The organism is Castellaniella sp., from assembly GCF_004321985.1.
Classification (GTDB): domain Bacteria; phylum Pseudomonadota; class Gammaproteobacteria; order Burkholderiales; family Burkholderiaceae_B; genus Castellaniella.
The window spans coordinates 1-83,326 of sequence record NZ_SCQN01000035.1; the positions used below are offsets into that span (position 1 = coordinate 1).

Sequence of the window (83,326 nt, forward strand, 5' to 3'; positions counted from 1 at the left end):
GGCTATTTGCTTATGAAGTCTGTGCCGGCGCCTCAGCCAACGGCTGGAAGATCTCCGGCTCGAAGGTCAGCGTCGCGAAATAATCCGCCAGCGTCTCTTCTCGCCGAATCAGCGCCACCACGCCGTTCTGCTTGAGCAACAGCTCTTTCGGCCGCAGCCTGCCGTTATAGTTGAAGCCCATGGCGTGGCCGTGCGCCCCTGAATCATGAATGATCAGCAGATCGCCGTCGGCAACCTTAGGGAGCTTTCGCTGAACCGCGAATTTGTCGTTGTTCTCGCACAGCGAACCGACCACATCGACCACGGGGTCCTGCGGACCTGGCGTCTTGCCTAGCACCTCGACATGGTGATAGGCGCCGTACATGCCTGGCCGCATCAGCGCCGACATGCTGGCATCGACCCCCACATAGGTTCGATAGATGTCCTTGTGATTGATGGCCGTGGTCACCAACACCCCGTGAGGACCCGTCATGTAACGCCCGCTCTCCATGTAGATCCTGGGCTGCCAGGCATTGCGCTGCGCAAACTCGTGCAACAGGATCGAAGCCTCTTTGCCCAGTTTCTCCACATCGAAAACCGGCTGCTCGGGACGATAAGGAATGCCCAGTCCACCGCCGATATTGATGAACTCAAAGCGTGCCGACAGCTCACGACCGACCTGTTCGATGACTTCCAGCAACATCGCGACGGTCTTGATCATGTAGTCGGCGTTGAGCTCGTTGGACGCCAGCATGGTATGCAGGCCGAACCGCGTCGCCCCACGTTCGCGGGCCTTTTGAAAGGCCGGCAGGAGCTGGGCCGGTGTCACGCCGTACTTGGCTTCCTCCGGGGCGCCGATGATGCTGTTGCCCGAACGCACCGACCCGGGGTTGTAGCGGAAGCACACGAGATCGGGCAGCCGTGGAGCCTTCTCGACCAGGCTGATGTCGTCCAGATTGAGAATGCAGCCGCCATCGCTGAGCGCGGCCGCGAACTCTTCCTGAGACGTGTTGTTCGAGGTGAACATGATGTCGTCACCCCGCGCCCCAAGCTGGCGGGCCAGGACCAACTCCGCCACCGAACTGCAATCGAAACCAAAGCCCAGCTCCTGCATGATTCGCAGGATCTCGGGATTGGGCAGCGCCTTGACGGCGTAGTATTCGCGAAATCCGGGGACACCGGCAAACGCCTGTTTCAGCGCTTCACCGGTACGGCGAATCCCCATCTCGTCGTAAACATGGAACGGCGTACCAAAATGGGCGGCGATACCAGGGAGCAGCGGCAGCAGCCGCTCACGAAAGCCGGAAGGCATGGGCATGACGTAATCCTCAACGAGACAGGCTGGAGGGCGATTGCGCCTGCAGGACACCCGCGATGCGCTGCATGGCCTGCTGGATATTCTCGTAGCTGTTGAAAGCGCTGATGCGGATGTGACGTTCGCCGCAGCGCCCGAACCCGGCACCCGGCGTGCAGACCACGCCCGCCTTGTCCAGCAGAAAGTCGAAGAACTCCCAGGAATCACGGTCGGTCCGCACCCAGATGTAAGGCGAATTGTCGCCCCCGACGCAGGCGACACCCATCCGCTGGAAGGACTCCCGCACATAGGCCGCATTGGTCAGGTAATAATCGATCAGCTTGCGGACCTCCTGCTGACCCTCAGGGCTGTAGACCGCCTCTGCAGCCCGCTGCACCGGATAAGACACGCCATTGAACTTGGTGGTGTGGCGACGAAGCCAGAGATCGCGGACCGAAACCGGCTTGCCCGCAGCCGTATAGGCGGTGCAACGCTTGGGCACGACGGCGTAGGCACAGCGCACCCCGGTAAACCCTGCCGTTTTCGAGAAACTGCGAAACTCGACGGCAACGTCCTGCGCACCCGGAATTTCGTAGATGGAATGCACGAGCTGGTCATCGCGGATGAAGGCTTCATAAGCCGCGTCAAAGAGGATCAACGACCGGTTCTCGCGGGCATAATCAACCCAGGCCTGAAGCTGCTCCCGAGTCATGGTGGCACCCGTCGGATTGTTGGGAGAACACAGGTAGATCAGGTCCGCCGGCTCACGCGGCAGTTGCGGCGAATAACCGTTCTCGGGTGTGCAGTCCAGATAGACCAGGCCAGGATAGCGGCCGTCCTGGAATGCCTCTGTTCGGCCGGCCATCACATTGGTATCGACGTAGACGGGGTAGACGGGATCCGTAATCGCGACCCGGATGTCGGTGGCGAAGAGTTCCTGGAAATTCCCGACATCGCACTTGGCGCCATCGCTGACGAAGATTTCATCCGCCTGGATATCGGCACCACGGAGCTGGAAATCGTGGCTGGCGATCGTCTCGCGCAGAAAATCGTAGCCTTGTTCGGGCCCATAGCCACGGAACGTACGGGCGGACGCGAGTTCATCGACCGCTTTGTGAAAAGCGGAGATGCACGCAGCGGGCAGAGGCTGCGTGACATCGCCAATGCCAAGCCAGATCAGGTCGCGTTCCGGGTGCTTTTGCTGGAACTCGCGCACGCGCTTGTTGATGTTGGCAAACAGATAGCTGGCCTGCAGCTTTTGATGGTGCTCATTGATCTTGATCATGGGGGTACCGAATCGTCGAACGTGATCGTGGACGAGCAACCATTCTGCGCTGCTGCGTCGGAACTGCGAAACGATACCGCTTTTTTGCGCGTCGCGTTCGGACCCGGCGCACTACCAGCCGCGGTGATGCCAGCCGCGATGATAGCCGCCGTCACCCCAGAAACCGAAGTTCAGGAAGACGGGCGGGCCGACATAGGCGGGGGCCGGCGCAACATACACCGGACCATCGTCGCCGCCATAGTAGGCGGGTGCTGGGGTGGAATAGACGGCACAACCGCTCAGGGCGGAAACAGCGGCCAACGCCACCACAAGCTGGCCTGTGCGACGGGGAAGATGTGCTTTCATGATAAGGATTAGAACCCGAATTTCGCCCGCGGTTCGCGCATTTTTCGGGTGGTTACCTTGATTTCGGAGTTCTCCATTTTTGGGATCGGACTTGCGACGAATTGTTGCTGCAGACGGTCAGCCGGATGATGGTTTCATGCAAGACGGTGTGACACCCATGTGTCGACGGTGAACTTATTGAAATGACACTTTACCGCAGCCATTCCCCGCAACTACCACATGCTATGGTGAATTGTCAGCCACCCCAGCAGGAATTGCCATGTCACAAGTCAAACCCCAGGCCTCACCCAGAACCGGACGCTATCTGGTTCTCTTGGGCCAGGACGACCTCAAGGCAAGCATCCGGCACCTGAGCAGCCTCGCTCAGATCACAATCCGCCAACGTTCGAGCACATCGGCGGACGCCCTGGATGACGCCTGCGCCCTGGTATTCGACCAAATCGGCGTGGCATTCATCCGCTGCACGGACCAGGAACGATCACGCATCGCAGCGGCAGCGGGCGGCAACACCATCCTCGCCGTTGAACCGGAGCGGACGGTGTATGCCATCGCACACGCGAGCCATCAAAAGCGGGTGGTCAAACCCTTGAAGCGGGCGGCGCCGGACAGTCCGACCGACACGGCCACGTGGGGCATACGCGCTGTTGGTGCCGAAGCGTCCAAACAGACTGGGAAAGGCATCCGCATTGCCATCCTGGACACCGGACTCGATCTGACACATCCCGACTTTGCCGGCCGAGCCATTGAAAGCCGCTCCTTCGTGTCAGGCCAGCCCGTGCAGGACGGCAATGGTCATGGAACCCATTGTGCCGGCATTGCCGCGGGTCCCGCCAAGCCCAAGGGGCAGCCCCGCTACGGGGTGGCGGGAGAGGCCGAGCTGTATATCGGCAAGGTCCTGGGAAATGAAGGCAGCGGAGGCGATGGCAGCATCCTGGAGGGGATCGACTGGGCCATTTCGCAAGGCTGTGCCGTGGTGTCTATGTCGCTCGGAAGTCCGGTCCAGCCAGGGGAAGGATACTCGGCTGTCTACGAAGGCGTTGCCCGTCGCGCCTTGGCCGCCGGTACGCTCATTGTCGCTGCCGCTGGCAACGAGAGCCAACGCCCCGAATTCATTGCACCGGTCGGCCATCCGGCCAACTGCCCTTCCATCGCGGCGATCGGCGCCCTTGCGGAAGATCTGTCGGTAGCGCCATTCTCGGACGGCGGTCTGGAGGGCAACGGCGGCGAGATCGACCTGGCCGCTCCAGGGGTCGACGTCCTGTCCTCTTGGCCAGCGCCGGAGCTTCACCACACGCTGAGCGGCACCAGCATGGCGACACCCTTCGTGGCGGGCGTCGCGGCGCTGTACGCTCAGGCCGATTCCAACGCCCGTGCCGAACGGCTCCTGAAACGCCTGGAGGACGGGGCCCAAAAGCTTCAGGCGCCCGCGCGCGACGTGGGAGCCGGACTGGTCAGGGCACCCGGCGCTGCATAGCGAAAGGCCACACCATGTCCAGGATCCGCCTGACCGTCCTGCTTCGCGAAGACTGGCGCGACCGCTACCCGCTCGTCCTCGAAGCCTGTCGACAGGCGGGCCTCGAGGTGGAACGGGAACTCGGGGCGATCGGGGCCATCGCCGGCAGCATCGAGGAAGACCGGCTGGCAGCACTGTCGGCGGTGGAGGGAGTCTCCGCGGTGGAACGGGAGCGCATGAACTTTACGCAGCCGGAGTCTCCGTGCGGACCGGGCGATGGAAAGCAGGATGACGACAAGAGTACGCGTTGATAGCTTCACCATCTCGCTCGACGGGTACGGAGCAGGTCCGAATCAGGACATCGACAACCCTCTCGGTACCGGCGGGACGGAGCTGCACCAATGGTTGCTTCCGACACGCACGTTCCAGCGGGCCCTGTTCGGCAAGGACGGCGGCACAACGGGGATTGACGATGATTTTGCCGCCCATGGTTTTCAGAACGTCGGGGCCTGGATTCTTGGAAGGAACATGTTCGGCCCCATTCGCGGGGACTGGCCGGACACCCACTGGAAAGGCTGGTGGGGTGACAACCCACCGTATCACGTTCCAGTCTTCGTCCTGACCCATCATGCCCGTCCCCCCATCGAGATGGAAGGCGGCACCACGTTCCACTTCATCACAGGCGGCATTCACGAGGCACTGGACCGCGCACGCGAGGCCGCTGCCGGCATGGATGTGCGGATCGGAGGCGGGCCAGACACGATACGCCAATATCTTCGCGAGGGCCTCATCGATAAACTGCACATTGCCATCTCGCCGGTGCTGCTCGGCCGGGGAGAACCACTGTTCGAGGGAATCGACCTGCGGGCGCTGCGATACGAATGCGTCGAATTCGTGGCGTCGGAGAAGGCCACGCACGTCGTCCTGCGGCGCCAGGGACATACGGCCGCCTGACTGGTCGGCCTTGTCAGTGAAGCAACAGGGCTCCGGCACAGTCGGGTTGCAGCCTAGCACCGAGAAGCCGAATGAGCGAGGATCCAGCGCCTTGGCTTCCAGCTTCCTGCCCGTCGGCCTAGGTCGCGCCATAGGAAAAGATGTTGACGGCCCAGTGCCATGCCTGTTTTTCAGGCGGCACCCCCGGCGGATTGAATCGTCCCATGGCCCCCAGCACTTCAGAACGGTTGTGCACTCATGTAGTCGGCCAGAGCCTTCATGTCGGCATCGCTGAGGCCCGCCACGATGGCGGGCCATCATCGGGTGCTTGCGCGCCACGATTTGAAATCCTCGAGCTGTTTCAGCAAATAAGCCTGATTCTGACCAGCAAGGCTGGGCCAGTCGTCATACAGCGCTGCCCATTGGGGATCGGACATGCCCCCCTTGACTTGCCTCAAGAGGCGCCTGAGAAAATCGTAGCACGAGCCTTCGCCCGCAACCGCCGGGCGCGACGAGCGAATCGGGTCGGGATCAGCGGCTGTTGACCCACCCCTGTATATCCCGGATGAACCAGGGAAGATTCAGCCTTTCCCCCTCGCCTGATCGTATGGTCAAACGACGCCCCGAGGAACCGGAGGCGTCGTTTGCGCGCTGTGCAGTGGGAGATGGCTGGCTACGATGATTCAGACTGGTTTGCTCTGGCAAACTATCCGCATAGGCGGTAACTGACGCGCACGCGACGGCGACGAGGGCCAGCCGCAGTGCCAAGCATGGGTTCTTCATCCGAGTCTTCCGAATTCTGGAGTGGGCGATGGGAACAAGATCCAACACCCAGCCCTTTGATTAATAAAGAAACATTCCTGTCCAGAGAGCAGAAACAGACCACATTTTGTACCAGTTTCGCACTCGCCGGCAAATTCTATCCAAATTCATTAAATTCCGTTATTATGGACAGATGTATGACTTTTTGACCCTAATAGCGAACATGCCTCGTAAACCACCCGTTGTCTTTCCACAAGAGCAGCGCCTGCTCTCCGAGCTAGGTGAACGGCTGCGCCTCGCTCGCAAGAGACGCAAGCTGAGCAATGCAGTGGTGGCGCAACGTGCAGGGGTGTCCAGAACCACCGTGTACAAAGTCGAGGCCGGTGACCCTGGCGCCACACTAGGGGCCTATGTTCGGGTGCTGGCCGTGCTGGGCCTTGAAGGCGATCTCAACCTGCTGGCCGCCGATGACCGGATCGGGCGCAAGCTGCAGGATTTGGCGCTGGAGCCGTCACCAGATACCAGGCACCGAAAGGTCCCTTCCCTGCCTCATCGCAATCACGAGGAGCCTGCATGAGCAAGCAGAACAACGCCTTGGAAGTCTGGCTGGACGATGACCTCGGCCCTGCACGCCAAGTCGGCACGCTTGCCCACGACCGTGGCCAGGTCCGTTTTCACTACGAGCGGGACTGGCTGAGGGAACCTCGCGCTTTCGCACTGGATCCCGATCTCTCCCTGGACGAGCATCCTTTCTTCCCGAAACCGGAGCTGGGCAACTTCGGCATTTTTCTGGACTCATCGCCTGACCGCTGGGGCCAAACGCTCATGAAGCGCCGTGAAGCCTTGCAGGCCAAGGATGAAAAGCGATCTCCGCGCACGCTTTATGCCTGGGATTTCCTCATCGGAGTGCAAGACCAGACCCGTCAAGGCGCATTGCGCTTCCGCCCGCCGGGCACGGAGATGTTTCTCGGTCACGAGAAGATGGCGGCACCGCCGGTGACAAACTTGCGCGAACTGGAAGCGGTGGCCTATCAGCTCAGCAACCGGCGCATTGACGACCTCGACGCGTTACGCAAATGGCTGACTGTGCTTGTCGCACCGGGTGCTTCGTTGGGCGGGGCAAGACCAAAGGCCAACTTCACTGAATCTGACGGCTCGCTTTGGATCGCCAAGTTTCCCGCACGCGACGATGATCGGGACGTCGGAGCCTGGGAGTATGTCGTTCACCAGCTCGCCCAAAAAGCGGGGATAGACGTACCACCTGCAAAGCTCATCAAGCTCAACAACGAATTCCACACCTTCTGCGTCCAAAGGTTCGATCGCACTCACGGTGCACGGCGCTTCTACGCCTCGGCAATGACGCTACTGCGCAAAACCCAGAGCGAGGGCACGAGCTATCTGGAATTGGCGCAGTTCATTCGGGCTCAGGGCGATGCCGAACACGCGAATGCGGACTTGACACAGCTATTCCGCCGCGTGGCCTTCAACGTCTCCGTTGGCAACCGGGACGATCATCTGCGGAATCACGGCTTCGTGCTTGGCAAGAAGGGGTGGTGCCTCGCGCCGGCGTTTGACGTCAATCCAAACATCGATAAGGCAGAGCATGTCTTGAACATTGACGACGTCGACAACCGGCCGAGCCTGGAGACAGTTCTCAGCACAGCGGCGTTCTACGGGCTAGCTGCCGATCATGCTCGGCAGGTGGTGGAAGAAGTCGCGGTAGCGGTCGACGGGTGGCAGGACGCGGCGCGCAGGGCCGGCATCGCAGGTGCCGACATTGACCTGACAGCGGGTGCCTTCTCGGCTCATGTGGAGTTTCGTGCATCCGCAGGCAGACCCTGAGGTCTTTCTATATCAGAACGCAACGTCGCGGCCCCCCAGAATTCTGGAGCGGGCGATGGGAATCGAACCCACGACGTAAGCTTGGGAAGCTCAAGTTTTACCATTAAACTACGCCCGCGTTCGTAAGCCTTTGACCTACGAGGCCTGGAGATCGGCCTCTGCCGCTCGGGTGCCGCGCATTGCGGCGTTTGAGTAAAATCAAGGTCTACCCAACCCTGCTGCAGCCCGACAGTTTACCTCATTTTGAATTCCTCCAATCCTCCCTTTTCCCCTACCACGGCCCAGGATCCGTCGGGCAGCACCCACATCCGTAGCTTCGTCCACCGCCGTGCCCACATCACCCCCGGCCAGGAGCAGGCCATCGCGCAATGGCTGCCGCAGTGGTCCATCCCCTACCGGAACGAACTCCTGGATCCGGCACAGGCGTTCGGCCGCATGGCTTCCACCATTCTGGAGATCGGCTTCGGGATGGGCGAAACCACCCAGCAGATCGCGCAGGCGCGCCCCAGCGACAACTTCTTGGGCGTGGAGGTCTTCAATGCAGGTGTCGGAGCGCTGCTCAAGCGCATTCACGAACACGATCTGCACAACGTCCGCATCATCCAGCACGACGCCGTCGAAGTCCTGCGCGACATGATCGCACCGGGGACGCTCGCGGGTGTGCACATCTACTTTCCCGACCCCTGGCCGAAGAAGCGACACCACAAGCGCCGGCTCATCCAGCCGGCATTCATCGCCCTGCTGGCGAGCCGCATGGCTGAGGGCGCGTACCTGCACTGTGCCACCGACTGGGAGCACTACGCACTGCAGATGCTGGACGTGCTCTCCGGCGCGTCGGAACTGCAGAATACCTGTGATGGCTTTGCGCCCCGCCCCGACTACCGGCCGCTCACCAAGTTCGAGAACCGGGGTCTGCGCCTGGGGCACGGAGTCTGGGATCTGATTTTCACGCGACGCGCCTCGGCGCACGCCGCTCCACCCCTGGAGATTGCATGATGTACCCGGAGATCGAACCCTACGCACACGGCTTTCTGGACGTCGGACACGGGCACCGTGTGTATTGGGAATTGTGCGGCAACCCGAAAGGACGCCCGGCAGTATTCCTGCACGGCGGGCCGGGAGCGGGGTGCTCACCCACGCACCGGCGGGTCTTCGACCCCAGCCGCTACAAGATCCTGCTGTTTGATCAGCGCGGCTGCGGACGCTCCACACCGTCAGCATGCATCGAACACAACACCACCTGGGATCTGGTGGCCGACATCGAGCGACTGCGTACCGAGGTACTGGACGCCGAACGGATGCTGGTGTTCGGCGGTTCCTGGGGCTCCACGCTGGCGCTGGCCTATTCCGAAGCCCACCCCGAGCGGGTCCGGGCCCTGGTCGTGCGCGGAATCTTCCTGCTGCGCCCGGCGGAACTGCGCTGGTTCTACCAGGAGGGTGCCTCGTGGCTATTCCCGGACTACTGGGAAGACTACCTGGCCCCTATTCCTGAAGCCGAGCATGGCGATCTGATCTGGGCGTATCGCCGCCGGCTGACCGGAGACGATCCGGCACAACGGCTGCAGGCTGCACACGCCTGGACGCAATGGGAAAGCCGCACCATCAGCCTGAGGCTGAATCGGGAGCACATGCAGGCCCATGCCGCGGACGAGGCGGCGCTGGCGTTTGCACGTATCGAGAATCACTACTTCATCAATCACGGCTTCATGGATGACGGCCAGCTCCTGCGCGATGCGGGCCGGCTGGCCGACATTCCCGGGGTGATCGTCCAGGGGCGCTACGACTGCTGCACACCGGCGCGTTCAGCATGGGATCTGCATCGCGCCTGGCCCAAGGCCGACTTTCACATGATCGCAGACGCCGGCCATGCCTTCGACGAACCCGGGAATCTGAAGCAGCTCCTGGCTGCGACGGATCACTACGCGCAGGACTAGGGATCCTGTCCCGCCCGGCGGCTCCTGATATTTTCAGTGGAAGCCGCCGCGCCCAAAGCCGCCCATATTCTTCAGCCCACCCATGGCGCGCATCATCTTCGCCATGCCGCCCTTCTTCATCTGCTTCATCATGCCCTGCATCTGCTCGAACTGCTTGAGCAAGCGGTTGACTTCCTGGACCGGCACGCCGGCACCGGTGGCAATGCGCCGCTTGCGGGAAGCCTTGATGAGATCGGGCTTGGCACGCTCGCGCGCGGTCATGGAATTCAGGATGCCTTCCGTGCGGGCGAGCTGCTTTTCAGCCTGTCCACCCTGGACTTGCGCGGCCGCCTGGGCAAACTGAGCCGGCAGCTTTTCCAGCAGCGACCCCATGTCACCAAGCTTCTTGACCTGCTGCAGCTGCTCGCGGAAGTCGTTCAGATCAAACCGCTTGTCGGATTTCAGCCGCGCTGCGAGCTTCTGCGCCTCGGCGACATCGATGTTCTTCTGGGCCTGCTCGACCAGCGAGAGGATGTCGCCCATGCCCAGGATACGCTGCGCCATGCGTTCCGGATGGAAGGGCTCCAGCCCGTCGAGCTTTTCGGAAACACCGACGAACTTCAGCGGCTTGCCCGTGATCTGGCGCACCGACAGCGCCGCGCCGCCGCGCGCATCGCCATCGAGCTTGGTCATCACTACGCCCGTGAGCGGCAACGCGTCCGAAAACGCCCGGGCGACATTGACCGCGTCCTGGCCCTGCATGGCATCCACCACGAACAGCGTCTCGATCGGCGAGAGCAGTCCGTGCAGGGCCCGGATCTCATCCATCATGGCCTGGTCGATCCCCAGGCGGCCTGCGGTATCGACGATCAGCACGTCGTAATGGTGGCGGCGCGCGTGGTCCAACGCCAGGCGCGCAATGTCCTGCGGCTTCTGCGATGGATCAGTCGGCAGAAAATCCACGCCTACCTGCTCGGACACCGTGCGCAACTGGTCGATGGCGGCCGGGCGGTAGACGTCGACACTGACCGTCAGGACCTTCTTGCGGCCCGTCTTGCGGCCGTGCTGCACATGCCCGCCTTCGGACAGCCACTTCGCCAGCTTCCCGGTAGTGGTGGTCTTGCCCGCGCCCTGCAGGCCAGCCATCAGGATGACGGCGGGCGGTTGTGTGGCCAGCGACAGCTCAGCCGCCTCGCTGCCCAGATCCCCACCCATGATCTCGGTCAGCTCGCGGTGCACCACCCCGACCAGCGCCTGCCCGGGATTCAGACTGCCGATCACGTCCTGACCCATCGCTGCCTGTTTGACGCGAGCCACGAATTCCCGCACGACCGGCAGCGCAACGTCGGCCTCCAGCAGCGCCAGACGGACCTCGCGCAGCATTTCCTGAGTATTGGCTTCCGTCAGGCGGGCTTCGCCGCGCATGGTCTTGACGATGCGTGAAAGTCGGGAAGTCAGGTTATCGAGCATGATGCAGTATCCACGAAACTGGTTGATCCACCGATCCGCGCATAAAATGGAAACTTTTGTAGCGCCCCGGCGCGTCGGACACCGATAGGACTTATGGCTGTCAGCATTGTATTTCACTTGCTCGCCGCATTGGCCTACGCAACGCTGGGCGTTGCGGCCTGGCGGCCGATCACGCGCGCCAGCCAGGTTCCAGTGGCCAGCGCCATCGGCCGCAGCTGCCTGCTGGGCGCCATCGCGCTGCACGGCATCGGGCTGGCGGCAGCCGTGATCGTCCCGGCCGGCCTGCATCTGGGCTGGGCGCTGGCGCTGTCCACGGCCATGTGGCTGGGCATGATCGTCTTCTGGATCGAGAACTTTCTGTTGCGGCTGGATAGCCTTCTGATCCTGCTGCTGCCGGCCGGCGCGGTCATCAGCCTGCTGGCCGCAATCTTTCCACAGGGCTATCTGGTGCCGCATGCCAACAGCGACTGGCTGCGGGTGCACCTGCTGATCGCCATGGTGGCCTACGGTCTCATCACCGTAGCGGCCTTGCACGCCATGCTGATGACTGTGCTGGACCGGCACCTGCACCGCCCGGTCACGCCGGATGGCCAACAGGCGCTGATGGCACGCGCCATGGGCGCCATGCCGCCCCTGCTCACGCTGGAACAGCTGCTCTTTCGTCTGATCTGGATCGGCTTTGGCGTGCTGACGCTCACCATCATCACCGGTATCGTGGTCTCCATGCGCCTGAGCGGGTACCCACTGCCCTTCGACCACAAGACCGTGTTCACCCTGCTGTCCTGGATCACTTTCGGGGTGTTGTTGGCCGGACGCCACATCCAGGGCTGGCGCGGCCGGATCGCCCTGCGCTGGACGCTCGTCGGTTTCGCATTTCTGCTGCTGTCCTATACCGGGAGTCGTTTCGTCCTGGAAGTCATCCTGCAACGAGGCACCGTTGGCTAAGTTACTCATTTGGGCCGTCATCATCGTGGCCGTCCTGCTGGTTTCCCGCATCCTGAACACCCAGAAGAACCAGGCGCGACAGGCGGCCGCACGGCGGCAGTCCGCCGACTCCCAGGCCGCCGCCGACACCATGGTGCGCTGTGCGCATTGCCAGATCTACTTGCCACGCGCCGAGGCCTACATGAGCCACGGCCAGACCTTCTGCTGCGCCGAACATGCCAGGTTGGGTCTGAAACAGTGAGCTCCCGCAAGGCAGCCGGAGATTCCCCCAACACGGGAACGGGGCGGCCAAGGGTGCCACCCGATCGGCAACCCCACATCGGTCCAAACGGCTGGCTGACGCCAACCCCCAGCGTCGTGCACCGCCCTTCCCCAAACCACGATCAGCGGCCGGACGGCGAAGATCCAAGCTTGCTGGTGATCCATAACATCAGCCTGCCGCCCGGCGTGTTCACGGGCAACGCCATCATCGAGTTCTTCCAGAACCAGCTCGACATGTCATCGGACCCCTGGTTCGAAAACATTCGCAACCTGCATGTTTCGTCGCACTTCCTGATCCGACGCGATGGCCGCATCGTACAGTTCGTTCCCACCACGCTGCGCGCGTGGCACGCCGGCGCCTCCTGCTTCCAGGGACGCGAGCGCTGCAACGACTTCTCCATCGGGATCGAGCTGGAGGGTACCGACGTGCTGCCCTACACAGACGAGCAATACGCCAAGCTCACCATCCTGACGGCGGCCGTCCGTGCACGGCATGCCATCCGGTGGGTGCAAGGCCATGAGCACATTGCCCCGGGCCGCAAGACGGACCCGGGGCCCGCATTCGACTGGCCGCGATTCGTGCAGGCAACCGGGCTCGCCAACCCGTCGCTCTGAACAAAGTCCCGTCGCGACGCCGTGTGCCCCGCGGGTATGCAAGGCACACCGGCCCGCCGACCGGAACGACTGAGACTTCTATGCGCTCAGCAACAGCGCGTTCATGCGCTTGACAAAGGCGGCAGGATCCTTCAGCGACGCACCCTCGGCCAGCATCGCCTGGTCCAGCAGCAGTTCGGCCCAATCACCAAAATGCGGATCAGCCTGTGCCTCCAGCCGTTTGACCAAGGCGTGCTGCGGATTGACCTCCAGGATGGGCTTCACGTCCGGGGCCTCTTGTCCGGCTGCCTTCAGCATGCGCAACAGGTGCGGGCTAAGCTCGTTTTCATCCACCACCACGCAGGCCGGCGAATCGACCAGGCGCGCCGTCACCCGAACGTCTTTCACCCGCTCGCCCAGCGCTTTCTTCAAACGCTCGATGGTGGGCTTGAACGCTTCGGCCGCCTCGGCCTGCTGCTTCTTTTCCGCTTCGTCCTCGAGCTTGTCCAGATCCAGTCCGCCCTTGGCGACAGACGCGAGCGACCTGCCCTCGAACTCGCGCAGGTAGGACAGCATCCATTCGTCCACGCGGTCGGTGAGCAGCAGAACCTCCAGCCCCTTGCGGCGGAACACCTCCAGATGCGGGCTATGCGCAGCCGCCGCATACGAATCGGCACTCAGGTAGTAGATCTTGTCCTGACCTTCTTTCATGCGTGCCACATAGTCTGCCAGCGAAACGGTCTGTGCCGGACTGTCGGCCTGCGTGGAGGCGAAGCGCAGCAGCTTGGCAATCTTGTCCTTGTTGGCCGGGTCCTCGCCAGTGCCTTCTTTCAGCACCTGGCCGAACTGCTCCCAGAAAATCTTGTAATCGTCGGGTTTGCTTTCGGCCATTTCTTCGAGCAGACCGAGGATGCGCTTGGCGCAGCCATCGCGGATGGTGCGCACGTCGCGGCTTTCCTGCAGGATCTCGCGCGAAACGTTCAGCGGCAGGTCGGACGAGTCCACCACCCCGCGCACGAACCGCAGGTAGGTGGGCAGCAACTGCTCGGCATCGTCCATGATGAAGACGCGCCGTACGTACAGCTTTACCCCCCGGCGCGCATCGCGATCCCACAGGTCGAACGGTGCGTGCTTCGGAAGGTACAGCAACTGCGTGTACTCGCTGCGGCCCTCAACCCGATTGTGCGTCCAGGCGAGCGGATCTTCGTAGTCATGGGAAACGTGCTTGTAGAACTCCCGGTACTGTTCGTCCGTGATGTCGGCTTTGGCGCGGGCCCAGAGCGCATTGGCCTGGTTGACGGTCTCCCACTCGTCCGTCGTGATCTGCTCGGACTTCTTCTCGTCCCACTCTTCCTTGAGCATCTGGATGGGCAGCGAGATGTGATCCGAATAGCGGCGCAGGACTTCGCGCAGCTTCCAGCCTGACAAGAATTCGTCCTCGTCGGCCCGCAGCGTCAACGTGACCGAGGTGCCGCGATCGGCCTTGTCCAGTGCGGAGACGGAAAACTCGCCCTGCCCGTCGGATTCCCACAGCACCCCCTGATCAGCCGGGAGGCCGGCCCGCCGGCTGTGCACGGAAACCTTCTCGGCCACGATGAAGGAGGAATAGAAACCCACGCCAAACTGGCCGATAAGCTGGGCGTCCTTCTGTTTGTCGCCCGTCAGTTGCGAGAAAAATTCGCGCGTGCCGGAGCGCGCGATCGTGCCCAGGTTGGCGACGGCCTCGTCGCGCGACAAGCCCACGCCGTTGTCCGCGATCGTAAGCGTACGCGCAGCCTTGTCGAACGTGACGCGAATCCGCAGCTCGGTGTCCCCTTCCATCAGATCCGGGTGGTCGATGGCCTCGAAACGCAGCTTGTCGCAGGCATCCGATGCGTTGGAGACCAGTTCACGCAGAAAGATTTCCTTGTTGCTGTATAGCGAATGAATCATCAACTGCAGCAACTGTTTGACTTCGGCCTGAAATCCCAGGGTTTCGGGCGTCTTGGTTTCGGTTTGGCTCATGGCATTGGCAAGGGTAATGTTCTGGATTCAGGCAACGCGCCACCCTGGCCGCATCGCCCACTGCTCGTACAGTTGGGGGCTGATAGCCGGAATTCAAGACGAATTTCGGAGCGCCACCATTCCGCACCCATTCCACAGGTAGCGGAACGCGTCCCAGATCATGACACCGATGGCGGTACAGGAGGCGGCAGCGGCTGGCCCTGGTCAGGCCCACCCACCCCGGAAAGCCCGGTTTTCGGCGCCTGAAGCTGAGGCATCTCCACCGCGGACACAGGCCCTGTGAGCTGCGCCCCATGACTGCGGATGATGTCCGCGATCTTCAGCAGCACATCCTGCTGAACCTCCAGATAGTCGTTGTAGTCCGTACTGACCGTGAAGGCATACAGGAAGAGCTTGAGCGAGTAGGAGCCGCAACTGCTGAAGTTGAACGCGAAGAAGTCGTGCTTGATCCCCGGATGAGCCCGTAGCATGGCCTGTCCTTCCGCCACGATGGCAGGCACCGCATCGATGTCGGCGTAACGGATATGGATATCTTCCATGATGCGGCGACTGGTCATGCGGGTATGGTTGATGACCGGCTGGGTATTGAACATGGCGTTGGGCACATAGAACGGCTTGCAATCGAAGCCGATGAGCCGCGTCGCTCGCCAGCCGATGTGCTCCACCCCGCCCATCAATTCCGTCCCGGGAATGATGATGTATTCCCCCACTTTGAAGGGCCGGCTGGCAAAGATCGTCAGCCCGCCGAGCAGATTGGCGACCAGGCTCTGCGCAGCGAAGCCGACGGCAATTCCGCCCATCCCGCCGAATGCGAGCAACCCCGCGATCGAAAACCCCAGGGCCTGCATCATCATCAAAATGGCAGTGACGACCACCGACGCCTTGACCAGCTTGCCGATGGCATCGGCCGCCGTGATGTCCAGATCCCGCCCGTGATCATGAGCGCGGGCCAGCAGGTTGTCCTGGATCTGGCCCACCGCCCGCAGCAGGAACCACATGACCACCAGAATCACGCCCACGTCGCGAATGGGCCCAATCCCATGCGCGAGCAAGGAGTCCCCCGAGACATCGCCGGCCTTGTGCTGCAACAGAAGCTGCCCGGCCAGCGTCACCCCCAGCACCCAGACCAGGGCCTGGGCCGGATTCGACGAGCCCGCCACCAGGCCGTGAAGCCACGAATGCCGGACCGGATGCAGGCGTCGACTCACCCGGACAAGCATGGCGCGCACCACGATGCCGATGAACAAGGCCCCCAGAACGGTCAGAAACACCAGGATGACAGTCTGCCACTCAAGATAAAAACCCAGAACCTGCGAAAAAAAGGAATGCATGACTGATTCAGTGCGCTGTGCGCAAACCCAACAAACTCCCAGTGTAAAAGCGGCGGCCCTGGGCGTTCAAATCAGGAAATTGCAAAGATAACAATTCTTATGCCGGGACGCAGGTCAGCCACAGGCGAATGCGGCGGGCAACGACCAGCGACAGAATCAGCAAGCCGCTTCCCGCCCACGCAAAAATCAGCGCGTCCGTGAGATGATCAGCCACCCAGGCGGCCGCCATGATGCCCACGGACTGCCCCAGGAACAGGACGCAGGCGAAAAGGGACATGGCCGACCCACGCGCCGACGGCGCCATCTGTGTGGCATTGGTCTGCAGCGTATTGTGCAGGCTGTAGAACCCGAAGCCCGCCATCGCGCACGCCACCGGCGTCCACAGCAGCCACGGTACATAGGCGAAGGACAGATACCCGGCGCACGACAGAACCCCGCCCAGGCCCGCCAGGCCCGGTTCACCGATGCGGCGCAGGAGCCTCGCCGCCAGACGGCTGTAGATGAACCCACCAACGGCATAAAACGCGGCGATCCCCCCCGCTGTGGAGAGCGACACCTGATGATGGCGCTGCAACAGGCTGGGAATGAACGCCAGCGCACCATAGGCAAAGGCGCCTTCGATCGTAGTCACGACCAGGATCCAGCGTGCCCTGGGCACCATCAGCACCCCGCGCAGCGCCTTCATCCCCCGGACCGCCCCGCTGTCCTGCCGGACATCCGCCGACGCAGCCCGCAGCAGCAGGCTGCCAGCCGCCAGGAACACGACTGAGAGCAATGCGAAGACAGGACGCCAACCGATCCACTGCGCGATCACGCCGCTCAGCCACTGCCCCGCCAGCATCCCTGTGACCCCCGCACTGACCAGACGCGCCAGCGCTTCCTGGCGGGAGCCATAGGATACGTTGTCCCCGATCCATGCCATTGCCAGGGGAAAGATGCCGGCCGCACAGCCTCCCGACACGATGCGGGCCGTCACCAGCCAATCCAGGCTGGAGGCCGCGAACGCCATGCCGTTGCCGATCACGCACGCCAGGGCGCATCCCGCGATGGTGCGCAGTTTTCCATACCGGTCCCCCAGCGGGCCGAAGCAAAGCTGACAGGCGCCATAGGCGATGGCAAACACGAAGATCACCCGCGCCGCCTGCCCGACCGTGACTGAGAATTCGTCCGATAATGCCGGCAGCAGCGTATCGCAAGCCCGCATCGAGGCCAGGCTCGCGAAACAGCAGGCGCCCAGCAGCCATTCGATGGAACGCTGTGTCCGGCGCTCAGCCATCGATAGCCAGGCGGTTCAGTACCCGATTGGTCGGAGCTTCCATCTTCGATGCCGCCATTTGCGCTTTGGTATTCAAATTCGTCATGGCCGCCGTCGGACGATTCGATATCGACAGCTCCCGCTGCCCGCCGGTTGTCCTGGCTGCTCTGCTCCCGTATGCTTGCCCTGAACTAAGGAGACGCCATGGCACTGATCAATTATATTACCCAGGTCCAGATCGGCTTCGGCAGCCTGGACACACTCCAGGAAGGCTGTCGACGGCTGGGCCTGAAACATCCGCTGATCACGACGGATCCCGGCATCGCCCGGACCGACATCCTGCCACAGGTCACCCCGCACCTGGGCACCGGATATGCAATCTTCGATCAGACACCCCCAAACCCCAACGAGAGCGCCGTACGCGCCGCCGCGAAAATATACCGCGACCAGCGATGCGACGGGGTCATCGCCATTGGCGGCGGCTCATCGATCGACCTGGGCAAGGCAGTCGCTGTGTGCACAACCCACGAAGGCCCCCTCAAGCACTTTGCCTTCATCGAGGACGGCGCCAACAACATCACTGCGGCGACAGCCCCGCTTGATCGCCATCCCCACCACTGCAGGCACAGGTAGCGAAGTCGGCCGAGGCGCTCTGATCATCCTGGACGATGGACGCAAGGTCGCCCTCATCTCGCCCCACGTCGTCCCCAAGCTGGCCATTTGCGACCCCGCGCTCACCCTGGGCCTTCCCAAGATGCTCACTGCTGCCACCGGCATGGACGCCGTGACCCACTGCATGGAGACCTTCATGTCGTCCGCCTACAACCCGCCCGCCGACGGGATCGCGCTGGATGGACTGCAAAAGGCCTGGGCGAACATAGAGCTTGCCACCCACGAACCCGCCAACCGGGATGCCCGGCTGAACATGATGTGCGCATCGATGGAAGGCGCCATGGCCTTCCAGAAGGGGCTGGGCTGCGTCCACAGCCTGAGCCACTCGCTGGGCGGCATCAATCCGAAGCTGCACCACGGCACGCTCAACGCCATCTTTCTACCCGCCGTGATCCGCTTCAACACCCCCTGCGAATCCATGGTCCAGGAAAAGAAACTGCAGCGCATGGCGCACGCGATGGGATTGCCAGCCGACAGCGACATCGCCCGGGCCGTGGAGGACATCAACGAGCGTCTGGGTCTCCCGGCGAAACTGAGCCAGCTGGGCGTGGAGCGAAGCACGTTCGAGCACATCATCGAAGGCGCTTTCGCGGACCACAGCCACAAGACCAACCCTCGCCAAGCCAGCCACGACGATTACGTCCGCATCCTGGAGGAGTCGTTCTAGGAGTTGTCCTGGCGTTCCGGACGTGCATGAACAACGGCGTTCAGTGAATTCCACTCACCCATTGAACAAAAAGTTCATCACATCCCCATCCTGCACGACGTAGTCCTTGCCCTCGGCGCGCATCTTGCCGGCTTCCTTGGCGCCGTGCTCACCGCCGCAGGCCACGAAGTCCTCGAAGCCGATGGTCTGGGCGCGGATGAAGCCTTTTTCGAAGTCGGTGTGGATGACGCCCGCCGCCTGCGGGGCGGTAGCGCCCACGCGTACTGTCCAGGCGCGGACTTCCTTGGGGCCGGCGGTGAAGTAGGTCTGCAGGCCCAGCAACTGGTAGCCGGCGCGGATGACGCGATCCAGGCCAGGCTCGGTCATGCCCATGTCCTCCAGGAAGACCGCCTTGTCCTCGTCATCCAGGTCGGCGATCTCAGCTTCGATGGCGGCGCAGACCGCCACCACGGGCGCATGTTCGGCGGCGGCATAGTCCTGGACCGCCTTCAGGTGCGGATTATCCGCAAAACCGTCTTCCTTGACGTTGGCCACATACAGGACCCGCTTGGCGGTGATGAAGCAATAGCCTTTGATCGTCGCCTGCTCGTCCTCGTCGAGCCCCAGGCTGCGCACGGACTTTCCGGTATCCAGGGCCGCCACGATACGCTCCATCAGAGCCGCGATCCGGATGCCTTCCTTGTCGCCCGATCCCGCGAGCTTGCGGTTTTTCTGCAGCACCTTGTCGGCCGTCACCAGATCCGCCAGAGCCAGCTCGGTGTTGATGACCTCGATGTCGGACACCGGATTCACACGGCCCGATACATGGATCACGTTGTCGTCTTCGAAGCAGCGTACGACATGCACGATGGCGTCCGTCTCGCGGATGTTGGCCAGAAACTGGTTGCCCAGGCCCTCGCCCTTCGAGGCGCCGGCTACCAGACCGGCGATGTCGACGAATTCCACGACCGCCGGCACGATGCGCTCGGGCTTCGCGATGGCGGCCAACTGCGCCAGACGCGAATCGGGAACTTCAACGACGCCGACGTTGGGTTCTATGGTGCAAAACGGATAGTTCTCCGCCGCGATGCCCGCCTTGGTCAGGGCGTTGAACAGGGTGGATTTGCCGACGTTGGGCAGGCCAACGATGCCGCATTGCAGTGCCATGAGGATTCCGAATCAGAGAAGAAAAAAGGACGGTGCCACGACGCACGGTGCAGCGGCCCAAGCCGGGTCCGGCGCGCCTGCGGCAGCCACTCGTCGGCGCTATTGTACTGTCGGCCGCATCTACGCATCCACGCATCCGGCCGGTGGATCAAAGGCACGATCCGACGCAACACCCCTCACCCGACGGCAAGCTCCGGGGCGAAATGCAGGATCAGCGCCAGCAGCAGCAACGGTCCCCCATTGAAGAACGCGTGGAGCATCATCGATGCGCCAATCCCTCGACGGATCCGGATCCAGCCCAGCACCATGCCGGTGACCCACTGCGGTAGCACGAGCAGCGGCAACAGGAACAGCGACATGCGGTCGAAGCGGAAGTTGTACAGATGGACGGCTGCGAACGTCACGGCGCTGCAGTGGAACAGCCAGGGATAGAGGCGATGCGCCAGCCTGCGCTGGGGCCAGGAAAGCGTCCACCCCCTTTGCCAGCGGTGGCCTCGCTCATACCAGACGGGGGCAGCCACCAGCAGCAGCGCCAGCACAGCCATCACCCCCGAGGTGACACGCGGCCCCTGAGCCAGAATGACAACCATGAGCGGCACGAACCAGATGATCATGGCGGGGCGCCGCAGGACGTACCGGAAGGTCAGTTCCTCGATCACCGGCGCCCAGACAAGGGCCGTCAGCCAAGGCAGGTTGAGAAGATCCAGCCGATGCTGGGCACCCGCTGCCTGCGCTGCCGACAGGGCGAGCGGCGCAAACACAAACAGATTCACCAGCCAGAGCAGCAGCGCCCAGTGAAGCAGCCGCCACCAGGGCGCGCCCACCGAGAAGTCCGCACGGAGGCTACCGCCGACCGCATGGGCCCCAAGGCGCGGGCCGGGGCGAGGGTGCCTCAGGAACCACAGGAAGTCCACGATCTCCTGGCCCATGGAGGGCAAGCCGAGCGGGCGCCGAAATCCAGGCATGTCAATCAGCGCCCTCTGTTCGTTCGACCTGATGCCAGAGAATCGTTACGCATGAGGATTTCCCTGGTGTAGGCGCTCTGTGGCGCGATCCATCTCACCGTCCAGCAACTGCGGCAGCACGACGCGGCAGCGATTGATCACGTCGTCGATGCCCGGCATGTCCTGCTTGCGCGGCGGATGCAGTACGAAATTGATGACCGGCTGGTCCAGCCCCAGGCTGCGCGGGTGGCCGGTACCAATGCGCAAGCGCCAGAACTTGGACGTACCAAGCACGGACTGGATGTCGCGCAGACCATTGTGGCCCGCATGTCCGCCACCGAGCTTGAGCTTCACCGCACCCGGCAGCAAATCGAGTTCATCGTGCAGCACCAGAATTTCCTCGGGCAGCAGCTTGTAGAACCGGGCCAGAGCCCCGACTGCCTGACCCGACTTGTTCATGAAGGTGGTCGGCTTGGCCAACACCACTCCCTGGCCCGCATGGCGTGCGCGCGCCACCCAGGCAAAGAACGGCTTCTCCAGCAGGAAGGCGGCGTGCAGGTCATCGGCAAAATGATCCGCCAGCCAGAAACCGGCATTGTGACGGGTTGCCTCGTACTCCGGGCCTGGATTTCCCAGCCCTACGATGAGACGGATAGGCGCAGTCATCTGGTCGGCAATTTCATCGGTTCATGTTTCGGACGACGTCCATCATAGGACAAAACCCCCGCCGGCTCGCGCCGTGCGGGGGTCCTGAAAGCCATGACAGCAGCGGCTTATTCGGCAGCAGGCGCTTCGGGAGCAGCCGGCGTGGCCGACGGCGTCTCGGGCGTGACGTCTTCCTTCACTTCCTTGACTTCGGCAGCCTGAGCCATGATGGGGTTGGTGTCGCCGCCGTGCGGAACGTACTTCACGCCGACCGGGAGCGTGATGTCCGACAGGTGCAGGCGGGAACTGCCCACCATGCCGCCCAAGTCGATCTCGATGAACTGCGGGAGGTTGGCCGGCAGGCAGGTGATGTCGAGTTCGGAGGGGCCGTGCGTGATGATCTGACCGGCCAGTTTGACGGCTGGGCTCTGTTCGGCATTCAGGTAGTGCACCGGCACACGGGTGTTCAGCGCCTGGGTGGCATCCACACGCTGGAAGTCCACGTGCAGGACCAGTTGCCTGTATGGGTGCCATTGCACGGCACGGACCAGGACTTGTTCACTCTTGCCGTCCAGGACCATGTCCAGGATGGAAGCGTGGAACTCTTCCTTATTCAGTGCGTGATAGATCTCGTTGTGATCAAGCTCGATATTGGCCGGCGCGGACTTGCCACCATAGACGATGGCAGGAACGCGACCGGCGCGGCGCAGGCGGCGGCTCGCACTCGAACCCTGGACGCCACGCGAAGAAGCGGTGAATTGCATGAAAAACTCCAAATGTCGGGTACCAATGACGGCCCCGGAACAACTGGCAGCAAACGCTGCCGGAAAATCCCCCGCCGCGACCAGCGGAAGACGAAAAATCAATCGGCAAACAACGAACTGACGGACTCCGCCGTGGAAATCCGCAGGATGGTCTCACCCAGCAGGGCCGCGCAGGACAACTGACGGATCTTGCCGCACTGGCGAGCCGCCTCGGACAACGGAATCGTGTTGGTGACCACGACCTCATTCAGGTCGGACTCCACGATGCGTTTGACGGCTTCGCCGGACAGCACCGGGTGCGTGCAATATGCATACACGGCGCCCGCGCCGCGCTCTTTCAGTGCCTTGGCCGCCTTGCACAGCGTGCCCGCCGTGTCCACCATGTCGTCCATGATGATGCAGGTCCGGCCATTGACGTCGCCGATGATGTTCATGACCTCGGAGACATTGGCCCGCGGCCGGCGCTTGTCGATGATGGCCAGATCGGATTCGAGCTGCTTGGCCAACGCCCGAGCGCGCACCACGCCGCCGATGTCTGGCGACACCACGACCAGGTCGTGGAAGTTGCGGCTCCAGATGTCACCCAGCAGGATGGGGCCGGCGTAGATGTTGTCCACGGGGATGTCGAAGAACCCCTGGATCTGATCGGCGTGCAGATCCATGGTCAGTACCCGGTCCACGCCCACGACCTGCAGCATATTGGCCACCACGCGCGCCGAAATGGCCACGCGCGCCGAACGCGGCCGGCGGTCCTGACGGGCATAACCGAAATACGGGATGGCTGCCGTGATGTTGCGCGCCGAAGCGCGCCGCAGCGCATCGACCATCACCATGATTTCCATCAGGTTGTCATTGGTGGGCGCGCAGGTCGGCTGCAGGACGAAGACGTCCTTGCCGCGCACGTTCTCGTTGATCTCTACCATGACTTCGCCGTCCGAGAAACGACCGACGGTCATCTTGCCCAGCGACATGTCCAGGTGATTCACGACATCGACCGCCAGACGAGGGTTGGCCGTGCCGGTGAAAATCATGAATCTGTCTTGTGCCATGGTCTCGAACCAATGTGTCAAATGACAAGGCTGTTGAACTGCTCCCCGAAGGGGCCGACTCAACAGCCTGGATGCTGCCTGCTAGGCGTAGAGGTGGCTGGGGAAGAAGGATTCGAACCTTCGCATGCCGGAATCAAAATCCGGTGCCTTAACCAGCTTGGCGATTCCCCAATATTTCAGTCCACAGTCCAGCCGCGCAGCGGATGATCGGCCAGGCCCTGACAAACCCAGGATCCGCCAATCGCGCCGTCGGGCAGGCTGGATATTTTACTGATTATTCGATCACGCTGCAGCCGCGCATCGACCAGATTTTCGAAGGATGCAAAGAGGCATGCACCCGACCCCGTCATGCGGACTTCCAGCCCCGCATCCCGCATGGCCCGCGCCACGCGCGAGACTGCCGGATAATGGCGAAAGACGACGGCTTCCAGATCGTTGCGGCCAAAGAGGCCCGACTGCCCTGTCTGCCAATCAGTAAAGACAGCGATTTTTACCGATTCCGAATTTCTTGTCAAATCGGGATCCGCGAAAATCCTGGCCGTCGGCACCTGAACCGGGGGCTGCACGATCCAGTAAGCGCGATCGGGCAGCACGACCGGCGTCAGGTCTTCTCCGATACCCTGGGCGAAGGCTGATTGGCCAAACACGAAAACCGGGACATCGGCCCCCAACGACACCGCCAGCCGGAGCAACTGCGGGCGCCGCAGCCGCGTCTCCCACAACCGATTGAGGGCAATCAGCGTCGATGCAGCGTCGCTGGAGCCGCCCCCCAGACCGCCGCCTGCCGGAATGCGCTTCTCGTAGCGGATGCGGACACCGTATCCGACGCCGGTCGCCGCCTGCAGGGCCTGCGCCGCTCGCACGACCAGGTCGTCTTCCTGAGCCAGGCCCGCCAGGCCCCCGCCCTCGCGCAGGATGCGCCCATCAGCCGTGCGCTCGAAGTGCAGCAGATCGCACAGGTCGACAAAGCGGAAAACGGACTGGAGCAGATGGTAGCCATCCTCCCGGCGCCCGACCACATGCAGGAACAGATTCAGCTTGGCCGGAGCGGGGACGTCATGAAGGGCCTGCACCCGTCAGCTCCGGTCGACCACTAGCTGCAGCCGCCACTGCCCCTGATCATCCTGCCGCAACAGGCGGACACGCTGCGGTCCAAGATCATCGTAGTCGGACAGGTGCACCTGCCAGCCGTCCTGTTCCATGGCCGTCAGGTGGCCCTGGCTATCGCGCTGGGCGTTCTGCACCGGGTGCCCTTGTACGGGCTGACCCCGGATCCAGGCGCGCAGGCCCGAGACCGGCATGGTATGTCCCCAGATGAGCGCCAGCAGCGCATCCGGGTTGGCGGCCGTCTCATGACTGCCATCGGCGCGCTCCAGCACCGACAAGCCCGGCTGCACCTGGATCCGGGCCAGCACGCTGCCCAGCGGGGTGCTGAGATCCAGCCTCAGTGTCCGGCCATCGTCCCGCCAAGAAAACCCGCCCTGGGCGGCATAGGGCGCCTGCGCCACCGGCTGCAGATTGACGGCAAAACGCCCGACACGCTCGAAGGCGGGTCCCTGCCCGCCAATGCGTGTGGGGGCCGCACAGGCCGCCAGCACCCCAGCCAGCAACAGCACCAGTCCGCCGCGCCACCACCGGCTGCAGACCAATCCGCTCATGGCAGGCGGACCCCCAGACGCTTGAGCGTAGACAGCAAGGTCTGGTTCTTGGGATCGATTTTCAGGCCCTCGGACCAGACGGTCCGGGCTTCTTCGCGGCGCTTCAGCATCCAGAGCGCTTCACCCAAGTGCGCGGCCACGTCGGCTGCCTGCAACTGGTCATAGGAGCGGCGCAGATACTCAAGCGCCCCCTGGTAGTCCTTGGTGCGAAACAGATACCAGCCCACACTGTCGAGCACATAGGGGTTGTCTGGTTCCAGGTCCAGCGCCCGCTCCAGCAAGTCGCGCGCCTCGGGCAGGCGCCGGTTCTGCTCAACCAGCGTATAGCCCAGGGAGTTATAGGCATTGGCATTGTCCGGGTTCAGTTCGATCACGCGGCGCATGAGCTTTTCGAACTCGGCCGTCTTGCCCTGCTGGTGCAGCAGCATCCCCAAGTCGTATTTGATTTCGGGCGTGTCCGGCATTTTCAGATCGGCCGCCTTCAGGATTTCGGCAGCCTGGTCCGTGCGCCCCGCATCGCGGTAGATCGAAGCCAGTGTGAGCTGAACGACGATCCGTTCACGCCGGTCGGCCGGCTTGATCGCATCCAGCGTGGCGCGCGCACGCACCAGATCCCCCATCTTCCCATCGAGCACCGCCTCGTGTGTGCGCGCCTGGAACTGCAGCGATGGTTCGTCGATCAGCCGCAGCTGGCGGATGGCTTCCTTGTAGTTGTGCTCCCGCTCGGCGATCTGCACCAGCAGCAGCCGGGCATCCGACGTGTCGGCCTGTGCATTAGTGGTGCCGTCAGCCAGCGCCTTGCGGCGCGACTGTTGCACCGTCAGGTATTCAGAGAGCAGGGTCTTGGCGGCATCGTAGCGGCCTGCCCGGGTATTGACCTCGGCCTCGGTGTAGAGCAGGTCGAAGTCCTCTGGGGTGCGCTTCAGCATCTTGTTCAGCAGCGAAAGCGCCTGGTCGTACGAACCCGTGCCGGTGAGACGGCTCACCAGCAGAAGCTGGAGCGCCCGCTCGTTGGGATGCTTGTCCAGATAGGCATAGGTGTCGCGCACGGCACGTTGAGGATCCACCCGCAGGCCGTACTCCAGCACGCGCTGAGCCGCATCCGTGGAGTCCGGGTCCAGCTGCTGCGCCTTCCGGGCCTCTTCGACCGCCCTGCGCGGATCACCAGCCGCCCAGGCCGCGTCAGCCAGCGCCAGATGCGCGAGCGGAGCATCCTGGACGTCAGCCAGCGCGCGGTCCAGCACTTCCAGCGCCAGCCGCTTGTCCGTCATCTTGCCCACGATGCCGGAGGCCTGCACGATGGCTTCGTCCCGGTCGGTCGCCGACTGGATGCGACGCGCCAGGGTCCGTGCCAGTCCCTCGGTCTGGCCGCTGGAGGCTGACAGCGCCAGCGACGCGGCGATGGCTTCCGGATCCTTGGGCGCCAGCAATGCCCATTCGCGCGCGGCGCGCAGCGCCAGATTCAGGTTGCGGCCCGACATTGCGGTCTGGAAGGAGCGCTGCGCCAGTCGCGGGTCTAGCGTGTCATGCGCCAGCGACAGCAGTTCCTGCGCCGCGTCGTCATACTGGTTGTTCTGTACCGCGAATTCGGCGACCAGGATGCGATACAGGAGATCGGGAGAGAGATTGACGACCGGGGGCTCGCCACTACGCAAATGGATCGTTTCGACCGGATCGGCTGGTACCGCCGCAGGCGGCGCAGCCCATGCCGTCTCGTGTGCAGCGGCCAGCGCCAGCACAACGGGAAACACAGAAGCGGGGAATCTCATTTGCGGTAACCATAAACCGGTACGCGATTCAGCATCGCGTCTGGTGGCAAAATTGCGTCATACGAAAGTGGATGTTATCACCCTGCCATGCCTGAACTGCCGGAAGTTGAAACAACTCGTCGTGGAATTGCCACGGTTATGCCAGGACGCGTTCTGCGGGCGCTCATCGTCCACGAACCCAGGCTGCGCTGGCCGGTCCCCGCCGCACTGCCCGACCAGGTCTGCAATCAACGCGTACTGGCCTGTGACCGGCGCGGCAAATACTTGCTGATCCGGTTCGAGCCCGGGACGATCATTCTGCACCTGGGCATGTCCGGGTCCCTGCGGCGCGTCACGTCGGATGCCCCGCTGCGCAAGCATGACCACATCGAATTCCTGTTCGATGACGCGCGCTTTTTGTTACACGATCCACGCCGCTTTGGGGCCATGCTGTGGCATCCATCGAACGCCGGGCCCCTCATGGCCCATCCATTGCTGGCTCACCTCGGCATGGAGCCATTCGACCCGGCCTTCACTCCGGAAGCGCTCCATGCCGGGATCCACTCGCACCACCAGGCCATCAAGCAGGTCCTGCTGGGCGGACACATCGTCGTAGGCGTGGGCAACATCTACGCATCCGAATCGCTGTTCCAGGCGCAAATTGACCCGCGCACCCGCGCCGACCGGCTGTCCCGCCCCCGTTGCGCACGACTGCACGCTGCCATTCGGACCACACTCACCCAGGCGCTGGAATCAGGGGGCAGCACCTTACGCGATTATGTGAACGCGCAGGGCACGCCAGGCGCCTATTTCACGCTGCATGCGGCTGTCTACGAACGCGACGGCCAGCCCTGCCCGCGGTGCGCCACACCCATCCGGCGTGTCGTGCAGGGGCAAAGGGCGACTTATTTCTGCCCACATTGCCAGACCCGCTGAAAAAACGCCCGGCGCTGCGCCACACCCAAGCGCGCCGGCGGCCAGCACCCCGTGCTTATGCCACAATAGGCACCTGACGACTCCGCCGCCTCCCGCTACAAGATGACCTCTCCGGCCACCGCGCCCTCGCCCGAGCCTAGCCATTCGCCGGATCACGCCCGCGCCGCGCTCTTCCTCGTCCTGGTGGGCATCTGCGCAGCTCTGCACATCTGGAAGCTTCCACCCGCGCTTCCCCAGTTGCAGGCAGACTTCCACCTGGGCCTGGTGGCTTCGGGCTTCCTGCTGTCGGTCGTCCAGATGGGCGGCATGCTGCTGGGCCTGCCCGTGGGCCTGCTGGCCGAACGCATCGGCTTGCGCCGCTGCATCATTCTTGGCCTGGGCATCCTGTCGATTGCATCGGCCATGGGAGCCGTCTTCGATTCCGGCCTCATGGTGCTGCTGGGCCGCGCGGTCGAGGGCGTGGGCTTCCTGATGGTCGTCATGCCCATCCCGGCGCTGATCCGCCGCCTGGTACAGCCCAATCACCTGAGCCGTATCATGGGCCTGTGGGGTTGCTACATGCCACTGGGCACGGTCCTTATCCTGCTGGCTGGGTCCTGGATTCTGAACTTCGGCCACTGGCAGATCCTGTGGCTTTTGCTGGCAGCGCTGACGGCGCTTTGCCTGGCGCTGGTCGTCCGCCTGGTTCCGGCCGACGGGATCACCGCCCCCAGGGGTGATTCCATCTCCGCAATGGCGTTGGCATCGACCACCCTGAAGTCACTGAACGCCTGGCTGGTGGCACTGACTTTCGGCATGTATTCGGGCCAGTGGATCGCCATCATCGGCTTCCTGCCCACCATCTACGCTGCCGAGGGGATCTCGGGCACGACTGCTGGCCTGCTGACGGCCATCGTCGCCGGATCCAACGCCATCGGCAACCTGTCCGCCGGCCGGTTGCTGCATCGCGGGGTCGCCGCCTGGCAATTGCTGGTGCTCGGCCTGGCCACCATGATCCTCTGTGCATGGGGCGCTTTCGGGGCGGGCCTGCCGGCCTCCGGGCAGTTCGTGGCCGTGTTCTTGTTTTCGCTCGTGGGCGGGCTGGTGCCCGCAACACTGTTCGTGCTGGCGCTGACGCTGGCGCCCACGCCGCAGACCGCATCGGCCACCATCGGCTGGATGCAGCAATGCTCGTCGCTGGGTCAGTTTGCAGGCCCGCCGCTGGTGGCCTGGGTCGTCCACGCCGCCGGCAACGACTGGCAATGGACCTGGGTGGCCACCAGCACGCTGTCCGCGCTGGGAATCCTGCTCGCGCTGGCGATCCGCACCCGTACCCGCGCGCGCGCGTGATGGCGGGCCTACTGCAGTACCTTCCCCGGGTTCATGATGCCCTGGGGATCGAGCACAGACTTGATCTTGTGCATCAGCGCCATTTCAACCGGATCCTTGTAGCGAGGCAAGGCATCCCGCTTCAGCTGCCCCACCCCATGCTCGGCGCTGATCGAACCACCGACGGCATGCACCCGATCGTGCACCAGCGTGTAGACATTATCCTGGAGGGCCAGAAGCTGGCCCTCGGCCCAGTCGGCGCCCCGCGCCACGTTGTAGTGCAGGTTGCCGTCACCCAGATGCCCGAAGATCACATGGCGGATCCCCGGAAATGCCGCCTGCAGCGCCGCATTGGTGCTCTCGACGAATTCGGCCATGCGCGAGACCGGAATCGAGACGTCGTGCTTGATGCTTTTGCCAATTTCCTTTTCGGCCAGCGGGATGCTTTCGCGCAAATGCCACAGGGCATGGCTCTGCGCCACCGATTCGGCAATCACTGCATCCTGGACGCAGCCGGCCTCGATGGCCTCACCCACCACGACCTCGAAGCGCTCGCGCGCGTGGGCCTCGGACTCGCTATCGGACAGCTCCAGCAGCGTGAACCAGGGTAATTGGGCCGATGGGCCTTCGAAGGGGAAACGCTGCTGGGGGAAACACCGCACCACGTCGCGCAGGCAGTCTCCGGCCATGAGTTCAAACCCGGTGAGCGATGCCCCCAGACCGGCCCGCGCCCGACCCAGCATTTGAATGGCCGCCTCAATCGATTCCAGCGCCAGCAGCGCCGTGCAGCGCGCGACCGGCAAGGGAAAGAGCTTCAGCGTGGCCGCCGTGATCACCCCCAGCGTGCCCTCGCTGCCAATGAACAGGTCACGCAGGTCGTAGCCCGTGTTGTCCTTTCGCAGGCCCCGCAATCCGTGCCAGACATCGCCTTGGGCAGTCACGACCTCCAGGCCCAGGGCAAGCTCGCGCATGTTGCCGTAACGCAGCACCTGGGTGCCGCCAGCGTTGGTAGCCAGATTACCGCCAATCGTGCAGCTGCCTTCGGCCGCCAGGCTGAGCGGAAACAGGCGGCCCGCCTCGCGTGCGGCCTGTTGCACCGATTGCAGGATGCAACCCGCCTCGACTTCCATAGTGTCGTTGTCGGTGTCGATGCCCCGTATACGGTTGAGTCGCTGCAGGGACAGGATGACGGCAGCACCTGAATCATCCGGCGTGGCACCCCCGCACAACCCCGTGTTGCCCCCCTGGGGGATCAGCGGAATGCCGTGATCCGCGCAAAACCGCACGACCTCGGACACCTGGCCCACGTCGGCCGGTCGCACGACGGCCAGGGCCTGGCCGCGATACCGTTCGCGCCAGTCCACGACGAAGGGCTGCGCATCGGCGTCTGTGAGGACGTGCGATGGTCCCAGCATTGCGCGTAAAGCTTCCAGAGTATCCATGGTCACTGCCTTCTGCATCCGGTCAACGAGTCGTGATCCCTGATTGTAATCGGCGATAATGAGGTCTCACTCTGGAGCCTGCATTGACCGATTCAACTATCCTTCCTGCCGCCGTCTTCAAGGCCTATGACATCCGCGGAACCGTCCCCACGCAGTTGAACGAATCCTTCGCACGCCGCCTGGGCCTGGCGCTGGCCGCACAGGCGCGTCGGGAAGGCGTCCGCAGCATGGTCGTGGGGCACGATGGCCGGCTGAGCAGCCCGGCGCTGTCCGACGCCCTACAGGCCGGCCTACAGGCGGGCGGCATCGACACAGTGGACCTGGGCCTGGTCCACACGCCGCTGGTGTATTTCGCGACCCACCTGGACGGCAGCGGATCAGGGGTGGCGATCACGGGCAGCCACAACCCGCCGAACTACAACGGCTTCAAGCTCATGATCGCAGGCCGCACACTGCACGGCGAGGACATCCAGACTCTACGCACTGCCATGGCCGACATTCAGGCACCGCAAGGCGTCGCCGCAGGCCAGGGCAGCCACCAGGACCTGATCGATACCTATGTCCGCCACATCACCGACCATATCCGCCTGGCCCGCCCGATGAAGATCGCAATCGATTGCGGCAACGGCGTGGGGGCTGTGGTCGCCGGCCGGCTGTTCCGCGCACTGGGCTGCACGGTGGACGAACTCTATGCCACGGTGGACGGTACTTTTCCGAATCACCACCCCGACCCCGCCGATCCGGCCAACCTGCAGGATCTGATCACCCACCTGCGGCACACGGACTGCGAGCTGGGCCTGGCCTTCGACGGAGATGCCGACCGGCTGGGTGTGGTCACCCGCAGCGGCCAGATCATCTGGCCGGATCGCCAGCTCATCCTGTTCGCGCGCGACGTCCTGCAGCGCGTCCCGGGCGCGCCCATCATTTTCGACGTGAAGTGCAGCCGTCACCTGGCCCAGGCGATCCGCGACGCGGGCGGCGTGCCCACCATGTCGCAGACGGGACACTCGCTCATCAAGGCCAGGCTGGCCGAAACAGGGGCGCCGCTGGCCGGCGAAATGAGCGGCCACATCTTCTTCAACGAACGCTGGTACGGTTTCGACGACGGCCTGTATGCCGGGGCGCGCCTGCTGGAAATCCTATCCCGCAGCACCGACCCGAGCGCATTGCTGGAAAGCCTGCCGCAGGGGCTGTCCACCCCCGAACTGAAGCTCCCCATGGCGGAAGGCGAACCTCACCGCTTCATTGCCCGCCTGCAGACACAAGGAAAATTCCCACGCGCAACCGAGCGCATCACCATTGACGGAATCCGCGCGGAATACGCGGACGGGTTCGGATTGGCGCGCGCCTCGAACACAACCCCGGTTGTCGTGTTGCGCTTCGAGGGCGACACCCCGGACGCACTGAAGCGGATCGAAGACGAATTCCGCGGCGCAATCGGAGCGCTATTGCCCGGTCGGGCGCTGCCGTTCTGAGCCGATCAGTTCCGCATACAGATCCAGATGTGCCTGAACGACCCCGGCCAGCCCGAAATCCCGTTCGGCCAGTGCTCGCCCGGCGGCGCCCATGCGCTCGCGCAACGATGCATCGTCCGCAAGCCGCAGGACGGCATCGGCCAAGGCACGAGCATCGCGCGGAGGGACCAGCAAGCCGCTCACGCCCGGTTCCACCGCGTCCCGGCACCCCGGCACATCGGTGGTCACGACGGGGCGGCCGCAGGCGGCCGCCTCGATCAGGGACTTGGGCAGGCCCTCGCGATAGGACGGCAGCACCACGATATGCGATTGCGCATACAGCGCCGCGACATCCGTGCACTCACCTACATATTCCAGCAACCCGGCTGACTCCCAGCCCCGCACCAGCGCGAGATCGACAGAAGCGGGATTGCCCGGATCAGGGCTTCCGGCCAGGCGCCAACGCAGCGTTGCACCACGATCGCGGGCCATACGCGCCGCCGCTGCAAATTCCTCAACACCCTTGTCCCGCAACAGACGCGAAGCCATGCAGATGGAGACCGGCTCTTCGGGCCAGGGCTGTGGCGCGAACCGATCCAGGTCGACCCCCGAGCCGCGCAGCATCACGACCTGATCGGGACGTACGGCGCCAGCAGCCACCAGCACGTCCCGGTCCGCAGCATTCTGGAAGATGACGCGGCTGTCGCGCCCGGTCAGGGCGAAGCGATACAGCATGAGCGCCACACGCCGCAACAGGCCCCGGGCGCCCGTTGTCTGCATGAACACATAGCCCAGGCCGGAGATCGCCGCAACGAATGCGGGCACCCCGGCCAACCGGCAAGCGATCCCCCCATACAGGACAGGTTTGATAGTGACGGCATGCACCAGTGCCGGACGAAGCACACGCAGCAGCCGCCAGATGGCCCACAGGCTCTTCGTCTCGGTCCAGGGATTCGTACCGCTGCGCGATAGTGGCACGATGTGGTGGGTCAACCCATGGGCGCGGATTTCCGCGACCGAAGGGCCGTCCATGGTCGCCACATGCACGTCATAGCCGGCCTCGCGCGCAGCCAGCGCCAGCGGCAGCCGATGCGACAGGAAAAAGGCGGGATTATTGACCACGAACAGCAACCGCGAAGCGGAAGCGCCGGACGGCCCGGATCCGGCGGTTTCGGCCGACGCTGCCCGGCCCCGCATCGGCTGTGGGGCTCCCAGCCGGCGCCGGGTCGGATAGTCCGCTGCCAGGCGCCGCCAGACAACCTCGTAGCGATCCACCATGGACTGCAGGCTGTAGCGCCGTGCCACCGAAGCACGCGCCGCTTCGGACAAGGACGCCCACTCGGGGCCCTTCGCAGCTGCAATGGCTTGCTCGATGGCCCCCGCCAGGGCTGCGGCATCCTGGACAGGCGCCACCCAGCCGTGACCGGCGACGATATCGGCGGCATCCCCCGCATCGGTAACGGCGCATGCCACGCCCGAAGCCATGGCCTCGGACACCACATTCGGGAAGCCTTCCGCCTTGCTCGAGAGCACATGCACATCCAGCGCCCGCATCAGGGACGGCACGTCGTCACGCCGGCCGAGAAAGATCAGGTGATCCAGCAGCCCGTAGTGACGGGCCAGTTCGATGAGCGACGCATTGTCGCGGGACATTCCCAGGCCGATCAGCACACACCGAAGGGCCGGATAGCGCCGGACCACCAATCCCACCGCCGCGAGCAGATTGGCGTGATCCTTCTGTGGGTTCCAGCGGGCCACACTGCCCAGCAGCACGGTGTCGTGCGCAACCCCCCACTGGCTACGCCAGCGGGCACCGTCATCCGCATCAGGATGCCAGACCGACAGATCATAGCCATTGGGCACCACCAGCATGCGATCTGCACGGTAGCCCCAGCCCTGATGCACCTCGGCCGCCCGGCGTGCGCACGCCACGATGACGCCCGGCAGCCAGCCCGAGAGACGGGCACAGATCCACGCCGTGATGCGCGAAGAACGGCTGCTTTCGGCCAGACTCACCCCCGAATTGCGAATCCCCCAGGCCACGGCCCGAATGCCGGCAAGACGGGCGACCAGCCCCCCGAGCAGATCGGCGTGATACATCCACGTCTGCACCACATCAGGCTGCCGCTCGCGCAGAATCCAGAACAATCGCCACAGACCGCGCAGCACCCCCCACACACCCTGCATGTCCAGGGTCAGCACTTCCACGCCTTCCTGTCGCAGCGTCGGCCCCATCACCCCCTCGCCGCCCATCGAGATCACGGTGTGCCGCACGGAAGTCCCGGGCGCCGTCACCAGCCTGTGCAGCACCGTTTCCGCCCCGCCATGCAGCAGGCCGGAGATGACGTGGACCACATACAGCGAAGAACCATCCGGGGTGGCCTCCTCGTGTTGGCATTCCGGGTCCGAAAGGTCGCCTTGAATGCGGTCTGCGGTCATGATGTCCTTTGTGTGCGTTCGGGTCCGCCGGCAGCGGACTCCCGCATTGTATCGGCCGGGCCGCCCGTTTCGCCGCTCCAGGCCGCATCCCAGGCTTCCAGGATGGCAGTCTGCCCATACCGGGTGCGCACCGAAGCGGCAGCAGCCAACCCGCTGGCAAGCCGTGCCTGAGGCGTTGCCTGCATGAGCGCGCTCAGCGCGCGGGCCATGGCGGGATCGTCGTCCAGGGGAACCAGCGCCGCATCTTGGCCTCCACGCGTCAATTCGGCCGGACCGCTAGGACAGTCCGTACTCACGCACGGCAGTCCCAGCGCCATGGCTTCCAGAAGGGCATTCGGGAACCCTTCTACCCTGGAGCTGAGCACAAACCCATGCGCAGCGACGAGGTTCTCCCACGGCCTGTGGCTGAACCCCGGCAGATGGATGCGGTCTTCCAGCCCCAACGCTCCGACCCGCTGGCGGTACGGCTCGCGCTGCGGACCGTCCCCCCAGATCCACAGATCCCAGTCAGGGAACTGTTCGGCAAGACCCGCGAAGACCTCAATCAGGCGATCGAACTGCTTGGCCGGATCAAAGCGCCCCAGCGCGGCCAGGACGAAGCGCCCAGTCTGGGGCTCGGCGGTGCGCACCGCCGGCAAGCCGTCCGGCAACGGATTCGGAATCACGGCGATACGCCGAACCCCAGGGGCCACCTGCTGCAAATGCGGCACACTCTGCTGCGTTTGAACCACCACACAACGGGCCCAGGGATAGGTCAGGCGACGCAGCCAGCGCAGCGGGCGCTCCAGGAGAATCGCGCCATGGGCCGGGTCGGTCCGTTCGGAGACCACGACCGGCAACCCCGTTCCGAACAACGCGAGCAACGCAGTGACATTGACATTGGTGAGAAACGACACTACCCGGTCCGGGCGCAGTTCGCCGGCCAAGGCGCGCAAGGCGAGCAGCTTGCTCACCGGCCGCAACCAGGCTGGGCCCCGTACCCGGTCCGCCAGCCAGAGCAGCCGGACGCCAGGGTCCAGTTGCTGGTCGCAGCGCCCGCGCCCGGAATAGCAACTCACCAGAGTCACCTCGTCGCCACGCCGCGTCCAGGCGCTGGCCAGCGTCGCCGCCACGCGCTCAGCGCCGCCGCCGTGCATGGAACTGACCAGAAACAGGATGCGCATCTCAATTCACCCGGTTACCGCGAAAGACCTGGTCCCATAGCGCCATGACCCGCGCCGTACTGAAACGATCCCGCACGTCCACAGCCCGGCCCGCATAGCGGGCGCGCAGGGCTGGATCCACCATCAACTCGGACAGGCGGGCCGCCAGCGCGTCGGGATCTTGAACGGGCCGCACCAGTATTCCGTCGATGCCGCTGCGGATGATCTCGCGCGGCCCCGTCTCACAATCGAAGGCCACGCAGGGCAGGCCGCTGGCCATGGCCTCCAGCAGCGTGTTGGACAGACCCTCGGCGACAGAACTGAGCACATAGAGGTCCGACGCCTGGTACCAGGCTCCCACATTGCCGACTCGCCCCGGCAGGCTGACGCGCCCCTGCAGCCCGAGTTCCTCGCACAAGGCCTCGAGCGCCGCTCGCTCGCCGCCTTCGCCCAGAATGGTCAGATCCCAATTCGGAAAGAACGCTGCCAGCGATGCAAAGGCCCGCACCAGGCAGGCAAAGCCTTTCACGCCGTGCAGGCGGCCCACGGCCAGCAGGCGCAGCCTCCCTGGGACTCTGTCGGCCGGCACAACGGGATCACCGTCTTCGAGTGGCCAATGCACGGCATTCGGGATGACCTGGGCCTGCACGCCCGGCACGTTGAGGTCCAGCCACTGTGCCGTACCGTGCGTGAGTGCGATCACCGCATCGGCACGGGGGTAGGCCCAGCGCCGCAGGCGCTGCCACAGCGGTGGAAGCGTCTGGATCGGAGGATGGGTGTGCTCGGTGACAATGACGCGGCACCGTCCTCGGGCGGCGACTACGGCCAGGATGGAGCTGCGCGTCATCATCCCCAGCACCACCGTCGGGCGGTGCTTGCGCACCAGCCGGCGTAGCGCCAGTATCCGGCGAAGGTTGCCCCACAGCGCACGCAACCCGCCGCCCGTGTCTTCCGCCAGGCGCAACGCGTACCGCGCAACGCCATCGGGCAGGCGATAGGCATCGCCCGATGCATCGGTCTGAGTCACCACGGAAACCTGGCAGCCGCGCGCCTGCCAGTAACCAGCCATATCCACAGCCACCCTTTCGGCGCCGCCGCCCTGCAGGGAATGAATCACGATCATCAGATGCGACCGATCCCGGGTCTTGTCCACTTTTTCCTACTCCGTCCGGCTCGCTGCACCGGGGCGCCGCTTCAGGGCCAGCCCCAGATAACACCCATACGACATGGCATACATGATACTGGTGGCCAACATGATGCCGGCGACACCCATGGACGGCGCCAGCACCGTGTTCATCCATGCCTTGATGAGAAAATTCACGACCGCGATGGTCGCCATCCAGCCGTAGCGATTCTGGCTGGCCAGCAGTTGCACCAGAATCAGCACACCGAAATAGAACGGGACCTGCAGCAACCCCCAGCGCAGGACATGGGCTACGAGCGCCGTATCCTGCGCCGTGAAGGCGCCACGTTCAAAGAGCACCGACACACCCCATGGCGCCAGCCACCATCCCAACGCCACGACCGCGGCGCCGATCAGCAACATGACGACCGACCATTTCAGCGCCATCGTCCTGGCATAAGCGGCGTCCCCGCGCGCCTGAACGTCCGAAAGGACCGGCAAGGCCGCGCGCCCGACCGAAGCTGCTCCAAGGCCAATCAGCAACGACAAAAGCCGCGCCGTATAGCCCAGGGTGGCATTGGCATTGTGGCCCAGCCGGGCGGCCGTGTACTGATCGATCGGTCCCACGAAGCTCATCGCCAGTTGGCCCACCAGCATGATGCCGGCCGCTGCTGCCAGGCTCGACCATTGGGGCGCCTGACGACGCAGGCGGGGCCGTATGGGCATCGCGTCCGCTCGTCCGGCCAGCCACTGCACCAGCAGAGCCTGCAGCGCGTACCCGAGCAACGTGCCCCACAGAAGTGGCAGCACGCCCGCACCCGGCGAGGCGAACAGCACCCACACCATGATCATCAGGGCCGGCACGCTATCGAGCAGTGTATTGATGTGCCGCTCGTGCGCCCGCAGGCGGGCCGCGCTCAGGCCCGTCCAGACCGTGAAGAGCGCGGCGGGGGCAAAGGCGAGGATCAGCACCAGACTCATGTCGTGCACGTCCGGGGAAAGCCCCTGACCTGCCACCTGCAGCACGACTGGCCAGCCAATCGCCAGCAGCAACGCAATCACAATCCCCAGGAGCCAGGACCAACCCTGCAGTTCACCCAGGAACCGTCCATGCAGTTGGCGATCGCCATGGCGGCTACGCACCAGCACCGGGATCAGCACGACCGAACACGAGCCCACCAGCGTCAACGGCAGCCAGTTGGCCAGCGTCAGCGTGAACTGGTAGGCGTCGACCACGTCACTGACGCCGTAGCGGTAGGCGACCGCCATCTCCTTGAATGCGCCAACCGCCTTGCCCATGAGCAGGAAGAACGCCACACGGGCCGCTCCTTGGGCAATCCGCATGTGATCGGCCGGCAGCCTGCCGTACCAGCCCTTCAGGCGCGCGAACACGGGGCACTCCCAGTCATGACGGTGACCGCGCCCCGTACTTCATCGCAGAAACTGCGTGTACCAGGGCATGGCAACTTCCAGCCCCTGCAGGATGTCATAGAGCGGCTCATAGCCCAGCAGATGCCGGGCCTTGGAGACATCGGCCTGAGAATGGCGCACATCGCCCGCCCGAAAATCACCGTGGCGCGGCTCGTGCGTGTAACCAATGCCGTTGTGCCCCAGAACGTCACGCAGATGACCGAACAGCTGATTTAGCGAAGTGCGTGCATTGAAGGCGACGTTATAGACCTGGTTCACGCCCTCTGGCCCCGCCTGAGACGCCAGCAGATTGGCCTGAACCACGTTTTCGATGAACGTAAAGTCCCGGCTGGTCTCGCCGTCGCCATTGATGATGACTTCCTGGTCGCGAATCATGGACGAGACCCATTTCGGAATCACGGCCGCGTAGGCACCATCCGGATCCTGCCGTTTGCCGAAGACGTTGAAGTAGCGTAGCCCGATGGTCTGGAACCCATACGCGCGCGCAAATACGTCGGCATAGAGTTCATTGACGTATTTGGTGATCGCGTAGGGCGACAAAGGTTTGCCAATCTGGTCCTCGACCTTGGGCAAACCGGGATGATCTCCATATGTGGAACTGGACGCCGCATACACGAAGGACTGCACCTTCGCGTCGCGCGCCGCCACCAGCATGTTGAGCTGTCCGCCGACATTCACGGCGTTGGTGGTGATCGGGTCATTCAGCGAGCGCGGTACGGAGCCCAGCGCGGCCTCGTGCAGCACATGCTGCACGCCCTCCACCGCCCGCCGGCAGGTATCCAGGTCACGGATATCGCCCTCGATGAAACGAAATCGCGCCCATTGCTGCGGCGTGACCAGGGACTGAACCTCGTCCAGATTGTGCTGGTAGCCGGTTGAAAAATTGTCCAACCCCACCACCGTCTGGTCCAGGGACAGCAGGGTTTCCAGCAGATTCGAACCGATGAAACCGGCACAGCCCGTCACCAGCCAAGTGCGCGGCTTGGCCTGGAGCTCCGCGCGAACCGCGTCATAACGTGTCGTCATCCCCAGCCTCACAGACGCAGATCAGACTCGCCGCGGGCGAGAATGTATTTGAGGTCGTAGAGCACGTGCTCGGGCTTGCCCAGCGCCCGCAGCGCCGCCGCCCCCATCTCGGCGAACTGGTGGTGCGCAACCGCCACGATGACGCCGTCATAGGCTGCGGGTTCGGGCTTCGCAATCGGCGTGATGCCATACTCGTGCTTGGCCTCCGCAGGATCGACCCACGGATCGTAGACATCGACCCGGATGTTGTATTCACCTAGTTCGCGCACGATGTCCACCACGCGCGTATTGCGCAGATCCGGGCAGTTTTCCTTGAAGGTCAGACCCATCACCAGGACATGCGAATCCTGGACCTGAATGCGGCGCTTGGTCATCATCTTCACGAGCTGCGCCACCACGTAGGTGCCCATGGAGTCGTTCAGCCGCCGTCCCGCCAGGATGATTTCCGGGTGATAGCCGATAGCCTCTGCCTTGTGGGTCAGATAATAAGGATCGACGCCGATGCAGTGCCCACCGACCAGGCCCGGGCGGAACGGCAGGAAGTTCCACTTGGTGCCGGCGGCCTCGAGCACGTCCAGCGTGTCGATGCCCATGCGGTTGAAGATCAGTGCAAGCTCGTTGATGAGCGCGATGTTCACGTCGCGCTGGGTGTTCTCGATGACCTTTGCGGCCTCGGCCACCTTGATCGACGAGGCCTTGTGGGTCCCGGCCTTGATGATCTGCCGATAGAGCGTATCCACGAGTTCGGCCACTTCCGGTGTAGAGCCCGAGGTGACTTTGCGGATCGACGATACCCGGTGCTGCTTGTCGCCCGGATTGATGCGCTCGGGGCTATAGCCTGCATAGAAATCCACGTTGAATTTCAGCCCCGACACCCGTTCCAGCACCGGAACGCAGACTTCCTCGGTCGCACCCGGATAGACCGTGGACTCGTAAATCACGGTATCGCCGCGCTTGAGAATCCGGCCGATGAGCTCGCTGGCACGTTCCAGCGGCGTGAGGTCCGGCTGCTTGTACTCGTCGATCGGCGTGGGCACAGTCACAATGAAGACGTTGGCCGAAGCCAGTTCAGCCGGATCATTGGAAAACCGCAGATGCCCGGCCTCACTCAGTTCCTGGCTACTGACTTCCAGCGTGTGATCCCGCCCCACGCGCAGTTCGTCGATGCGGCGCGCGTTGATGTCAAAACCCAGAACCGGCCGCTGCTTGCCGAATTCCACGGCGAGCGGCAGGCCCACATACCCCAGGCCCACCACGGCCAGCTTGACGTCCTGAATGTCCAATTTGATTCTCCCCGGCTCATGCGCCGTGTTGTGCAGAATGAATAGTAACGATGCCGCCTCAATGGTGCCGTCCGCTCCGACCCAGAGACGGCAGCAGCAGCCAGCGGGGTCGGCGCCACTTGACCAGGCGTATATACAGCCAGATGTACACCGCAGCGAAGCACAGCATGCTGGCGCACAGGGCCCAGGCGTTGTCCCACCAGAGCGTTGCCGGCACCAGCCCGATCAAAGCCAGCACCCAAAGGTAGGGAGAGGTCATGGCGTTGCACAGCGCAGGCAGCGCATGGCGCCGGTCCCGGCTGAAGGTGACACGCACCAGCCGGCGGAAAACAAGTTGATGCAGGTGCAGGGCATCGGGCTGATCGACCGGCACGCCGCGCTTGAACTTGCGCCGCCAGATCGAGAACAGCGTCTCGAACACCGGGTAGAACAACACAGCCAGCGCGTAGAAAGGCGACACGCTAGGATTGCGCACGACCAGCTGCACGGCAAGTTCCGCCAGCATGAAACCCAGAAAGTACGCCCCGCCATCCCCAAGAAAGACGCGGCCAAATGGGAAATTCCAGACCAGGAAGCCGAGCGCGGCTGACGCCAGCGCTGTCGCGATCAAAAAGATGGGGGTGTCCTGGACTTGGAGCGCGACCAGTGCCAGCGACACCGCCATCAGCGTGGCGATCATCCCGGCGAGCCCGTTCATGCCGTCGATGATGTTCAAGGCGTGTGTGCAGCCGCCAACCGCCACGACCGTGAACACCAGTGAGATGATCGGCCAGTTCGACAGCAGTGTATCCGCCCAGGACAGGCCCACGCGGGACACCCCGCCCAGCAGCCACCAGGCAATGCCCGCCGATATGAAGGCGGCCAGCAGGCGTTTGCCCGCGCCGACGTCCTTGGTGATGTCTTCGAGCAGACCCGACACGAACACCGGCAAGGCCGCCACGAACAGCGCTGGCCACAGCCAGGTCAGCGTCATGTTGTGTGGCCCCAGCACCAGCAATCCCGCCAGACTGCCCGCCACCACGGCCAGACCACCCACACGCGGGGTGGGCTTTTTGTGCATGGCCTGGGGCTTATGCAGGTCCGTATCATCGGTGAAGCGGCCGTGCCAGCGTTCTGAAGCAACGATCAGCCCCCCTACCATGAAGGCCACGATACCAATGATCGGCCAGCTCAGTGAGGCGGACAGGTTGGAGGCGTTCAATTCAATCACGGAAAATGAGGAAAAACCCTATTATCGGACGGATTGTCACACATGCGGGTCCGGCTAAAGGATCAGATGCAACAAAAACATCGCACAGGCTTCGGCCAAACTTCGGCCATCTACCCAAAATTGGATAAAAAAAAGCCCAAGATCCGAAGATCCTGGGCTAAATCCACCAAAGGAGGAGGGTGGAGGAGACAACCGGGGCATGTCGGGCTGCCAGGACCTGAGGTCCGAGCCATCCGTGACTACGGGTTTTCCCGCTGCAATCACGTCTCGACATCCAATAAGCAAATTATATAGAACGGGTTTGTTGCGACGCAAGATCTATTTGTTGTCAATAGATATCAGCCTTAGTTTCGTTGCATGACGACAACAACCCAGGGAAAACGTTATCTTTAGGGGCGATTCCCTCACCCACCCTACCGCGCAGGCCGTCCGGACAGATTCCTTCTTGAGATATCGTTACAACTCAACAGCAGCCGCCAACCGCACTAAAGGCGATAAGCGGTGGTGGTCATGACTCGCGACATACAGCGCATCGCCAGCCGGACGGGCGATGGCAAGGGTACAGCGCCATGCCGCTCTGCCGTCGTCCGGTGACCGATCTCGTCATCTCGCATCTGTGTGACCACCTGGCGCGAACGCAAATCCTGCGCTGGCAACGCCGACAGATGGCCGTTGAGGTGTTCCTCGACCTGCCGCTCCGTCTCTGCCATGAAGCCTAGATTCCGGGCCCTGCCTGCCCGGCTGGCAATCAGTCCAAGTCCGAACGATCCCGCATACCACAGCGGATTCAGCAGACTCGGACGGCTGTGCAGCTCATTCAGCCGCTGGCGGCACCACGCCAGATGATCGACCTCTTCCTCGGCTGCGTGGAGCATCACCTGGCGGGCGGTGGAATCGCGGCACAGCAACGCCTGGCCGCGATAGAGGGCCTGGGCGCAGATCTCGCCCACATGATTCACGCGCATGAGGCCGGCCGCATGCCGCGACTCGGCCTCGGAAAGGGCCGGGTCATCCCCCAGCATGGGGCCTGCGGGATACGGCCGGGCATGCGAGACGGAGCCATCCAACACATTCAACGCCCGCCCAGCCTCTGCCAACAGGCGATCGACCCAGCCGGCGTGCCGCTGCCACGACGGCGATGACGAACCCGAGTGGCTGCTGAAACCTCCTGCGCGGCCACCGGCATCGGCCGTCGCATCATTCGCATGCACCATGATGCCTCCATTCAACGATTCAGAAAACGCCAGATGGGCTTGATCTCCGCCAACAGCCACGCGGACGGCAGAATGATCGCCAGCGCAATCAGCCCCTGGCCCGCCCAGCTTTGATCATCCTGCAAATAAGCGTTGCACAACCGGATCGGCTCATCCATGTACTCAATGCCGACGATAGCGCTCATCCAGCAAAAATTACCCAGGAAAAACAGTTTCACGACGACATTCGACGTCCGCAGCGAGGCCCTCAGGATCCAACCGCAGACTGGAAGGCCAAGATACTTGAACGCCGCCACACGCCAGTCTGCCAGCGCGTCATCCAGCGCCTTGGGAACCATCCAGCAGGCGCCGATCAGGCTGACGAACAGCAGGCCCGGAATACCGTGGGCATTCCAGGCCCAGCGCATCCGCCCCCCGGTAGAGGGGTACCCGCTCCGCCCCGCAGCGCCCGCGTGAAAGCCCCACCAGGCCTGTTCCGCAAACAGGCCGGCCAGTATGAGCAGGGGAATCTGCACCAGCATGTGCAGGCTCATGAGAGCGGTCAACGGAGCACGCAAACCCAGCGCCAAGCCCAGCGCGATCATCGCCAGCAGCAAGGAGAACTTCCAGTCCCGCAGCCCGTCCATCATGAGCCAGGCCCCCCTGCCGCTGGCGAGCGCGGCGCCGCGGCAGGCACTGCAGCAGTTGGTGCACCCACCGCCAGCATCTTCTTCGCAGCCTCGAGCGCCTTGCCAGGTTGATCCAGATCCAGGACGCGGGCAAGCCGGCCGTCGGGCGTGACGATGTGAAACGCGGAGTTGTGTTCGAATTCGCCCAGCGGCGCCGGCACCACCATGATGCCAAACACGTCCAGCGCCGCCTTGCCCTGCGCCGGATCGGCAAACGACAGGAACTGCCAGACGCCCGGGTCCGCGCCCATGCGCTGCGCATAGCGCGCCAGATCGGGCGCCTTGTCACGAGGGTCGAAGCTGATGCTGATCAGCCGGATGCGGTGCTGCAGGCCCTCGGCCGCAATCGCCTGCTGCAACTGCCCGGTCAGCGCCCCCTGCGCCAGACATAGCGCCACGCATCGCGTGTAGAAAAAGTTGACAATGGCGAGACGCCCGTCACGGCGAAGGTCGACATCCAAAGGAAAGGTGTTGCTGGTCGAATCCAGCACCATCGCGTCCGGCAACACGCGCGGGTGAGCAGCCACGCTCTGGCGCCGCGCGCCCTCGGCCGTCAGGACGGTAAAACCCGAGGTCACCGCATATAGCGACCCCAAGCCCGCCATCAAGGCGAATACCAGGGCCAGCACCAACCGCACGACGACGTCCTGGCGGTGCGCTACTTCAACAGAGGACGAAGGTCTTCATCACCCTTCCAGGGGCCCGTTTGGCCCTTGGTCTCCGCCCGGACCTTTGCCACCAGCGCGGCATCGGCGGGTGAAGCGCTGTTGCCGAAGCTGGAGCGCACATGCGTGACCAGGGCGGCGAGTTCCTCGTCGGAGAACTTGTCCTGGAAGTGCGGCATGTCGCCGTTGAACTTCTTGCCCTCGACCGTCAGCGGCCCATGGATCCCGTGCAGCACGATACGCACCATCACGCCAGGATCCTTGGCATCCACGAATTCAGACTTCGACAGCGGCGGGAACACGCCCGGCACACCAGCGCCATTGGCCTGGTGGCAAGCCACGCAGTTGGCCGTGTAGAGCTGGCCGCCATTGGCCGTCTTCGGCACGATGAAATCCTGGGCGACGCGATCGTCCCCGACGGCGGCTGGCATCGGATTGAAGCTGGTATACAGGTGGTAAACCGCCCAGACCAGCAACAAACCGATGACCGTCAGAACCAATTTGGGAACCGGATGGCTCCCCTCGTAGGGCTCCGAGTACTCGCGCTTCTGTTGAACGTTCTTCGGATCGCTCATTTCTTGGCTCCCACAGCAGTCTTGATGCCGTCGGCAGCCGCCTGCTCGGGCGACAGCTGCGGCAGCTGGGCACCCGGATCCACTGGATAGGTATGGTTCAGGCCAATGAGATAGGCGACCAGATCCAGGGCCTCCTGCTTGGCGACCACGACCTTGCCGGCCGGCGCATAACTGGGCGGCAGATTCACGACCTTGTCGCCAGGTGCAGCCTTGTCCTTGAGCTCGAACATGAAGGGGAACGACGGCATGATGCTGCCCGGCGTATAGGCGCGCGGCTCATACAGGTGGCCCAGATTCCAGTCCACGCTGGGCTGGCGGGCGCCGATGTTGAACAGATCCGGACCCGTCCGGCTGGTGCCTAGCAGGTGCGGATGATCGTAGTAATAGTCGCCGGCAACCGGCGCTCGGCCCCAGCCCCGCTCGAAGTCCGGCGCCAGGGACTGGCTGCGCGGCTGTTGCGAATGGCAATAGAGGCAACCCATGGCGATGTAGACCTCACGCCCCCGAAGCTGCTGTTCTGTGTAGGGCTTGAGCCCCGGCGACGGCGGCACATGGTCGAGTTGCATATAGGGCACCACGACCAGTGTGGCTGTGGCCAGCGCGAGGGTGACCATTGCACCACTGAGAAGTTTGTATTCGCTTTCCATGATTTTCAGGCACCTGCAATCGCCTGTTGCTCAGGCTGACGCTGTTTGTGTAACAAGGCGGGACCAACACGGCTTGTGCCATAGCGCAGAGCCATCAGAACGAAGTGCACCGCAAAGACCAGATGACCCAGGGTCATCAGAGCACCGCCGATAGAGCGGCCCTCGAGATACGGAATCGTGACGCGCACGGAATCCATGAAAGGTTTCGTCGGATCCAGCATGTCCAGACCCTGCAGCCAGCCGCCAATGGACAGGCTCACAAAATAGATTCCGAAACCGATCGCGATCAGCCAGAAGTGCACGATGATGAGCCGGGGATGCGGCCATTCCCAAGACATGATGCGCGGCATGACGAAATAGATCGCGCCGAACATGGTGATCGTGAAGAAGGCATACAACCCAAGGTGCGCGTGCGCCACCGTGAAATGGGTGAAGTGAGCCACCCGGCTGACGCTGCGCAGGGCCTCGAAAGAGCCCTCGAAGGAACTCAGGGTGTACATCATGGCGCCCAGCACGATGAAGCGCAGCGTGGGCGAGTAATACATGGTCTTGAAGTGGCCCTTCATCGTGAGGTGCTGATTCACGGAGAACGCCAGCACGGGAATGATCATCATCATGGACTGCACGATGGCCAGCGTGACCAGCCAGTGCGGTACCGGGCCGCCGACCAAGTGGTGGCCGCCGACCTGACCATAGAAGAACGCCAGCGCCCAGAAGCCGATCAGCGACATGTTGTAGGACTGGATCGGGCGGCCGATGATCTTCGGCAGGAAGTAATAGATGGAGCCCAGGGCGATCGGTGTGTAGTACAGGCCCAGCACGTTGTGGCCGAACCACCAGTTCATGGTGGCCTGTTCCACGCCGAAGTGCACCCCGGGAACCTTACCCACCAGATAGAGCACCGGGAACCAGAAAAGCGCGGCGCCCATGTACCAGATCGACACATAGATATGCTGCACGCGGCGATTGCGCAGCGTGAACACCAGCGGCAGCGCAATGAGCGCACCACCCAGGACGATCAGGATGCTGACCTGCCAGGGAACCTCCAGCCATTCCAGGCCATCATTGATGCCGGCCGCGATGGCCCCCAGCCCAGCGATCAGCCCAGCGTTCCAGAGCATGCAGCCCAGCAGCGCAAAGCGGCCGCCGATCAGTGGTGTCTTCAGCAGGCGCGGCAGCGTCCAGATGGCCACGCCGAAGGCTGCCATCGGACACCAGCCATACGCCACCATGTTCAGGTGCAGCGTACGCGTGCGGCCAAAGGTCAGCCAGGCGTACTGCGTCAGGAATTCCGGATTGTGCAGCTTGATCGAACTGATCAGCCCGAAGGTCGACGCCGCCACGAGCCAGACGATGGCACAGGACAGGAAGACGAAACTGACATAAGAAGTGGAACGGTCTGCCTCCAGGCGTTCGCTCAGCTCTTCCTTGAGCTGCTCGGCCAGGGACGGATCGATCACGGCCTTGCCGCTGTCGATCACGACCTGCTGCAGGCCAGCGCGTTGCTCGGGTGTAGCAGAAGGGTCCTCGACGTGACCGATCTCGCCGGTCGAGAAGATGACCTTCGCGGCCTCTGGGTTCTCGTCGAACATGTTTCGACGTAACGACCAGATGAAGACGAACAGTCCGGTCACAGACAGGATGAAAGTCAGGAGTAATACGGTTACGGTATCCACAGCGCTTCCGATATGCAAAGATTGACGCGGAGCCGCGAAAATCGGGCTCAAATAGGCATGGCATTGTAATCTGAGATTTGATTTATGATAAGTCGGATTACCAATTACAATCCTGAAATACCCCATACCAATCAGGGGCAACCCGGTATCCACCGGCAGCCCGCGATAGAACGTAACCAGACTGACTGATCAAGGAATCACGCATCATGGAATGCACCATCGACTGGCAGGGCCCCGAGGGCATGTTGTTCGTGGCCCGCACGGGCAGCGGCCACGTCCTGGCCATGGACGGCAACCCGGCCGGCGGCGGCAACAATCTGGCCGCGCGCCCGATGGAAACAGTTCTGGTGGGCGCTGGCGGCTGCGCTTCCTACGACGTCGTGCTGATCCTCAAGCGTGGCCGACATGCAGTGACCGGCTGCCAGGCCAAGCTGACTGCCGAACGTGCCGAGACTGACCCCAAGGTCTTCACCCAGATCCACTACGCATTCAAGGTCACCGGCCATGGATTGCCGCGGGATGCAGTGGAGCGTGCCGTGGAACTCTCACACACCAAATACTGCTCGGCCATCGGCATGTTGGAAAAGACCGCGAAGATCACCTTCTCGGTCGACATCGTCGAAGCCTGACCCCGCTCAGACTGCCATGGGCGCCGTCAGCGGCGGGTGATGGTGGTAGCCTTCCAGGCTGAAGTCGCCGGGCTCCACGCGCTCCAGCCATTCGGGCTCGTAGCGGCCTGTCTGCGCATACGACGGAATCCGGTTGGACAGATGCAGGACAGGCGCCGGGTACGGCGCGCGCTGCAACTGTTCGCGCAGCATGTCCATGTGGGTTTCGTAGATGTGGGCGTCCCCGATGAAATAGGTAAACCACCGCGGTTGATAGCCGGTCAGGCGCGCCACCAGATGCGCCAGTGCAGCGCCCTCGGCCAGGTTGAAGGGCGTGCCCAGCCCCACGTCGTTGCTGCGAATATACAGGCACAGCGACAGCTCGCGCGTCTGCGGATTGGCGAGGAACTGGTACAGCAGATGACAGGGCGGCAGCGCCATTTCTTCGATCTGAGCGCAGTTCCAGCCGTGAAACAGGATGCGCCGGCTGCCCGGATTTCCGATCAGAGCATCCAGGCAGGCTCGGAGCTGATCGACGGCCTTGTACAGCAACACCTGTGTCTGGCCGCCTTCCTGGATGGTCGCGACACGGTGGTATCCGCTGGCCAAGGCAGCCTCGATACGGGTTGCCTGCGCGGCGGGCAGCAGCTTGTAAGCCGGCCACTGGCGCCACTGAACCCCATAGACCGGGCCCAGATCATCGTCGCCTTCGCGCCAGGGGCTGTCCAGCCACGCCTGGTTCTCATTTGCGTTCTGGTCCCAGACCCGGCACCCCAGATCGCGGAAGTCAGCGGCGCTGTCGCTGGCCCGCAGGAACCCCACCAGCTCGCCGATGGCGGACTTGAACGCCAGGCGCTTGGTCGTCACGGCCGGAAAACCTTCACGCAAATCGAAACGTAGGCAGGCGCCCGGCAGGCTGAGGGTCCGCACGCCCGTGCGGTTGTCCTGCCAGGAACCCTGCTCGAAAATCGTCCGCACCAGATCCAGATAGGCCTTCACGCGGACTGTCCCACAATACGGCGGGCGCGCTCGATGAGCGGCAGATCCACCATGCGGCCATCCAGACGGAAGGTATAGTCGCCGGACTCGTCCGCGCGGGCGACCACACGCCGGGCCCAGTCCAGATCCTGGGCCGAGGGCTGGTACACCTCATGGACCACCGGGATCTGCACCGGGTGGACGCACAGCATTCCGCCAAAGCCCATGTCATGGGCCATGCTGGCCGTTTCCTTCAGGCCCTCGGGGTCGGAAAAGTCGGCATAGACGCTGTCCAGCGGCGAGGCGAGCCCATGCATGCGGCTGGCCACCAGTATCCGGAAACGCATCTGGTCGAGCACGAACTGCGCGGCTCGGGAACCCGGACGCGTGCCGAGCTCCACCATCAGGTCCAGGATGCCGAACGACAGGCGTACCACACCGTTGGCCGCCGCAATGTGGCCCAGCTCCCGTACACCGGCAGCCGATTCGATCACCGGCATCAGTGGCTTGCCGGCGCCCGAGACGATGTAGACGTGCTCGGCCTTCTGGGCCTTGGGCAGCACGATGCCGGCGATCGATGGCAGCGACCGGCACAACGCCAGGTCGCCTTCAAACCACGTCGTCGTACCGTCGTTGATCCGGACCCAGAGATGATGATCGGGGTGCTCCCGGGCATAGCGCGCCAGCGCCTCCCGGCCGGCCGTCTTTTGATCAGGCGCCACCGCGTCCTCGAGATCCACGATCACCGCATCGGCACCACTGGCGATGGCCTTGGGAAAACGATCGGGCCTCGTCGCGGGCACGAACAGCGCAGAACGCAGGGCAGCCTCCAGCATCACTTTCCCTTCCAGACAGGTTTGCGTTTTTCAGCAAAGGCCGTGGCACCTTCGTGCGCGTCCTCGGACGCGAATACATGCGCGATACGCGGCCGCTGCAGGTCGAACTGATCCTCAGGGCGCCAATTGCGCGACTGCGAGATGATGGCCTTTGCCGCCTGGACAGCGAGCGGTCCATTGGCGGCAATGGCGTGCGCCAGGTCCTCCGCGGCGTCCAGCGCATGGCCTGGCTCCGCCAGGCGGTTCACCAGACCGAGCTCATGCAGGCGCTCGGCGCCAAAGAAATCCCCCGTGAGCACGGCCTCCATCGCCACATGGTAAGGGATCCGCGACGGCAACCGCAGCATGCCGCCCGACCCCGGCACCAGCCCGCGCTTGACCTCGGGCACGCCGAAACGGGCCTCGCGAGAAGCCACGATCAGGTCGCACGCCAGGGCCAGCTCAAAGCCGCCCGCCAGGGCATAGCCCTCGACCGCGGCGATGAGCGGCTTGGCGGGGGGGCGCTCGCACAGACCGCCAAAGCCTCGGTCCCCCACGTAGGGTCGCTGCCCGGTCGCCGCAAAAGCCTTCAGATCCATGCCGGAACAGAAATGGCCGCCCTCACCCGTCAGGATGCCGATCCTGAGTCCGGGATCGGCATCCAGTGTATCCAACGCGGCGGCCAGCGCCTGCGCGGTTTCCAGATTGACGGCATTGCGCGCCTGGGGACGGTTCAACCGCATGACCAAGACCCCATCCACACGCTGAACCGCTACGCAATCGCTCATGACATTCTCTCCTGAACAAATCAGACGATACCATTAGTGGATAAAATGAGCCCTTTGGGCGCACGACGATAGCGCCCGTCAAACACTAGCCTCGCGGGCCCGCCCCGCCCCGTCATGCTCACATTCCAACAACTGATTCTGTCGCTCCAGCAATACTGGGACAAGCAGGGCTGCACCCTGCTGCAACCATACGACATGGAAGTCGGCGCCGGCACCTCGCACACGGCGACTTTCCTGCGCGCCATCGGGCCGGAACCCTGGCGCGCGGCCTATGTCCAGCCCTCGCGCCGCCCCAATGACGGCCGTTACGGCGAAAACCCGAACCGCCTGCAGCACTATTACCAATTCCAGGTCGTGCTCAAACCGGCCCCGCCGCACATCCTGGACCTGTACGTCGGTTCCCTGCGCAGCCTGGGCATAGACCCGCAGCAGCACGACATCCGCTTCGTCGAGGACGACTGGGAAAATCCCACGCTGGGCGCCTGGGGCCTGGGCTGGGAAGTCTGGCTCAATGGCATGGAAGTCACACAGTTCACCTACTTTCAGCAGGTGGGCGGCCTGGACTGCAACCCAACCATGGGCGAAATCACCTACGGCCTGGAACGCCTGGCCATGTATCTGCAAGGTGTGGAGTCGGTCTACGACCTGGTCTGGACCCAGGCAGCGGATGGCCGCAAGGTCTATTACCGGGACGTGTTTCACCAGAACGAGGTCGAACAGTCCACCTACAACTTCGAATACGCCAACACCACCATGCTGTTTACCCATTTCAGCGACTACGAGGCCGAGGCCCGGCGGCTGATCGCCGTCCCGCTCGCGCTGCCCGCCTATGAGGCCACCCTGAAGGCGGCACACACATTCAACCTCCTGGATGCGCGCGGCGCGATCAGTGTGACCGAGCGCGCCGCCTACATCGGCCGCATCCGCAATCTGTCCCGGGCCGTGGCCCAAGCCTATTTCGAATCGCGTGAACGCCTGGGATTCCCCATGCTGCGCCGGGAGGCCGCATGAGCACCCCGACTCGTCCACTGGTCATCGAGCTGGTGACGGAAGAACTCCCACCCAAGGCGCTGAATGCGCTGGGCAATGCCTTCGCACAGGGAATCCACGATGTCCTGCAGGACTGCGGCCTGGTGTCGACAGACACCGCCTGGCAAGCATTCGCCACACCCCGGCGGCTGGCCGTTCGACTGGAAGCCGTTCGAGGCCAGGCAGACGACCAGCCCTACGCCGAAAAACTCATGCCCGCCGCAATCGGGCTGGACGCCCAGGGGGCGGCCACGCCCGCACTCCTGAAAAAGCTGAAGGCACGCGGCCTGGAGCACACGGCGGTGGACAGCCTCACACGCCGCCACGACGGCAAGCAAGAGGTCCTCTACGCAGAAGGCACTGCGGCGGGCGCACGGCTTGCCGACGCATTGCAGCAGGCACTGGAATACGCGATCACGCACTTGCCGATTCCCAAGGTCATGCAATACCAGCTGGCCGACGGGCACACCAGCGTGAAGTTCGTACGCCCTGCCCACCATCTGCTCGCCCTCTGGGGTGAGGACGTGGTTCCGGTTCATGCCCTGGGCCTGCAAGCCGGGCGCACAACGCTGGGCCACCGCTTCATGAGCAGCGGTATCCTGATGATCGACCATGCCGACCAATGGCTGGACAGCCTGCGCAGCAGCCACGTCCTGGCGTCCTTCCAGGACCGGCGAAGCCAGATCGAACACCAGCTCGCCACGGTGTCGGCCGGTGTGGGCGCCACTATCGGCAAGGGACCAGAGGTCGAAGCCCTGCTTGACGAAGTCACCGCGCTGGTCGAGTTCCCCACGGTGTATGTGGGTGCGTTCGAGCGCGAATTCCTGAGCGTACCGCCGGAATGCCTGATCCTGACGATGCGCCTGAACCAGAAATACTTCCCGCTCTTCGATCCCAATACCGGGCATCTCACACACCAGTTCCTGATCGTCAGCAACATGCGGCCACAGGATCCCAGCCACATCATCCACGGCAATCAGCGCGTGGTGCGGCCGCGCCTGGCCGATGCGCAATTCTTCTATCAGACCGACCTGAAGACACGGCTGGCGGACCGGGTGGCCAACCTGGAACACAGCGTCTACCACAACAAGCTGGGCTCCCAGCTCGCTCGCACGCAGAGGGTTCAGGCACTGGCGCGCTGGCTTGCTCCGCTGCTGGGCGGCGACGCGGACACGGCGGGCCGGGCCGCGTGGCTGGCGCGCGCCGATCTGGGCACTCAGATGGTGGGGGAATTCCCGGAGCTGCAAGGGATCATGGGGGCCTACTATGCCGCCCACGACGGCGAGCTCGCCGAGGTGGTGCGCGCACTGCATGACCAGTACCGCATTCGCCTGGAAGAGGCCATCACCGCAGAGACGCTGACCTCCGCCGTGCTCTTCATGGCTGAACGGGCCGAGACGCTCGTGGGCATCTGGGGCATTGGCCTGATTCCGACGGGCGAGCGAGACCCCTACGGCCTGCGCCGCGCGGCCTTGGGGCTCATCAGCGCCTACGAGCAATTGACGGCCGGCGGCCTGCTGCGGGCCAGCCAGGACACGCCGGCCCGCCTCACGGCCCTGCTGACACAAGCCGCAGCCGGCTTTCCGGACGGGACGCTTGCCGACGGCACGGCTGATGCCGTGCTGGAGTTCGTCTACGAGCGATACCGCAATCAGCTCTCGGGGGACCATGACCGAGCCGCCATCGACGCCGTGCTGGCATTGCGCCCCCCCATCCACCAGATCAGCGCCCGCGTCCAGGCCTGCATGGAATTTTCCGCACTTCCCGAAGCCGCAGCCCTGGCCGCGGCCAACAAACGGGTGAGTAACCTGCTCAAAAAGGCGGAAGGTTCACTGCCGGCGTTTGATCCGGCCTTGATGGTCGAACCGGCCGAACGCGGCCTGGCCGACACCATCGCACAGCTCGCCCCGCAGGCGACCGCCGCCCTTGCCCAGGGCAATTTCACCAGCAGCCTGAGTGTCCTGGCACAGGCGCGCACGGCCGTGGACCAGTTCTTCGCCGACGTCATGGTCATGGCCGACGATCCGCATGTCCGCGCCAACCGGCTGGCCCTGCTGCAGTCCCTGCACGCACTGATGAACCAGGTCGCAGACCTCTCGAGGCTGGCCCGGTGAAGCTCATCATCCTGGACCGTGACGGCGTCATCAATCGGGACAGCGACGCCTTCATCAAGACGCCCGACGAATGGATCCCGCTGCCGGGAAGCCTGGAAGCCATCGGCCGGCTGACTCATGCGGGCTGGTCTGTGGTGATCGCCAGCAACCAGTCCGGAATCGCGCGCGGACTGCTGACCATGGAAACCCTGGGGGCCATTCACGCCCGAATGCGGCAGGCGGTGGCCGATGCCGGTGGGCGTATCGATGCGATCTTTTTCTGCCCGCATGGGCCGGACGAGGGCTGCGCGTGCCGCAAGCCGAAACCCGGAATGCTGCGCGACATCGCCGAGCGGCTGGACGTCAGCCTGGACAACGTCCCGGTGGTGGGCGACAGCCTGCGCGACTTGCAGGCGGCGGCAGCCTGCAACTGCAGCCCCTGGCTGGTGCTGACGGGCAAGGGACGCAAGACCTGGGAAACCTCCGGCACCACTGGTGAACTGCCCGCAGGCACCGAAGTCCGGGACGACCTGGCCGCTGTCGCCGACGCGCTGATCAAGAGCGTGCCATGACCTTCCTGCGTTCGCTCCTGTTCATGATCTTCCTGGTCGTCACCGTGGTGCCCTACGCGATGTGCTGCGTTCTGTGGGCGCCACTTCCACTCGCCTGGCGCTACCGGCTGACCATGGGATGGCCCCGCATGACGCTGTGGGCAGCAAAATGGATTCTCGGCATCCGCTACCAGGCACGCGGCCTGGAGCACTTGCCAAACGGACCAGCCATCATTCTGTCGAAGCACCAGTCCGCCTGGGAAACCCTGTATTTCGCCGTCAGCCTGCCGCGCGACGTCGTGTTCGTCTACAAACGCGAACTACACCACGTCCCGTTCTTCGGCTGGAGTCTGGCGCTGCTCAGCATGGTCCCCATCGACCGGACCAAAGGCCGCGAGTCCTTCGAGCAAGTCGTACGCATCGGCAGCCAACGGCTGCAGGAAGGCCGCTGGCCGGTACTGTTTCCCGAGGGAACCCGAGTCGCGCCTGGCGAAGAAGGCCGCTACAAGCAAGGCGGCGCCCTGCTGGCCTGCCGCACCGGGACGCCCGTCATCCCAGTGGCCCACAACGCTGGCGAGCGCTGGCCGCGCAATGCTTTCCTCAAAACCCCCGGCCTGGTCACCGTGTCCTTCGGGCCGGCCATCAGCCCGGCCGGGTATAGTCCCGCTACGCTGAACCGTGCGGTCCACGATTGGATCGAGGCCGAAATGCGGGTCCTGAACCCAGAAAGGTATGCGCCGCACTGAGGCCGAGCCACAGCAACTGGCTCTGTTCCCGGGCCGGGCTGACACGCCGCCGGCCACCTTGCCCGAGGGCTGCAGCTGGCACACACTGACCGTGGCGGGCGAATCGCTGGGCTACACACTGCGGCGGTCGCGACGAAAGTCGATCGGTCTGGTCGTACGCGATACGGGTCTGCTCATCCAGGCGCCTGTCTGGGCCAGCCGACGCCAGATCGAAGAAGCCATCACGCAAAAAGCGGCCTGGATCCGCGAGAAACTCCGCACGCGTGGCGAAAGACTGGAACTGCTTGCGTTGCAGGCCGAACAATGGCGCAGCGGCGGCCATATCCCGTACCTGGGCGTGACCCTCACACTGCACCTTGACGGCAGCCAGGCCCTGCGCTACCAAGGGGATCCGTCCGCACCACACGAGAACGATGGCCTGTGGCTGCCGCTGCCGGGGGACGCCACATCGGGCCGGATCCAGGAGCGCGCCCAGGGCTGGCTGCAGCAACGCGCCCACATCGACTTCGACGCGCGGCTGCAACGCTACCTGCAATGGTCGGGACAGTCCATGGCCGGATGGAGCCTGTCGTCGGCCCACGGGCGCTGGGGATCCTGCACCATTCAGCGTCATATCCGCCTGAACTGGCGCTTGATCCACTTTGCACCGCATCTGATCGACTATGTCGTGGCCCACGAGGTGGCCCACCTGAGCCACATGGACCACAGCCCTGCCTTCTGGCGCGAAGTCGACCGCTTGTACCCCGATTTCAAGCAAGCCCGCGACGTACTGGCACGTCACACGCCTGAAACACTGCCGCTGTTCTGACCTGACAGCGGTCACCGGCGCCATGTGGCCGCATGTACCCGTCATGGGTCCGCCCCCACCCGCCGTGCATTTGCGTATGATGAAGCCTGATTCTCTCAAAGGACCTCCATCATGCGCCTGCTACACACCATGCTGCGCGTCGGCAACCTCGACCGGTCGCTGATGTTCTACACCGACGTCATGGGCATGCATCTCCTGCGCCGCAAAGACTACCCCGAAGGGCGCTTCACTCTGGCTTTCGTGGGCTACCAGGACGAAGATCAGGGGGCTGTGATCGAGCTGACCCACAACTGGGACACGGAGTCCTACAACCTTGGCAACGGCTACGGCCACATCGCCATCGAAGTCGAGGACGCCTACGATACCTGTGCCACGATCAAAGCCGGCGGCGGCCTGGTCGTCCGCGATGCGGGTCCCATGAAGCATGGCACCACCGTGATCGCATTCGTGGAAGACCCCGACGGCTACAAGATCGAACTGATCCAGCGCAATTCGCGCAAGGGCTGAACCGGGGGCTGCTCAGGCTGCGGGTGTGACGGGCGCACCCGCCGCTGCCAACGCATCGGCCAAATCCATGAACTGGGTAACGGACAGCTCCTGAGGACGCGCGGTGGGTGTGATGCCCAGCGCGTGCCAATCCAGCCATCGTGACCACTGCGCCAAGCTGCCGCGCACCATCTTGCGCCGTTGCTCGAAGGCCCGGGCCACCAGCGCTTCGAACAGACCCACATCCTGGGGCAGCCGCAGGCGGTCCGGCGGCAGCGGGCGCATCCGCACCACCGCCGACATTACCTTGGGCGGAGGGTCGAAGGCTTGCGGCGGCACCTCGAACAGGCAAGCCATGTGATAGCGCGCCTGCAGCATGACCGACAGCCGCCCGTACTGGCTGCTGCCCGGTTCAGCCACCATACGGTCCACGACCTCGCGCTGAAGCATGAAGTGCTGGTCGCGGACCCGGCCGGCCCAGCGCATCAGATGAAACAACAGCGGGGTGGAAATGTTGTAGGGCAGATTGCCGACCACCCGCAGCGTGTCGTCCGGCGCCGCCAGGGCGCCGAAGTCCACATCCAGCGCATCGGCCTCCACGACCTCCAGGCGCTGCGGTGGCCAGGTCTGGCGCAGGCGTGCGGCCAGATCGCGATCCAGCTCCACCGCGACAAGATGATCCAGGTGCTGCAGCAACGGCTGCGTCAGGGCCGACAGCCCCGGACCGATCTCCACCATGTGGTCGCCCGGCTGGGGCGCGACCGCACGGACGATCTCGTCCACGACCGACAGATCGCTCAGAAAATGCTGGCCGAAACGCTTGCGCGCCTGATGCATGATCGGCCTACCGCCCGCTGGTTGTCTTGTCCAGCCGGTTGTCGATGAAGGCCTCGCTGCGAAGCCGATCCAGCCAATCCTCGTAGGCAGGCCCAATGCGCCTCTCCATGAGCTCGCGGCGCGCCTGGATGCGGCGGTATTCGTCTTCCATGTTCTTGGTGCGTCGGCCCTCGACTTTAATCAGGTGCCAGCCAAAGGGCGTCTTCACCGGCTCGCTGACCTGGCCGTCTTTCAGCGCATCCATGGCCTGCTCGAAGGCCGGTACGGTATCGCCCGGGCTCAACCACCCCAGGTCGCCACCCTGCGGCGCAGAGGCGTCCTCGGAATAGCGCTTTGCCAGTTCCGCAAAGGACTCACCATGTTCGATCCGTTGACGCAGCGATTCCAATTTCTGCTTGGCCTTGGCATCATCCACGATCTTCGAAGTCTTGATGAGAATATGGCGTGCGTGGATCTGGGTCACCATCACAGGACCATTGGCAGGGACCTGCGCGGCCACTTGTGGCTGTGGTTGCGGTTGCGGCTGGGGTTTCGGCGCAGGACGAGCCTTGCTCTTGGGAGCCGGTCGGGTCGCATAGCCGCGGCGCAGAACCTTCAAGATATGAAAACCGCGGCCGCTTTGCAGGATCCCGGTGATGCCGCCCGGGGGAGTGCTCTTGATGGCCCGTGCGAACAGGTCGGGCCAGTCCTTCAGCGGCCGGATACCCATGTTGCCGCCCTGCAGCGCCTGCGGCCCATCCGAGGATGCAGCCGCAACGCCCGCGAAATTGGCGCCGGACTTCAGCCGCCGAAGAATGGCTTCGGCCTTCTTGCGTTTCTCGGCCACCACATCCTTCGTCGCATAATCCGGCACTCCGACCAGGATCTGGGCCAGTTCGACCAGCTCCGGACCGTACGGCACACGTTCGGGCTGCGGAGCCGGACGCGGCTCGGGCGGCGGAGGGGGCGCCGGCTGAGGCGCCGCCGGTGACGACAGCGGCTCGCCCTGATGCAGGCTCAGGAAGGCATCCACATCGCTGTCGCTGATGGTGATGCGATCCTCGACGAAGCGTTGCCGCAGAACGTCGTTCAGGATTTGTGTGCGCAGATCTTCACGGTACTGATCCCAGCTCATGCCGGTCCGCTGGATGGCCTGCTTCAACTGGTCCGTCGTGATCCGGTTACGCCGCGCAACCTGCTGCACGGCCTGATCGACCTGAGCGTCCTTGACGCTGATGCCGACACGCTTGGCCTCCTGGTCCTGCAGGGCCTGATTGATCATCTGCTGCAACACTTGGTGGCGCAGTGCCGCGTCGTCGGGGACGGGCACCCGCTGTTGCTGAAGCTGCGCCCGCGCCAGCTTGACCTTTTCGGCCAGCTGGCCCAACGTGATGACCTGTTTGTTGACGACTGCCGCGATGCCGTCGACGAACTGATCCGACGAGGCTGGCTGGCTCGCGGGAGCCGCCTTGTGTGTCGACGTCTTGTGCGCCGCCGTCCTGGCAACAACCGGTAAGGGAGCCAGCACCCAGCTCCCCATCGCAAGCGCCAATGCCAGCGCACAGGCGGGGTGACGCAGTCCGGACATCATTCATACCTCTCGAAAGCAGATTTTTCAGGTGTGTGAACCGAGACGGGCTGATAACCGTTGATGCGGTTGGCCAGCAGCGACATGGGATCGTTACCCAGGGACCCCAGTCCCGTCAACTCCAGTTGCAGGAAGAACGCGGTATTGGACTGCTGGGCCGCTACGGCGTAGCGTTGCATCACGGCTCGCGCCGCCCAGCCGCCGTCACCCCGATATTCCAGCCCGACGATTGCCTGGGTATTGCGCTTCTCGGCCAGAGAATAATCGTAACGCCCCACGCCATACCAGCGGCGCGACAACGGCCACTGGCCAGAGATGCTGACCTGCTCGGTGGACTGCAGCGTCGTATCCGAGGTCAGCAGCTGATACGGATCGGCAAACACGTTCGGATCGCGCTCATAGCGATAGGACAGCGACATGGTCGCCAGACGTTTGGGCGACCAGCGCACCCCGGTGCTCAGACGCTCGCGTTGCTGGGTCTTGTGATTGAACTGGCCATCAAAGTAGACGGAAAACTTATCCGTCAGAGCCGCGGTGGCACCGACCAGATAATCGGACTCGGAACCCTGACGCGGCGCCAGGCTGGGCAGCGAGACCTGCTGATCCGTGAAATAAAATCGCTGCGCCGCCGACAGCGACAAGCGCTCGAAACCGGTGTCCGCATCGAGCCAGCGGGTGGTCAGCCCCACCGTCAGTTGATTGGCATTCGAGATCCGGTCCCAACCGCCACTGAAAATATTCTCGTCAAACGCCTGCTGGTAGTTGAAGGTCGCAACCCCCGTGTCGTAGACCGGCAGCGTAGACTGGTCCCGGTAGGGGACATACAGGTAATACAACCGCGGCTCCAGCGTCTGTGTGGCCGCACGGCCGAAGAGCGAAGTGGACCGTTCCAGCGTGAGCCCCGAGTCCACCGAGGCGATGGGCAGAACGCGCGACTGGCCGCTGGATCGCGCCGAATACGGAAGGCCGTTGACGTCGTTCCCCAGGTCCGAGAACCACTGCGTTTCGTAGTGCGTCATGTGCAGGCCGATCTTGGGCGTGAAGTACGCGCTGGGCGTGACGAACGGACGAGCGATCGTGGTGTAGGAAGTCTCGCGCGTGCCATTGGGCATCAGCCTCCGACCGTTATAGGCCGGAAACGCGTCGCCGAAATACCGGGGCGACACAAAACGGGTGACTGTATTGGTGGACACCACATCCAGTCCATTCCAGCCATAACGCTGCGCGGTAAAATTCAGTTCCGGCAACTTGTCGTACGGCGGCGCCAGGAACGACCCGGTGCTGTCCTGCAGCGTCTGGTAGGTATAGAACTGCAGCGAGCCGCTGAGATACCGATTGCCATTCCAGGTCAGCAGCGCCTGGCTGGGCATGTAGGTGATGGCCGCGTCTGTCAGTCCGAAGGACGAGAAATCTCGGAAATAATTGTCGTCGGACACCCGCCGGGCATCCAGATAGGCATTGAAGCCGCCGCCCAGCGCCTCATTGTGCTGCACCGAATACATCCAGCGGGCATTGCCGGTCTGCCGATCGTGCATGATATAGGTGCCAAACATCTGGGAGATCGAGGAATTCCCCAGGTGACGGAACTCGGTCCCCAGCAGCAGCCCGCGCTTGGACATATAGCGCGGCATCAGCGTCGCGTCGTAATTGGGAGCGAGGTTCAGATAATACGGGGTGGTGATCTCGAAGCCGCTGTTGCTGGACGTTCCGTAGGTCGGCAACAGAAACCCCGACTTGCGCTGGTTACTGATGGGAAACGTCAGATACGGCGAGTACAGAATGGGGACATCCTTGAAATACAGCACGCCGTTGCGGGCAGCCCCCTCGTTCTCGTTCAGGTACAGATCCACCCGGCTGGCATCGATGTACCAGGCCGGATTCGGCCCAGACCAGCCGCTGTAGCGCATGTTCTTCAGCCGTATATGCTGTCGGCTGTAGATCTTGGCCTGCTCGGCCTTGCCGGTGCCACCGGTGGCGCCTAACCAGAACTCTGGGTCGTCCACCAGCCCCTGGTTGCTATTGACGTTGTAGCGCAGATGGGGGCCCTGCACGATGTTGCCGTCCCGCATGAGCAGGCCATTGCCACGAACGTCAGTCTCGCCCGTCTTCTGGTCGTATTCGATGCGATCGCCCTTCACGACGGAATCCAGCCGGCGCACCTGGGCGTGGCCGCTCAGGGTGACCTGCCCTTCGGCATCCCGCGCAATGTCGTCGCCAATCAGGAACGACGGTAGGGAATCGTCTTTTTTGACCGAGTGCACCTGCAGGCTGTCGGGCACGCGCAAGCCATTGAGCTCGACCGACGGCTCCGCAGCCAGCGTCGCCGCCGAGAGGAACAAGCTTGTCACGATGATGCGGCTGATCCCACGCACGAAGACCTGGTCTCCCGTAATTGATTTGAACAGCGCCCGAGCCGCATACCCACGACGACCAGCGACCCAGTATTATAGAGAAGCCTCGCGCACACTGCCCGGGGCTTGTTTCCGTCTGAAAGCGCCCTTCCATGATGAACACCCCCCAGGACCCCCGCCTCGCCGCCCTGCGCCAGTGGCTGGATCGACTCACCACACCCGCTGGCCTGGACGCCACTACACTTGCACCGGTGTCGGGCGACGCTAGCTTCCGCCGCTATTTCCGCATCCAGGGTCAGGCGACCACCTATATCGTCATGGACGCCCCCCCGCCGCACGAAGACTGCACGCCTTTCGTCAAAATGGCGCAGCGCCTGGGCCAGGGCGGGTTACGCGTCCCGGAAGTCCACGCGATGAACCTGGAACAGGGATTCCTGGTGCTGTCGGACTTGGGCGACCAGACCTTCTTTGACGCACTGCGGCAGGGCCTGAGGGATACCGAAGACCTGCAGCGGCACTACCAGGGGGCACTGCGGGCGCTGGTCCGTCTCCAGCAGTGTCCGGCCGGCGACCTGCCAGCCTATGATGAACAGCGGCTGCAGGACGAGCTCACCGTCTTCCCGCACTGGTATCTGCACGTTCATCACGGAATGACGCCGGACGCCGACACGCAGACGCATCTCGCCCGCATTTTTGATCTGCTGGTGCGCCAAGCCGCAGCGCAGCCGCGCGTGCTGGTGCACCGCGATTACCACTCACCCAACCTGATGGTGGGGCCCGGCGCGCCGGATTTCGAACCCGGCGTAATCGACTTCCAGGACGCGTTGCACGGCCCACTGTCCTATGACATTGCATCACTGGTGATGGATGCCCGCACCTCGTGGGACGAGCCGCAACAGCTGGACTGGGCGATACGCTACTGGGAATACGCCCGCGCGGCAGGTCTACCGGTCCCGGCGGATTTTGCCCAATTCCACATGGAATACGAATGGATGAGTCTGCAGCGCAACCTGCGCATCCTGGGCGTCTTCGCGCGGCTCTCGCATCGGGACGGCAAGCACCACTACCTGGAACACATGCCGCGCGTGCAGCGCTACGTGCGCCAGGTCGCCGAACGCTACAAGGCCTTCCACCCGCTGGTGCGCCTGCTGGACACCGTAGAACAGACCTCCTTCACCGACGGCTATTCATTCTGATGCGGGCCATGATTCTGGCAGCCGGCCGGGGCGAGCGCATGCGGCCGCTCACCGACACCTGCCCCAAGCCTCTTTTGCCGGTAGGTGGGCACCCCCTCATCGTCTGGCACATCCGGCGGCTGGTGCAGGCGGGTTTCCGTGACATCGTGATCAACCACGCCTGGCTGGGCGATCAGATCACGGCAGCACTGGGAAACGGCCAGGCGCTGGGCGCCCGGCTGCACTACAGCCCGGAATCCCCAGCCCTGGAGACGGCTGGCGGAATCGCGCACACGCTGCACTTCTTTCAAGGCGAGCCATTCCTGGTCGTCAACGGCGACATCTGGTGCGACTGGGACCCAGCGCGGGCCCATGCCCAGGCGGCGCGGCTATCCGCCGAGCACCCCGCGCATCTGGTACTGGTGGACAACCCCGGCCACCACCCGCAGGGCGACTTCGTGCTGCAGGCCGATGGCCGGGTCGTGCCCCCGGGTGCGGCGGACGCCGCTCTGACCTTCGCCGGCATCGGCCTCTACCACCCCAGCCTTTTCACAGACATCAACCCCGAACTCCCCGCACCGCTCGCGCCGCTGTTACGTTCAGCCATGGCCGACCGGCTTGTCACCGGCGAGCATCATGCCGGACAATGGGCGGACATCGGGACACCGCAACGCCTGGCACAGCTCGACAGGGCGCTGCGGAACCAGCTGGACCCCGGCTAAACTGCATCAAAAATCGCAACCATCTGTTCGTAAGCCTGCAGCCAGTGACCGGAATACGTTTATCCTAGAGAATTTCTGCGGCGCACAGCTGCCGCGTGCTGTTCAGGAACTTTGTCATGTCTTTTGGACCGAAACATCCGACCTTCAAGCCCACCCCCTACGGTTACTCCAGACGCAGCCGGGGAATTCCGCGCTGGTTATTGCTGCTCATCACCGGGATCGTGCTGGGAGCGGGGGGCGTATTGTTCCTGCAGCGCAGCTACGGCCCTCAGCGGCTCACGATCGAACAGTCTGAACAACTACGCACGGACCTGAACACAGCCAACATAGAAAACCAGCGACTCACGGCCGAGGCCAAAAAGCTGCACGAAACTCTGGACCAGTCCCAGAAAAGCGAAAAGGCTGCCACCCAGTCCATGACGCAGGCACGTCAGCATGCCGCAGACATGCAGGCGAGCGTCGCCAGCCTGATCGAGGCGATTCCGGCCGATCCGCGCAGGGGCACCCCAGGGATCCGGGCCGGTGACGTGGAGCTGAGCCAGGGCGGCCTGCATTACCAGATCCTGCTGATCCAGGACATCCCCCAAGGCCAGACAGAAGCCGCCAATCTGCGCGGCACCGTCAAGCTGGTGGCGATGGGCTCCTATCCCAACGGCAAGCACGGCTACCAGGACGTAGCGACCCTACCGTTGGACATGGGCCGCTACACGGTGGTCCAGGGAAACTGGACGGACATGGCCAAGGGCTTCCGCCCATTCCAGGTCACCATCCAGATCACCGCCGATGGTTCCGACAAGGTCACTTCCACGCGGACCTTCCGGATCGCTCGCCGCTGATGAAAACGGGCCCGCGAACGATTCGCGAGCCCGTCTGATATTCCCCTGGCCTGAGTGCGGGCGCAGCCCGCACTTCCCTGATCAGAACGCCGGAACGATGGCGCCCTTGTACTTGGTCAGGATGAAGTTGCGGACCTTCTCGGACTGCAGTGCCTTCACCAGCTTCTGGATGCCAGGATCGTTGACCTTGTCCTGACGTGTCACCACCAGATTGGCGTAGGGCGATTCCTTGTCCTCGATGAAGAGCGCATCTTTTGTCGGATTCAAACCGGCTTCCAGGGCATAGTTGGTGTTGATCAGCGCCATATCCACATCCGGCAGCACCCGTGGCAACGTGGCAGCCTCGAGTTCGCGGAACTTCAGATGCTTGGGGTTGTACACGACGTCACGCGCCGTGGCCAGAATGTTGGTGGGATCCTTCAGCTTGATCAATCCCTGCTTCTGCAACAGCAGCAGCGCGCGAGCGCCATTGGACGGATCATTGGGGATGGCGACTTGCGCGCCGTCCTTCAGATCCTTGATGCTCTTGATCTTCTTCGAATAGGCGCCGAACGGCTCCACATGCACCGCCCCCACAGACACCAGATGAGTGCCGTGCTCTTTGTTGAACGAATCCAGATACGGCTTGTGCTGGAAGAAATTGGCATCGATGTGCTTGTCGGAAACCTGAAGGTTGGGCTGAACATAGTCGGTGAAGACCTTGATGTCCAGGTCCACGCCTTCCTTGGCCAGGTCAGGCTTGACGAATTCCAGCAGTTCCGCATGCGGCACGGGTGTGGCCGCAATGGACAGTTTCTCGGCATGCGCCGTGGTGCCCAACGCCAGTGGGATCGCCAGCGCCAGCGCCGGCACGAGCTTCTTGAACATGAACAATCTCCTGTAGATTACCGTCTGTTGAGCTTGGCTACCCAGCGGTCGCCAAGCACCTGAAAAATCTGCACCATGACCACCAGGATCACGACCGTGACCACCATGACGTCCGCCTGGTAGCGCTGGTAGCCATACCGCACCGCCAGATCGCCCAGGCCGCCGCCCCCGATCACACCCGACATGGCCGAATAGCCCACGAGGGTGATGCCGGTCACCACGGTGGCCGCCAGAATCCCGGTGGTGGCCTCGGGCAGCAGCGCCCACAACACGGTCTGGCGAGAAGTCGCCCCCATCGCACGGCACGCCTCGCTCACGCCCGGGTCCAGTTCCCGAAGGACGTTTTCCACCAGCCGGGCAAAGAACGGCGCGGCGCTGGCGACCAGCGGCGGAATCGAGCCCTGAACCCCCAGGGCCGTGCCCACGATCACCCTCGACAACGGAATCATGACGATGAGCAGAATCAGGAAAGGCACCGACCGCAGCACATTGACGACGAACGCAACACTCTGATAGACGGGACGATTGGCAATCACCTGGCCGGGACTGGTCAGAAACAGCAACACGCCCACCGGCAGGCCGATGATCACCGTGAACAGCAGCGAGAAGCCCGTCATCAACAGAGTGTCGACGGTGGCCCCGAGCATCATCCCCCAATCCACGTTCGCCATCATGGCCGCAATACCTCGTAATGAACGCCCGCACTGGCCAGCGCCGGCTCGAGTGCTGCCAGATCCGCAACCGACCCTTCGACGGCCACGACGAGCTGGCCGTACGGGGTGTCCTTGATCCGCCCGACCGATCCCTGCAGGATGCTCAGATCCAGATGCAGATTCCGGCTCAAATGGCTGAGCAGCGGGCTGCCAGTAGCCTCACCCCGGAAACTGAGCTTCACCAGACGGCCGCCAACGCCTTCGGCCAGCGCACGCCAGCCCTCGCCGCCATCCAGGCCGCTCTCCGATAGCAAGGCGCGAGTGGCGTCATGCTGCGGATGCAGGAAGACGTCAAGCACCTGGCCAGTCTCCACGATGTGGCCGCGCTCAATCACGGCAACCCGGTCGCAGACGGCACGGATGACATCCATGCTGTGAGTGATGAGCACGATGGTGAGCCCCAGGCGCTGATTGATGTCACCGAGCAGCCGCAGGATGGATTGCGTGGTCTCGGGGTCCAGCGCCGACGTCGCCTCATCGCACAGCAGGATGCGCGGCGCGCTGGCCAGGGCTCGTGCAATGCCGACCCGCTGCTGCTGCCCACCGGAAAGCTGGCTGGGGTACTGGTCGGCATGGTCCGTCAGGCCGACCAGATCCAGCATCTCGCGGGCGCGGGTATCGCGCACCGCGCGCGGGGTGCCCGACAGGCGCAAGGGGAAGCAGACATTGTCCATCACCGTGCGCGAACGCAGCAGGTTGAAGTGCTGGAACACCATGCCGACCGTGCGCCGGTACTCCCGCAACTGGGCATCGGAATAGCGGGTGATGTCCTCGCCATCGACCCGAACCTGACCCTCTGTTGGGCGCTCCAGCAGATTCAGCAGGCGGATCAACGTACTTTTGCCTGCCCCCGAACGACCGATGATGCCGAAGACCTCGCCCTCGCGAATGCTCAGGGACACGTCCGCCAACGCGTCAATGGCGCGATCTCCGGACTGATAGGTCTTACGAATGTTCTCGAGGTCGATCAAGATGCACAACTACCGTGAAGAAGACTGGCTTCCTGGATCCTCAGGAAGCGAGACGTGAATTTAGCATGCTGGTTCAGCAGATAGATCGAATAGCATATTACTAGGAGATATATGAAACAAAATGCAGCAGATTCTGCGAATACTCATGACGGGCCACGCCGGACACGCGGTTACCTGCGGCGCAGCCTGGCCTGCAGCCAACGGCCCGAGGGCTCCACCATGACGGTACCGACAATCACTGCAACACCCAGGTAGAACGACGCGCCAAGTTGCTGCTGCTCACCCAGCAGCGGGATGGCAAGCAGCACGGCATAGACAGGCTCCAGATTGGTGGCCATTTGCTGGGCAAATACGCTGATAGACCGAAGCGCCACCAGTAGCAGAGCCAGCGGCAATGCCGTCAGGGCAATCGCGAACACGACGAGCAACACCAGATCCCGCCCCTGGGGGATGCTGAAGCCGGCCTCTCCGCTCGGGAGCAGTGGAATCACCAAGGTAAGAAACAAGGCCCCCGCCCCCAGTTCAACGCACGTTGCACTGAGCGGATGAACGCGGCTCACCAGGAGCTTGTTGAAACCGCTGAACGCCGTCAGAACCGCTGCCGACAACAGGCCAACACCAAGACCCAGATACATCCCTCGGGGAATGCCGCCCGCGACCAGCGCAACCCCCGGGATGATCGCCATCGCCAGCACCAGGTCCATGCGCCGGTAACGGCGGTGCATCAGCCGGGGGCCGAACACCGCCACGAACAGCGGTGCCGTGGCCAGGCAAACAGCCGAAACCGACGCATTGGTGAGTTTGACCGCCAGATAGAACAACACCCAGGTAATGGCAAGAATGACACCCACGCCACAGCTTGCTGCAAACAGGCGCGGGGACAATTGCCGCAGGCCCCGCCAGGTGGCGGGCAGGAACAACAAGGCCAGCGAGGCGATCAGCATGCGCCACCAGACGAGCGACACAGGGTCCAGAGTGATCAGCCGGCCCATGATGGGTGTGAACCCCCACAGCACCACGCAGAAGTGGATCAGCAGATACCCCCGGGTGGCCGACGGCGTGGCCCGGACCAGGGCCTCAACCCTGGGAATGCGCATGAACGGCATATATCTCCCACAAAACCATGCACGATTTGCTCATGGCGGCCGTATTGATGTGACTGAGTCCCCAGCCACTGTACATGAGCAGGGCACCACAATGCATGCGCAGCGGCGTTGCCTTTTCTAATTCTGACCTAAGCCTGGGCCGTCAAACTACCTCCTCATCGGAACTTACCCAGCCCAAGGACGCTGGCGGGATGGGTATGGGTATGATGTGGACCAGCGCCCTGTTTCTGACCGTCATCGTTTTCCTGGTAGCAGTCGAAACCTACGTCGTATCCAGCCATCGGCTGCCGCGTCACGCGAATTGAAGCCCGACGAAGCTGAGCGTTCAAGACAAAACTACTAAAGACCTTCATGGAAACCCTCAACGACACCGTTTTTCTATGGCTGAACGCGCCGGCGCACCCCGATCCCTGGCTGCTGTCCGCAGCCATAGTCCTGGCCAACTGGCTTATCTGGCTGGCGCCATTGATCCTCATCGCTGGCTGGCTCTACGGAGATGGGACCACCCGACGAACCGTCATCCTTTCAGCTCTGGCGGGAACGCTGGGCCTGCTCGTCAACCAGCTGATCGCCCTGGTCTGGACGCACCCCAGGCCATTCGTCCTGGGCCTGGGCCACACCTTCATGCAGCATGCTCCCGATTCTTCATTTCCCAGCGATCACCTGACGCTCTGGTGGGCCATCGCTTTCAGTCTGCTGGTACAAGCACGACTGAGATTCCCGGCCGCCCTCATGGCGGTTTTGGGCATTGCAATCGCGTGGGCGCGAATCTACCTGGGTGTGCATTTTCCACTGGACATGGCGGGGGCGGCCATAGTTGCCATACTTTGTGCCTGGCTGGTCCGCGCCCTGGCGGGCTGGTACCTGGACCCGCTCTACCGGTTGATGCTGTCGATCTATCGCGCAGCCTTCGGCTGGCTGATCCGCAAAGGACTGACCAGGCCATAATCACGGTCATAGAGCAACGGGTCAACCTCCCGCCACAAAGGGCTCCCATCACCATGCGCGTACTACTGGTCGAAGACGACACCATGATCGGGGAGGTCATCCGGGACACGCTGAAGGACGAATCCTACGCGGTAGACTGGATTCAAGATGGCCTCACCGTCGCCACCACACTGAAGGCGCAGCGATACGACATCATCCTGCTGGACCTGGGGCTGCCCGGCCAAGACGGCCAGGAGATTCTCGCCAGCTTGCGTGCCCGCCGCGACGCCACCCCGGTGCTGATCATCACCGCACGGGATACCTTGTCGGAACGCCTCCGAGGGCTGGATGGGGGTGCCGATGACTATGTGCTCAAGCCCTTCGAGATGGAGGAGCTGCTCGCTCGCATGCGCGCCATCCTTCGGCGCAAAGGGGGGCAGGCTGCGCCCACACTCAGCAACGGGATTCTTTCGCTGGATCCCGCGACCCAGGAAGCAACCATCCGTGGCAGTCCCGCTGTGGCGCTCACGGGGCGTGAGTTTGCGCTGCTGCAGGCCTTGCTCATCCGCCCGGGGGCGATCCTGTCGCGCGCAACGCTGGAAGATCACATCTACGGCTGGGGTGAAGAGGTCGAAAGCAACATGGTGGATTTCCTGATCCATGCGCTGCGCCGCAAGCTGCGCAATGACGTCATTCAGAACGTGAGGGGTGTCGGGTGGAGAGTCTCAAAAGGCGGTTGAACGATTCGATTCAGCTCAAGCTGTCATTCGTACTTGCATCGGTCGTTGCCGTGATTGCCGTGGCCGCAGGGGCATTCTCTTTTTTGTCGACGCTAGACGACGCCCACGAACGACAGGACGATGTGCTCTACCAGGTGGCCGATCTGACCACCCACATCGTGGCGACTGCACCACAGGCCATCCAGAGCATCAAACTTCTGGATGAAGACCGGGATTCGTCGCTCATTGTTCAAGTCCTGACCGAACAGGGTTCGGTCGAATTCCCTACCGCAGGCACCCACCTTCCCATTTCGCCCTCACAGCCCGACGGCCTGCATACGCTGGACGTTGGAGACCAGACCTTCCGCGTGCTCGTACGCACGATCCCCTCTCATCAGCGCATCGTCGTCGCCCAGGACACGGATCTGCGCAACGCGGCCGCACTCAAAGATGCGCTGCGAACGCTCATGCCGTTTCTGATTCTGGTACCCATATTGCTGGTCGCCATCGCCGACATCATTCGTCGCATGTTTCGGCCCACGCGAAAACTCTCCGAACAGGTGGACGCCCGACGCGAAACTGACCTGAGCCCCGTCGGCAGCGACCACCTGCCGCGTGAAATACGGCCTTTCGTGCGGGCCATCAACCGGCTGCTCGTCCGGGTTGCCGAATCCATGGAAGCTCAGCGCCGGTTCATCGCGGACGCCGCGCATGAGCTGCGCTCTCCGGCAGCGGCGCTGTCGCTGCAGGCTGAGCGCCTGGGGCGCGCAGCCATGTCCGATGAAGCCCGCGACCGGCTGCAGGCGTTGCGCCGAGGGCTGGATCGCAACCAACATTTGCTCACCCAGCTGCTGGCGCTTGCGAAAGCCCAGTCCACGTCCGACGCGCCCTCCCACTCAGTGACAAAGGTGGGTGCAGTCATCCATGACGTGCTGGAAACTGTGTTGCCGCTGGCTGAAGCAAAACACATCGATATCGGTGTGACGGGCGACGATGATCTGGACCTGCCCATCAGCGAGCTGGATCTCACCACTCTGGTACGCAATCTGACGGATAACGCTATCCGCTACACGCCCGAGGGCGGCAGAGTGGACCTGAGCGTGACCGCCACGCCAGAGGCCATCGTGCTCTGCGTATCAGATTCGGGACCGGGGGTACCTGCCGAAGAACGGGATCACATTTTCGAGCCGTTCTATCGTGTGCTCGGAACCGGCCAAGCGGGATCGGGCCTTGGGCTTTCCATCGTTGCCGCCATCGTCCAAAAGGTCGGGGCTATCATCGAGTTCAGTCATTCGGACGAGACGACACAGAGCGGACTGTGCGTCACCCTTACCTTCTCCACGAACGGGCTGCCGTTGGAACCAACGAACGAACCATACTGAAAACAACCCAACGGCGTTCCGGCGCGGCTCTTCCCCAAGGCGTCTGAGTGCTGCATTGCTGATCCGCCAGCGCAGCGCCATGTGCCAGCCTGCCTTCTAATTCTGATCTAAATCTGGCTCTATAGACTCTGGTCCATTCGAAACGATCGGATCAAGAGGACAGCCAGGAATGATGAAAGCCCCAGCGAGGATAGGTGCACTGGCCTGCGCCCTGGCCCTGAGCGGCTGCGCCAGCTACCACGCACTGCCGCTACCGACGCAGGCCAGGCTCGCAAACGACATCACCGATCTCCAGCGCGCCATCCCCGAGACCGGTTCAGGCGCAGGCCCTCACATCATTGCCATCGACAAACCGATCCACGTGGATGACGTCGGGCTGCTCGCAATCCTCAACGACCCCGAGCTCCGTTCGGAACGGGGTGAATCCGCACTGGCTCACGCAGATCTTACCCAAAGCACGCTCATTCCCAACCCTTCAGTGAGCCTCAGTTACGCCGCTTTGCTGGGTGGTCCCGGCGTCGCAGGCGCCTACACGGCGTCGCTGGCGCAGGACGTCGCATCACTCGTGACCTACCGCAGCCGGGTCGCAGCGGCACACGACCGCGTGTCACAAGTCAACGCCGACCTGCTGTGGAAGGAGTGGCAGATTGCACAAAAAGCGCGGTTGCTGGCGACCACACTCTACTGGAATGGACAAGCCATCCGGGCAAGCGGCGGGGAACTCGCCGCCGTCACACAGACCGAATCGCAGATGGCACAAGCTCTGAACCGCGGCGAGATCAGCCTGAGCGCCATCAGCCCGGTACAGGCTTCGAAAGCATCCCTGGAACAGGCACTGGCCGCCCTGCAAATGCAACAGCTCAAGAACTGGGGAGAACTCAATACCTTGCTGGGGCTGAAGCCCAATGTGCGCTTTGCCATTGCCCGCCCCCAACCGCACGCGCTGCCGAATGATCTGACGAAACTTGCCGCCAGCGTGCAGGATCGCCGGCCCGACCTCATCGCCCTGCAGCTGGGCTACCGCTCAGCGGACCAGGATGTACGCACCGCGATCCTGGGCCAGTTTCCCGCGCTGCTTCTGGGCGGGTCCTGGAATTCCGATACCTCGCAGGTCCGCTCGGGAGGACCCACGGTCACTTTCGATCTACCGACTTTCAGCCGCAATCAGGGCCAAGTTGCCAAGACCCGGGCCACACGTCTGCTGCTGCACGAGCAGTACCAGAGTCGTCTGGATACGAGTGCTGCCAGCGTGCTTTCGTTACAGGCACAAAATCAGGCCATCACGACGCAGCTTGCGGCGGCGGCCAAGAACGTCCACACCGCGGATCTGCAGGTGCATGCCGCAAAAGCTGCATTTGACGCAGGCAATCTGGACTCCCGAACATTGGCCGATTACCGGTCCACAGCGCTGGCCCGAACGCTACAGCGCCTGGATCTGGAACGTGCCCGCGATGAAACAGCAATTGCGCTGGAACTTGAGCTTGGGCTGGGCCTTCCTCACGTCCGGATCGCCCCCATGGATGAGGTGAAATCACTATGAAACGTCTGATGATGACTGGAGCGGCCCTACTGGCAGCATGGGTGGGCTATCTGGGGCTGGGATACAGTAGTGGCGCGACCGAACCCGCCGCAAGCGCCGCAGCGCCCAGCGTGCTGGTCACGGCTGTCCCGCTGCAGCCGGGCAGCCTCGCGCAGACACTCACGGCTTACGGCGCGATCCAGTCCTCACCTTCTGCCGTGCAAGCCATCACTGCACACGCGAACGAGACGGTGCAGGCCCTCTTCGTCCACGCGGGGGACCGCATACCGGCGGGTGCACCGCTGCTATCGCTCACACCCAGTGCGCAAACGATAGCCGCCTACAAGCAGGCGCAATCCGCAGCACTTGATGCCCGGGCGCAGGTCGCCAGAACACGCAAACTCCTGGCTCAGCACCTGGCCACCGTTCAAGATCTGGCCAACGCACAGAAGACCGACACCGATGCCCGGTCGGCACTGGAAGCACTCAAGGCACAGGGAGGCGACTCACCGGTCACACTGCGGGCGCCCTTCCCCGCCATCGTGACGCGGCTTGCAGTCTCCAGCGGTTCAGCCGTCGCACCGGGCACCGCCATGCTCGAGCTGGCAGGGGTGGCCGGGCTGGTGCTGCGGGTCGGCGTGATCCCGGACGAAGCACGCCGCGTGCACCCGGGCGATCCGGTACAAATTACTTCCCTTAAGAATGAACCGGCGCAATCGGGATCAGTCAGCCGTATCGCCGGAGCTGTCGATGCGGCCTCGGGCCTCATCCCGATCGATATTGTGCTTGCCACCGATCACCTGTTCCCCGGAGAAACGGCACGCGCCGTCATCACGGTAGGGCAGGCACAGGGGTATGTGGTCCCTCATGCCGCCATCCTTGCAGACGACCAGGGAGCCCCCTATGTCGTGCAGGCTGACGGCGCGAAGGCGCGCAAGGTCAAGGTGCATATCGAAGCCACTCAGGGAAACCAGGTAGCCGTACGGGGCGACGGGCTCAATGCCCAACAGGCCCTGGTGCTCTCGGGGAATTACCAGCTCGATGACGGAATGGCGCTGCGCTTTGCAGACGCCGTCAAAGGGTTGACGAAATGAGCCTGCCCGCCTGGATAGAAGAACACAGGCTGCCGGTTCTTTTCGTTGCCTTCGCACTGACGCTTGCCGGCATCTACGCCGCCATTCGGCTTCCAGTAGGCCTGTTTCCGGTCACGAGCTTTCCGCGTATCCGCGTCGAAGTGAATACCGGCAGCATGCCGGCGCAACAGATGCTGATCGATGTGACACAGCCACTGGAAGCCGTGGCACGCGCCGTTCCGGGTGTGACGGGAATTTCGTCGACGACCTCGCGCGGTTCTGCGCAGATCTTCGTCACCTTCCCCTGGGGCACGGACATGGACCGTGCCCTCATCCACGTGGACGCTGCCTTTTCACGCAAGATGGCCGACCTGCCAGCGGGAACCACCTACGGCGTGAGCCAGATGAGCCCAAACGCCGTCATGCCGTTCGTCTCCTACGCGCTGCTCTCGGACAAGCTCTCGCCTGCGCGCCTACGGGAGATTGCCCAGCATGAGGTGGTGCCGCTTCTGACCGGTATCGCGGGCATCCGCCGCGTGGGCGTATTGGGCGGCAAGACCCCGGAGGTGCAAGTGTCCATATCGACGCAAGCGCTGCAGGCTTATGGCCTGACGCTTGCGGACGTCAGCAACGCTCTGGCCGCCACCAACACCGTTGCCGCCGCCGGGCATCTGGCCGACAACGATCTGCTCTATCTGGCGGTGAACGATAACGCCTTCACATCCGTACAGTCAGTGGGCGACGTGACGCTGCGCACGCGCAAGTCCGGCGTAGTGCGCCTGTCGCAGATCGCCACCATCACGATGGGTTCAGAGCCGCAGTGGCTGCTGGTCAACGTGAACGGCCACCCGGGAGTCACCTTCGACGTTTACCAGCAGGACAACGCCGACTCGCTGGCGCTCGCCCGGCAAGTCGGACAACACCTCGACGCCTTCATGAAGACCCAGCCTGCGTCGCTGCATCTGTATAAATGGTACGACCAGACGCAACTCGTGCACTCCTCCATCGCGGCTCTGGAAGAAGCCATTGCCATTGGGCTGCTCTTTGCAGCGGGCGTCCTCTTCTGGTTTTTGCGCAGCGCGCGGGTCACGGCGGTCGCGATGATCGTGGTTCCGATGTCTGTCATGATCAGCATGCTCGTGCTGTGGCTGCTGGGCATGACGCTCAATATCATGACACTGGGCGGCATCGCGGCTGCCATTGGCCTGCTGATCGACGACGTGATCGTCATGATCGAGCATATCGCCCGCCGGATTGGTCATTCAAACGCGGAACACGACCCACAAAGAGGCGTACTGCGCGCGGCACGCGAGTTTCTGGCGCCCCTGATGGGTTCGTCACTGGCCACGGTCATCATCTTCATCCCGCTGGCGTTTCTGTCGGGGGTGACGGGTGCCTTCTTCAGGTTCCTGTCGCTCACCATGGCCTCGTCCCTCATCATCTCGTTTCTGCTCACGGCCTTCGTCGTGCCGCTGTTGGCGCGCCGCCTCATCGACTTCGACCACTGGACCGATCCATCCCATGGCAAGGACACGCGGCTCAAACATGCTCACGGCCGACTGCTTGATCTCGCGTTTTGCAAACCTTGGATCGTTGCGCTGGCGCTGGCCGCAGTGGCCGGGGTGGGCTATCTGGGCTATCAGCATGTGGGCACCGGGTTCCTGCCGCGCATGGACGAAGGTGGCTTCGTGCTGGACTACAAGACGGCGCCCAGCACCTCGCTGGCGGAAACCAACCGGGAACTCACACAGGTCGAAGCCATCCTCAAGACCAACCCTTATGTAGATACTTATTCGCGGCGCACGGGCGCAGGGCTTGGGGGCGACCTGACTGAAACCTACCAGGGAGACTTTTTCGTGCGCCTGGTGGATCCCTCCAGACGACCCGATATCTGGAAAGTGATGGACGACATCTCCACGAAAGTCTCCAGTCAAGTTCCCGGGGTGGACTTCGATACCCACCAGCTGATGGGCGACATGATCGGCGACATGGTGGGCCGCCGACAGCCGGTGGTGATCCAGCTGAGTGCCAAGAACGCCAACGAGCTCGCTCCCGCCGCCCAGAAAATCGCTGCGGCCCTTGCCAGAGTGCCTGGCGTAGAGGCTGCGTCCATCAGTGACGGTGTGACACCTGCCGGCGATGCGCTGAAGATCCACGTCGACTCCGCTGCCGCAACCCAGCACAACGTCACCGTGGCCGAGGTCAAGAACCAGGTGCAGCACTACCTGGAAGGCTCGGTCGTGACCCGGTATCTTGCGGCAAACCGCGATGTGGGGGTCCGGCTCAAGCTCCAGGCACCAGAAGGCAGAATCTACCGTGACCAGCTGGGTGACCTCCCGATCGAATCCCCAGACGGGCAGACTTTTCCGTTGAAAGCGGTCGCAAGCACGCAATTCGTGTCTGGCCAGCCAGAGCTCACGCGCGACAACCTGCGGCAGATCGTTGCCATCACGGCGCAGACCAACGGCTCGCGCGACCTGGGCTCAACCATCGCCTCGGTCAAACAGATGCTACAGACTCCTGACCTGATTCCAGCCGGAATGACCTATACATTTGGTGGCGCTTACCAACAACAGCAACAAGCAGCGCGCGGTATGGTGAAGGTCTTTGCGGCGGCCGTCGCGGCCGAAATCATTCTGCTGATGTTCCTGTACCGCACCCTCTTCATCCCGCTCATCGTCATGGCCACCTCACTGCTGTCCACCGGCGCAGTTTTCGTCGGACTCTGGCTCACGGGTGTGGAACTCAACATTACCGCCATGATGGGCATGGTGATGATCATCGGCATCGCTACCGAGATGGCCATCTTCCTGGTGTCAGAATATCAGGCGCTGCGCCAGGCCCTGCCTGTGCGCGAAGCCCTGCGATCGGCCGCCCTCAACCGCCTGAGACCTATCGTCATGAGCACACTTGCAATGATCCTTGCGTTGGTGCCACTGGGCGCCGCCGTGAGCGGTGCCGGAGACCAGATGCTGCAGCCGTTGGCGATCGCCATCATCGCCGGTGCCCTGGTGCAGTTGCCACTGGTGCTGCTGGCCATGCCCGTGCTGATCGACCTGGCCGAGCGACATGCCAGTAGCGAGCCACTGCCCGCAGCGCAAGGTCTATTGTGAACACATCCACTGAAATCGGGATGCGCCTTTTCGCACCCCGACTGCGGCAGGCAGCCATCCCGGTAGCCCTCTACGCGCCGTTGTTCCTGATCGGCGCCGTCGTGCTATGGACGCTGCTCTCGGCCATCAGTCACAGCGCGCCAGACAAAGACAACATCGAAGAGCTGGTCTGGGCATCGAGTTTTGAATGGGGATACTTCAAGCATCCACCGGTACCCTCGTGGATCCTGTACCCCCTGGTGCTGCTCTTTGGCAAATCTGTCTGGCTGACTTTTTTTGCCGGCCAATCCGTCTGCGCGCTGGGACTCTGGCTCCTTTGGAAATTCGGCTGCGAATTCACGACCCCAAGACGCTCGCTGATCGCCATGCTCATGGTGTCAGTCACAGCCTATTTCTCGATACGGGCCGACATGTACAACCACAATTCCGTGCAGATGTGGTCTATCGTCGCCTCGACCTGGCTCTATTACCGGGCACTGCGATACCAGCATGCCCGAGACTGGCTCTGGCTGGGTGCGGCCTGTGGCGTCGCATTCCTCACCAAATACAGCGCGCTCATCCAGTTTGCAGCCTTTTTCGTGTTCTTCGTGTACGCAGGTCACTGGAGAGACCGCCGTGCATGGCGAGGCGCGGCGATGGCGCTGGCTGTCTTTCTGCTGGTCATCTCGCCCCATATTCATTGGCTCATTCACCATCACTTCGGGCCGCTGCACTATGCCGACACCTCCATCTTCCCCACAAGCGGCGGAAGCTTCAGCGAATCACACCAAATTGCAGAATTTCTTAGCACTCAGCTCGGACGTTTGAGCCCGATGCTCGTCGCCTGGCTTGCCGTCGCTTATTGGCAATTCCGAGCGAGCAGGCGCAGCAGCACACCAAAAATCCTGGTGGCAACCCGCCCCTACGCCCGGGCACTCAGCGCCTGGGATCGATCCTTTCTGGTCATCGTCGGTGGCAGCCCTGTCCTGCTCACCGTCACCGTCTCCGCATTCATCGAGGCCCATTTGGGGGCCTCATGGGCGACCACCTTCTTCGTCCTGTTCGGGTTTTATACCTTCTGGTGGTTGGGGGGCGACGAGCGTGAAGTCCTGCGAAGAACTGCCATCACCGTCATGACGATCCAGATCCTCATGGCTGCCGGCTACGCCATCGGCCGGGGGCCCCTCGCCTACCACACCGGGATGGAAACGAATTCCACCTACCCAGGGTCGATCATTTCGAGGCGGATGCGGGCGATATGGCACCAGTATGTGCCAACCGCCCCCCTTACCCTGGTCGCAGCCCACACATGGCTGGGCGGAAATATCGCCATCCACATGCACCCAAGCCCTGAAATTCTTGAAGACGGCAAGCCTGAGCTTTCGCCATGGATCAAGTCTCACAATCCGCTGCGCTGTGGCGCCCTGATCGCAATGAGTAGTGTCGATTACCCTTCGGGGGCGACCAACGAGGTGCTGAACAGGCTTTATGAAGAAGCTCCATACAAGGGCGTGATCCGCCAGCGCTGGTCCGCCCCAACGAGCCCACTCATCACCATCCGATGGGCTGTCATTCCACCCACCACCAGTTGCACACGGTACGCAAGCTTCTGAATGCCGTGGGAAGCGAACTGCAGTCCAACGTCATCGCCGCCGCTGCTGCTGCTCGGTCACTTCCTTTTGCATGCGCAGGGCATTGGATGGCCAGGTGCTCTTGATGTAGGCGAGCACCGCGATAATCTGTTCGTCACTCAGGGTGCCGCCGAATGCTGGCATGTCGCTTTGATAACCCGGCGGCGCAGTGCGCCCTGGAACCAGGCCGTTTTTCACCAAGTCGAAGAGCACCGCATCAGGGTGGTGCCAGGTGTGCCCCGTGCGATCATGTGGCGGCGCGGGCAGCCGGCCGTTCGCCAGACGCTCGCGCCAGTTGGGCTGACCCTGCAGTTTCGCGCCGTGGCAGGCCGCACAGGTGTTTGCGTAAATCGCCTTGCCCTGTACGACCAAATCCTGGTTTGCAGGGTCGATGAAGGTTGCGCTGGCCGGGCGATTGGCCCAGTACAGCAGGACAGCTCCGGCAACCGCTACAGTCCCCACAGCCGTAACGGCCCATTTTTTATTGATTCGAAGAAACGACATGACTGGATCTGAGGTAGGCCCCGTTCGGTTGATGCGTTGATGCGATGATTACGCTGCGCCCGCAAGGCTCACTGCTTGGCCGCGGGCTCCTGGACCTTGTCTGCATACTTGATGAGGATATCTCCCATCGCACGCATCATTTCGCCATGCATCTTCATCGCAGTCTTGCGATCCAGGCCTGCGCCCATCGCCATCGAGCAGCCGTCCATCATGCCACCGCCCATGGCACCACCACCCATCATCCCCATCATGCCGCCGCGCATATGCTCACCTTCCCGCATACCTGAGCGCGAGGCACCTTCATTGCCCTGCCCGCTACCCATCATCCCCATCATGCCACCACCCATGGCACCTTGAGATCCGGTATCTCCCATCATGGATGAGTTTTGGCCCGAGCCGCCTCCCTGTTGCATCATGCCTGAGCCCCCGGAATCGCTCTGGGCAGCAGTGGCCGCAACGACGGGCGCACCGACACCGATTGCCAGCGCGGCAACGGATGCCGCAAGTATCGTTTTCACATTCATAGCTCGCTCCTGAACGTCAAACAGACAGGCCCGGACAGGCCATCATTTCCTGAAAAGATATTTCACAAGCGCTGCAATGGCAAGCACAAGCACGGCCACAATGAGCAGCCAAAAAATTGCCATGGACCACACCATCCCGCCCATCGTCGAGCCCTCCATCATCTGGGCCTGTGTGCTGCTGGACATCAGTGCTCCAACAGTGAAGGCAATCCACAGAGGTAACAGCACAGGCACGCCTTTGGATTTCATCATAAGCAACACCTCCCTTCCTGAATAGACGGGCACAGCACCAGCCTAGTTTCCTGCCGCCCGCGTGGCAACATCCGTAGCCTAACCCTTGACACAACGGGAAGGTCAACTCACCTTCACCTTGCCCACCATTCCGGCTTCCATATGGCCAGGGACGAGGCACGCAAAGTCCACCGTGCCAGGCTGATCGAACGTCCATACCAGCCCGCCGATCTTGCCGGCTGCGAGCGTGATCATGTTGGGTTCAGCATGCTTCATCCCAGACATCTTCTGCATTTCGGCCGCATGTGTCTTCAGGTCGGCCACCGTGCCTATCACCATCTCGTGCGGGATCTGCCCGGTGTTCTTCACAAAGAAACGGATGGTCTCGCCCGCCTTCACCTGGATTTCGTTCGGTGTGAACCGCATGGAATCTTCCATCTTTAATTCGACCGTGCGGGTGACTTTTGCGGGGTCGCCCGGCCGGCCAATGGCGGATGGCGCCGACGACATGGTGGACATATCATGCCCTGGCATGCCATGGGCCGGCGCGTCGTGCCCACCCGAATGCCCACCCACTGCCCACGCGAGGGCTGGCAGAATGCTGAGGGCCAGGACGGTCAAGGGTTTCTTCATCATGAAAACTTCTCCTGAAAATTCGATCGGACAGGCAGCCCTCGCGTGCTGCCGATAAACTGATCTGCAGCTGAGGTCAAAATCGAAGACTGACGCCTGCCACAAACCGGGTCTCTTGCTTCGGCTCACCTGCAGCGCGTGCGTAGTCCGCAGTCTTGCCAAAACTGCTGGCCCACTCCACACCGATATAAGGCGTGACCTGGCGCGTGATCTCATACTTGAGACGCAGACCTGCCGTGCCATTCGCGAGCCCACTGCCGATGCCCCGGCGTTCGTCGTCCTTGCCGTAAAGGTTGACCTCGATGCTTGGCTGGAGGTACAGGCGCTGTATCAGCAGAACGTCATACTCTGTTTTGAGCCAGAGCGCCGTGCGCCCATTGGGGCCCACAAACGCGGTCGCATCGACATCGAACCAGTATGGAGCAAGACCTTTGAAACCCAAGGCAAGCCACTGACGGTTGGGCATACCCTGACCGTGATCGAACCGCAGGCCCAGCTCCGTATCCCAGAACGTGGAGACAGCGTGGCGCCAGAGCACTTGCGTTCTGGAATCACGTAGCTTGCCGCCGGCCACTTCGCCTTCGGCTTTGAGGGCTGCCCGGTTGTAGGTGCCGCCATACCAGGCTTCACCATCGTAAGTGCCCCATTCTTGACCGCGTGCCCGGACGTACTCCAGACGATCCAAATAAACAGATGCGAAATTGTGCTCATCCGACATCCGCAGTGCTTGTGAAGGCGGTAAGGCGTACTTGCCGGCGTTACGCATATAGCCCTCGGAGTATGCGTTTGGATCGCGCGCATCGGCGGGTGCCGAGCCGCCTTGCGTCTGCATGGCACCGTGATCCATACCTGCCCCATCCATAGCGCCTTGTTCCGCTTCTTGCTTAACCGCAGAGCCGGTGTCGGGCGACACAGCAGAAGCCGCAGGACTCTGTGTCGCGCCATTGTGGGTGGCGTGTCCGGAATGCGCCTGAGCGCTGGCTGGCAAGGGAACAGCCATAGCTGCGGTCACCACCGCTGCAAGTAAGGTCATCTTCAATGAGGAAAGGTTTTCCATATTGGCCGCGCTCTGAATACTGTGATTGATTTTCATGCGACGACCACCTCACGGAACATGCCCGAGTCCATATGCAACATCAGGTGGCAGTGCCACGCCCAGCGGCCAAGGGCGTCAGCTGTTACCAGAAAGCTGATCCGCTGAGCCGACTGCACCGGGATCGTGTGGCGCCTGATCTGAAACTGGCCGTCTGGTGATTCAAGTTCGCTCCACATGCCATGCAAGTGCATGGGGTGCGTCATCATCGTGTCGTTCTGCAGGATGACTCTGAGCCGTTCGCCGTAGCGGAAATGGACGGGTGTCGAATGTCCATACTCGACCCCGTCGAACGACCAGGTGTAGCGCTCCATATTGCCGGTCAGATGAAGTTCCACCTCACGTTCTGCACCACGCGAGTCCATGGGCCCACCGATGGTATGCAGGTCAGCCAGCGTCAATACGCGCCGTCCGTTGTTGCGCAGCCCGATGCCTGGGTCAGATAGGTCGGTGCGCGGCATGTCCACCCTCATGTCGGTGCTCGCGCCGTATTCCGTTTTTGCATGGCGTACCTGGGTGCTGGCACGTGAGGCGGGCATCGAGCCATGGTTCATACCTGCCATTGCCGCCGTACCAGAGTGATCCATGCCCGCCATACCGCCGCCACTCATGGCACCCATCATGTCAGCCATGGTGAGCCACTCGACGGAATCCAGCGCAGGAACTGCTGCAACAAGCCCCTCGTGGGTGGCCAGCGTGCCGCGTGCATAGCCTGTACGATCCATGGCCTGGGCAAAAACGGTGTAGGCGTCGTCCTGGGGCTTCACCAGCACGTCGTAGGTCTCACCGGGCCCGAAGCGGAACTCATCGACGGTGACCGGCTCTACATTCACGCCGTCCGCCTGAACGACAGTCAATGGCAGACCAGGGATGCGCACGTCGTAAAAGGTATTGGCCGCCCCATTGATGAAACGCAGCCTGATCCGTTCCCCGGGTTTGAAAGACCCCGTCCAGTTACCAGCAGGCGTCACACCGTTCATCAGGTAGGTCAACACGTCCGCCGACAGATCCGCAAGGTCTGTCGGATTCATGCGCATTTCGTTCCACATCTTGCGCTTGTCCACGGCCGCCTTCAGTCCCAGGCGCGAAACGTCCTGGAAGAAATCGACTGCCGTAGGCTGGCTGTGGTTGTAGTAGTCCCCCCTCATCTTGAGCTTTTCGAGAACCCGCATCGGATTCTCGTCAGTCCAGTCGGAGAGCTGGATCACGTGCTCGCGGTCGAATCGAAGCGAGTCTGGCTGGGCTGGGTCGATGATGATCGCGCCGTAGACCCCCGTGGCCTCCTGCATACCGGCATGCGAGTGGTACCAATAGGTACCGCTTTGCTGTACCTTGAACCGATAGGTGAATGTATGCCCAGGAGCGATCCCCGCAAAGCTCAGCCCTGGTACCCCATCCATCTGGAAGGGCAGAATGAGGCCGTGCCAGTGGATGGATGTCGCCTCGGCCAGACGGTTCTTCACGCGGAGGGTCACGGTGTCCCCTTCTCGCCAACGCAGGGTGGGTGCCGGAAGTGAGCCGTTCACCGTGGTGGCCATGCGCGGGCTACCGGTAAAATTCACAGGCGATTCGCCGATCTCAAGATTGAATTCGGTGCCGCGCAAGACAACGGCCGACCCCACGTGGGTGCCTGCTGTCGCAGCGGCAGCCCGTGCGTAGGGCGGCAGGCTCAGCAGGACGCCCCCAGCGGCAAGCCCCTGGACGAAGCGGCGGCGCGACAAGGCTGGGGCAGCAACAATGGAGGCGGCAGGTCGTTTCACGACTGTGATTCCCGTTCATACGAAAGTAGGAACCGACACTCTACGGAAGTGAGACTGTCAGACTGATGACGCCATCATTACAAGTCTGTCATCAGAACGTCATGGTTGCGTCATCCCCTCGCGACTAAAATCGGGAAACGGTTGCGTCGCAGTCCTATCACCTATAGCGACAACAAGAACACACGGCAGACCCATGAAATTGCTCCTGGTCGAAGACGAGATCAAGACGGGCGAATATGTACAGCAAGGGCTGACCGAGTCAGGCTTTGTCGTGGATCTCGTCCGCACCGGGCTAGATGGCCACCACCTGGCATTGACCGGTTCCTATGACCTGATCATTCTGGACGTGATGCTGCCTGATGTGGATGGCTGGCATATCGTACGAGCCCTGCGCGAGGCCAAGTCGGCTGTGCCGGTACTTTTCCTGACGGCCAAAGACAGCGTGGAAGACCGCGTCAAGGGGCTGGAACTGGGCGCAGACGATTATCTGGTCAAGCCCTTTGCCTTTTCAGAGCTCCTGGCGCGCGTGCGTACGCTGCTGAGACGCGGTATTACGACGAGCCTGCAGGACCAGATGCAAGTCGCAGACCTGATTCTGGATATTCCGCGCCGCCGCGTACAGCGCCAGGATCAACGCATCAGCCTGACCAATAAGGAATTCGCGCTGCTGGAGCTTCTGGTACGTCGACAGGGTGAGGTGCTGCCTCGGTCGCTCATCGCCTCACAGGTCTGGGACATGAATTTCGACAGTGACACCAACGTGATCGACGTCGCCATCCGACGCCTGCGGGCGAAGATCGACGACGCTTTCGAGCCCAAGCTCATCCACACAATTCGTGGCATGGGGTACATGCTTGATGCTGCCGCACCGGAATGATCCATGAATCGGCGCCCCGCTTCTCTTGCCGTACGGCTGACGGTCTCCATCGGTGTAGTCATCACGGTCGTGCTACTGGCATTCGGCTGGATCGTTGAGCGATCCAGCCGAATGCC

Annotated in this window: 77 protein-coding genes, 2 tRNA genes and 2 pseudogenes; 33 read left to right on the forward strand and 48 right to left on the reverse strand. The window is 63.1% G+C overall.

Going from position 1 to position 83,326, the window contains the following annotated elements; genetic code table 11:
* Positions 1-10: 10 nt before the first annotated feature.
* From EPN31_RS07140 to EPN31_RS07150, 3 genes are all read right to left on the reverse strand, one after another.
* Positions 11-1,297, reverse strand: coding sequence for a diaminopimelate decarboxylase (locus EPN31_RS07140; protein ID WP_291771209.1), 1,287 nt, complete (start codon positions 1,295-1,297; stop codon positions 11-13).
* Between the two features lie 10 nt (positions 1,298-1,307).
* The gene (locus EPN31_RS07145) at positions 1,308-2,558 is read right to left on the reverse strand and encodes an LL-diaminopimelate aminotransferase (protein ID WP_291771211.1); all 1,251 of its coding nucleotides are present in this window, start codon (positions 2,556-2,558) and stop codon (positions 1,308-1,310) included.
* A 111-nt stretch (positions 2,559-2,669) separates the two neighbouring features.
* Positions 2,670-2,903: a hypothetical protein gene (locus EPN31_RS07150; protein ID WP_291771214.1), complete on the reverse strand. Its 234-nt coding sequence runs from the start codon at positions 2,901-2,903 to the stop codon at positions 2,670-2,672.
* Between the two features lie 259 nt (positions 2,904-3,162).
* Here EPN31_RS07150 and EPN31_RS07155 point away from each other — a divergent pair, with 259 nt between their 5' ends.
* The 5 genes from EPN31_RS07155 (at position 3,163) to EPN31_RS07175 (ending at position 7,893) form a co-directional block, all read left to right on the forward strand.
* The gene (locus EPN31_RS07155; protein WP_291771217.1) at positions 3,163-4,377 is read left to right on the forward strand and encodes a S8 family serine peptidase; all 1,215 of its coding nucleotides are present in this window, start codon (positions 3,163-3,165) and stop codon (positions 4,375-4,377) included.
* A gap of 14 nt (positions 4,378-4,391) precedes the next feature.
* Positions 4,392-4,667 (forward strand): hypothetical protein, encoded by a 276-nt coding sequence (locus EPN31_RS07160; protein ID WP_291771222.1) that lies wholly within the window; start codon positions 4,392-4,394, stop codon positions 4,665-4,667.
* The gene (locus EPN31_RS07165; RefSeq protein ID WP_291771225.1) at positions 4,645-5,310 is read left to right on the forward strand and encodes a dihydrofolate reductase family protein; all 666 of its coding nucleotides are present in this window, start codon (positions 4,645-4,647) and stop codon (positions 5,308-5,310) included. The genes EPN31_RS07160 and EPN31_RS07165 overlap by 23 nt, the downstream gene beginning before the upstream one ends.
* Before the next feature lie 964 nt (positions 5,311-6,274).
* Positions 6,275-6,628: a helix-turn-helix domain-containing protein gene (locus EPN31_RS07170; RefSeq protein WP_291771228.1), complete on the forward strand. Its 354-nt coding sequence runs from the start codon at positions 6,275-6,277 to the stop codon at positions 6,626-6,628.
* On the forward strand, positions 6,625-7,893 hold the full coding sequence (locus EPN31_RS07175; RefSeq protein ID WP_291771230.1) for a type II toxin-antitoxin system HipA family toxin: 1,269 nt from the start codon (positions 6,625-6,627) through the stop codon (positions 7,891-7,893). The genes EPN31_RS07170 and EPN31_RS07175 overlap by 4 nt, the downstream gene beginning before the upstream one ends.
* A 44-nt stretch (positions 7,894-7,937) precedes the next feature.
* Here the strand turns inward: EPN31_RS07175 and EPN31_RS07180 are convergent.
* Positions 7,938-8,011 (reverse strand) — tRNA-Gly (locus tag EPN31_RS07180).
* Positions 8,012-8,136: 125 nt separating this feature from the next.
* Here EPN31_RS07180 and trmB point away from each other — a divergent pair.
* Complete coding sequence (gene trmB / locus EPN31_RS07185) at positions 8,137-8,889, forward strand: tRNA (guanosine(46)-N7)-methyltransferase TrmB (protein ID WP_291771231.1); 753 nt, start codon at positions 8,137-8,139, stop codon at positions 8,887-8,889.
* Positions 8,886-9,827: a prolyl aminopeptidase gene (pip, locus tag EPN31_RS07190; RefSeq protein ID WP_291771233.1), complete on the forward strand. Its 942-nt coding sequence runs from the start codon at positions 8,886-8,888 to the stop codon at positions 9,825-9,827. The genes trmB and pip overlap by 4 nt, the downstream gene beginning before the upstream one ends.
* Positions 9,828-9,860: 33 nt before the next feature.
* Here the strand turns inward: pip and ffh are convergent, their stop codons facing one another.
* Entirely contained in the window at positions 9,861-11,276 is a 1,416-nt protein-coding gene (ffh, locus tag EPN31_RS07195) for a signal recognition particle protein (protein WP_291771235.1), read from the reverse strand.
* Positions 11,277-11,369: 93 nt separating this feature from the next.
* On the opposite strand from ffh, the gene EPN31_RS07200 reads away from it, so the two are divergent.
* From EPN31_RS07200 to ampD, 3 genes are all read left to right on the forward strand, one after another.
* Complete coding sequence (locus EPN31_RS07200) at positions 11,370-12,221, forward strand: inner membrane protein YpjD (protein ID WP_291771239.1); 852 nt, start codon at positions 11,370-11,372, stop codon at positions 12,219-12,221.
* On the forward strand, positions 12,214-12,462 hold the full coding sequence (locus EPN31_RS07205; protein WP_291771242.1) for a PP0621 family protein: 249 nt from the start codon (positions 12,214-12,216) through the stop codon (positions 12,460-12,462). Before EPN31_RS07200 ends, EPN31_RS07205 begins: the two co-directional genes overlap by 8 nt.
* Positions 12,463-12,539: 77 nt before the next feature.
* On the forward strand, positions 12,540-13,097 hold the full coding sequence (ampD, locus tag EPN31_RS07210; RefSeq protein ID WP_291771393.1) for a 1,6-anhydro-N-acetylmuramyl-L-alanine amidase AmpD: 558 nt from the start codon (positions 12,540-12,542) through the stop codon (positions 13,095-13,097).
* 78 nt (positions 13,098-13,175) lie between these two features.
* Here the strand turns inward: ampD and htpG are convergent, their stop codons facing one another.
* From htpG to EPN31_RS07225, 3 genes are all read right to left on the reverse strand, one after another.
* Positions 13,176-15,080, reverse strand: a complete 1,905-nt coding sequence (gene htpG, locus EPN31_RS07215) for a molecular chaperone HtpG (protein ID WP_291771245.1) — start codon at positions 15,078-15,080, stop codon at positions 13,176-13,178.
* A 158-nt stretch (positions 15,081-15,238) separates the two neighbouring features.
* Positions 15,239-16,411: a mechanosensitive ion channel domain-containing protein gene (locus EPN31_RS07220; RefSeq protein ID WP_291771247.1), complete on the reverse strand. Its 1,173-nt coding sequence runs from the start codon at positions 16,409-16,411 to the stop codon at positions 15,239-15,241.
* Positions 16,412-16,508: 97 nt separating this feature from the next.
* Positions 16,509-17,687 (reverse strand): MFS transporter, encoded by a 1,179-nt coding sequence (locus EPN31_RS07225; RefSeq protein WP_291771249.1) that lies wholly within the window; start codon positions 17,685-17,687, stop codon positions 16,509-16,511.
* A 183-nt stretch (positions 17,688-17,870) separates the two neighbouring features.
* On the opposite strand from EPN31_RS07225, the pseudogene EPN31_RS07230 reads away from it, so the two are divergent.
* Positions 17,871-19,005: pseudogene (locus EPN31_RS07230) on the forward strand (iron-containing alcohol dehydrogenase).
* Positions 19,006-19,059: 54 nt separating this feature from the next.
* Here EPN31_RS07230 and ychF read toward each other — a convergent pair.
* From ychF to EPN31_RS07275, 9 genes are all read right to left on the reverse strand, one after another.
* Positions 19,060-20,151, reverse strand: a complete 1,092-nt coding sequence (gene ychF, locus EPN31_RS07235) for a redox-regulated ATPase YchF (RefSeq protein WP_291771251.1) — start codon at positions 20,149-20,151, stop codon at positions 19,060-19,062.
* A 176-nt stretch (positions 20,152-20,327) separates the two neighbouring features.
* Entirely contained in the window at positions 20,328-21,116 is a 789-nt protein-coding gene (locus EPN31_RS07240) for a CPBP family glutamic-type intramembrane protease (protein ID WP_291771253.1), read from the reverse strand.
* Positions 21,117-21,161: 45 nt separating this feature from the next.
* Positions 21,162-21,761 (reverse strand): aminoacyl-tRNA hydrolase, encoded by a 600-nt coding sequence (gene pth, locus EPN31_RS07245; RefSeq protein ID WP_291771255.1) that lies wholly within the window; start codon positions 21,759-21,761, stop codon positions 21,162-21,164.
* 107 nt (positions 21,762-21,868) lie between these two features.
* A complete protein-coding gene (locus EPN31_RS07250) occupies positions 21,869-22,504 on the reverse strand; it encodes a 50S ribosomal protein L25/general stress protein Ctc (protein WP_291771257.1) in 636 nt (211 codons plus the stop codon).
* Between the two features lie 98 nt (positions 22,505-22,602).
* Entirely contained in the window at positions 22,603-23,553 is a 951-nt protein-coding gene (locus tag EPN31_RS07255; RefSeq protein WP_291771259.1) for a ribose-phosphate pyrophosphokinase, read from the reverse strand.
* Positions 23,554-23,647: 94 nt separating this feature from the next.
* A tRNA-Gln gene (locus EPN31_RS07260) sits at positions 23,648-23,724 on the reverse strand.
* A gap of 5 nt (positions 23,725-23,729) precedes the next feature.
* Positions 23,730-24,626 (reverse strand): 4-(cytidine 5'-diphospho)-2-C-methyl-D-erythritol kinase, encoded by an 897-nt coding sequence (gene ispE, locus EPN31_RS07265; RefSeq protein WP_291771262.1) that lies wholly within the window; start codon positions 24,624-24,626, stop codon positions 23,730-23,732.
* A 3-nt stretch (positions 24,627-24,629) separates the two neighbouring features.
* Positions 24,630-25,211 carry an outer membrane lipoprotein LolB gene (locus EPN31_RS07270; protein ID WP_291771265.1) on the reverse strand — a complete coding sequence of 194 codons (582 nt, stop codon included), beginning with the start codon at positions 25,209-25,211 and terminating at the stop codon, positions 24,630-24,632.
* Positions 25,208-26,980, reverse strand: coding sequence for a tetratricopeptide repeat protein (locus EPN31_RS07275; protein ID WP_291771268.1), 1,773 nt, complete (start codon positions 26,978-26,980; stop codon positions 25,208-25,210). Before EPN31_RS07275 ends, EPN31_RS07270 begins: the two co-directional genes overlap by 4 nt.
* An 87-nt stretch (positions 26,981-27,067) precedes the next feature.
* Here EPN31_RS07275 and mutM point away from each other — a divergent pair, with 87 nt between their 5' ends.
* The gene (mutM, locus tag EPN31_RS07280; RefSeq protein ID WP_291771271.1) at positions 27,068-27,895 is read left to right on the forward strand and encodes a bifunctional DNA-formamidopyrimidine glycosylase/DNA-(apurinic or apyrimidinic site) lyase; all 828 of its coding nucleotides are present in this window, start codon (positions 27,068-27,070) and stop codon (positions 27,893-27,895) included.
* Between the two features lie 102 nt (positions 27,896-27,997).
* Positions 27,998-29,224 (forward strand): CynX/NimT family MFS transporter, encoded by a 1,227-nt coding sequence (locus EPN31_RS07285; protein ID WP_291771274.1) that lies wholly within the window; start codon positions 27,998-28,000, stop codon positions 29,222-29,224.
* Positions 29,225-29,232: 8 nt separating this feature from the next.
* Here the strand turns inward: EPN31_RS07285 and EPN31_RS07290 are convergent, their stop codons facing one another.
* Complete coding sequence (locus EPN31_RS07290; protein WP_291771277.1) at positions 29,233-30,645, reverse strand: FAD-binding oxidoreductase; 1,413 nt, start codon at positions 30,643-30,645, stop codon at positions 29,233-29,235.
* 83 nt (positions 30,646-30,728) lie between these two features.
* Between EPN31_RS07290 and EPN31_RS07295 the strand changes: the two genes are divergently transcribed.
* Positions 30,729-32,120, forward strand: a complete 1,392-nt coding sequence (locus EPN31_RS07295) for a phosphomannomutase/phosphoglucomutase (RefSeq protein ID WP_291771280.1) — start codon at positions 30,729-30,731, stop codon at positions 32,118-32,120.
* Here the strand turns inward: EPN31_RS07295 and EPN31_RS16690 are convergent.
* The 14 genes and pseudogenes from EPN31_RS16690 to EPN31_RS07360 all read right to left on the reverse strand — a co-directional run bounded on the left by EPN31_RS16690 (position 32,091) and on the right by EPN31_RS07360 (position 47,198).
* Positions 32,091-33,296, reverse strand: coding sequence for a glycosyltransferase family 4 protein (locus tag EPN31_RS16690; protein WP_367188302.1), 1,206 nt, complete (start codon positions 33,294-33,296; stop codon positions 32,091-32,093). The two genes, EPN31_RS07295 and EPN31_RS16690, sit on opposite strands and share 30 nt — an antisense overlap.
* Before the next feature lie 153 nt (positions 33,297-33,449).
* Positions 33,450-34,538 (reverse strand): annotated as a pseudogene (locus EPN31_RS16695) (glycosyltransferase); the annotation flags it as partial.
* Entirely contained in the window at positions 34,535-35,701 is a 1,167-nt protein-coding gene (locus EPN31_RS07305; protein WP_291771285.1) for a glycosyltransferase family 4 protein, read from the reverse strand. The pseudogene EPN31_RS16695 and the gene EPN31_RS07305, both read right to left, overlap by 4 nt.
* A 1-nt stretch (position 35,702) precedes the next feature.
* A complete protein-coding gene (locus EPN31_RS07310) occupies positions 35,703-36,803 on the reverse strand; it encodes a glycosyltransferase family 4 protein (protein ID WP_291771396.1) in 1,101 nt (366 codons plus the stop codon).
* Positions 36,804-36,839: 36 nt separating this feature from the next.
* Positions 36,840-38,147 carry a murein biosynthesis integral membrane protein MurJ gene (gene murJ, locus EPN31_RS07315; protein ID WP_291771398.1) on the reverse strand — a complete coding sequence of 436 codons (1,308 nt, stop codon included), beginning with the start codon at positions 38,145-38,147 and terminating at the stop codon, positions 36,840-36,842.
* Positions 38,148-38,234: 87 nt separating this feature from the next.
* On the reverse strand, positions 38,235-39,260 hold the full coding sequence (locus EPN31_RS07320) for an SDR family oxidoreductase (protein WP_291771288.1): 1,026 nt from the start codon (positions 39,258-39,260) through the stop codon (positions 38,235-38,237).
* Positions 39,261-39,268: 8 nt separating this feature from the next.
* Positions 39,269-40,543 (reverse strand): Vi polysaccharide biosynthesis UDP-N-acetylglucosamine C-6 dehydrogenase TviB, encoded by a 1,275-nt coding sequence (tviB, locus tag EPN31_RS07325; protein ID WP_291771291.1) that lies wholly within the window; start codon positions 40,541-40,543, stop codon positions 39,269-39,271.
* A gap of 58 nt (positions 40,544-40,601) precedes the next feature.
* The gene (locus EPN31_RS07330) at positions 40,602-41,717 is read right to left on the reverse strand and encodes a glycosyltransferase (RefSeq protein ID WP_291771401.1); all 1,116 of its coding nucleotides are present in this window, start codon (positions 41,715-41,717) and stop codon (positions 40,602-40,604) included.
* Positions 41,718-42,238: 521 nt separating this feature from the next.
* Positions 42,239-42,967 carry a 2-polyprenyl-3-methyl-6-methoxy-1,4-benzoquinone monooxygenase gene (gene coq7, locus EPN31_RS07335; RefSeq protein WP_291771293.1) on the reverse strand — a complete coding sequence of 243 codons (729 nt, stop codon included), beginning with the start codon at positions 42,965-42,967 and terminating at the stop codon, positions 42,239-42,241.
* An 11-nt stretch (positions 42,968-42,978) separates the two neighbouring features.
* A complete protein-coding gene (locus tag EPN31_RS07340) occupies positions 42,979-43,596 on the reverse strand; it encodes a hypothetical protein (protein WP_291771297.1) in 618 nt (205 codons plus the stop codon).
* Entirely contained in the window at positions 43,593-44,273 is a 681-nt protein-coding gene (locus EPN31_RS07345) for an SCO family protein (protein WP_291771300.1), read from the reverse strand. The genes EPN31_RS07340 and EPN31_RS07345 overlap by 4 nt, the downstream gene beginning before the upstream one ends.
* A gap of 20 nt (positions 44,274-44,293) precedes the next feature.
* A complete protein-coding gene (locus tag EPN31_RS07350) occupies positions 44,294-44,875 on the reverse strand; it encodes a cytochrome c (protein WP_291771303.1) in 582 nt (193 codons plus the stop codon).
* On the reverse strand, positions 44,872-45,522 hold the full coding sequence (locus EPN31_RS07355; protein ID WP_291771306.1) for a cbb3-type cytochrome c oxidase subunit II: 651 nt from the start codon (positions 45,520-45,522) through the stop codon (positions 44,872-44,874). Before EPN31_RS07355 ends, EPN31_RS07350 begins: the two co-directional genes overlap by 4 nt.
* 5 nt (positions 45,523-45,527) lie before the next feature.
* Entirely contained in the window at positions 45,528-47,198 is a 1,671-nt protein-coding gene (locus EPN31_RS07360; protein ID WP_291771309.1) for a cbb3-type cytochrome c oxidase subunit I, read from the reverse strand.
* A 206-nt stretch (positions 47,199-47,404) separates the two neighbouring features.
* On the opposite strand from EPN31_RS07360, the gene EPN31_RS07365 reads away from it, so the two are divergent.
* Positions 47,405-47,827 carry an OsmC family protein gene (locus tag EPN31_RS07365; protein ID WP_291771312.1) on the forward strand — a complete coding sequence of 141 codons (423 nt, stop codon included), beginning with the start codon at positions 47,405-47,407 and terminating at the stop codon, positions 47,825-47,827.
* Between the two features lie 6 nt (positions 47,828-47,833).
* Here the strand turns inward: EPN31_RS07365 and EPN31_RS07370 are convergent, their stop codons facing one another.
* Genes EPN31_RS07370 through EPN31_RS07380 form a run of 3 tightly spaced genes read right to left on the reverse strand, consistent with a single transcriptional unit; the run spans position 47,834 to position 50,387 of the window.
* On the reverse strand, positions 47,834-48,805 hold the full coding sequence (locus EPN31_RS07370) for a thymidylate synthase (protein WP_291771315.1): 972 nt from the start codon (positions 48,803-48,805) through the stop codon (positions 47,834-47,836).
* Positions 48,802-49,620: a CoA ester lyase gene (locus EPN31_RS07375; RefSeq protein WP_291771403.1), complete on the reverse strand. Its 819-nt coding sequence runs from the start codon at positions 49,618-49,620 to the stop codon at positions 48,802-48,804. The genes EPN31_RS07370 and EPN31_RS07375 overlap by 4 nt, the downstream gene beginning before the upstream one ends.
* Positions 49,620-50,387, reverse strand: a complete 768-nt coding sequence (locus EPN31_RS07380; protein ID WP_291771318.1) for a crotonase/enoyl-CoA hydratase family protein — start codon at positions 50,385-50,387, stop codon at positions 49,620-49,622. The genes EPN31_RS07375 and EPN31_RS07380 overlap by 1 nt, the downstream gene beginning before the upstream one ends.
* A 114-nt stretch (positions 50,388-50,501) precedes the next feature.
* On the opposite strand from EPN31_RS07380, the gene glyQ reads away from it, so the two are divergent.
* The 6 genes from glyQ to gloA all read left to right on the forward strand — a co-directional run bounded on the left by glyQ (position 50,502) and on the right by gloA (position 56,121).
* Positions 50,502-51,398 carry a glycine--tRNA ligase subunit alpha gene (glyQ, locus tag EPN31_RS07385; protein ID WP_291771320.1) on the forward strand — a complete coding sequence of 299 codons (897 nt, stop codon included), beginning with the start codon at positions 50,502-50,504 and terminating at the stop codon, positions 51,396-51,398.
* Positions 51,395-53,530 (forward strand): glycine--tRNA ligase subunit beta, encoded by a 2,136-nt coding sequence (glyS, locus tag EPN31_RS07390; RefSeq protein ID WP_291771322.1) that lies wholly within the window; start codon positions 51,395-51,397, stop codon positions 53,528-53,530. The genes glyQ and glyS overlap by 4 nt, the downstream gene beginning before the upstream one ends.
* A complete protein-coding gene (gene gmhB / locus EPN31_RS07395; RefSeq protein WP_291771324.1) occupies positions 53,527-54,081 on the forward strand; it encodes a D-glycero-beta-D-manno-heptose 1,7-bisphosphate 7-phosphatase in 555 nt (184 codons plus the stop codon). The genes glyS and gmhB overlap by 4 nt, the downstream gene beginning before the upstream one ends.
* Positions 54,078-54,806, forward strand: coding sequence for a 1-acyl-sn-glycerol-3-phosphate acyltransferase (locus EPN31_RS07400; protein WP_291771326.1), 729 nt, complete (start codon positions 54,078-54,080; stop codon positions 54,804-54,806). The genes gmhB and EPN31_RS07400 overlap by 4 nt, the downstream gene beginning before the upstream one ends.
* Positions 54,793-55,614 carry a M48 family metallopeptidase gene (locus tag EPN31_RS07405; RefSeq protein ID WP_291771329.1) on the forward strand — a complete coding sequence of 274 codons (822 nt, stop codon included), beginning with the start codon at positions 54,793-54,795 and terminating at the stop codon, positions 55,612-55,614. The genes EPN31_RS07400 and EPN31_RS07405 overlap by 14 nt, the downstream gene beginning before the upstream one ends.
* A gap of 111 nt (positions 55,615-55,725) precedes the next feature.
* Positions 55,726-56,121 carry a lactoylglutathione lyase gene (gloA, locus tag EPN31_RS07410; protein ID WP_291771331.1) on the forward strand — a complete coding sequence of 132 codons (396 nt, stop codon included), beginning with the start codon at positions 55,726-55,728 and terminating at the stop codon, positions 56,119-56,121.
* A 12-nt stretch (positions 56,122-56,133) separates the two neighbouring features.
* On the opposite strand, the gene rsmA is transcribed toward gloA, so the two are convergent.
* The 3 genes from rsmA to EPN31_RS07425 are packed head-to-tail and all read right to left on the reverse strand — an operon-like array spanning position 56,134 to position 60,876.
* A complete protein-coding gene (gene rsmA / locus EPN31_RS07415; RefSeq protein WP_291771332.1) occupies positions 56,134-56,937 on the reverse strand; it encodes a 16S rRNA (adenine(1518)-N(6)/adenine(1519)-N(6))-dimethyltransferase RsmA in 804 nt (267 codons plus the stop codon).
* A gap of 7 nt (positions 56,938-56,944) precedes the next feature.
* Positions 56,945-58,507 carry a peptidylprolyl isomerase gene (locus EPN31_RS07420; protein ID WP_291771335.1) on the reverse strand — a complete coding sequence of 521 codons (1,563 nt, stop codon included), beginning with the start codon at positions 58,505-58,507 and terminating at the stop codon, positions 56,945-56,947.
* Positions 58,504-60,876 carry an LPS-assembly protein LptD gene (locus EPN31_RS07425; RefSeq protein ID WP_291771338.1) on the reverse strand — a complete coding sequence of 791 codons (2,373 nt, stop codon included), beginning with the start codon at positions 60,874-60,876 and terminating at the stop codon, positions 58,504-58,506. Before EPN31_RS07425 ends, EPN31_RS07420 begins: the two co-directional genes overlap by 4 nt.
* 134 nt (positions 60,877-61,010) lie before the next feature.
* Between EPN31_RS07425 and EPN31_RS07430 the strand changes: the two genes are divergently transcribed.
* The 3 genes from EPN31_RS07430 to EPN31_RS07440 all read left to right on the forward strand — a co-directional run bounded on the left by EPN31_RS07430 (position 61,011) and on the right by EPN31_RS07440 (position 63,588).
* Positions 61,011-62,051 carry a phosphotransferase gene (locus EPN31_RS07430; RefSeq protein WP_291771405.1) on the forward strand — a complete coding sequence of 347 codons (1,041 nt, stop codon included), beginning with the start codon at positions 61,011-61,013 and terminating at the stop codon, positions 62,049-62,051.
* The gene (gene murU / locus EPN31_RS07435) at positions 62,051-62,752 is read left to right on the forward strand and encodes an N-acetylmuramate alpha-1-phosphate uridylyltransferase MurU (RefSeq protein WP_291771341.1); all 702 of its coding nucleotides are present in this window, start codon (positions 62,051-62,053) and stop codon (positions 62,750-62,752) included. Before EPN31_RS07430 ends, murU begins: the two co-directional genes overlap by 1 nt.
* Before the next feature lie 116 nt (positions 62,753-62,868).
* Complete coding sequence (locus EPN31_RS07440; protein WP_291771344.1) at positions 62,869-63,588, forward strand: hypothetical protein; 720 nt, start codon at positions 62,869-62,871, stop codon at positions 63,586-63,588.
* Between the two features lie 81 nt (positions 63,589-63,669).
* Here EPN31_RS07440 and EPN31_RS07445 read toward each other — a convergent pair whose 3' ends face one another.
* The 4 genes from EPN31_RS07445 to EPN31_RS07460 form a co-directional block, all read right to left on the reverse strand.
* A complete protein-coding gene (locus EPN31_RS07445; RefSeq protein WP_291771347.1) occupies positions 63,670-64,455 on the reverse strand; it encodes a MetQ/NlpA family ABC transporter substrate-binding protein in 786 nt (261 codons plus the stop codon).
* A 17-nt stretch (positions 64,456-64,472) separates the two neighbouring features.
* Entirely contained in the window at positions 64,473-65,129 is a 657-nt protein-coding gene (locus EPN31_RS07450) for a methionine ABC transporter permease (RefSeq protein ID WP_291771348.1), read from the reverse strand.
* The gene (locus EPN31_RS07455) at positions 65,126-66,139 is read right to left on the reverse strand and encodes a methionine ABC transporter ATP-binding protein (protein WP_291771351.1); all 1,014 of its coding nucleotides are present in this window, start codon (positions 66,137-66,139) and stop codon (positions 65,126-65,128) included. The genes EPN31_RS07450 and EPN31_RS07455 overlap by 4 nt, the downstream gene beginning before the upstream one ends.
* 170 nt (positions 66,140-66,309) lie before the next feature.
* The gene (locus EPN31_RS07460; RefSeq protein WP_291771354.1) at positions 66,310-67,245 is read right to left on the reverse strand and encodes a DMT family transporter; all 936 of its coding nucleotides are present in this window, start codon (positions 67,243-67,245) and stop codon (positions 66,310-66,312) included.
* A gap of 351 nt (positions 67,246-67,596) precedes the next feature.
* On the opposite strand from EPN31_RS07460, the gene EPN31_RS07465 reads away from it, so the two are divergent.
* From EPN31_RS07465 to EPN31_RS07495, 7 genes are all read left to right on the forward strand, one after another.
* Positions 67,597-68,193 carry a phosphatase PAP2 family protein gene (locus EPN31_RS07465; protein WP_291771356.1) on the forward strand — a complete coding sequence of 199 codons (597 nt, stop codon included), beginning with the start codon at positions 67,597-67,599 and terminating at the stop codon, positions 68,191-68,193.
* Between the two features lie 53 nt (positions 68,194-68,246).
* Complete coding sequence (locus EPN31_RS07470; RefSeq protein WP_291771359.1) at positions 68,247-68,912, forward strand: response regulator transcription factor; 666 nt, start codon at positions 68,247-68,249, stop codon at positions 68,910-68,912.
* Positions 68,909-70,273, forward strand: coding sequence for an ATP-binding protein (locus tag EPN31_RS07475; RefSeq protein WP_291771362.1), 1,365 nt, complete (start codon positions 68,909-68,911; stop codon positions 70,271-70,273). The genes EPN31_RS07470 and EPN31_RS07475 overlap by 4 nt, the downstream gene beginning before the upstream one ends.
* A 169-nt stretch (positions 70,274-70,442) precedes the next feature.
* Positions 70,443-71,813: a TolC family protein gene (locus EPN31_RS07480; RefSeq protein ID WP_291771364.1), complete on the forward strand. Its 1,371-nt coding sequence runs from the start codon at positions 70,443-70,445 to the stop codon at positions 71,811-71,813.
* The gene (locus EPN31_RS07485; protein WP_291771367.1) at positions 71,810-72,886 is read left to right on the forward strand and encodes an efflux RND transporter periplasmic adaptor subunit; all 1,077 of its coding nucleotides are present in this window, start codon (positions 71,810-71,812) and stop codon (positions 72,884-72,886) included. Before EPN31_RS07480 ends, EPN31_RS07485 begins: the two co-directional genes overlap by 4 nt.
* Entirely contained in the window at positions 72,883-75,978 is a 3,096-nt protein-coding gene (locus tag EPN31_RS07490; protein WP_291771370.1) for an efflux RND transporter permease subunit, read from the forward strand. The genes EPN31_RS07485 and EPN31_RS07490 overlap by 4 nt, the downstream gene beginning before the upstream one ends.
* Positions 75,975-77,570, forward strand: coding sequence for a glycosyltransferase family 39 protein (locus EPN31_RS07495; RefSeq protein WP_291771373.1), 1,596 nt, complete (start codon positions 75,975-75,977; stop codon positions 77,568-77,570). Before EPN31_RS07490 ends, EPN31_RS07495 begins: the two co-directional genes overlap by 4 nt.
* Before the next feature lie 30 nt (positions 77,571-77,600).
* Here EPN31_RS07495 and EPN31_RS07500 read toward each other — a convergent pair whose 3' ends face one another.
* The 6 genes from EPN31_RS07500 to EPN31_RS07525 form a co-directional block, all read right to left on the reverse strand.
* Complete coding sequence (locus tag EPN31_RS07500) at positions 77,601-78,092, reverse strand: cytochrome c (RefSeq protein ID WP_291771376.1); 492 nt, start codon at positions 78,090-78,092, stop codon at positions 77,601-77,603.
* A 68-nt stretch (positions 78,093-78,160) separates the two neighbouring features.
* Entirely contained in the window at positions 78,161-78,616 is a 456-nt protein-coding gene (locus tag EPN31_RS07505; RefSeq protein ID WP_291771379.1) for a hypothetical protein, read from the reverse strand.
* A 42-nt stretch (positions 78,617-78,658) separates the two neighbouring features.
* A complete protein-coding gene (locus EPN31_RS07510; protein ID WP_291771382.1) occupies positions 78,659-78,868 on the reverse strand; it encodes a hypothetical protein in 210 nt (69 codons plus the stop codon).
* A gap of 102 nt (positions 78,869-78,970) precedes the next feature.
* The gene (locus tag EPN31_RS07515; RefSeq protein ID WP_291771407.1) at positions 78,971-79,480 is read right to left on the reverse strand and encodes a cupredoxin family protein; all 510 of its coding nucleotides are present in this window, start codon (positions 79,478-79,480) and stop codon (positions 78,971-78,973) included.
* Between the two features lie 76 nt (positions 79,481-79,556).
* On the reverse strand, positions 79,557-80,573 hold the full coding sequence (locus EPN31_RS07520; RefSeq protein WP_291771385.1) for a copper resistance protein B: 1,017 nt from the start codon (positions 80,571-80,573) through the stop codon (positions 79,557-79,559).
* Complete coding sequence (locus EPN31_RS07525; protein ID WP_291771387.1) at positions 80,570-82,333, reverse strand: copper resistance system multicopper oxidase; 1,764 nt, start codon at positions 82,331-82,333, stop codon at positions 80,570-80,572. Before EPN31_RS07525 ends, EPN31_RS07520 begins: the two co-directional genes overlap by 4 nt.
* 193 nt (positions 82,334-82,526) lie before the next feature.
* On the opposite strand from EPN31_RS07525, the gene EPN31_RS07530 reads away from it, so the two are divergent.
* The gene (locus tag EPN31_RS07530) at positions 82,527-83,210 is read left to right on the forward strand and encodes a heavy metal response regulator transcription factor (protein ID WP_291771390.1); all 684 of its coding nucleotides are present in this window, start codon (positions 82,527-82,529) and stop codon (positions 83,208-83,210) included.
* Positions 83,211-83,213: 3 nt separating this feature from the next.
* On the forward strand, positions 83,214-83,326 hold a 113-nt coding region (locus tag EPN31_RS16700; protein WP_367188303.1), incomplete at its 3' end, for a hypothetical protein.

Bases quoted from the DNA above. Each gene is read 5' to 3' on its own strand.
- EPN31_RS07240 (WP_291771253.1), bottom strand. From the start codon at position 21,116: ATGCCTGGATTTCGGCGCCCGCTCGGCTTGCCCTCCATGGGCCAGGAG.
- EPN31_RS07225 (WP_291771249.1), bottom strand. From the start codon at position 17,687: ATGGCTGAGCGCCGGACACAGCGTTCCATCGAATGGCTGCTGGGCGCC.
- EPN31_RS07150 (WP_291771214.1), bottom strand. From the start codon at position 2,903: ATGAAAGCACATCTTCCCCGTCGCACAGGCCAGCTTGTGGTGGCGTTG.
- mutM (WP_291771271.1), top strand. From the start codon at position 27,068: ATGCCTGAACTGCCGGAAGTTGAAACAACTCGTCGTGGAATTGCCACG.
- EPN31_RS07480 (WP_291771364.1), top strand. From the start codon at position 70,443: ATGATGAAAGCCCCAGCGAGGATAGGTGCACTGGCCTGCGCCCTGGCC.
- EPN31_RS07515 (WP_291771407.1), bottom strand. From the start codon at position 79,480: ATGAAGAAACCCTTGACCGTCCTGGCCCTCAGCATTCTGCCAGCCCTC.
- ychF (WP_291771251.1), bottom strand. From the start codon at position 20,151: ATGGCACTGCAATGCGGCATCGTTGGCCTGCCCAACGTCGGCAAATCC.
- EPN31_RS07470 (WP_291771359.1), top strand. From the start codon at position 68,247: ATGCGCGTACTACTGGTCGAAGACGACACCATGATCGGGGAGGTCATC.
- EPN31_RS07305 (WP_291771285.1), bottom strand. From the start codon at position 35,701: ATGCGCATCCTGTTTCTGGTCAGTTCCATGCACGGCGGCGGCGCTGAG.
- EPN31_RS07250 (WP_291771257.1), bottom strand. From the start codon at position 22,504: ATGCAATTCACCGCTTCTTCGCGTGGCGTCCAGGGTTCGAGTGCGAGC.
- EPN31_RS07175 (WP_291771230.1), top strand. From the start codon at position 6,625: ATGAGCAAGCAGAACAACGCCTTGGAAGTCTGGCTGGACGATGACCTC.
- EPN31_RS07170 (WP_291771228.1), top strand. From the start codon at position 6,275: ATGCCTCGTAAACCACCCGTTGTCTTTCCACAAGAGCAGCGCCTGCTC.
- EPN31_RS07375 (WP_291771403.1), bottom strand. From the start codon at position 49,620: ATGCTGGAGGCTGCCCTGCGTTCTGCGCTGTTCGTGCCCGCGACGAGG.
- glyQ (WP_291771320.1), top strand. From the start codon at position 50,502: ATGCTCACATTCCAACAACTGATTCTGTCGCTCCAGCAATACTGGGAC.
- EPN31_RS07520 (WP_291771385.1), bottom strand. From the start codon at position 80,573: ATGAAAATCAATCACAGTATTCAGAGCGCGGCCAATATGGAAAACCTT.
- EPN31_RS07285 (WP_291771274.1), top strand. From the start codon at position 27,998: ATGACCTCTCCGGCCACCGCGCCCTCGCCCGAGCCTAGCCATTCGCCG.
- EPN31_RS07140 (WP_291771209.1), bottom strand. From the start codon at position 1,297: ATGCCCATGCCTTCCGGCTTTCGTGAGCGGCTGCTGCCGCTGCTCCCT.
- EPN31_RS07405 (WP_291771329.1), top strand. From the start codon at position 54,793: ATGCGCCGCACTGAGGCCGAGCCACAGCAACTGGCTCTGTTCCCGGGC.
- EPN31_RS07505 (WP_291771379.1), bottom strand. From the start codon at position 78,616: ATGAATGTGAAAACGATACTTGCGGCATCCGTTGCCGCGCTGGCAATC.
- murU (WP_291771341.1), top strand. From the start codon at position 62,051: ATGCGGGCCATGATTCTGGCAGCCGGCCGGGGCGAGCGCATGCGGCCG.
- EPN31_RS07165 (WP_291771225.1), top strand. From the start codon at position 4,645: ATGACGACAAGAGTACGCGTTGATAGCTTCACCATCTCGCTCGACGGG.
- EPN31_RS07220 (WP_291771247.1), bottom strand. From the start codon at position 16,411: ATGCATTCCTTTTTTTCGCAGGTTCTGGGTTTTTATCTTGAGTGGCAG.
- EPN31_RS07350 (WP_291771303.1), bottom strand. From the start codon at position 44,875: ATGAGCGATCCGAAGAACGTTCAACAGAAGCGCGAGTACTCGGAGCCC.
- gloA (WP_291771331.1), top strand. From the start codon at position 55,726: ATGCGCCTGCTACACACCATGCTGCGCGTCGGCAACCTCGACCGGTCG.
- EPN31_RS07460 (WP_291771354.1), bottom strand. From the start codon at position 67,245: ATGCCGTTCATGCGCATTCCCAGGGTTGAGGCCCTGGTCCGGGCCACG.
- htpG (WP_291771245.1), bottom strand. From the start codon at position 15,080: ATGAGCCAAACCGAAACCAAGACGCCCGAAACCCTGGGATTTCAGGCC.
- coq7 (WP_291771293.1), bottom strand. From the start codon at position 42,967: ATGGTGCATGCGAATGATGCGACGGCCGATGCCGGTGGCCGCGCAGGA.
- EPN31_RS07530 (WP_291771390.1), top strand. From the start codon at position 82,527: ATGAAATTGCTCCTGGTCGAAGACGAGATCAAGACGGGCGAATATGTA.
- EPN31_RS07275 (WP_291771268.1), bottom strand. From the start codon at position 26,980: ATGAGATTCCCCGCTTCTGTGTTTCCCGTTGTGCTGGCGCTGGCCGCT.
- EPN31_RS07380 (WP_291771318.1), bottom strand. From the start codon at position 50,387: ATGAGCGATTGCGTAGCGGTTCAGCGTGTGGATGGGGTCTTGGTCATG.
- EPN31_RS07500 (WP_291771376.1), bottom strand. From the start codon at position 78,092: ATGTCGTTTCTTCGAATCAATAAAAAATGGGCCGTTACGGCTGTGGGG.
- EPN31_RS07450 (WP_291771348.1), bottom strand. From the start codon at position 65,129: ATGATGGCGAACGTGGATTGGGGGATGATGCTCGGGGCCACCGTCGAC.
- EPN31_RS07400 (WP_291771326.1), top strand. From the start codon at position 54,078: ATGACCTTCCTGCGTTCGCTCCTGTTCATGATCTTCCTGGTCGTCACC.
- glyS (WP_291771322.1), top strand. From the start codon at position 51,395: ATGAGCACCCCGACTCGTCCACTGGTCATCGAGCTGGTGACGGAAGAA.
- EPN31_RS07160 (WP_291771222.1), top strand. From the start codon at position 4,392: ATGTCCAGGATCCGCCTGACCGTCCTGCTTCGCGAAGACTGGCGCGAC.
- EPN31_RS07200 (WP_291771239.1), top strand. From the start codon at position 11,370: ATGGCTGTCAGCATTGTATTTCACTTGCTCGCCGCATTGGCCTACGCA.
- EPN31_RS07510 (WP_291771382.1), bottom strand. From the start codon at position 78,868: ATGATGAAATCCAAAGGCGTGCCTGTGCTGTTACCTCTGTGGATTGCC.
- EPN31_RS07340 (WP_291771297.1), bottom strand. From the start codon at position 43,596: ATGATGGACGGGCTGCGGGACTGGAAGTTCTCCTTGCTGCTGGCGATG.
- EPN31_RS07290 (WP_291771277.1), bottom strand. From the start codon at position 30,645: ATGGATACTCTGGAAGCTTTACGCGCAATGCTGGGACCATCGCACGTC.
- murJ (WP_291771398.1), bottom strand. From the start codon at position 38,147: ATGCGGATTGCCCAAGGAGCGGCCCGTGTGGCGTTCTTCCTGCTCATG.
- EPN31_RS07465 (WP_291771356.1), top strand. From the start codon at position 67,597: ATGGAAACCCTCAACGACACCGTTTTTCTATGGCTGAACGCGCCGGCG.
- EPN31_RS07365 (WP_291771312.1), top strand. From the start codon at position 47,405: ATGGAATGCACCATCGACTGGCAGGGCCCCGAGGGCATGTTGTTCGTG.
- EPN31_RS07490 (WP_291771370.1), top strand. From the start codon at position 72,883: ATGAGCCTGCCCGCCTGGATAGAAGAACACAGGCTGCCGGTTCTTTTC.
- EPN31_RS07430 (WP_291771405.1), top strand. From the start codon at position 61,011: ATGAACACCCCCCAGGACCCCCGCCTCGCCGCCCTGCGCCAGTGGCTG.
- EPN31_RS07355 (WP_291771306.1), bottom strand. From the start codon at position 45,522: ATGGAAAGCGAATACAAACTTCTCAGTGGTGCAATGGTCACCCTCGCG.
- ffh (WP_291771235.1), bottom strand. From the start codon at position 11,276: ATGCTCGATAACCTGACTTCCCGACTTTCACGCATCGTCAAGACCATG.
- EPN31_RS07255 (WP_291771259.1), bottom strand. From the start codon at position 23,553: ATGGCACAAGACAGATTCATGATTTTCACCGGCACGGCCAACCCTCGT.
- EPN31_RS07485 (WP_291771367.1), top strand. From the start codon at position 71,810: ATGAAACGTCTGATGATGACTGGAGCGGCCCTACTGGCAGCATGGGTG.
- EPN31_RS07445 (WP_291771347.1), bottom strand. From the start codon at position 64,455: ATGTTCAAGAAGCTCGTGCCGGCGCTGGCGCTGGCGATCCCACTGGCG.
- EPN31_RS07270 (WP_291771265.1), bottom strand. From the start codon at position 25,211: ATGAGCGGATTGGTCTGCAGCCGGTGGTGGCGCGGCGGACTGGTGCTG.
- EPN31_RS07320 (WP_291771288.1), bottom strand. From the start codon at position 39,260: ATGACGACACGTTATGACGCGGTTCGCGCGGAGCTCCAGGCCAAGCCG.
- EPN31_RS16690 (WP_367188302.1), bottom strand. From the start codon at position 33,296: ATGCGGGGCCGGGCAGCGTCGGCCGAAACCGCCGGATCCGGGCCGTCC.
- pip (WP_291771233.1), top strand. From the start codon at position 8,886: ATGATGTACCCGGAGATCGAACCCTACGCACACGGCTTTCTGGACGTC.
- EPN31_RS07420 (WP_291771335.1), bottom strand. From the start codon at position 58,507: ATGATGTCCGGACTGCGTCACCCCGCCTGTGCGCTGGCATTGGCGCTT.
- EPN31_RS07145 (WP_291771211.1), bottom strand. From the start codon at position 2,558: ATGATCAAGATCAATGAGCACCATCAAAAGCTGCAGGCCAGCTATCTG.
- EPN31_RS07440 (WP_291771344.1), top strand. From the start codon at position 62,869: ATGTCTTTTGGACCGAAACATCCGACCTTCAAGCCCACCCCCTACGGT.
- EPN31_RS07155 (WP_291771217.1), top strand. From the start codon at position 3,163: ATGTCACAAGTCAAACCCCAGGCCTCACCCAGAACCGGACGCTATCTG.
- pth (WP_291771255.1), bottom strand. From the start codon at position 21,761: ATGACTGCGCCTATCCGTCTCATCGTAGGGCTGGGAAATCCAGGCCCG.
- EPN31_RS07310 (WP_291771396.1), bottom strand. From the start codon at position 36,803: ATGATCGTGATTCATTCCCTGCAGGGCGGCGGCGCCGAAAGGGTGGCT.
- rsmA (WP_291771332.1), bottom strand. From the start codon at position 56,937: ATGCATCAGGCGCGCAAGCGTTTCGGCCAGCATTTTCTGAGCGATCTG.